The 115,343-nt window shown below is 42.9% G+C and carries 95 protein-coding genes and 1 other RNA gene; 32 read left to right on the top strand and 64 right to left on the bottom strand.

Features of this window, described 5'->3' with window-relative positions; translation table 11 throughout:
* Positions 1 to 441 precede the first annotated feature (441 nt).
* A complete protein-coding gene (locus D1164_RS06025; protein WP_119349062.1) occupies positions 442 to 1,215 on the top strand; it encodes a class I SAM-dependent methyltransferase in 774 nt (257 codons plus the stop codon).
* Positions 1,216 to 1,437: 222 nt separating this feature from the next.
* On the opposite strand, the gene D1164_RS06030 is transcribed toward D1164_RS06025, so the two are convergent.
* The 11 genes from D1164_RS06030 to D1164_RS06080 form a co-directional block, all read right to left on the bottom strand.
* On the bottom strand, positions 1,438 to 1,839 hold the full coding sequence (locus tag D1164_RS06030) for a GFA family protein (protein ID WP_119349063.1): 402 nt from the start codon (positions 1,837 to 1,839) through the stop codon (positions 1,438 to 1,440).
* 131 nt (positions 1,840 to 1,970) lie between these two features.
* On the bottom strand, positions 1,971 to 3,749 hold the full coding sequence (locus tag D1164_RS06035; protein ID WP_119349064.1) for an aminopeptidase P family protein: 1,779 nt from the start codon (positions 3,747 to 3,749) through the stop codon (positions 1,971 to 1,973).
* Positions 3,746 to 4,270 carry an NUDIX domain-containing protein gene (locus D1164_RS06040; RefSeq protein WP_119349065.1) on the bottom strand — a complete coding sequence of 175 codons (525 nt, stop codon included), beginning with the start codon at positions 4,268 to 4,270 and terminating at the stop codon, positions 3,746 to 3,748. Before D1164_RS06040 ends, D1164_RS06035 begins: the two co-directional genes overlap by 4 nt.
* Positions 4,271 to 5,173, bottom strand: a complete 903-nt coding sequence (locus D1164_RS06045; protein ID WP_119349066.1) for an alpha/beta hydrolase — start codon at positions 5,171 to 5,173, stop codon at positions 4,271 to 4,273.
* A 1-nt stretch (position 5,174) separates the two neighbouring features.
* Positions 5,175 to 5,714: a hypothetical protein gene (locus tag D1164_RS06050; RefSeq protein ID WP_206610938.1), complete on the bottom strand. Its 540-nt coding sequence runs from the start codon at positions 5,712 to 5,714 to the stop codon at positions 5,175 to 5,177.
* Positions 5,715 to 5,749: 35 nt separating this feature from the next.
* On the bottom strand, positions 5,750 to 6,553 hold the full coding sequence (locus D1164_RS06055; protein ID WP_119349067.1) for an SDR family oxidoreductase: 804 nt from the start codon (positions 6,551 to 6,553) through the stop codon (positions 5,750 to 5,752).
* A gap of 835 nt (positions 6,554 to 7,388) precedes the next feature.
* Positions 7,389 to 8,594 (bottom strand): DUF4382 domain-containing protein, encoded by a 1,206-nt coding sequence (locus D1164_RS06060; protein WP_119349068.1) that lies wholly within the window; start codon positions 8,592 to 8,594, stop codon positions 7,389 to 7,391.
* 11 nt (positions 8,595 to 8,605) lie between these two features.
* Positions 8,606 to 9,448, bottom strand: coding sequence for a FecR family protein (locus tag D1164_RS06065; protein WP_119349069.1), 843 nt, complete (start codon positions 9,446 to 9,448; stop codon positions 8,606 to 8,608).
* 171 nt (positions 9,449 to 9,619) lie between these two features.
* The gene (locus D1164_RS06070) at positions 9,620 to 12,274 is read right to left on the bottom strand and encodes a TonB-dependent receptor (RefSeq protein WP_147372065.1); all 2,655 of its coding nucleotides are present in this window, start codon (positions 12,272 to 12,274) and stop codon (positions 9,620 to 9,622) included.
* A 61-nt stretch (positions 12,275 to 12,335) separates the two neighbouring features.
* A complete protein-coding gene (locus D1164_RS06075) occupies positions 12,336 to 12,842 on the bottom strand; it encodes an RNA polymerase sigma factor (RefSeq protein ID WP_119349071.1) in 507 nt (168 codons plus the stop codon).
* An 80-nt stretch (positions 12,843 to 12,922) separates the two neighbouring features.
* Positions 12,923 to 14,050, bottom strand: coding sequence for an aldose epimerase family protein (locus D1164_RS06080; protein ID WP_119349072.1), 1,128 nt, complete (start codon positions 14,048 to 14,050; stop codon positions 12,923 to 12,925).
* Positions 14,051 to 14,197: 147 nt separating this feature from the next.
* Here D1164_RS06080 and D1164_RS06085 point away from each other — a divergent pair, with 147 nt between their 5' ends.
* Positions 14,198 to 15,403, top strand: coding sequence for an L-serine ammonia-lyase (locus tag D1164_RS06085; protein WP_119349357.1), 1,206 nt, complete (start codon positions 14,198 to 14,200; stop codon positions 15,401 to 15,403).
* 3 nt (positions 15,404 to 15,406) lie between these two features.
* Here the strand turns inward: D1164_RS06085 and D1164_RS06090 are convergent, their stop codons facing one another.
* On the bottom strand, positions 15,407 to 16,207 hold the full coding sequence (locus tag D1164_RS06090) for a glycoside hydrolase family protein (RefSeq protein WP_172594356.1): 801 nt from the start codon (positions 16,205 to 16,207) through the stop codon (positions 15,407 to 15,409).
* Between the two features lie 415 nt (positions 16,208 to 16,622).
* Between D1164_RS06090 and D1164_RS06095 the strand changes: the two genes are divergently transcribed.
* The 3 genes from D1164_RS06095 (at position 16,623) to D1164_RS06105 (ending at position 19,931) form a co-directional block, all read left to right on the top strand.
* On the top strand, positions 16,623 to 18,062 hold the full coding sequence (locus tag D1164_RS06095) for an MATE family efflux transporter (RefSeq protein WP_119349074.1): 1,440 nt from the start codon (positions 16,623 to 16,625) through the stop codon (positions 18,060 to 18,062).
* 56 nt (positions 18,063 to 18,118) lie between these two features.
* Positions 18,119 to 18,910 (top strand): SDR family oxidoreductase, encoded by a 792-nt coding sequence (locus tag D1164_RS06100; RefSeq protein WP_119349075.1) that lies wholly within the window; start codon positions 18,119 to 18,121, stop codon positions 18,908 to 18,910.
* A 103-nt stretch (positions 18,911 to 19,013) separates the two neighbouring features.
* On the top strand, positions 19,014 to 19,931 hold the full coding sequence (locus D1164_RS06105; protein WP_119349076.1) for a CobW family GTP-binding protein: 918 nt from the start codon (positions 19,014 to 19,016) through the stop codon (positions 19,929 to 19,931).
* A gap of 45 nt (positions 19,932 to 19,976) precedes the next feature.
* Here D1164_RS06105 and D1164_RS06110 read toward each other — a convergent pair whose 3' ends face one another.
* Positions 19,977 to 20,579, bottom strand: coding sequence for an HAD-IA family hydrolase (locus D1164_RS06110; protein ID WP_119349077.1), 603 nt, complete (start codon positions 20,577 to 20,579; stop codon positions 19,977 to 19,979).
* 170 nt (positions 20,580 to 20,749) lie between these two features.
* On the opposite strand from D1164_RS06110, the gene D1164_RS06115 reads away from it, so the two are divergent.
* Positions 20,750 to 21,550: a polysaccharide biosynthesis/export family protein gene (locus D1164_RS06115; protein ID WP_172594357.1), complete on the top strand. Its 801-nt coding sequence runs from the start codon at positions 20,750 to 20,752 to the stop codon at positions 21,548 to 21,550.
* A gap of 5 nt (positions 21,551 to 21,555) precedes the next feature.
* Positions 21,556 to 24,069, top strand: a complete 2,514-nt coding sequence (locus D1164_RS06120; RefSeq protein ID WP_172594358.1) for a GumC family protein — start codon at positions 21,556 to 21,558, stop codon at positions 24,067 to 24,069.
* 105 nt (positions 24,070 to 24,174) lie between these two features.
* Here the strand turns inward: D1164_RS06120 and D1164_RS06125 are convergent, their stop codons facing one another.
* The 3 genes from D1164_RS06125 to D1164_RS06135 are packed head-to-tail and all read right to left on the bottom strand — an operon-like array spanning position 24,175 to position 26,255.
* Positions 24,175 to 25,608 carry a pyridoxal-dependent decarboxylase gene (locus D1164_RS06125; RefSeq protein ID WP_119349080.1) on the bottom strand — a complete coding sequence of 478 codons (1,434 nt, stop codon included), beginning with the start codon at positions 25,606 to 25,608 and terminating at the stop codon, positions 24,175 to 24,177.
* A gap of 15 nt (positions 25,609 to 25,623) precedes the next feature.
* Positions 25,624 to 25,896, bottom strand: coding sequence for an acylphosphatase (locus tag D1164_RS06130; protein ID WP_119349081.1), 273 nt, complete (start codon positions 25,894 to 25,896; stop codon positions 25,624 to 25,626).
* On the bottom strand, positions 25,893 to 26,255 hold the full coding sequence (locus tag D1164_RS06135) for a hypothetical protein (protein ID WP_119349082.1): 363 nt from the start codon (positions 26,253 to 26,255) through the stop codon (positions 25,893 to 25,895). The genes D1164_RS06130 and D1164_RS06135 overlap by 4 nt, the downstream gene beginning before the upstream one ends.
* A gap of 167 nt (positions 26,256 to 26,422) precedes the next feature.
* Here D1164_RS06135 and D1164_RS06140 point away from each other — a divergent pair, with 167 nt between their 5' ends.
* Positions 26,423 to 26,662, top strand: coding sequence for a hypothetical protein (locus D1164_RS06140; RefSeq protein ID WP_119349083.1), 240 nt, complete (start codon positions 26,423 to 26,425; stop codon positions 26,660 to 26,662).
* Between the two features lie 81 nt (positions 26,663 to 26,743).
* Here the strand turns inward: D1164_RS06140 and D1164_RS06145 are convergent, their stop codons facing one another.
* The 13 genes from D1164_RS06145 to D1164_RS06205 form a co-directional block, all read right to left on the bottom strand.
* Positions 26,744 to 27,742, bottom strand: coding sequence for an FAD:protein FMN transferase (locus D1164_RS06145; RefSeq protein ID WP_119349084.1), 999 nt, complete (start codon positions 27,740 to 27,742; stop codon positions 26,744 to 26,746).
* A gap of 362 nt (positions 27,743 to 28,104) precedes the next feature.
* Positions 28,105 to 29,118 (bottom strand): inositol 2-dehydrogenase, encoded by a 1,014-nt coding sequence (iolG, locus tag D1164_RS06150; RefSeq protein ID WP_119349085.1) that lies wholly within the window; start codon positions 29,116 to 29,118, stop codon positions 28,105 to 28,107.
* Between the two features lie 14 nt (positions 29,119 to 29,132).
* Positions 29,133 to 30,032, bottom strand: coding sequence for a sugar phosphate isomerase/epimerase family protein (locus D1164_RS06155; protein ID WP_119349086.1), 900 nt, complete (start codon positions 30,030 to 30,032; stop codon positions 29,133 to 29,135).
* An 11-nt stretch (positions 30,033 to 30,043) separates the two neighbouring features.
* On the bottom strand, positions 30,044 to 31,522 hold the full coding sequence (locus D1164_RS06160; protein ID WP_119349087.1) for a CoA-acylating methylmalonate-semialdehyde dehydrogenase: 1,479 nt from the start codon (positions 31,520 to 31,522) through the stop codon (positions 30,044 to 30,046).
* Positions 31,523 to 31,579: 57 nt separating this feature from the next.
* On the bottom strand, positions 31,580 to 33,160 hold the full coding sequence (locus tag D1164_RS06165) for a solute:sodium symporter family transporter (protein WP_119349088.1): 1,581 nt from the start codon (positions 33,158 to 33,160) through the stop codon (positions 31,580 to 31,582).
* Between the two features lie 291 nt (positions 33,161 to 33,451).
* A complete protein-coding gene (gene iolD / locus D1164_RS06170) occupies positions 33,452 to 35,314 on the bottom strand; it encodes a 3D-(3,5/4)-trihydroxycyclohexane-1,2-dione acylhydrolase (decyclizing) (RefSeq protein ID WP_119349089.1) in 1,863 nt (620 codons plus the stop codon).
* Position 35,315: 1 nt separating this feature from the next.
* Positions 35,316 to 36,335: a 5-dehydro-2-deoxygluconokinase gene (gene iolC / locus D1164_RS06175; protein ID WP_119349090.1), complete on the bottom strand. Its 1,020-nt coding sequence runs from the start codon at positions 36,333 to 36,335 to the stop codon at positions 35,316 to 35,318.
* Positions 36,336 to 36,342: 7 nt separating this feature from the next.
* Positions 36,343 to 37,224, bottom strand: coding sequence for a 5-deoxy-glucuronate isomerase (gene iolB, locus D1164_RS06180; RefSeq protein ID WP_119349091.1), 882 nt, complete (start codon positions 37,222 to 37,224; stop codon positions 36,343 to 36,345).
* A gap of 6 nt (positions 37,225 to 37,230) precedes the next feature.
* Positions 37,231 to 38,169 carry a class II fructose-bisphosphate aldolase gene (locus D1164_RS06185; protein ID WP_119349092.1) on the bottom strand — a complete coding sequence of 313 codons (939 nt, stop codon included), beginning with the start codon at positions 38,167 to 38,169 and terminating at the stop codon, positions 37,231 to 37,233.
* 270 nt (positions 38,170 to 38,439) lie between these two features.
* On the bottom strand, positions 38,440 to 39,459 hold the full coding sequence (locus D1164_RS06190; protein ID WP_119349093.1) for a LacI family DNA-binding transcriptional regulator: 1,020 nt from the start codon (positions 39,457 to 39,459) through the stop codon (positions 38,440 to 38,442).
* A 91-nt stretch (positions 39,460 to 39,550) separates the two neighbouring features.
* On the bottom strand, positions 39,551 to 40,192 hold the full coding sequence (locus D1164_RS06195; RefSeq protein WP_119349358.1) for an HAD family hydrolase: 642 nt from the start codon (positions 40,190 to 40,192) through the stop codon (positions 39,551 to 39,553).
* A gap of 280 nt (positions 40,193 to 40,472) precedes the next feature.
* Positions 40,473 to 40,886: RNase P RNA component class A (gene rnpB, locus D1164_RS06200), an RNA gene on the bottom strand.
* Positions 40,887 to 40,974: 88 nt separating this feature from the next.
* The gene (locus tag D1164_RS06205; RefSeq protein WP_119349094.1) at positions 40,975 to 42,015 is read right to left on the bottom strand and encodes a Smr/MutS family protein; all 1,041 of its coding nucleotides are present in this window, start codon (positions 42,013 to 42,015) and stop codon (positions 40,975 to 40,977) included.
* 84 nt (positions 42,016 to 42,099) lie between these two features.
* On the opposite strand from D1164_RS06205, the gene D1164_RS06210 reads away from it, so the two are divergent.
* Positions 42,100 to 43,311 carry an S-adenosylmethionine:tRNA ribosyltransferase-isomerase gene (locus D1164_RS06210; RefSeq protein WP_206610939.1) on the top strand — a complete coding sequence of 404 codons (1,212 nt, stop codon included), beginning with the start codon at positions 42,100 to 42,102 and terminating at the stop codon, positions 43,309 to 43,311.
* 71 nt (positions 43,312 to 43,382) lie between these two features.
* On the opposite strand, the gene D1164_RS06215 is transcribed toward D1164_RS06210, so the two are convergent.
* Positions 43,383 to 45,242, bottom strand: a complete 1,860-nt coding sequence (locus tag D1164_RS06215; protein ID WP_119349096.1) for an ATP-binding protein — start codon at positions 45,240 to 45,242, stop codon at positions 43,383 to 43,385.
* A gap of 175 nt (positions 45,243 to 45,417) precedes the next feature.
* Here D1164_RS06215 and D1164_RS06220 point away from each other — a divergent pair, with 175 nt between their 5' ends.
* Together D1164_RS06220 and D1164_RS06225 are read left to right on the top strand one after the other, a co-directional pair.
* On the top strand, positions 45,418 to 46,872 hold the full coding sequence (locus D1164_RS06220; RefSeq protein WP_119349359.1) for an aminoacyl-histidine dipeptidase: 1,455 nt from the start codon (positions 45,418 to 45,420) through the stop codon (positions 46,870 to 46,872).
* Positions 46,873 to 46,984: 112 nt separating this feature from the next.
* Positions 46,985 to 49,033, top strand: a complete 2,049-nt coding sequence (locus tag D1164_RS06225; RefSeq protein ID WP_119349097.1) for an alpha/beta hydrolase family protein — start codon at positions 46,985 to 46,987, stop codon at positions 49,031 to 49,033.
* A gap of 32 nt (positions 49,034 to 49,065) precedes the next feature.
* On the opposite strand, the gene D1164_RS06230 is transcribed toward D1164_RS06225, so the two are convergent.
* Complete coding sequence (locus D1164_RS06230; protein ID WP_119349098.1) at positions 49,066 to 49,818, bottom strand: patatin-like phospholipase family protein; 753 nt, start codon at positions 49,816 to 49,818, stop codon at positions 49,066 to 49,068.
* Entirely contained in the window at positions 49,805 to 51,298 is a 1,494-nt protein-coding gene (locus D1164_RS06235) for an aminotransferase class V-fold PLP-dependent enzyme (protein ID WP_119349099.1), read from the bottom strand. The genes D1164_RS06230 and D1164_RS06235 overlap by 14 nt, the downstream gene beginning before the upstream one ends.
* 220 nt (positions 51,299 to 51,518) lie before the next feature.
* Here D1164_RS06235 and htpG point away from each other — a divergent pair, with 220 nt between their 5' ends.
* From htpG to D1164_RS23745, 4 genes are all read left to right on the top strand, one after another.
* A complete protein-coding gene (gene htpG, locus D1164_RS06245) occupies positions 51,519 to 53,573 on the top strand; it encodes a molecular chaperone HtpG (protein WP_119349101.1) in 2,055 nt (684 codons plus the stop codon).
* Positions 53,574 to 53,680: 107 nt separating this feature from the next.
* A complete protein-coding gene (locus D1164_RS06250) occupies positions 53,681 to 54,358 on the top strand; it encodes a YggS family pyridoxal phosphate-dependent enzyme (protein WP_119349102.1) in 678 nt (225 codons plus the stop codon).
* A gap of 104 nt (positions 54,359 to 54,462) precedes the next feature.
* Entirely contained in the window at positions 54,463 to 55,455 is a 993-nt protein-coding gene (locus tag D1164_RS06255) for a dihydroorotate dehydrogenase-like protein (protein WP_119349103.1), read from the top strand.
* Between the two features lie 55 nt (positions 55,456 to 55,510).
* Positions 55,511 to 55,666 carry a hypothetical protein gene (locus D1164_RS23745; RefSeq protein ID WP_172594359.1) on the top strand — a complete coding sequence of 52 codons (156 nt, stop codon included), beginning with the start codon at positions 55,511 to 55,513 and terminating at the stop codon, positions 55,664 to 55,666.
* A gap of 166 nt (positions 55,667 to 55,832) precedes the next feature.
* Here D1164_RS23745 and D1164_RS06260 read toward each other — a convergent pair whose 3' ends face one another.
* Both D1164_RS06260 and D1164_RS06265 read right to left on the bottom strand, forming a co-directional pair.
* A complete protein-coding gene (locus D1164_RS06260; RefSeq protein WP_172594360.1) occupies positions 55,833 to 56,813 on the bottom strand; it encodes a type IX secretion system membrane protein PorP/SprF in 981 nt (326 codons plus the stop codon).
* A gap of 24 nt (positions 56,814 to 56,837) precedes the next feature.
* Entirely contained in the window at positions 56,838 to 57,344 is a 507-nt protein-coding gene (locus D1164_RS06265) for a HEAT repeat domain-containing protein (protein ID WP_119349105.1), read from the bottom strand.
* Between the two features lie 100 nt (positions 57,345 to 57,444).
* On the opposite strand from D1164_RS06265, the gene D1164_RS06270 reads away from it, so the two are divergent.
* Positions 57,445 to 58,803 carry an MATE family efflux transporter gene (locus tag D1164_RS06270; RefSeq protein WP_119349106.1) on the top strand — a complete coding sequence of 453 codons (1,359 nt, stop codon included), beginning with the start codon at positions 57,445 to 57,447 and terminating at the stop codon, positions 58,801 to 58,803.
* Positions 58,804 to 58,825: 22 nt separating this feature from the next.
* Here D1164_RS06270 and D1164_RS06275 read toward each other — a convergent pair whose 3' ends face one another.
* Positions 58,826 to 60,373 carry an AbgT family transporter gene (locus tag D1164_RS06275; protein WP_172594361.1) on the bottom strand — a complete coding sequence of 516 codons (1,548 nt, stop codon included), beginning with the start codon at positions 60,371 to 60,373 and terminating at the stop codon, positions 58,826 to 58,828.
* A gap of 194 nt (positions 60,374 to 60,567) precedes the next feature.
* The gene (uvrA, locus tag D1164_RS06280) at positions 60,568 to 63,378 is read right to left on the bottom strand and encodes an excinuclease ABC subunit UvrA (protein ID WP_119349107.1); all 2,811 of its coding nucleotides are present in this window, start codon (positions 63,376 to 63,378) and stop codon (positions 60,568 to 60,570) included.
* Positions 63,379 to 63,537: 159 nt separating this feature from the next.
* Here uvrA and D1164_RS06285 point away from each other — a divergent pair, with 159 nt between their 5' ends.
* From D1164_RS06285 to D1164_RS06310, 6 genes are all read left to right on the top strand, one after another.
* On the top strand, positions 63,538 to 64,131 hold the full coding sequence (locus D1164_RS06285) for an RNA polymerase sigma factor (protein ID WP_119349108.1): 594 nt from the start codon (positions 63,538 to 63,540) through the stop codon (positions 64,129 to 64,131).
* A 68-nt stretch (positions 64,132 to 64,199) separates the two neighbouring features.
* Complete coding sequence (locus D1164_RS06290; RefSeq protein ID WP_119349109.1) at positions 64,200 to 64,424, top strand: hypothetical protein; 225 nt, start codon at positions 64,200 to 64,202, stop codon at positions 64,422 to 64,424.
* A gap of 472 nt (positions 64,425 to 64,896) precedes the next feature.
* Complete coding sequence (gene frr / locus D1164_RS06295) at positions 64,897 to 65,460, top strand: ribosome recycling factor (protein WP_119349110.1); 564 nt, start codon at positions 64,897 to 64,899, stop codon at positions 65,458 to 65,460.
* A gap of 250 nt (positions 65,461 to 65,710) precedes the next feature.
* On the top strand, positions 65,711 to 66,793 hold the full coding sequence (locus D1164_RS06300) for a winged helix DNA-binding domain-containing protein (RefSeq protein ID WP_119349111.1): 1,083 nt from the start codon (positions 65,711 to 65,713) through the stop codon (positions 66,791 to 66,793).
* A 145-nt stretch (positions 66,794 to 66,938) separates the two neighbouring features.
* Entirely contained in the window at positions 66,939 to 67,160 is a 222-nt protein-coding gene (locus D1164_RS06305) for a VOC family protein (protein ID WP_119349112.1), read from the top strand.
* 1 nt (position 67,161) lies between these two features.
* Positions 67,162 to 67,545, top strand: a complete 384-nt coding sequence (locus D1164_RS06310) for a nuclear transport factor 2 family protein (RefSeq protein WP_119349113.1) — start codon at positions 67,162 to 67,164, stop codon at positions 67,543 to 67,545.
* A gap of 14 nt (positions 67,546 to 67,559) precedes the next feature.
* On the opposite strand, the gene D1164_RS06315 is transcribed toward D1164_RS06310, so the two are convergent.
* The 7 genes from D1164_RS06315 to D1164_RS06345 all read right to left on the bottom strand — a co-directional run bounded on the left by D1164_RS06315 (position 67,560) and on the right by D1164_RS06345 (position 76,255).
* Entirely contained in the window at positions 67,560 to 68,534 is a 975-nt protein-coding gene (locus D1164_RS06315) for a GlxA family transcriptional regulator (RefSeq protein WP_119349114.1), read from the bottom strand.
* A gap of 295 nt (positions 68,535 to 68,829) precedes the next feature.
* A complete protein-coding gene (locus D1164_RS06320) occupies positions 68,830 to 69,738 on the bottom strand; it encodes a bifunctional transcriptional activator/DNA repair enzyme AdaA (RefSeq protein WP_119349115.1) in 909 nt (302 codons plus the stop codon).
* A 489-nt stretch (positions 69,739 to 70,227) separates the two neighbouring features.
* A complete protein-coding gene (locus D1164_RS06325) occupies positions 70,228 to 70,476 on the bottom strand; it encodes a hypothetical protein (RefSeq protein ID WP_119349116.1) in 249 nt (82 codons plus the stop codon).
* Between the two features lie 31 nt (positions 70,477 to 70,507).
* Entirely contained in the window at positions 70,508 to 72,460 is a 1,953-nt protein-coding gene (locus D1164_RS06330; protein WP_119349117.1) for a phospholipid carrier-dependent glycosyltransferase, read from the bottom strand.
* Positions 72,453 to 73,367 carry a glycosyltransferase family 2 protein gene (locus D1164_RS06335; RefSeq protein ID WP_119349118.1) on the bottom strand — a complete coding sequence of 305 codons (915 nt, stop codon included), beginning with the start codon at positions 73,365 to 73,367 and terminating at the stop codon, positions 72,453 to 72,455. The genes D1164_RS06330 and D1164_RS06335 overlap by 8 nt, the downstream gene beginning before the upstream one ends.
* A gap of 9 nt (positions 73,368 to 73,376) precedes the next feature.
* Entirely contained in the window at positions 73,377 to 74,717 is a 1,341-nt protein-coding gene (locus D1164_RS06340; RefSeq protein ID WP_206610949.1) for a Gfo/Idh/MocA family protein, read from the bottom strand.
* A gap of 5 nt (positions 74,718 to 74,722) precedes the next feature.
* Positions 74,723 to 76,255, bottom strand: a complete 1,533-nt coding sequence (locus tag D1164_RS06345) for an SUMF1/EgtB/PvdO family nonheme iron enzyme (protein WP_119349119.1) — start codon at positions 76,253 to 76,255, stop codon at positions 74,723 to 74,725.
* 237 nt (positions 76,256 to 76,492) lie between these two features.
* Here D1164_RS06345 and D1164_RS06350 point away from each other — a divergent pair, with 237 nt between their 5' ends.
* Positions 76,493 to 79,039 carry a LamG-like jellyroll fold domain-containing protein gene (locus D1164_RS06350; RefSeq protein WP_119349120.1) on the top strand — a complete coding sequence of 849 codons (2,547 nt, stop codon included), beginning with the start codon at positions 76,493 to 76,495 and terminating at the stop codon, positions 79,037 to 79,039.
* 32 nt (positions 79,040 to 79,071) lie between these two features.
* Here D1164_RS06350 and D1164_RS06355 read toward each other — a convergent pair whose 3' ends face one another.
* Positions 79,072 to 80,238: a helix-turn-helix domain-containing protein gene (locus D1164_RS06355; protein WP_119349121.1), complete on the bottom strand. Its 1,167-nt coding sequence runs from the start codon at positions 80,236 to 80,238 to the stop codon at positions 79,072 to 79,074.
* A 102-nt stretch (positions 80,239 to 80,340) separates the two neighbouring features.
* On the opposite strand from D1164_RS06355, the gene D1164_RS06360 reads away from it, so the two are divergent.
* Entirely contained in the window at positions 80,341 to 81,357 is a 1,017-nt protein-coding gene (locus D1164_RS06360) for a right-handed parallel beta-helix repeat-containing protein (RefSeq protein WP_119349122.1), read from the top strand.
* Positions 81,358 to 81,359: 2 nt separating this feature from the next.
* Positions 81,360 to 85,445, top strand: a complete 4,086-nt coding sequence (locus tag D1164_RS06365; protein ID WP_119349123.1) for a PKD domain-containing protein — start codon at positions 81,360 to 81,362, stop codon at positions 85,443 to 85,445.
* Between the two features lie 71 nt (positions 85,446 to 85,516).
* Here D1164_RS06365 and folK read toward each other — a convergent pair whose 3' ends face one another.
* The 8 genes from folK to ileS form a co-directional block, all read right to left on the bottom strand.
* Positions 85,517 to 85,933, bottom strand: a complete 417-nt coding sequence (gene folK / locus D1164_RS06370) for a 2-amino-4-hydroxy-6-hydroxymethyldihydropteridine diphosphokinase (protein ID WP_241558262.1) — start codon at positions 85,931 to 85,933, stop codon at positions 85,517 to 85,519.
* Positions 85,934 to 86,014: 81 nt separating this feature from the next.
* Positions 86,015 to 86,365, bottom strand: a complete 351-nt coding sequence (locus tag D1164_RS06375; protein ID WP_119349124.1) for a dihydroneopterin aldolase — start codon at positions 86,363 to 86,365, stop codon at positions 86,015 to 86,017.
* An 11-nt stretch (positions 86,366 to 86,376) separates the two neighbouring features.
* The gene (locus D1164_RS06380) at positions 86,377 to 87,105 is read right to left on the bottom strand and encodes an SDR family NAD(P)-dependent oxidoreductase (RefSeq protein ID WP_119349125.1); all 729 of its coding nucleotides are present in this window, start codon (positions 87,103 to 87,105) and stop codon (positions 86,377 to 86,379) included.
* A 138-nt stretch (positions 87,106 to 87,243) separates the two neighbouring features.
* Positions 87,244 to 87,858, bottom strand: a complete 615-nt coding sequence (locus D1164_RS06385) for a riboflavin synthase (RefSeq protein ID WP_119349126.1) — start codon at positions 87,856 to 87,858, stop codon at positions 87,244 to 87,246.
* Positions 87,859 to 87,888: 30 nt separating this feature from the next.
* Positions 87,889 to 89,364 carry a cysteine--tRNA ligase gene (cysS, locus tag D1164_RS06390; protein ID WP_119349127.1) on the bottom strand — a complete coding sequence of 492 codons (1,476 nt, stop codon included), beginning with the start codon at positions 89,362 to 89,364 and terminating at the stop codon, positions 87,889 to 87,891.
* Positions 89,365 to 89,444: 80 nt separating this feature from the next.
* Positions 89,445 to 90,131: a lipoprotein signal peptidase gene (locus D1164_RS06395; RefSeq protein WP_119349128.1), complete on the bottom strand. Its 687-nt coding sequence runs from the start codon at positions 90,129 to 90,131 to the stop codon at positions 89,445 to 89,447.
* A 78-nt stretch (positions 90,132 to 90,209) separates the two neighbouring features.
* On the bottom strand, positions 90,210 to 90,587 hold the full coding sequence (locus D1164_RS06400) for a TraR/DksA family transcriptional regulator (RefSeq protein ID WP_119349129.1): 378 nt from the start codon (positions 90,585 to 90,587) through the stop codon (positions 90,210 to 90,212).
* Positions 90,588 to 90,669: 82 nt separating this feature from the next.
* Positions 90,670 to 94,125, bottom strand: coding sequence for an isoleucine--tRNA ligase (gene ileS / locus D1164_RS06405; RefSeq protein ID WP_119349130.1), 3,456 nt, complete (start codon positions 94,123 to 94,125; stop codon positions 90,670 to 90,672).
* A gap of 259 nt (positions 94,126 to 94,384) precedes the next feature.
* Here ileS and D1164_RS06410 point away from each other — a divergent pair, with 259 nt between their 5' ends.
* Positions 94,385 to 94,702 carry a hypothetical protein gene (locus D1164_RS06410; protein WP_119349131.1) on the top strand — a complete coding sequence of 106 codons (318 nt, stop codon included), beginning with the start codon at positions 94,385 to 94,387 and terminating at the stop codon, positions 94,700 to 94,702.
* A gap of 1 nt (position 94,703) precedes the next feature.
* On the opposite strand, the gene gldA is transcribed toward D1164_RS06410, so the two are convergent.
* Positions 94,704 to 95,615, bottom strand: a complete 912-nt coding sequence (gldA, locus tag D1164_RS06415; RefSeq protein WP_119349132.1) for a gliding motility-associated ABC transporter ATP-binding subunit GldA — start codon at positions 95,613 to 95,615, stop codon at positions 94,704 to 94,706.
* An 86-nt stretch (positions 95,616 to 95,701) separates the two neighbouring features.
* Between gldA and ispG the strand changes: the two genes are divergently transcribed.
* Positions 95,702 to 97,561 (top strand): (E)-4-hydroxy-3-methylbut-2-enyl-diphosphate synthase, encoded by a 1,860-nt coding sequence (gene ispG, locus D1164_RS06420; protein WP_119349133.1) that lies wholly within the window; start codon positions 95,702 to 95,704, stop codon positions 97,559 to 97,561.
* On the opposite strand, the gene D1164_RS06425 is transcribed toward ispG, so the two are convergent.
* Complete coding sequence (locus tag D1164_RS06425) at positions 97,558 to 98,016, bottom strand: hypothetical protein (RefSeq protein WP_119349134.1); 459 nt, start codon at positions 98,014 to 98,016, stop codon at positions 97,558 to 97,560. The two genes, ispG and D1164_RS06425, sit on opposite strands and share 4 nt — an antisense overlap.
* A gap of 133 nt (positions 98,017 to 98,149) precedes the next feature.
* On the opposite strand from D1164_RS06425, the gene D1164_RS06430 reads away from it, so the two are divergent.
* The 3 genes from D1164_RS06430 to D1164_RS06440 all read left to right on the top strand — a co-directional run bounded on the left by D1164_RS06430 (position 98,150) and on the right by D1164_RS06440 (position 101,585).
* On the top strand, positions 98,150 to 98,722 hold the full coding sequence (locus D1164_RS06430; RefSeq protein WP_119349135.1) for a flavin reductase family protein: 573 nt from the start codon (positions 98,150 to 98,152) through the stop codon (positions 98,720 to 98,722).
* Positions 98,723 to 98,810: 88 nt separating this feature from the next.
* Complete coding sequence (locus D1164_RS06435) at positions 98,811 to 100,898, top strand: M3 family metallopeptidase (RefSeq protein ID WP_172594362.1); 2,088 nt, start codon at positions 98,811 to 98,813, stop codon at positions 100,896 to 100,898.
* Positions 100,899 to 101,018: 120 nt separating this feature from the next.
* Positions 101,019 to 101,585, top strand: coding sequence for an RNA polymerase sigma-70 factor (locus tag D1164_RS06440; RefSeq protein ID WP_172594363.1), 567 nt, complete (start codon positions 101,019 to 101,021; stop codon positions 101,583 to 101,585).
* A 71-nt stretch (positions 101,586 to 101,656) separates the two neighbouring features.
* On the opposite strand, the gene D1164_RS06445 is transcribed toward D1164_RS06440, so the two are convergent.
* The 3 genes from D1164_RS06445 to rlmH are packed head-to-tail and all read right to left on the bottom strand — an operon-like array spanning position 101,657 to position 106,255.
* Entirely contained in the window at positions 101,657 to 102,055 is a 399-nt protein-coding gene (locus D1164_RS06445; protein ID WP_119349137.1) for a phosphoribosyltransferase, read from the bottom strand.
* A gap of 56 nt (positions 102,056 to 102,111) precedes the next feature.
* Entirely contained in the window at positions 102,112 to 105,768 is a 3,657-nt protein-coding gene (locus D1164_RS06450; protein ID WP_147372067.1) for a sensor histidine kinase, read from the bottom strand.
* Between the two features lie 13 nt (positions 105,769 to 105,781).
* Positions 105,782 to 106,255 carry a 23S rRNA (pseudouridine(1915)-N(3))-methyltransferase RlmH gene (gene rlmH, locus D1164_RS06455; RefSeq protein ID WP_119349139.1) on the bottom strand — a complete coding sequence of 158 codons (474 nt, stop codon included), beginning with the start codon at positions 106,253 to 106,255 and terminating at the stop codon, positions 105,782 to 105,784.
* Between the two features lie 111 nt (positions 106,256 to 106,366).
* Between rlmH and D1164_RS06460 the strand changes: the two genes are divergently transcribed.
* Together D1164_RS06460 and D1164_RS06465 are read left to right on the top strand one after the other, a co-directional pair.
* Complete coding sequence (locus D1164_RS06460) at positions 106,367 to 106,768, top strand: DUF4783 domain-containing protein (RefSeq protein ID WP_119349140.1); 402 nt, start codon at positions 106,367 to 106,369, stop codon at positions 106,766 to 106,768.
* A 4-nt stretch (positions 106,769 to 106,772) separates the two neighbouring features.
* Positions 106,773 to 107,702, top strand: coding sequence for a YihY/virulence factor BrkB family protein (locus D1164_RS06465; RefSeq protein WP_147372069.1), 930 nt, complete (start codon positions 106,773 to 106,775; stop codon positions 107,700 to 107,702).
* Positions 107,703 to 108,357: 655 nt separating this feature from the next.
* Here D1164_RS06465 and D1164_RS06470 read toward each other — a convergent pair.
* The 7 genes from D1164_RS06470 to der all read right to left on the bottom strand — a co-directional run bounded on the left by D1164_RS06470 (position 108,358) and on the right by der (position 115,206).
* Complete coding sequence (locus D1164_RS06470) at positions 108,358 to 109,233, bottom strand: rhomboid family protein (protein WP_119349142.1); 876 nt, start codon at positions 109,231 to 109,233, stop codon at positions 108,358 to 108,360.
* On the bottom strand, positions 109,234 to 110,046 hold the full coding sequence (locus D1164_RS06475; protein ID WP_241558263.1) for a rhomboid family intramembrane serine protease: 813 nt from the start codon (positions 110,044 to 110,046) through the stop codon (positions 109,234 to 109,236). It abuts the gene before it with no gap.
* Positions 110,047 to 110,119: 73 nt separating this feature from the next.
* Positions 110,120 to 111,970 carry a DNA mismatch repair endonuclease MutL gene (gene mutL / locus D1164_RS06480; protein ID WP_119349144.1) on the bottom strand — a complete coding sequence of 617 codons (1,851 nt, stop codon included), beginning with the start codon at positions 111,968 to 111,970 and terminating at the stop codon, positions 110,120 to 110,122.
* Positions 111,970 to 112,281 (bottom strand): hypothetical protein, encoded by a 312-nt coding sequence (locus D1164_RS06485; RefSeq protein ID WP_147372071.1) that lies wholly within the window; start codon positions 112,279 to 112,281, stop codon positions 111,970 to 111,972. Before D1164_RS06485 ends, mutL begins: the two co-directional genes overlap by 1 nt.
* A gap of 49 nt (positions 112,282 to 112,330) precedes the next feature.
* Complete coding sequence (locus tag D1164_RS06490) at positions 112,331 to 113,488, bottom strand: iron-containing alcohol dehydrogenase (RefSeq protein WP_119349146.1); 1,158 nt, start codon at positions 113,486 to 113,488, stop codon at positions 112,331 to 112,333.
* On the bottom strand, positions 113,479 to 113,787 hold the full coding sequence (locus D1164_RS06495) for a putative quinol monooxygenase (protein ID WP_119349147.1): 309 nt from the start codon (positions 113,785 to 113,787) through the stop codon (positions 113,479 to 113,481). The genes D1164_RS06490 and D1164_RS06495 overlap by 10 nt, the downstream gene beginning before the upstream one ends.
* 111 nt (positions 113,788 to 113,898) lie before the next feature.
* A complete protein-coding gene (gene der / locus D1164_RS06500; RefSeq protein WP_119349148.1) occupies positions 113,899 to 115,206 on the bottom strand; it encodes a ribosome biogenesis GTPase Der in 1,308 nt (435 codons plus the stop codon).
* Positions 115,207 to 115,343 lie beyond the last annotated feature (137 nt).

The following is a 115,343-nucleotide window of genomic DNA, read 5'->3' on the forward strand; positions in this document are numbered from 1 at the left end:
AAGTGCACCTGTAAATCACATGATTTAATTTCTTAAAATTACTCATGTGACGAAGTTAATAAATTTAAGGCGTAGCCTATTAAACATGACCACCCCCGAAGGAGGTGGTTTTAACGATTATAATAAAAAAAGGAACCATGGTTCAGACATCCCTTGCCAGATTTTGTCCTTCTGAAGCCTGAAAAACCAAGAAAAAAAGTATATTTGCCACATCAAAAAAATTGGATGTTTAAATTTATGATGGATCGGGTGAAGTAAATAACCTTGGCAGAAAGTCAAAGGTTATCCTCTAATGAAACTTGGGCATTTTCCTGCCTGAGTGATTTTAATTTCATATAACAATTATTTGAGCCAGGTAAAGTACAACGTGGATTTTTCCAACTTGTACGATTATTAATCAATAAACAACACGATGGCTTCATCAAAAAAAATTTAAACATCATGAGTGACGAAAATAAATCAATTCACGCGTTCGACTTCAATTTAATTTGCGAATATTTTTTAACCCTGGAAAGACAGGGACCCGGTAGCCCGGAAGTAACGCTCAAAGCACTGGGTTTTACCGGCACCCTCACCAATACATCCCGCATTGCAGATATCGGATGCGGAACAGGTGGCCAGACTATGGTACTGGCACAACATACACCGGGTTCTATTACAGGTGTCGATCTGTTTCCCTCTTTTATCGACCAATTCAATCTGAATGCAGAGAAACTGAACCTTCAGAAAAGGGTAAAGGGCATCGTCGGTTCAATGGATAATCTTCCTTTTAGGAAAGAAGAATTCGATCTTTTATGGTCAGAAGGCGCCATTTACAATATTGGTTTTGAACGAGGCCTGAATGAATGGCGAAAATTCATTAAAACAGGCGGCTACATTGCCGTTTCAGAGGTATCGTGGTTTACCGGCGAACGTCCTGCTGAAATTCATAATTTTTGGGAGGATGCCTATCCGGAGATCGACACAATTCCCAACAAGGTTGCGCAAATGCAAAAAGCTGGGTATATTCCTGTTGCCACTTTTGTCCTTCCGGAGAACTGCTGGACCGAACATTTTTATGCTCCGCAGGAAGCAGCCCAGGAATTATTTCTGAAGAGGCAGGCCGGGAATAAGAATGCTGAAGAGTTCATTGCCAATCAGCGACATGAAACCCGTTTATACCAGAAGTATAAAGCTTACTACGGATACGTGTTCTATATCGGGATGAAAATGTAACAGAAAACGTTTAACTGAACTGGCGGCCTTGGGTTGCCAGTTCTTTTCACAAGCATGCGGCATCTTTTGAGCTTTAGCTGTAGCCTTATTTTCTAATTTATTAGCTCTTAATAAGAGAGCCGTTAAGTTCTCCGGCATACATTGTGGTTACAACTTCTTCTTTCGTTTTGAGGGTTCTACTTAAAAAATAGACAGAATTCTACGTAAGCTCCATTTTAAAACTTATCCGGGGAAACGTTCATATTTTTGAACCGTTTCCAGTGATTCATCCCAATTCGCTTTATTTGAAATAAAAATATGCCCATCCGGCCTTTTATGCAATTTCGTGTCCAAACTCCCTGCCGGGACAACCAAAAGGGTACCATCCATTTGTAAATTAGGCAATGCAGAACCACAATGCGTACAAAACCCTTTTGCATGATCGCTTTTCGCTACCTGAAAAGTCCGAACTTCATTTTCTCCTTTTATCCATTCAAGTTTAGCTGTTGTCGAAAATAAATTTGCTGCATGAGCAGAACCAGTATCTTTCCTGCAATACCTGCAATGGCATAAATAAAAGCTCTCAAAATCACCTGTCACTTTAAATTTCACTTTTCGACACAAACATGATCCTAAATGTTCCATTTACTTCCTCTCGTTTTTACTTTGTAAAGTTGTGTTAAAAAAATCTTTCCAATATACCTCTGGCTAAAGCCAGCCTGCCGGTCAGACAATGGGGGCTAGTACCTACACTATTCACACTGACGCCGGCAAGATTAAACTTCTGCTGTAAGTTCCTCTAAAAATACTTTCAACTCCGGGCTTACCCATGGTTCTAACTCTTTGTGAACCCACTGATGGTAATGGTTGAGCCACTTCCGTTCATTTTCTGAAAGCAGTTCGAAGTCTATTAACCGCGTATCTATCGGGCAAAGTGTGAGTGTTTCAAAACCGAAAAACTTACCAAATGCAGTGGTTTCCTTTTCGACACACACCATCAGGTTTTCAGTTCGGATGCCGTATTCCCCTTCGCGGTAAAGTCCGGGTTCATTGGAAAGTACCATGCCGGGCTGTAAAGAAACCTCGTTAAACTCCTGCCGGATAGATGTGGGACCTTCGTGCACATTAAGAAAATGCCCCACTCCGTGGCCGGTGCCATGACCATAATTCAGGCCATGCTCCCAAAGCGCCATGCGCGCCAGAACATCCAGATTACACCCTTTGGTGCCCAACGGAAACTTTGACTGCGAAAGGGCAATCATCCCCTTCAGCACCAGTGTAAAATCAGTCTTCTGTTGCAATGTAACCTCACCTAATGCAATGGTACGGGTGATGTCGGTGGTTCCATGCAAATACTGCCCACCGGAATCAAACAGTAATATTCCTTCCGGTTTCAGCAGCAGTGCATCTTTTTCTCCCACATTCAGGTGCACAATAGCACCGTGTTCCCTGTAACCCATAACAGGGGCAAAACTTTCACCTACGAAGGCTTCCTGTTGCGAACGGAATTCTGCCAGCTTGCGCCCTGCGGTAAACTCCGTCTCCGTCCCTTTTGCTACATTCTCTTTCAACCAAAAAAGAAACGCCACCAATGCTGCGCCATCTTTTTTCATGGCCTGGCGGTAGCCTTCCAGTTCCGTTGAATTTTTTCGGGCTTTTAATAAAGAAACCACCGAATTGCCATCGGCTATTTTATTATCCGCTTGAAGGGTAGAAAAAACAGAATAGCTGGCTGATCCCGGATCAATAAAAACTTTTTTACCACGCACGGATTTAAGCCAGGTAAAAAAATCTTCGTATTCGGCCAGTCCGATTTTCTCCTTCTCAAGGCGCGCCTTCAGTTCTACCGGGATTTTGGCCCCGTTTGCAAATAATATCCACTCATTTTTCCCCACAATACCATAGCCGGTGAAAACCGGATTATAGGGTATATCAGAGCCACGCAGGTTAAACAGCCAGGCCAGTTCGTCGAGAGCAGTAATTACCTGGAAATCGGCCTCATATTTTTTCAGTTCCGCAACCACCAACTCCCGCTTATCCTTTCGGGAGAGTCCGGTTTGGGAAGGATTCAGTTCAAAAACTTTATCCTGGGGCAAATCCGGTCGGTTTTCCCATATTTTTTCAAAAAGATCAGGGGTTTCCACGGTGTTAATACCTGCTTCGTCCAAAAATCTACTGAGATTATGAAAGCCAGAAACAGTGACAGTTTGCGGGTCAAACCCTACTTTACTGCCCGGCGTCAGTTTTTTTGCCAGCCATACTTCGGGCGGAATGGCATCCGGGACACGGTGCTTGTACATTTTAATCCCCGAGCCTTTCAACTGTTCTTCAGCCTGCAGAAAATAACGTGAATCGGTCCAGAGGCCAGCCTCTTCGTGGGTAACAACCACAATCCCGTAAGAACCGGTAAAGCCGGATAAAAACGCACGGGTCTGCCAGCGGTCGGGTAAATATTCACTGGCATGCGGATCGGTACCTGAAATGTACCAGGCATCAAGATTGCGCCTTAGCAGTTCCAGTCGAAGCGCTTTTAACCGTTGGCGGATTTCATTCATATCTCGAAAAATTGTTTTACGAATTTTTTTATGGACGGAGCAGGCACCAAATCCAGGTTGATTTCATTTTCATCATAAAATCCAAAATCAAGGATATCGTCCATGGCTTTCAGGCCATCAACCGATTCAGGAACAACACGAAAAACCATATCGTGTGTAAAAACACTGAACCCGGAAAAGACATATTCATTGGGAGCTGCCCCCACATACTCCAACGATTTAACCCTCATTCCCAATTCTTCCAGCAGTTCGCGCTCAATAGCCTCTTCGGCTGTTTCACCGGGATCGACAAACCCGCCGGGCAAATCCAGTTTTCCGTAGTCGGGTTCTACTCCGCGGGTTGTAAGCAACAGCTTTCCCTCCTTATTGGGCACCAGGGCTGCCACTGCGGTTGCCGAGTTCACAAATAAATGAAACCCGCAATCACTGCATTTCAGGGAACGTTCGCTGGCAGCAACAAAAGCCGGAGAGCCACACTTCGGACAAAATTTCAGTACTTTCAGTGGATGGGTCGGTTGCATCTATTCAATCATTTTTACAGCCTTCAGCCAATTGTAGAATAATTCTGGCCACTGGTCAACAGGCAGGTTCTTTTTATTCATTCCAAATCCGTGATTTCCTTCAGCAAAAATATGCATTTCGGCAGGCACATTATTTTCTTTCAATGCCAGATAAAATTCCACTGAGTTTCGCGGAACAACTCCCTTGTCGTCGTCGGCTAAAACCAAAAACGTTGGCGGGGTTTGAGGTGTCACATGCAACTCGTTAGAATATTCTTCAACCATCTTCCAGTCATTTCCTTCCCCAATCAGGTTTTTACGTGAACCCATGTGGCCGAACTCCTCTCTGAAAGTAATAACGGGGTATAGCAGGAGCATAAAATCAGGACGGCTGCTTATTCTTTCAAAAGAATCTTCGCTCTCTTTGCTTCCACAATCAAAACGGGTACCCACGGTAGACGCAAGATGTCCTCCTGCCGAAGAACCGGCAATACCAATTTTTACGGGATCGATACCCCACGCTTCCGCATTTTTCCGGACAATCCGCAGGGCCTGCCTGGCATCGCCCGAGGGAATTTCATGATGTCCGTATGGCAGTCGGTATTTTAACACAATCCCGGCCACTCCCCTGGACTTAAGCCACTTGGCCATATCATACCCCTCGTGATCCATGGCTTCAATCATATAACCTCCTCCCGGACAAATAACTACTGCCGCTCCGGTATTTTTCTCTTTTTCAGGAAGGTAAACATACATTTCGGCTTCCGAAACATTTCGCACGCGCACCCCGTCGTATTTCTCCTCTGGTTTGTCCATGCCATTATGGTTCGGCGCCCCGTTGGGCCATACTTTTAAAACTTTATCCTGCGCAGTTAAAACCAATGTGCCAAAAATAAGGGTTACAACTAAAGCTATACATTTCATACTATTTTGATTTTGATCCGACAAAGAAATGCTCCTTTTCTTCAAAAAGAACATTAAAAGTAGTTAGTGAACCGTAAATTCGGGTAATATATTGTTGAAGGTTTACCTTTTCTTCATCAGAAATGACTTTATGACTGTTGATATTCTGCTCCAACACCCGCAGACGGTCGCGTAACATAACAATTTTATGAAAAAATGCTTCTATCGGAATCTCTTTGGGTTTCAATTCAGGATTGGCCGGCTGCAACAACATGGTACCGCCTTTCCACTTTTCGCCCAGCGGCACCACGGCACTAAGCGCCCCGTATTGGTCAAGCACATATTTTAATACCTCCTCCACCTCACCAATAGAAAGTCCTTTATGCGGTGGGGCATCCATATTCTTTTCAAGTACGGTTAAATCAGTATTTCTTTTGGTGATTTCAATTTTTCCACCTTTTTCAAAAAAAATCTCATAAGCAGTGAGTTTGCTTTTACTGATAATCCCTTCACCATAGCGTGGGTGTTCTACACGGGTACCAACTGACAATTCTTCCATCATTTCAATAGTATCGTTTTAGTAAAAAAAGAAAATAGCTATTTGAAAGGCGAGTCCGGTTCCTTCGCAAACATTTTATAGGACATTTTCTCCACAAAGCGCGGAAGAATTTTAGACAGGAATACGGTAAACTTGCCTTCCACAAAAGTAAGAATCAGGTCGCGTTTGCGTTTTTCCACGGCTTTAAAAATATGGGTGGCACACTCCTCTGCCGACATCATTTTATTCTCATCCCTGGGAGTTTCGCCTTGTTGCTCCCCATTCTCAACCAGGGCCGATTTTCGAATCTCGGAGGATGTGAACCCGGGTGCAACAATCAGCACGTGGAGGCCGTTTTTAAGGTTTTCAACCCGTATGGTTTGCAGAAACCCCCGCACAGCAAATTTGGAAGCAGAATAGCCACTTCGTCCGGGAAGTCCGATGTAACCACCCACAGAAATAACCCCAACCAACGAGCCTTTGGATTTCATCAGGTGCGGGAGGGCATACCGGGTGCAATAAACGGTTCCCCAATAATTTACATCCATTACCCGGCGTATTACATCCATCTCGGTTTTATGAAACAGCCCTCTCATGGAAATGCCGGCGTTGTTGATAAGGACATCAATCTGCCCGAATTTTTCAATGGCTTTTTCCATTAAGTTTTTACAGTCGTCTTCGCACGCAACGTCTGTTTTTACAGCCAGTACATCAGCTCCGGTCAATCTGCTTTTGAGTTCATCCAAACGATCCTCCCGACGGGCGGCCAAAACCAGACTACATCCTTCCCCGGCGTATTTTTCGGCCAGCGCTTTTCCTATTCCGGAGGAGGCGCCGGTTATGACGACTACTTTTTTTTGCATAAAATTCCCGTACGAATTGTTATTGCTGAATCATTAAGGTGCGAAAGTACGAAAATTTAATGTGAGATAAAGAAAACAAGGACACTGTTTAAAATTTGTCCCTGATGATTATTTTCGATGAATTAAGTCTTTAGACCAGCTAAAACCGGAGAAACAAATACCATTAAACAACTAAATATCAAAAAAGTAATCACGCTTAACTTTCGATATTCATTTAACTTTTTCCCTACCCTAAAATTTTTTCAAAACTAACTTTAAATAAGTGATTAAGTTTCAAAAAATAACGTGAGTTTGATGTAAAACCTTACTTGCAGAATCTTATTCATAACAACAGACTGGTTATCCACTTGTTTGGGGCTTTGCCCCAATCCCCACTTCATTTTTCTCCTAGATGAGAAAAACGAAGCAAAAAGAATCATGTCAAAATTAACCTTTGCGTTTTTTCAATGTTGCGAATTGGCCCGACTGACGGAATTTTGACAAAGCCCGCATCAAGTATCGCTCACTTATAAATCAAAGTCAGGAATTGAGAGAATAGGCTGGTCCACATACGAACATTTATGGTTAAAATATAAAACACATCGCAGCGATGGCCTCGGTTCAGTCGGTGAGCCGGAAAACAAGTGAGCACGGCGTAAAAAAATACTGATGGAAAATGTATCTGAAAACAGGCTACTCCATCGTATTATTCGGGTGAGTCAAAAAAGCGGGAGAGAATTCAAAAAAATCTTTTAGCACCCACCAAAAATAAACAGGAAAGGCGCCATTTCGACGCCCTTCCTAACCTCAATCCAACCCGTTCCAGAAAAGAACGGTCGAGTAATCCAGCTATTTATTAATCTTCATCTTCGGGTACGGGTACCAACGCAAAATTTTGTTCTGTTACCTCACCTGCCATAACTGTCAGGGTAGAGTCCTGACTGACAAACCCCTCCATTTTGCATACCAGGTTATAATCGCCGGGGTTAATTCCGGCAAAGGAATACAACCCCTGCTCACTGGTATTGGCAGAGGTGATGGAATCTTCTCCGGCAAAAAGAGTCAGCATTGCGTTTTGAATAACAACCCCTGCAGTATCAGACACAGTGCCCGATATTTCACCTGCTTCCGGCACTTCATCACCCACAGGAATTACAAAATTCTGCACGGTAACGGCACCTGCTTCAACTGTTACACTTACCTGGTTTTCATAATCGTCTGCATTTAATGCCAGGCTGTAATCTCCCGGTGGAATTCCTATCATGGCGTACGTTCCATTTTCTGATGTCATGGCCGATGTAACGGTATCGCCCCCTTCAATCAAGGTCAGCAATGCATTTTCAATAACAGCCTCCGCAGAATCGGTAACCATACCGGAAATTTCACCGGAACTGACTTGAAAATTAGCCACTGCCCGAACCACCGGTTTAAAAATGAAACCCTTCACTTTATCATACCCGTGTTTCATATTCCCTCTGAGCACAAAAGAACGGCTGACATCGAAGTCGAGTAACACCTCGGCAAAACTTTCGCCGTTCATTTCCAAAGCCGGGTTCACTTTAATTTTCAGGCCACTTGCATCCCCGCTTGGCACCTTCAAGTCGAATTCAGTTCCATCATTTAAAACAATACCTGCATCAACAATATGGAGTCTGATTTCATGGTAAACGCCGGCAGGCACTTCCATTTCTGCCAACGTTGCAGTTACCCCGTTGCTTAAATCCAGCAGATTAAATGTTACATTCTCTTCCAGTTCATAGGTTACAAACGCGTTGTTTCCATCATCGTCACCTTCCTCATTATTACCGTTACCATTTCCCTCACCCTCTTCATTTTCATGCTTCATTAACTTAACCCAATCGACCGTAATATTGGCTTCTGCGACCAAATCAACAGGAAACGGTGCATCAGTAAGTTTAATGACAACTGTTCCTTTTCCCTTGTTTTCAACATCCACATCTTTTTCACTGTCCAACAGTTCACTACATCCTGCCAGAACTCCTAACACGAAAAGTGCTATAAATCCAAACACTCTCATTTTCAATAGCTTTTCTTTCTTCATCCTTTTTACTTTTAATTAATGGTTATTCTATATTTATCTTCAAAAACATAGTCCAACTGCAAAGGCACACAAACAATTTTCAGTGCATTTTCCAGGCTGCCTGTTTGGAGCGTACCCGAGAAATTTTTCCCGGAAGGAACCTGCAACGTAATATCCACGCCAAAAAAGGTTTCAATCTCGTAAACCACCTCATTCAGAGGGGTATTGGAGAAATTTTTCTGAAACTGTGCAAAGCCTGGATACCCGGCCTCATTTTTAAACGTATTTTTTTGGGCTTCCTCTTCTTTTCCTGTAAACTGGGTTCCTGGCTCCAGTGTATATGAGGTATTTCCAAAGCTGGTTTTTACACTACCCTGAAAACATTGTACTTTGAATTGCTCGTCCCATCCGTCCACCAAAAACCTTGTTCCAAGCACTTCCACCTCTCCCTGTGACGTTTTTACCCGAAATCCATCTCCCTTTTCCACTTCAAAATAGGCTTCGCCCGACAATTTCACATTCCCATTCCAAAAATATTTCCGGAAAGTGGCTGAACTTTCGTTGTGTAAAATCACCCTGGAGTTGTCGGGCAAACGACAGGCAAAAGTCTGGCCTTTCCCGGCCGAAATTGTTTCAGTAGCGAAATAGAACCAGAAAGCCAGAAGTATAGCAACAGTTGCAGCAACAGAAACCGCTGCAGCCATGTACCGGGATATTTTCCTCTCCGGCTTGCTTTCAGCGTATTCCTTTTTATCTATTTTAGTTAAAAGAGAGTCCAGGACTTCCTCTTTGCCGGAGCTAACAGAAACCTGGTAATTCCGAATCAACTGATCGGCCTTTTGAGAAATTGATTGATTATTTTTTTTGTTTTTCATTTTACAAAAAGGTTTCCCGGACACTCTACCATTTTTTTTCAGATTAATTCACCTGCTGGTTCCACAACCAACAGGTGAATCTTCTCGCAATTCGAAACACTCATTTTATTATTAACATCTTATAATATCCGTAAAGGAAAAAATACCCTACCCCGAACAGGAAATTTTTGATCAGAATTTTGCATTTATAAAAAAAACCGGGGTAAAACCAAGCGCCGAAATGTCGGAACGCACCGTCATCGATCCAGCGTCAGAAGAAAAACGAAGGTAGTTCACTTCCACGATATTTTTTCTGTCGAACACATTCAGCATGGAAACCCCGCCGCTAAATGAATAAAAATTTCCGGTAAATGTTTTTATCAACGCCAGATCTAACTGGGCAAACGGGTCGGAGCGTGCAAACTCATCAGTAGTTGAATCCCGGGTATACTGCACCACAGGCAACCCACTGGCAACCTGCCAGCTACCGGTAAGCGTCCAGTTTTTCCACCTTATCATTTCGGTCAGTTTCAGGCGGTGCGTACGGTCATTGTATCCCGGATACCAGTTGTTACCGAAAAAACCGCTGGTTTGTTCTTCTGCCGTTGCGATCGAATAGCTTAGCATGTGATTGAAAAGAAAATGTTTTTTCTGAACGAACAAATCGATTCCTTTGTTTCGCTCCCTGCTCTCGTGCGGATTATAGGTCACTGAAATTTTCTCTCCCGAACTCACTTCTTCTGCAAACAGATTTACTTTTCCTTCTGCATTTTTAAGGTACGCTTCCAAATCAATAAACCATCCGTCTTTTTCAAACTTGCCACCCAAAATATAATGCGTCCCGCTCACAGTTCCCCGGCCTTTATCGTCCGGAAGATACCAAACCGGACTGAAATGCCCTTCACTGTCGAAACGCCTGATTCCGGTCAAAAACTGGTAATAAATTCCGCTCAGGAAGTAAACCTTCACCCCCCGGACAGGTAAAAATTCCAAACCTCCGCGAGGCTGCCAAAACGTCTTCCGGCGGGAGATATCAAAGCTGGAACGAAGTCCCCACCTGAAACGAATCTGGTCGGTTACATCAATATTCTGTTGCACAAAAGCGTTCAGCAAGTACTGATTGGCACTACTGGCAATTGAATCAATCTGAAGCGTATCTTTTAACCGGCTGGCAAAAAAGTCATATGCATAACTATTATAGGTCAGACCCACTCCTGCTTCATGGGTAAAGTTTCCGCTTTTCAACGCTGTTTTCCAGGCGGCCCGGTATTCTTCAATATGATTAAACCCATTATCAATATCGTGCGTTTGACGGGAATAAGTTCTTTCCCGGGTTTTTGCCAGACCTTTCCCCTTCCCCTGTCCTTTTCCGGGATTTTCAATCACTTCGGTAATCTCTTCCAACTCTCCGGTTTCATCTACCATATCTTTTTCCCAGGAAGAAAAACCGGCAGAAAAGGAGTGGAACCACTCATCGTTTACTTGCCATTTCCAGTTTAAACTCATTCCCAGGCTTCCGCTTTTCATTCTTTCATTCCGGTAATAATCGTTCGTTTGTATCAATTCAAAATCCCTGCTTTGCCTGTCTTTTCCATAAAGCAGGTTCAGGTTGAATTCCATTTTTGCAGAAGGGTGAAAACTAATTTTTGTATTGACATCCTGATACTTTACAGACGGAATAATGGTAGATGTTACCGGGTTTTCGTCGGTAGAAGAAACGTTTTCAATAAGCCGGTAGTATAGGTAATTCTGCCAGCTGTCAATAAATGAACGGCGCCAGGCAGCCGTAATCGAAAACTTGTTGGTGACAGGAATATTGGCCAGTACATTTGAGTTCAACAAATTGGCTGACACATCGAGGTAGGGCCTGTTATTTTTCCCTGATTTCCCGGTAAGTTCAATCAAACCGGACACCCGCCCGCCGTAACCGGCATCGAACCCACCGCGCGAAACAAAAGCCTGCTGAACAAACTTTGCATTCAATACGCTCATATTTCCCAGGAGATGACTGGTCTCCAGCACCGGAATCCCATCAAAAAGGACCAGGTTGTCGGTAGGTGCCCCTCCCCTGATGGAAAGCCCCGGGGAAGCCCCCTGCAAAAAATTCACCCCTGGAATCAGTAACAGTGCATTTCCCAAATCATCGTTCGAAATTCGGGGAACAGCAGACGATTTTAACGGGTTAAATGCAATTTTCTCCGGTAAAGGCGAGGCCTGTAACACCTCCCGTTCGGTGTGTACCACCCTGACAGGCTTCAGCATAATTTCCGATGGCTCCAGAAAAATCATCACGGTATTTTGGGGAGAAACAATGGTATCCATCGTACGATAGCCAAGGTAGCTCACCAGCAGCCGCACCGAATCAGTGTGAGGAAGTGTAAATGTAAAAAAGCCGAGTTCATTGGTCATTCCACCTTTGTTTGGCTCGCAGGCAACGTTGCAGTATTCCAGATCTTCTCCTGTTTCTTTATCACGCACAAACCCCGACAATCTTGTCAGCTGAGGCTCTGGGGGAGCAAAAACAGGCGGCTCAGAATCCCTTGTTTCCTGAATTACCAGAACCCAGGTGCCGTCAATCAGACTAGAAGAAACGGCATATTCCTTTTCAAGAAAACGCAAGAATTCTTCCAGGGCAATCCCTTCAAACGAGAAGCGGGTTTCTATGTCGTGGAATGAGTTGGCATCGTACGCAAATTTGACTCCGTAATTCCGGGTTACTTCTTCAAGTACTCCAGCCAACGGTTTTCTTTCCGAAGAAACAGTAATATCAGGATATTGGGCCCTTGTTTGCCAAAAAGCCAGCAACAAAAACAAAAACGCAGCGCTATGTCGTAAAAATGTATTCAATAACAATTCTATCGGGTTTGAAAATCATATCTAATCAGTGAACGTCCGTTTCACTTCTGAATTATATATTTTTTTCCAGTTTTTTCCGAAGGATTGCCAAAGCCCTGCTCATTTGTTTTTCAACAGCCTTAACTCCCACACCCAGATTCTCTGCAATCTCCCGGTATGTCATTTCATCCATCCTGTTCATCAAAAAGACAACACGACTCTTTTCCGGAAGATCAGAAATGGCCCCTTGCAATTTTTTGTCAAATTCCTTCATCTCCAAAATAAACTCCGGCGATTCGTTCTCGGTACGTTCAAAATAATTGGAACGAAACTTCATGTCATATTTCTGCCGTCGTTTGTTTTTCAGAAAACTATTACGGGCAATGGTAAACAAATAGGGCCGCAAAGTCTCCTGCTTTACCTCATCACGCTTTTCCCACAATTGCAAAAAAACATCCTGAACCAAATCTTCCGACAATTCCGTGTCACCAGATAAATAGAAAAGATAGTTCAGAATGTAGGTATAATTCTGATCAAATACTTCTTTAAACCACTGTTTCCCGTTTTTTTCAATTCTCATTAAAACAATTCAAAGCGTTCCCCGGATATTCTTCATGAACTCAAAAATAAGTATTTTATTTTCCGGTTAACTGCCCTGCTTTATTCTTTCACCGAGAATTTAAAGATAGTGGTTGATTTATAAGTCTCTCCCGGGTTTAACAAAGTAGACGGGAAATTAGGCTGGTTCGGGCTATCCGGGAAATGTTGAGTCTCGAGACAAAACCCGCTTCTGAAATTGTAGGGTTCTTCACTGTTTCCTATTTCAACTCCCTTCAGAAAGTTACCGGTATAAAGCTGAATACCTGGCTCTGTGGTAAATACTTCCATGTACCTTCCGCTTTCGGGTTCAAACGCGCTGGCGGCAAAAGCAAGTTCATCCGCTTGTTTGTTTAAAACATAATTAAAATCATACCCTTTTCCAAAAACAAGTTGCGGGTGGTTCTCGTCAATTCGTTCACCAATGGCATGTGGAGTGGTAAAGTCGAGTGCTGTTCCGCGAATATCGACAATCTCGCCTGTAGGTATCATACTTTCATCTACTACAGGTGTTGATTTATTGGCATTGATTACCAAAACATGATCGAGAACGGTGCCGTTCCCTTCGCCCCGAAGGTTAAAATAGCTATGGTTGGTAAGATTAATATGGGTAGGTTTATTCGTAGTAACTTCATAATCTATTTTAAGCTCGTTATCGTCGGTAAGTATGTAAGTAACCTTTGCCGATTTATTGCCGGGGAATCCAAATTCGCCATCGCAACTTTCAAGCATAAAGGTGGTTTCATTTCCCTTCTTCTCATAATCCCATACTTTGCGGTACCAACTGTCGGGCCCCGAATGCAGGCAGGCCTCTCCGTTATTCACCGGCAATTGAAATGTTTCCCCGCCAATAGTAAACGCGGCATTAGCAATTCGGTTGGCAAACGGCCCTACCACTGCCCCGTGGCTGGCTCCATATTCCTGATAATCTTCAATGGAGTTAAACCCCAACACCACATCGGCAAAATTTCCCTGCTTATCCGGTGCATAAATGGATATAATTTTGGCTCCGTAGTTGGTAAGGGTCACTACCATCCCATTTTTATTTTCCATGGTAAACATACGGGTGGTTCTGCCGTTGACAACACCCTCAAAATCTTCTTTCGTATAAGGCATTTCAATTTCTTTTACAGTAATAGTAGAACAGGCCGCAAAAACAGCAGCAAGTAGACAAAGGTTAAGTTTATTCATTCTAAAAATAATTTTTTGTGGTTGTTATATGTTATTCTCTTCCCTAGAAAAATATCCTATTTTGGCTATAAAAATATAAATTCAAACCAAAAATACTGTTTGTTTCCTGGAAAGATTCTATTTTCACCCAAGAAAATACAGATCCGGATGGAATCAATAAAAGAAATTTACACAATAGGCCACGGCCCTTCAAGCAGTCATACCATGGGCCCCAGAAAAGCGGCCGAACAGTTTCTAAACAGAAACAGAACAGCCAGTCATTTCGAAGTTGTTCTTTTCGGAAGCCTTGCTGCTACAGGAAAGGGGCATTTAACAGACAAAGCAATCGAGGATGTTTTCACGGGGCACGAACTTTCTATTCGCTGGAAACCCGGGGAGTTTCTTCCCCGTCATCCCAATGCGATGAAGTTTTATGCTTTTGAGCCTGACAACAAACTAATGGAAGAATGGACCGTTTACAGTACGGGAGGAGGCAGCATAACCGATGATTTTACAGAAACCCGTACAAAGGAAGTTTATCCACACAGAAAAATGGCTGAAATTCTCAGTTGGTGCAATAAAAACGGAATCCAACTTTGGGAATATGTTTTTGAATGTGAAGCAACGTCAGTAAGAAAATACCTTGAAGAAGTTTGGGAAGTAATGGAAGCCTCTATTAAGAATGGACTGAGCAGAGAAGGAGCGCTTCCGGGCGGATTAAAATTACCCCGTAAAGCGCAGTCCTTTTTTGTAAAAGGGCAAAACTTTGCCACCCCGTTTAAACGCCGGTCACAGCTTTTTTCTTATGCCCTTGCTGTTTCGGAGGAAAACGCTTCGGGAGGCAAAATTGTAGCCGCGCCTACTTGTGGTGCCAGCGGCGTACTTCCGGCGGTGCTGTTTTATTTCAAAAAAGTATATAAAGCAGACAATCCTTCCATTATCCGGGCGCTGGCAACAGCGGGTCTCTTTGGTAATATTGTGAAGACCAATGCTTCCATTTCAGGCGCAGAGGTAGGATGCCAGGGAGAAGTGGGGACTGCCTGCGCCATGGCTTCGGCAGCTGCAACCCAGTTGATGGGAGGAACCATCTATCAAATAGAATATTCAGCAGAAATGGGACTCGAACATCACCTGGGGCTAACCTGTGACCCGGTAGCCGGGCTGGTACAAATTCCCTGCATTGAGCGAAATGCTTTTGCCGCGGAGAGAGCCGTTTCACATAATACTTATGCGCTGATGTCCGACGGGCGCCATCGAATTAGTTTCGACGAAGTGGTGGAAACCATGTATAAAACAGGAATTGATCTGCAGAGCAGTTACCGTGAAACCTCCACTGGCGGACTTGCCAAACTGGACGCTTTGCCTAATTGCTGAAAATTATAACTTCAGATAGTCTGGCATATTCTCAGGCGGGAATTCGATTTCTACCTCGTCACCCTCTTTCCATTTTTTGGCTATCTTACAGTAATTTCCGGGAGGGGCAACATACTTAACCCCTTTTACCGTAACGGAAGCACTTTCGGCCCAGGTGGGAATCCGCACATACAGCTCAATGTATTGTTTGGTTTCCATACTAAAAATCAAACGGACTTTTCCACTGCCGGGAAAATCTGTCTCCTGCCGGATCTTTACGCCTCCTCCCAGTGAATGTGTGTAACCAATCTCAGCCGGCAAAAAAAGATTCACATGGATATGATCTACTTCTCTGGTAAAAACATACGGCAATATCATTGGATTGCGTGTGTCCGGTGCAAGATAGGAAAAATGCGTCCGGGAAATCCTTTCCAGTTCTTCTGCCTGCACGGCATTACCTGAAAGTTCGAAAAGGAAGCCGGTTACTTCAAACCATTTTTTTGCTGCGTTTTCGTTGAACCGGATATTTTCTGTTCTACCTTTAAAACGGGTCCACATTTCACGGAACAAACCCATATCAAACCCTTCATTTTTATGAAGGTACATTTGCTTCAATGCAAGCAGGGAATCCAGAACAGGGAAATACTTGCTTTCCTGTTCCCTTCCTGAATATTGTCCTGAAAAAAAATAGTCTGTACTCTCTGTAAATTCTACGTTGTCAATGTCAACATGTGCCGTTACATAGTCCGGAAACTTTTCAGACCGACCACAGGATACTATTATAAAAATGATAAAAACAAACCCGCCAATATGAATATTTCTCATTCGATAAACCATTTCAAATTTCAGCAATAGTAACATAAAACAGGAGTCAGAGTTCAGTTTTAGAAGAACTAATTCTACTTTGACGCATTTGCCAAAAATCGAAAAAACCATCGTTTTTTTTGCACTTTCTCTGATAAAGAATACATTCAATTTTCCTGATTTCGTCCACAGGACCTGGACTTAAAACAAGAACAAATCAGAATTTCCTACTCGCCAGGCAATGTAAAATCAATGATTTTCACATCACAAAGGGCAGATTCAAAAAAATAAATCCCTATCTTTGTGGCACCGAATTCAAACAATACTGCGATGAAACTTACTACAATTTTCCTATAGTTGTCCATTCTTCTCCCATTCGAAGGGAGCGTTTCAAAAAATCAATCGTAGTTTTTCACTTTTATTCAATAATCAAAACATGTCGGTCAGCAAAAGAGGGAAGTTGTCTCAATTCAGCATTCGGATTAGCCAGTTAAAACTTTTATGGAAAGATATTAAAGAAGCTATTGGAGGAACCGAGCGGGATTTTACGGAATCCAGACTGGGCCATGCTATTTTTATTCTTGCCGTTCCGATGGTACTTGAAATGATTATGGAATCGGTATTTGCGGTGGTCGATATCTTTTTTGTTTCAAGACTGGGCGCCGGCGCGGTAGCCACTGTCGGGATCACCGAGTCGGTAATGACCATTGTTTACGCCATTGGCTCGGGACTAAGTATGGCAACCACTGCCCTTGTCGCACGCCGTATCGGAGAAAAGCGCAAAAACGAAGCAGGAGTAGTAGCATTTCAGGCCATTCTGCTGGGAGTTTTTGTTGCCTTACTTATTGCCCTGCCCGGGATATTGTTTGCCAAAGAATTTTTATTGCTGATGGGAGCCACAGAAGAGATGGCGGAAGAAGGAGTATGGTACCCTGTCATTATGTTTGGTGGAAATGTGGTGATAATGCTTTTGTTTATCATCAATGCGATATTCCGTAGTTCGGGCGATGCAGCTATTTCCATGCGGGTGGTATGGTTAGCCAACATTGTCAACCTCGTACTCGATCCACTGCTCATTTTTGGTATCGGTCCCTTTCCCGAACTGGGTCTGGCAGGTGCGGCCATTGCGACTACTATTGGGCGGGCACTTGCCGTTGTTTATCAGTTTTATCTTCTTTTCAGGGGAAATTACCGTATCAAACTGTACAGAGAAAGCATCAGGTTTCGACTTAACATTGTGTTGGAATTACTAAAAATATCGGGCGGAGGAATCCTGCAAAACCTGATTGCCACCTCCAGCTGGATTTTACTGGTACGAATTATTGCAGTAAGCGGCCCTGAAGCGCTGGCGGGGTATACTATTGCCATCCGTATCATTCTTTTTTCTATTCTGCCGGCATGGGGTCTCAGTAATGCAGCCTCCACACTGGTGGGGCAAAACCTGGGAGCCAAACATCCAGAACGGGCCGAAAAAGCAGTTTGGATTACCGGTTATATAAATGTGGTTTTTATGGGGATTATCGGGACGGTACTGATTCTTTTCCCTGAGTTCTTCATTCGCCTGTTCGTTAACGAAACCATAGTACTCAATAATGGGATTCTGGCCCTGCGCATTATCAGTTTCGGGTTCATCTCTTATGCCTTGGGAATGGTGTTGATACAGGGATTTAACGGAAGTGGAGATACCTTCACTCCTACCAAAATAAACATAGTTTGTTTTTGGCTGATTGAAATACCACTGGCCTACCTGCTGGCCATTACCCTAAAAATGGGACTTTCCGGTGCCAGCATTGCCATTGTTGCTTCCGAAAGTTTGCTCACCATTATTGCCCTGATTTATTTCAGAAAAGGGAAGTGGAAGCTAAAAGAGGTGTAAGGAAATTTTTTTACGTTATTTGTTTTTTGCATTTTGTCTGTTGAAAATTTACAAAAATGGATTTACATATCGAAGGAAAAGTATTCATGGTAGCGGCTTCCAGCAAGGGGCTGGGTTTCGGCATTGCCCGTGAGCTGGCTTGCAACGGCGCCACCGTTTGCCTGGCAAGCCGTACAAAAAATGAAGTGGAAGAGGCCGCACATCAGTTGCGCGAAGAAACAGGAGCCACTGTTCATGCTTCCGTTTTCGACGCATCAGATGCCAGGTCGATAAAAGAATGGATAACGGAAGTGGAGCGGGCTTTTGAACGCATTGACGGTCTGGTAGTGAATGCCGGCGGACCTCCTCCGGGCAATTTCGATGACTTTTCGGATGAAGACTGGGAAGCAGCCTTTAATCTTACGCTGATGAGCGCCATCCGGCTGATCCGCGGCGTATTGCCTTCCATGCGTGAATGCGGCGGAGGTTCCATCTTAACCGTCACCTCCCTTTCGGTGAAAGAACCAATCAACGGGCTGTTACTTTCCAACGTATTCCGCGCTGGTGTGACCAGTTTGGTTAAAAGCCTTTCCAACGAACTGGCCGGGAAAAACATCCGGGTTAACAACCTTATTCCCGGTGGCATTGATACGGACCGCCTAAAAGCGCTGAACAGGAATGTCGCTGAAAAACAGGGAGTGCCCGTCGAAAAAATTAGACAGAAAAATGAATCGGCAATCCCTCTGGGGCGCTACGGAACCATTGCTGAATTTGGAAATGCCGGGGCATTCCTGCTTTCCGATGCTGCATCGTACATTACCGGGGTGAGTTTAGTAGTTGACGGAGGGGTTTTAAAAAGTACCTGGTAATCGGGTGTGGCGATTTTAATCGCCAATTAAAAGAAGTTCCCATTCCCTCTTTTTAAAACGCGATAAAGAATTGTACCGCCCGGGATAATAAACAACTCTTAGAATGACCCGACAAAACAAAATAGCAGTTACTGTGGTCACCGGCTTTCTCGGTGCCGGCAAAACTACTTTCATCAATTTTATACTAAAAAAATATCCTCAAACACAGTTTGCCCTGGTAGAGAATGAATTTGGAGATATATCCATTGATACTCAACTGATAAAAGGCGTAGATGCCAGCCGCCTTTTTGAACTGAAGCAAGGCTGTATCTGCTGCACGATTACCAACGAGTATGAAATGGTATTGCAGGAACTGGCGGAACGTTTCCCGCATGTTGAGTACCTTTTAATTGAAACAACGGGAGTAGCAGATCCGGCAGGAGTTATCCGCCCGTTTTTCAGGGACGAGCGACTGAAACAACTATTCACATTCAACGGAACCATTTGTATGGTCGATGCCCTGCATTTTTACACGCAACCCGAAAAAGCATTACGACTGAAACAACTGGCAGTTGCCGACGAGATTGTAATTACAAAATCGGAGGAACTCCCGGAAGAAGACAAATCAGAATTGGGGAACATGGTTCGGAAAATAAACCTTCTGGCTAACATCTCTTTTTCTGAAAACGGGAAAGCAGACCACCTGGATTTATTTCAAATTTCCCATAAAAACAACATCATTCCGGAAGACACATCCGGGCATTTACATGCCGGTATTCAAACCAAAACCCTCTCTTTCCCAAACCCGCTGAACAAAAAGGAATTTACCCGCTGGCTTTCGTACAACCTCGATATTTACAAAATGGAAATATACCGTGTAAAAGGAATCCTTTGTTTCGAGAATGAACCTTATTTTCACATTTTACAGGGGGTGGGAGGTAACTTTGAAATCATGGAAGGCAACAACCTTGTACTTGAAACTGAAAGTACACTTGTATTTATCGGAAAGCTAAAAGGCCTTCCTCTTGATTTCCCGGGCTAAAAAACACCGAAAAAATAATCCTCAAAGCAACAAGGATCTTACGGTCTAATGCGCCCAGTTTCCATAATTGATGTGAGGACGAACATCGGTAACGATCATCCCTGCTTTCCGGGCTGCTTCCAAACCTAATTCACCATCTTCAAATACCTGGCATTTGGAAGGTTCTATTCCCATGAGTCTTGCACATTCCAGAAAAGTTTCCGGCTCAGGTTTGTGCCGGGTCACATCGTCAGCAGATACAATGGCATCAAAACATTTCGTAATCTGCAGTTCGGCCAGTTGTACTTCCGCACTTCTGCGACTGGCGCCTGTACCTACTGCCATTGGGAGCTTACCATAATATTCTTTTACGATGGAAATAATTTCATTTACCGGTTCCAGCAAACTTGCCGAATCCCAGAATGTTTGTTGTTTCAGTTTTACAATCTCTTCCGGATCAGCAGAGAGGCCAAAATCCGCAATAATCCGGCGGGCAAATTCAATTGTTGGCCGTCCTGTCATTTCATAAAAAACCTTCGTATCGAATTTGAAACCATAAACTTCTCCCACCTGGTTCCAGGTGGCTACATGCACCGGCACAGAGTTAGACAAGGTTCCATCAAGGTCGAATATCAAAGCCCTGGCATCAGGGTGAACGAGTAATCCCATTTTTTCTGATTTTCAGCAAAAGTAATACAACGCTACTGATTACAGATCGAATGTCCTGGAAATACAAAATATTTAAAAATGATTTAAACGGTACTTTTATCTATTTTCCAGAAAACAACCACAGCCAGCACAATAATTTTACTATTTTTGGCGTACTAAAAATAAAACACATGATAACCATTAAATTTCGAGGAGGAATAATTCGATTACTTCTTCCACTTGTGTTGTTTATTACTTCTTGTAGTACGCCTTTAAATGAGCTTATTTATTTAAATGGCATTGATCCGGGTATAACCTATACAAGTGGCCCCATGCCGGAAGAATACCGCATCAGATCTAATGATCAGCTATTTATTCAGGTCATCAGCGATGATCCCATGAATGCCGCATTTCTAAACCTTGTCAACACACAGGGCTCTATGGGTTCTTACGGAAATTCGGCAAACAGCCTGGAGTTAGTTACCTACCTGGTGGATGATGAAGGAAGAATTTCATATCCTCAATTAGGAGATATCCATGTGGAAGACAAGACCGTGTCGGAAGTACGTGATATTATACAGGGTAAAGTAGACAGTTACCTAGAAAGCGCCTCTGTTTTTGTAAAATTGGTCAATCGAAATATTACGGTGCTGGGCGAAGTAAAGCAACCCGGCCAGAAACTTATGGTAAAAAACCAGTTAACTATTTTTGAAGCCCTGGGGTCGGCCGGAGACATATCGGATTACGGGAACCGAAAAAAAGTGAAGCTGATACGTGAGCTCCCCGAAGGAAAACATGTCGCAGAGTTGGATCTTACCAATCCTCAGGTTATTTATTCACCTTACTACTACGTATTGCCGCACGACATTATTTATGTGGAGCACAGCACCAAGGTATATGGTGCAAAAAACCTGCCTTATGCAGCTCCACTCAGCATCACAGCATCGATCGTTTCAATCGGATTGCTCATTCTTAATCTTTTCAGAAAATGACCCAGATGGATATAAATAAAAACGGTCACCAAATCAACCAATCACAAGACGACGACAGTATCGATCTCAAAAAAATTATTTTTAGATTTTTAAGAAATTGGTATTGGTTCGCTTTTGTAGTTGCCATAACCCTTGGCATGGCTTTTTTGTATAACCGGTACACTACACCCATTTATGAAATAAGCTCTTCGTTACTGGTAGAAGAAGAAAAAGCAGGTTCCCCATTAGCATCCGGAGCCGGGGGATCCTCGGAAGGAATTTTTCAGGGACTCGGGATGATGAACAGCATGCGAAATATTTATAACCAAATGGTTATCCTAAACTCTACCCCTATTGTTTCGCGTACGTTGAATGAACTTGATTTTGAAGTAAGCTACTATGCGGTGGGCAGGGTGGCTGTATCTGAAAGATATAAAGAAGTGCCGTTCCAGGTAGTTTGGGATGAGGAACACCCCCAGGTTATTGATGCCGATTTTTTTCTGACCATCGAACCTAATGGAAAGCTGAAGATAGATATGGAAGAAGAAGTGATATCGGCCTACTCTTACACTGAAGAAGAAGTGGTGAAAAGAATACCCGGGTATTCTTTTTCCAGAACAATTGATCCAGGTACCAAAATAACGTCCGATGAATTTTCTTTTACGATTTTACTGAACGAGTTATTTGATTCCAATGCCAGTAATAATTATAAATTCAGATTTAATTCGAAAAAGGCGCTGTTAAAACGTTACCGGGAGCAACTGGATGTTACCCTTAACGACAAAGAAACTTCTATATTAAATTTGACTCTCAGGGATTTTAATGTAAAAAAAGGAGTCGATTTTCTGAACAAACTCACAGAAGTTTATCAGCTGGATAATCTGGAGAAGAAAAACGAGAATGCCAACCGAACCATCCAGTTTATTAGTTCCCAGTTGCAGAGTATTTCAGATTCGCTCAGCATTTCAGAAAGTCGCATGGAAACATTTCAAAGCGAACACCAGGTTTTGGACATTTCAATGCAGTCGCAGCAACTGCTGGAACAAATGCGTGAACTGGATGAAGAGCTGGTAACACTTGAAACGCAAAACAAATATTACCACTACCTGCGTGATTACATTCATTCCGATACAAACAAGGAAGAGACAATCATTGCCCCATCGGCCATGGGAATTCAAGATCCACTGCTAAACAGCTTGATTCTCCGTTTAAATGAGCTGATTACCGAAAAATCAAGTCAGACATCCATCAAGCGCGGCTCACAACACCCAATCATTCTCCAGTTGAATGCGCAGATTGAGAGTGTTAAAAACTCATTGCGTGAAAATGTCAATAACATTATTTCTCAATCAGATATGGCGCTTGTAAACCTCAATAAAAGGGTCAGACAATTTGAAGCGCAGGTAAGGAGGCTTCCGGCAACGGAAAGAAATTATGTTAACATTGAACGTAAATACAAACTAAATAACGAAATCTATACCTTCCTGTTGCAAAAACTTTCGGAAGCGCAAATTGCCAAAGCATCCAACATTCCCGACACCCAGCTCATCGAAGAACCCCAGATGATGGGGCTAGGTCCGGTAGAACCCAAAAAAATGATGATTTATGCTATTGCGCTTTTACTCGGACTGGCCTTGCCTGCCGGTGTTATGATGCTGGCCGACTTTTTCAACAATAAAGTTGTTTCTCAGGATGATATTGAATCAATAACCAAATACCCGATTATCGGCCATGTCTTTCAAAACACCAAGGGAGACATCAGCCGTACCATGGTGCTCGACAGGCCCAACTCACCTGCCAGTGAGCCTTATCGTGCTATACGCACCAAATTAAACCTGATTACAAAAGGAAATCAAAACCCGGTTATTGCTATTACCTCTACTTTCCCCAAAGAAGGAAAATCATACAATGCGGTAAACATTGCATCGTCGTTTGCACTGATGCGCAAAAAGACGGTGCTGCTCGACCTCGACCTGCGCAATTCAAAACTGAAAGAGGAGTTTAAGCTGGATTCGGATATGGGTGTGGTCAATTACATCATCGGAAAAGCAGAAGTAGAAGATATAACATTTAAAACCAAACATCCCTGGCTGAAAATAATCCCGGCCGGACCAATACCTCCCAACCCGGGCGAGATGCTGACCGACGAAAAGCTTGCTGAATTGCTCCGAAAACTAAAGGAAATATACGATGTGATTGTTATTGACTCAGCCCCGATTGGCTATGTTTCCGACCTTTTCCACGTGCATGAGTTTATCGATACCAACTTGTTTATAATTCGCCACAAATTCACCCATAAAATAGCCCTTAAAACAGCATTGGAAGAAGTTTCCAAACACCAATTAAAAGGAGTTGGGCTGATTGTAAACAATATTAAACTTTCAAAAAAGAACTACAGCTTTAGCGGAGGTTATGGTTACGGATACGGCTATGGATATGGATACGGTTACGGGTATGGCTACGGGAAAGGCTATGGTAATGGAAAAGGGGACAAAAAAAGTACCCGGAAACACCTGAAGCCTGAGGAAATTAAAAGCTAATCAAAGTGGTTGGCAGTAATCAACATGCACCTGGGAAATGAGCCTGGAGATACAATAGCCTAGGTGCATGTTGATTACTGTCAACTTAAAGTGATAAGCATAATTTTATCCTTGTGTCATTCTTCCGGCTGTTTTCTGAATCAGGTTCCACGTTTGTTTCACGTGCTCTTCTTCGGTGTAGGTCTGACCGATACTCATGCGTAAAACAACCTGCCCGTTAAGCTTGGTATGTGTAAAAAAGGCTTTACCGGTTTCGTTTACAGCATTCATTAGTGCCATATTAAAATCATCGCCTGCCTTATGGCGGAAGCAAACCAGGTTGAGCGCCGGCTCTACTACCATTTCAAACTCGTTTGAATCCTTCACCCAACGGGTAAAATTCTGTGCTATTTCTACATGCTTTCTGATATGAAACTGAAGTCCTTCCACACCGTAGTGCCGGATAACAAACCACAGTTTCAGCGATCGGAATCGCCTCCCCAGTTGCACGTGCCAGTCGCGATAATCAAACACCTCACCCGATTCAGTCGCTTTGTTGCGCAGGTATTCGGGAAGAATAGAGAACGTGCTGATGAGTTCTTCACGGTTTGCTACCCAAAACACATTGCAGTCAAAGTTAACAAACATCCATTTGTGAGGATTAAAGCTGTAACTATCGGCCAACTCCACTCCATCTTTTAAATACCTGAACTCGGGACAAAGCATGGCCGTGCCCGACATCGCCGCATCCACATGCAGCCAGCAGTTTTCTTCCTTGCATATTTCACCGATTTTCCGCACAGGATCTATAGCATTGGAAGAAGTAGTCCCAATGGTCGCGCAAACAAAAAATGGATGAAATCCCTTCTTCTTATCTTCCCGGATTAGCTCGTGCAACAAATCCGGGCGCATGGAGAACTGCTCGTCCACCTCAACCAACCGGAGATTTTCACTACCAATTCCTGCCATTTTTATGGCTTTTTCCAATGAAGAATGTGTTTGTGAAGAAACATAAGCGACCAACATCTCCCGCACCCCGGTTTTGTTGGATCTAAACTTTGTAGCACGCTCACGGGCGGCAATCACGGCGGTCAGCGCCGAAGTAGAAGCTGTATCCTGAATGACTCCGCCGCCAGTGGAGGTTGATCTGAATTTTTCAGGCATATCCATCATTTCCGCCAGCCAATCGAGCACACGGGTTTCCAGTTCGGTAGCTGCCGGACTAGTAGCCCAAATCATTCCCTGTACACCCAATCCCGATGAAACCAGGTCACCAAGGATGGAAGGAAAAGAAGTATTTGAAGGGAAATATGCATAAAAATTTGGCGACTGCCAGTGTGTTATTCCCGGCATAATTTTCTCATCCAAATCACGGATAATATGTTCAAAAGGCTCCCCTTTTTGAGGCGGGTTTTCCGGTAGTCCGGCTTTAATTTCACCTGGTTTCACCTGCGACAAAACAGGATAACTTTCAATTTTTTCGTAATAATCGGCAATCCAGTCAATAATTTTTTTCCCTTCTTCCCGAAACTGAGAAGGAGTAAGGTGGTAGTTTGTCATTTTCTTGTTTACTTGTTAATATTTTACCTGAAAGTCATCAAATTCTTCCAATGCAGGCATTTCGTTTTTTGTAACACGAGTTACCCTTGCCAATGAAGGGCCTATGCGAAGATAATCCAGGAAGGTTTCCATATCTGTCACATCTCCCTGTGCCATTACCAGCACGTTACCGTCGGGTGTATTTCTCACCCAGCCTTTCATATTAAGTTCTGCAGCCCGCTGCCGGACAAAGTAACGAAATCCTACGCCTTGAACCCTTCCAAATACTTTTATCTCATACTGTATCATTCGCCTTTTTTAAACTGCTCCATCACCTCGGGCTGTACCAGTGCCCAAAGAGAATACACACCCACAGCAGTGCCCAGCGGGAAGTTCAACAAATGAATAACAGAAAGAATCAACGTCAGTATGCGCGCCCATTCTTTTCTTCTAAAAAGCCCGATTCCGGCAATAATTCCGGGCAGGCTCAAAAAAATGATAAAACCTGTCATTATTTTGGCGATAATGGACAAAATGAATTGCGCCTGTTGATCTTCCACTAAATCGCCCACAAAGTATAAAACAATAAAAAGAAAAATACCGATCAAAATACATAAAATGCTCAAACCGATTTGGAGGGCGGCTACTACGTTAATATGCTTTTCCATTTTTTTTGGTTTTTAAAATTGTATTAAAAGTACAAAAAACAAGACGATTGAAAAGACTTACAAAAAGTTTTTAGCCTGACGGCAACATTTTCCCTTCAAACAGGTTCTTTTTCTGAGAAGGTTTAAAAGAAAGATGTACTTTTGCAACGGAAAAAGGAGATAAAAAGATGGAAATTATCAAAGTTATTTTACTCGCAGTAGCATTGGTTGCTATCGCTATGCTGGGGCTTGCTACCCAAATCTTACTTAAGCGGGGAGGTAAATTTCCCAACACGCATGTTGGGGGAAACAAGTATCTGAAAAAGCAGGGTATTGCCTGTGCACAAACCCAGGACAAAATCGAACGGGCAAAAGTAGAGAAGAAAGTGGATTTCAAAAGCGTAAAAATTGTTAACATCAGCAAATAAGTTTTCAGGTAATCCCCTCAGTGATAGCATGACTCTAAGTTATCCCATCACTTAACTCCCTAAAATCCTATTCATCTAAAATTATTCTGCCAGGTGCTCTTTGAAGTCGTCTGACATATACACCTGGATTGCCCCATCTGCATCGGCATAAAGAAAGTAAACTTTTATTTCCGGAATACTCCTTGCTATCTCTATTGATTTCTCCAGACCAAGCACCATAAAAGCAGTAGCAAAGGCATCCGCATCCATACAATTAGCGGCCAAAACAGTAGTGCTAAGCAGGCTGTGTTGTACCGGATATCCGGTTTTCGGATCAATGGTGTGGGCAAACTTTTTACCCCCCTCTATATAAAAGTTACGGTAATTCCCGGAGGTAGCAAGTGCATTTTCGGGAAGCTGAACTTTAGCCTGAATATCATTGGAAGCGAAAAAGGCTGTCTCATCCGGCTTACTGATGCCGATAGTCCAAACCCTGCCCTTTTCATTTTTTCCCCTGGCTACTACCTCGCCGCCAATCTCCACCATGTAATTTTCGCACCCTTTGGCAGCAAGAAAATCTCCGACCAAATCGCAAGTATATCCTTTTGCAATGGCACTCATATCAAGCTTCATGCGAGGATTTTCCTTCACAATCGTTCCATCCTTAAGCTGAATTTTGTTGTACCCGGTAATCTCCTTTAGGTCATCAATTATTTCCGGCGTCATTTTCCGGCGTTCTTCCGGCCCAAAACCCCAGGCATTTACCATAGGACCGGCAGTAATATCAAAAGCCCCGTGGGTAATGGTCGAAATTTCCATAGCACGGTTATAACATTCCAGAAATATTTCATTCAGTTCCACCGGTTTGTTTTCGTTCACTTTCGAAATAACACTACTCGAATCAAATGTTGAAAAGGTTTGATTGTACTCTGCCAGTTTTAAATCAATCGCACTATGGAAATCCTTTCCATCCGGACTTTCATACACAATATGATATATCGTTCCATAAATGGCCCCTTCATTATAAATATATTTTGCGGGCTGCCGGCACGCCTGGATACTTAACCCCAAAAACAAAATCAGTAATAACCGGAAATTCATTGGTTACAGATTTAAAATTCAGGACGAAATTACAAAAATATAGTTCTATAATCACAGATACCCGGTTTAACATGCAGGGCATTTTTAAAATTGTTAATGGATTTATCGTTCTTTAAACTTGTACAACAAAGTCACTGAAGTATAATTTATTAATTCTCTAACAGACAGATATAAAAAATTTAATAATCCGGTCAATAATAAAAACTGAAACCAGATAAGGAAATTAATGCAATATTGTATCGAAAATATTTACCAGACCTGTCTGGCATCCAACGAAGTGGCCATAACGATGTTTAAATGTGTATGCCTGAGGGTTAACGCCAACATCGACTGACAAGTGAAAGGATTTTTAATACAGAAGATTAACCCAAAATCTCATTCACCTTCACTGGTCTCCCTTCTTCCATCGATTTTTTGGCTGCCAGTCCAATAGCAATGGAAAGCAACCCGTCTTTTCCGTCCACCGGCATGTCACCTCCGGAAACCAAAGCATCGATAAACTCCCTGACTTCCTGGTTATAGGAAGCCTCGTATCTTTCCAGGAAAAAGTGCAAAGGCAGGTCGCCCGAAACACCCGCATGGGTGTATAGTTTGTGGTTGTTTGGAAAATTATTTTCGGCTATTGCCATGCCTTTATTTCCAAATACTTCAAGACGCTGATCATAACCATAAACCGCTTTCCTGCTGTTATCGATTATAGCCATGGTATCGTCTTCGAAGGTAAGGGTTATAACAGCCGTATCAATATCCCCGGCTTTACCGATTTCCGGGTCTACCATTACTGTTCCTTTGGCGAATACTTCTTTCACCTGTTTACCGGAAATGTAGCGTGCCATATCAAAATCATGGATTGTCATATCAAGAAACAATCCTCCTGAAACCTTAATATAGGAAACCGGTGGCGGGGCGGGATCGCGGCTGGTAATTTTCACAATATGAACATCACCCACAGAACCGTCTTCAACCAGTTGCCGAATTCTTTTAAACTCCGGATCGAAACGGCGGTTAAACCCCATCATCAGCCTTACTCCGCTTTCATCTACAATTTTTAAAACTTCCAGAACCCTACTAAGGGAAAGGTCCAGTGGTTTTTCGCAAAAAATGTTCTTCCCGGCTTTTGCAGCCTTAACTACATAATCGGCATGTGTATCGGTCGGGGAGCAAATAACAACAGCATCCACCCCGCTTACTGCCAATAATTCATCAAAATCTTTCACAAATACAGGAATGTTAAATTCCCTGGCAATTGCTTCCGATTCGTCAAAAACATCCATTACTGCCAGCACTTCTATTTCGGGGAAGTTGCGGCACAAATTTTTCAGGTGAATCTTACCAATGCGACCCAACCCGGCAACAGCTACTTTTAGTTTTTCCATTTTGGTTTATTTATTTAAAATCCGAGTGATTGAATAAATTGTCTGTTCCACACAGCACACTTTTTAGGCGAGCCCATTCCGGGCAACACATCTTGTTCTACTACAATCCAGCCATCATATTCCTTTTCTTTCAGGATATTTACAATCGTTTTAAAATCGACATTACCCTTTCCCAGTTCACAAAAAACGGCCTTCTCTACTGCTTTAAAATAATCGTATCCCTTTTGAACGGCATCTTCACCCACCGCCGGATCATAATCCTTAAAATGAACATGCCATATGCGGCTGTAATATTTCTTCAAGGCATGTACCGGGTCACCACCACCAAAAGCATAATGCCCCATATCAAGGCACAACCCAAGCAGCTCAGGATCCGTAAGGTTCATCAAACTATCCAGTTCCCAAGGTGCTTCCACATACCCTGCACAATGATGGTGAAAAACGGTACGCATGCCAAAAATGTCTTTTACTGCTTTTGCCACTTTTTCAACACCTGTGGCAAATACTTTCCACTGGTTTTCGGTCAGGCCCATTTCCGGGGTAATCTTACCGGCATTTTTTACCCTTTCTTCCACCGAACCGTTGTTATCAGCCAAAATAATAAAAGCGCCGGGGTAACCAGCCTCAAACATAAGTTTGGCGGTTTTCAATGCCTGCTCAACTCCTGCATCGTGGGCATCCGGGTTTGAAAATGCCACCGGAACAAAAGCTCCCACCAATTTTAGGTTTTTCTCCCGCAGTAAATTTTTCAATAAGGTCGGATCGGTTGGCATAAACCCCCAATCGCCCAGTTCGGTACCGGCATAGCCGGTTTCCACCATTTCGGAAAGCACCTGCTGATAGCCCAGCGCCTTTCCTTCCATTTCAAATTCGAGGGCTCCCCAGGAACAGGGAGCATTTGCGATTTGTATCATACTTCATTCGTTTAAAACTTTCTTGTCCATTCTTTAGGCCACCGTTCAATCACCACTTTTGTTTGTGTAAAAAATTCGATGGCATGTCTTCCTTGTCCGTGCAAGTCACCAAAAAAACTGTCGTTCCAGCCGCTAAACGGGAACTGTGCCATGGGCGCAGCCACTCCAATGTTGATCCCTATATTCCCGGCATTTGCCTGGTTCCGAAACATCCGGGCGTTTAATCCGCTGGTTGTAAACAGGCAGGCCATATTTCCGTAATTATTGCGATTCACAAAGTCAATGGCCTTTTCGATTGAATCCATTTGCAGCAGGCTCATCACCGGACCAAAAATTTCAGTGTTTATAACTTCCCCGTCCAGGGCTACATTTTCAAGGATGGTGGGTTTAATAAAATTCCCCTTTTCGTACCCGCTGATTTTAGCATTACGCCCATCAAGAAGAGGGGTAGCTCCCTCATCGATGCCTTTTGCAATAAGCCCTTCAATCCGGGTTTTACTTTCAGCAGTGATTACCGGTCCCATTTCAATGCCTTCATCCAGCCCGAAACCAGTGGTTTTTTGTTTGGCCGCTTCAACCAGTGCTTCTTTTATAACACCTTTCGTATCAGCCACTGCAATAATATTTGAAGCAGCAAGGCAGCGCTGACCAGCGCATCCGTAAACACTGTCGGCCACCACCCTGGCGGTTATTTCGATATCGGCATCCGGCATTACGATTAGCGGATTTTTAGCCCCACCTTGTGCCTGAACACGTTTGCCATTTGCCGTTCCACGCTGATAAATGTACCGGGCTACCCGGGTCGATCCTACAAAACTTACAGCTTTTATTTCCGGATGATCAAGCAAAGCATCTACACTGGGTTTCCCTCCATGCACCAGGTTTATTAGCCCTTTGGGCAGATCGTCGAGCTGGTCGATAAGCTCAAACACCTTCATCATGGTTAGTGGCACTTTCTCCGAAGGTTTGATGATAAAACTGTTTCCACAGGCAATGGCGTAAGGTAAAAACCAGAACGGAATCATTCCCGGAAAATTGAACGGAGCAATACAGGCACAGACTCCGACAGGTTGCCGGATCATAAATTCATCAATGCCGGTGGCCACATTCTCAGAAAATTCGCTCTGCATTAGTGTGGGGGTGGCACAGGCCGTTTCTACGTTCTCTATAGCCCGCTGCATTTCGGCCTTCGACTCCACAAAACTTTTCCCACACTCCAGGGTAATCAGCCGTCCAAGTTCATCGATATTCTCTTCCAGTAACTGTTTTAGTTTATAGAGTGGCTGAACACGTTTCATTACCGGGAACTCCCGCCATTGTTTTAAAGCTTCGCTTGCAGCGGCAACAGCCGAATCAACATCACCAGTGGTTTTTTCACCGTAGGGTACTTTCCCCAATACTTCCTGGTTGGCCGGGTTAATAACATCAATTGTCTGATGCTCCCCGCTTTCAACCCAGCTTCCGTTAATGTAATTTTTTAGTACTTCCATATACGCTTTTTTATTGACATGTAATTAATTTTCAAAATTTTATCCTGGTTAAATGAGTCATAATGTATTCCCCAATAAAATGTAAATCAGAATGGTTACTACGACCAGTACAGCCGAAAGATGGTAGGCATATTTCCATCTTTTCATATCCACTTTCAGGGTAACCACTTTGTCTTCAAATGTTTTGCGTGGATAGTAGGCTGACACGATGAACATCAGAATCATATTCAAAACAAATTCAATTCCCCAGAGGTGGATAAAGTGAATATTAATTTTAAAAACGAAACTGGTTAACAGATAAAAGGCCAGTCCGAAAAACAGGGCAGCCTTGGCCGCAATTGCCGAAATATTTTTCAGAAAAAAACCGGCCAGCATGATGGAGGCAATGGGAATGAAAAAAATACCGTTCAACTGTTGAAGCAACTGGTATAACCCTTCGGGAGCGTTCGCCACAAACGGCGCAGACAGAATGGCAAAAATAGCAAGCACAGAAGAAGTAGCCCTCCCAATCCAAACCAGGCGTTTTTCGTCGGCATTTTTGTTAATCAGCCGTTTATAAACATCAATGCTGAATATGGTTGCAGCACTGTTTAAAACACTGTTGAAAGTGCTGAGTACCGCTCCCATAACAACTGCGGCAAAAAAACCCACAAAACTTAGGGGCAACACTTTTTTGATAAGAGCCGGATAAATATAATCCTGGTTATCGTAAAGTGAATCACCGAAATAATAGAATCCAATCACCCCCGGAAGTACAATAATGACAGGTATCAAAATTTTTAAAATACCTGTATAGAGTAACCCTTTCTGGGCTTCTTTCAGATTTTTGGCCCCAAATGCCCGCTGGATGATGGTTTGGTTCATTCCCCAGAAATAAAGCTGGTTGATAACCAACCCGGTAAAAAGCACTCCAAAGGGCATTACCGAATCTTTTGCACCGATTACATTAAACTTCTCCGGCGCATTCTCATACACTTTCGAAATGCCCTCAAGAATATTTCCATCGCCAATACTGACAAGAGCAAGCACCGGAACCAGCAGCCCCCCGATAAGCAACCCGTAACCATTAACCGTATCAGAAACGGCCACAGCCTTCAACCCGCCAAAAATAGCATACAATGAGCCGATAATACCAATCGCAACGACTGTCATCCACAACCCCTTTGATTTGCTCACCCCAAAAACTTCGGAGATATTAAAAATACTCTCAAGATTGATGGCCCCCGTATACAAAACTATAGGCAAAAGCGTAACTACAAAAGAGACAACAAGAAATAATGCAATCAGACTGCGGGTTGTTCCATCGAAACGTTTTTCAAGATATTCGGGAATGGTAGTCAATCCCATTTGGAGGTATTTCGGGATAAAGTAAAGTGCAGCCACAACCAACGCCAGGGCCGAAGTAACCTCCCAGGCAATAACAATAAACCCGTTTTTATAGGATAAGCCGTTCATACCAATCAGGTGTTCGGTAGAAATATTTGTGAGTAACATGGAGCCGGCAATAATAATACCTGACAGACTTCTTCCTCCAAGAAAATATCCGTCGGAAGAATCCATTTTATCTTTTCGCAGTTTATACCAGGCATAAAATGCCACAAAAGCGGTAAAGCCGACAAATGTTAAAACGGTTTGCATAACAACCTGGTGTTATTGAGGGTTCCTATTCCTGCAACAGAATCCAAAATTTTTACTTTTTGATATCGTATCATATTCGTTCGGTTTAATTGTATTTTGCCAGCGCCCCGCAGAATCTTTACCCAATTCATTGATATTGCTTTTTACACTGGCAAGCTACCGGGATTTTATAAGGCTTAGTCAGAATCATAAAAAAGAAAGCCGCCCCCTGTCCTAAAGCACCGCTCCTGGCAGGCAGATAGCGACACATTGAGATTCAGCCCTTCACTTTTCCATAAAACCAGTTATCGTTTATAAATAGTAGCGTTGTTTTTTCTTTTGCTCATCATAGTTCTGCCGCGCTTTTTGAACAGATTCCGATTCGGATACTTCCGCAACCGGCACATCCCACCAGGCGTAACCGTAACCAGCCATTTTCCGTTCAGGAACCGTTTCAATGTAAATAACAGTTGTCTGTTTTTCCTTTTGGGCATTTCCCAGAGCCTCATTAAAGGAAGCGATATCTGTTGTTTTGTACACTTTTGCTCCAAGACTTTGGGCATTGAGCACCAGATCAACCGGCAACGACTCTCCTTCGAGGTAACCTTCTTTATTCCGGAAAGAATATTTTGTTCCGAATCCACCGCTTCCAATTGATTTTGAAAGCCCTCCAATGCTTGCAAACCCCTTGTTATCAATAAGAATAACAGTTAACTTGAAGCCTTCCTGTAACGAGGTTATAATCTCAGAAGGCATCATGAGGTATCCGCCATCCCCTACAATGACATAGATTTCCCTGTCAGGACAAGCCATTTTGGCTCCCAATCCTCCGGAAATCTCATACCCCATACAGGAATATCCGTATTCCAAATGAAATCCTTTTGAATTCCGGGTACGCCAGAGTTTATGCAAATCGCCCGGGGCGCTTCCCGCAGCACAAAGGACGATATCTTCAGGTTTGGAGAAATTATTCACTGCGCCAATTACCTCCGCCTGACTGGGAATTGCATTATTTTCTGCCTGATAGGCCAATGCTACTTTTTCGTCCCAGCTCTTGTTAAAATCGGCCGCACTTTTCCGGTAGTTATCATCCACTTTATACGACTCCAGCTTTTGAGCAAGTTCTTCAAGAATCACTTTTGCATCGCCCGTGAGGGCCAGCGCACTGTGTTTGTAAGCATCAAATTCGGCAATGTTTATATTGATAAATCTGACGTTTTTATTTTGAAATACTGTTTTGGAGGCGGTGGTAAAATCGCTGTACCGGGTACCGATTCCGAGAACCAAATCGGCTTCGGCACAAACAGCGTTGGCTCCCTCAGTTCCGGTGGCACCGGCAGCTCCCAGGTTATGCGGATCATCGTATGGCAGCGACCCTTTCCCGGCAAATGTTTCAGCAACGGGAATACCTGTCTGGTGAACAAGTGTTTTCAGGGCTTCCTCCGCTTCGCTGTAAATAACGCCGCCGCCGGCTATTATTACCGGTTTCCGGGCTGAAAGGATCCAGTTTACAGCGCGCAGTAATGCATTCACATCGGGACGCGGGCGGGGAATGTGCCAAACCCGTCTTTCAAATAACTCCGCCGGAAAATCATACGCTTCAGCCTGCACATCCTGTGGAATACAAAGAGTAACAGCTCCGGTATCTGCCGGTGAAGTGAGCACACGCATCACTTCGGGAAGAGCGGTAATTAACTGTTCGGGACGATTAATGCGATCCCAGTATTTTGAAACGGGTTTAAAACAATCATTAACTGAAAAATCCTGAGAAACGGCCGATTCCAGTTGCTGCAAAACCGGAGCAACAATCCGGGTGGCAAAAATATCGCCGGGCAAAAGCAAAACGGGAAGCCGGTTAATGGTGGCGCCTGCTGCAGCGGTAATCATATTGGTGGCGCCGGGTCCGATGGAAGAGGTACAAACAAAAGTTGACAGCCTGTTTTTCATTTTGGCGTAACCGGCGGCGGTGTGCACTGCCGCCTGCTCGTTGCGAACCATGTAGTATCGAAAATCAGGCGACTGCTGGAGCGCCTGACCAAACCCGGCCAGGTTGCCGTGCCCAAAAATTCCAAAACACCCGGCAAAAAAAGGTTGCTCTGTTCCGTCACGTTCAGAATATTGGTTTTTGAGGAATTCAATGGTTGCCTGGGCAACAGTAAGTCTTTTTGTCTTCATTTCAAAACCCTCCTCTCGATTCAATAAATGCTAAAATTTCTTTTTCATAAGGCGTAAAATTGGCACAGCCCAACTGGGTAACGACATGCGCTCCGCAGGCATTTCCCATCCGGCAGCATTTGTACCAGTCCCAGCCTTTCAGATAGCCATAAATAAAGCCGGCGGCAAATGCATCACCCGCTCCCAGAATATTGACCACCTCAACAGGAAAGCCGGGAACTTTTTGTACTGTTCCATCGGGCAGGTAAACTACGGCGCCACGCGATCCGGTTTTTACAATCAACGCATCTACGCCCAGCTGTAAAATTCCGCGGATAGCTTCGTCAATATCTCCTTTTATCTCCGGAGCTGAAATCTGCTGGTGGCTGATAACCAATTGTGATTTATCGGCAAGGAATGCCGCCAAAATCTCTTCTTCTGTTCCCAAAACAATGTTTACGTTGCGCATAAAAGCTCTTGTTGTTATTCCAAATGCGCGGATATCGTACCATTGGTCGGCGCGGAAATCGAGATCGAGCATCACCGGAATTTCATTTTTACGGGCAATCTCAGCCGCCAGAAATGCGGCACTCCGCGTCGGTTCAATGTTTAAAGCCGTTCCCGAAACTTCGAGCAGCCTCGACTTCTCTATTCCTGCATTCAACACATGATCGATATTGATTTGCGAATCGGCGCAGTTATCGCGGTAGTAAACCAGCGGGAACCGGTCGGGGGGCTCAATTCCCAGTAGCACCGCCGACGTGCGGGCCCCCTCAATAACGGGGACATTTTCAGTAATTACCTTTTCCTCTTCCAAAAAATGAATGAGAAAATCTCCCACCTTGTCTTTACCCACACCACTAAGCAGGGAAGCTTTTAATCCCAGCCTGCTGCAACCCACGGCAATATTTAAAGGCGAACCGCCCACAAATGCATGAAATCCCGGAATCTCTTCGAACCGGCTTCCAACCTTTTGTGAATAAAGGTCGATGGATGACCTGCCGTAAGTGATTACATCGTATTTTTTTTCCTGGTCTGTCATATTGATTTTATTTATTGTTCATGTCAGCAGTTACCATCGGTATTCTGGGGTCTTTTCCTTTCCACGAATTGTAAATCCATTTATGGTCCGGGTCGTCGGTATTTGAAAGGGACTGATCGCTTCCAGTCAGGAAATTGAGATAATACACATTGTAACCATGCCCGGCCACCACGGGATGGTAACCTCTCGGAACCAGCACCACGTCGTTATTCCGGGCCACGGCAATTTCATCCAGACTCCGGTCATCATTATAAATTTGCTGAATTGCAAATCCCTGAGGTTTGTCTATTTTGTAAAAATAGGTTTCTTCAAGGCAGGCTTCCGATACATTTCCTTCGGCATCTACTTTGCGTTCGTCGTGTTTATGTGCCGGAAAAGAACTCCAGTTTCCGGAAGGTGTATAAACCTCGACAGACACTAACCGGTGGCAATCAAAACCAGGCTGCAGCAGGCTGTTAATCTGGCGCGTGGCATTATCGCCGCCGCGGATTTCAATCGCTGCTTCCTCCGGGCGTTTAAAACAGGCCGGATGATCCTCATCTGTTTTGCACCAGCCGTAGGCAATATCCAGCGTTTCACTTTCAGCCGTTAACTCAAACCGGGTATTTCTCGGAAGGTACAATGAATGGGCAATTCCACTGAAAACATCTTTTCGTCCGTTCCCTGTTACCCATTCTCCCTTATCAGATTTTACGGAGAAATTGCCGCCCAGTAAAATAATAGCATACTCATTCCCCAGGGTATCTGCCGACCATTTTTCCCCTTGTTTCATTAAGCGGGCCTGAAAGTTCAGGAATTGCCAGCCCGCTTCTTCTTTCAAAATACTCTGATAAATCCCGAACCCAGAGGTTGGCTTTGCCAGAAGCGGGTATTTTTTGTCTTGTTTCATATTTAATTATTTTAGTTCGACAGCTTTTCCTGTTGCTTTCAGTAGTTCGAATTTTTCCAGGATAAATTTCTCATACTCCTTCATAAATGATTTTCCCGGAACAATGGGATCGAAAAGCGCGGGAGAAAGTTTGAAAAATTCCCGGTGTACGCGGGTCCAGATAAGGCGGGCATCGGTGGCAATATTTATTTTGCATACACCGTACTGAATGGCTCTCACCAACTCTTCGTCTGAAACCCCCCGGGCATCGGTACCAAGCTGGCCCCCGGAAGCGTTAATTCGCTGGATCTCCTCAAAATTTACGGCAGAACCGCCATGCAGGACAAGCGGAAAAAAAGGCAGCCTGTTTTGAATTTCTTCAAGGATGTCAAACTGCAAACCCAGCCCTCCCGAAAACTTGTAGGCTCCATGACTGGTACCCACGGCTACTGCGAGACTGTCGCAGCCTGTTTGATTGACAAACTCCTCCACTTCTGCCGGACGCGTATATTTTTTGCTCTTTTCATCCACAGTAATATCATCTTCTACGCCGCTCAAAACGCCCAGCTCGGCCTCAACAGTAATATTTTTGGCATGTGCCTTCTTTACCACTTCCTTTGTAATGGAGACATTCTCTCCAAAAGATTCGTGAGAAGCATCAATCATAACCGATGTATAGCCGCCGGATTCAATGCAATCAAAAACATGTTCCCTGTTCCCATGATCAAGATGGATGGCAAAAACCGTATCGGGATATATTTTTGCCGCAGCCGAAATCATTGCAAGCAACATTTCAGGATGGGCATAATTCCTGGCTACCGGAGTTGTTTGTACAATAAAAGGCGCATTTGCTTTTTGAGCTGCCCTGAACAAACCATGGATTTGTTCCATGCTCCAAACATTAACTGCCGCAATTCCGTACCTTCGGTAACATTTCCTAAATATTTCTTTTGTTGAAACCAGCATATACTGAAAAACAATAGATTACACACTAATTAAAACCGAAATTTAAACCTTAATTCATATTGAATCCAAATAAATAGGAGGAAATGTTTATGCAAACCTTTGCATAAAAACACCTGTTTGTCTTTTTATCAAAAAAAGCAGAGCCACACAATAACAAACTGGAATACAACAATATAAATATCGAAAAAGGAATTCGTATCAGAAAAAGGGATAACAGTACAAAACCTGGTTCAGGTTCGGAGTATATGGAAACCGAAAAGTATTGTCTGATTATTTTGACGAACCTCTGACAATAAGTTCAGGATACAACTCTTCCACTCTGATGTCAGAAAGGTCGTTATTGGAGTTTATTCGTTTCATCAGGATCCGGGCCGATAACATGCCCAACTCATAGGTTGGCTGCCAAACGGTTGACAGAGAAGGACTAAAGTAGCAGGAATGAGGATCATCGTCAAAACCTACCACCGATATTTCATCGGGAATAACAAGGCCGGCCTTCTTAATAACATACATCGCCCCAATGGCCACTCCATCGTTAATGGCAAATACGGCATCGGGTGGGCTTGGCAGTGCAAGCAACTTTTGGGTAGGTTTAATACCATGCTCCGGGGTAAACCCCGAACTTTCTACAATATATTCTTCTTTCACCGGAACATGGTGAAGTGCCAGGGCATCTTTATACGCTTTCAGCCGGTGCCTTGCCGTGGAGAGACTTAACGGCCCGGCAATATGGGCAATGCGCCGGCATCCGGTTTTAACCAGGTATTCTACTGCCTGAAACGCACCACTGTACTCATCCACAAATACCTTATCCACTTCCAGCCCCTCGCAATCACGGTCAAAAATTACCAGCGGGATATTGTTGTCGGTTAAAATTTTCAGGTGATCAAAATTTTTTGTTTCAGACGAAGGTGAAATTAAAAATCCATCAACCCGGATGGACGCAAAAGACCGGAGAATTGACTTTTCTTCTTCCATTGATTCATTCGACTGGCTAATCATCATATTCACCCCCAGTGGACTAAGCAGATCCTGAATGCCGTTGATAACAGAAGAAAAAAAGGAACTGGTGATTTCCGGAACAATGATCCCGATAGTGTTGGTGCGCTTTCTCAGCAGATTTAGCGCCAAAAGATTCGGTTGATAATTCAGTGTCTTGGCCAGTTCAATAACCGCATCACGTGTTTTTTTACTGATGGCCGGGTGGTTATTCAACGCCCTCGAAACTGTTGAAGGGGAAATATTTAATTCCCGGGCAATATCAGTAATGGTAGTGCGCGCTTTTTTCATGTATCAATTTTGGAAAATATCCAACAATGTAATGAAACATCTCATCATTCTCTTTTGATCACTCATTCCGAAACATCGAATATTAAAAATCTCACTGCAATTCGAGCAGCCCGGCCAGTTCGTCCATACTAAAGAACACAACTGCTCCAAGCTTTTCAAACTCTTCTTTATTGCGTTCGTTTGCAAAACCAAACACATCAAAACCTCCTGCCCTGGCTGCCTTTACGCCAGCCAGACTGTCTTCAATTACCGCACACTCATTGGGTTTAAACCCCATCTCTTCGGCAGCGTATAAAAAGATATCCGGATTCGGTTTCCAAACCCCAATATCGTAACAACTAAAAATTCGGTTTTCAAATTTATGAAGAAGATTGGTAACTTCTAAGCTCAATTCCAGCTTTTTGCGCGGCCCACTCGAAGCCACACAACACGGAACCGTTATTTTATCCAAGAGTGCAGCCACACCTTCAACCGGTTTTAAATCCGTCTTAAATAACTCAAAAGTTCGTTTTCGGAATTCCTGTTCAAAATCAGCCGGTAATTTTTCTCCTGCTTCCCTCTCCACATAATCCATGGTGCTTTGCAGGGAGACACCCGAAAAATTCTTCATGGCATAATCCATATCGATATCAACCCCAACAGATTTTGCCATTTCCACCATCACTTTGTTTGAAATGATTTCACTGTCTATCAAAACACCGTCGTTATCAAAAATCAGACACTTGTACCTCATACAAACATTTCTTTGAAAATTCAACTCATTTACCATTATAGTGCAAGGATAGCAATTAATGGAAAACGAAAACATTCCAGTACCCTGTTTTTTTGAATTCCCAATATCCTGTTCTTTCCGGTTTCGTTCAACCCAGAGTGCGCCGCGACAGTTAAACTCCCCAGTCAACCTTTATCTAAAAAAATAGGGAACAGAACTGTTCACATTGAAAAATAGGTTCCTAAGTACCAGCAAACGGATACGATAAAACCAGAAGTTTAGAAAAAAGGTTATAAAAATAAAAAATGGCAGGCCTGTAAGCCGGATTCTGTATCCTAATTTGCATCAGGACCTTTATCATTTATCTGGCCCCGGCATCACTGCCGGGATCATTGCAGCCTACCCCTCCTGACATCCGGTGTGCATCCGGAAACGAAGCGGGCAACCTCGCTGCGCTGCAACAGCCGCGCAATCAGAATATATTTGGCTTTGCAACCCGTGAGGTGTACGGCTGACTGTGTTGCCACGGCCACCGGTAGGCTTTTACCCCACCTTTTCACCCGTTCCCCGTCCCAATCGCAATCGGGAGAGGTGGTTATTTTCTGTTACACTACTATCCCCTTTCAAAGATCTTCCCGTTAGGAAGCACGGCGCCCTGCGTTGCCCGGACTTTCCTCTCCCAACCTAAACCGGGAGCGATAAAGCGGCCTGCCGGTGCAAAAGTAATACTTTTTAGCTTCAAGTTTAATGCCTTGCGCCTAAAGAATCCGATTACAGCAAAAATCGGAACACCATCCTTTGAGCTACTTTTTTCTCAGCATCACCATCGTTGCCCCGTAACCGTATTCCTTGAACGAGGCATCCTGAAAAGAATATTTTGGAAATTTGATTTTGAGTAGTTTGGCAACCTCCTGTTTCAGCACTCCCTGTCCTACGCCATGAATAAAAACAATACGTTTGGCCCGCGACCGGATACCTGCATGCATTTCGGTTTCCACTTTGTCCATTTGAATACCAAGAATCTCCTTGTTACTTAGCCCGGCGGTGTTGTCAATCAGTTCATGAATATGCAAATCCACTTCTATAATTTCAGAATTTTGCTGTTTGGGAGGTTCCTTCTTCTGTACCTTTTCCAACTTAGACTTCGTAACTTTCCGGAAATCATCCTCGGTTAATTTATCAATTTCAGTATTTAAAATATTTTCAGCTATTTGATAAACCAGGGCATTTTTTGAAAAAAATGAGTTGGACTGAAAACTCTTCTCCTTATAAAACTTCACCGGATTTATCTTGAATTTTTTGGAGACAGCTGGATTCCACTCCTTTTCTTCACCGGAAAAATACAGCAATTGGAAACAATATTCCGGTAAATCAGACAGGTCGCCCGGCCCGATAGTTTCCAGATTTTCTTTCGAGTTGGGAGGCACTGTTCCCGACAAAATTGTTTCGTACCGGTTTTCCCTGAAATGGGCATAGCGGAACAGCAGTGTAAAGTTGCTGTCGTTCACCAGGTAAAAATCGATATCACCACCTAATGGGTTCTTTGAGTCGAAAGGAACGCAGCAAAAATAAAAATGGGGAGAATCTTTCCCGGCCAAAATTTTTCCTTCGGATTCTTCTTCCTGAACAACGGGAGAAATGACTTCCTCTGCAGGTGAGGGCGCTACCTCCCGGTCTCCTTTATTAAGTGCAGGATCGTCAACATTTATCAATTGCGAAATGAGACAGGGAACTTCAAAACCATCCTGATTCTCCACCTTCACCATATTTTTTCCGATGAAAGCAGTTACCGTTCCTCCGCCAACATCGTTTAAAAACTTCACTTTGTCGCCTATTTTTATCATCTTTTCTGACTTTCCCGCAAAAGTACTATTTTTTTATGCATTCAATTTTTGGGTTAATTTTGTGCCGAATAAAAAAGAAAAATTTTGTCAGATTATAAAAAAATAAAAATCAGCGACTTCAGTTATTCGCTGCCCGATAACCGGATTGCCAGGTATCCGCTGAAAGAGCGTGACGGTTCTAACCTCCTGGTTTGGCAAAACGGTCATATAGAAAAGGACATTTTCAAAAACATCACTGAATATATTCCGAAAGATTCGATGCTGGTCTTCAATAATACCCGCGTAATACATGCCCGCCTGTTTTTTTGGAAAGAGACGGGTGCCAAAATTGAAATTTTTTGTCTGGAACCGGTACACCCTTCGGACTATCAGGTTGCTTTTCAGCAAACAGAAAGAGCAGTTTGGAAGTGCATGGTGGGCAATGCAAAAAAATGGAAAGAAACGGAACTATCAGCAGACATTGAAATCGGAGGAAAAACGGTAAAGCTGAAGGCCAGGAAGGCAGGAGAGCAAAACAATACACTCCTGATTGAATTTACCTGGAATGGAAGGTTTTCATTTGCTGAAATCATCGAAAAAGCGGGTACTTTGCCGCTTCCACCCTACTTAAAAAGAGAAACGGAGCCGGCCGATGAGGTTACTTACCAAACAGTGTATGCCCGGAATGACGGCTCAGTGGCAGCGCCCACAGCCGGGCTACATTTTACGGAGCAGGTTTTAAATCAATTGGCGGCAAAGAATATTCAACCGCGCGAAATTACGCTTCACGTGGGAGCCGGAACGTTTCAACCAGTAAAATCGGAGAACATCGGAATGCATTCCATGCATCACGAAAAAGTGGTTGTTCCCAAATCTTTTATAGAAGAACTTTTTTCGAACCAGCAAAAAATAATTGCTGTGGGGACGACTTCAGTACGTTCGCTCGAAAGTTTGTACTGGCTGGGATTGAAATTGGGTGAAAATCAGATTGACACAGAAAGTCTGGAAATCGAACAATGGGAACCTTACGAAAAAAAGGAGACGGTGAGTCTTCAGCAGGCGCTTGAGAATATTCTGAAATACCTTGAAAAACAAAAACAGGAAAACCTGTCGTTCTCCACTCAAATCATTATTGTTCCGGGGTACCAGTTTAAACTTGTTGGAGGGATGATTACCAATTTCCATCAACCACAAAGCACACTACTACTGCTTATCAGTGCCTTTTTGGGCAGCAAATGGAAGGATGTTTACCAGTTCGCATTGGAAAACGGGTTCCGGTTTTTAAGTTACGGCGACAGTAATCTCTATTTAAAATAATCCGGGAGACCTGATTCATTTAAAATACTAATATACCAACCAGAACAGACAGCATACTTGCAAAATCAGGCTCATAGGTTTTCTTCTATCTTTTCGATGAGTAATTTGCGATCAATGGGTTTGGTAATATAATCGTCGAACACCGCTTTAAGCTGCTCCACATCACCGGGTAATGCATAAGCCGTTTGACCAATTACCGGTAGCTTTGGTTTTATTTTCCGAATTTCTTCCAGGGCTTCAAAACCATTCATTTCCGGCATTTTTATATCCATAAGTACCAGGGAAATATCAGGATTTTTCTTGCAGTACTCAACGGCTTCTTTTCCATTAACAGCACGGATTAATTTGTAGTTTCCTTTTGAAAGTACCTTAGAAATGAAAAACCAGTTTATATCTTCATCTTCAGCGACCAAAATAAGCTTACTGTCTTTTGACTTTTCTAAATCAGCAGACAAACTTTTTCCCTGGGGTGTTACTTGTTCGCTGGATTCAACAAAAGGCAGCGTGACTGTAAAAGTTGATCCCTTCCCGATTTCGGAATCAACCTCAATCGTTCCGCCCATAAGTTCAACGTATGCTTTTGTAATGGAAAGACCGAGGCCTGAGCCGGATGCCCTTTTTGACAAGTCCGTTTCTATCTGCCGAAACCGTTCAAATATTAACTGATGATTATCCGGGGAAATACCAACACCGGAGTCTTTTACAAAAAAGGATATTTTATCCGCCTTTTCCATTTGATAACCAAAACTAATCTGCCCCTGAGGAGTAGATTTTATTGCATTGTTCAACAGGTTTATCAGGATTTGACGGAGTTTCACCTCATCGGTAATCATCTTGCCTTTAGGGGGGGGTTCCGGCATTTCAAGACTAAACTTTACCTCCTTCTCTTTAGTGGGGGAAACGGCATAAGTTTGATACAAATGCGTTAAAAAATCCTGCAGGTCTATTTCCGATTCCTTCAGTTCGATTTGACCGACATCGATATGCGAAATTTCAACAATATCGTTTATGATGGAAAGAAGGTAAAACCCGCTTTCCCTTACTATGTCAATGAATTCTTCCCGCTCTTCTGTTGTTAGTTCATCCTGGGTAAGCAGCTCGGTAAACCCCATAATTGCATTCATCGGGGTACGAATTTCATGCGACAGGTTGGCCAAAAACGCCGATTTCAGATGGTCACTCTCTTCGGCCTTTTCCTTCGCTTGCTGTAATTCAATATTTTGCTCCTGAAATTCATGGTTTAGCCGGGAATACTTTTCTACCTGCTCCTGTAACTCTTTCTGCTTTTTAATTAAATCCGTGCTCAGTTTTCGCTCGCTTTCATAAAGTTTCTCTTTCTCCCACAAGTTTTGAAAATTCCGCTTTTGTCCGGCCAGCAACAAACCGAGTAGCATCGTTCCGGGAGTATAAATAAAAAAAACAGGCAGTACAATCGTTTTCAAGGTAGGCATTATCCTTTCGGAAGGTAAAAATACCGTTGTTGCCAACATCATAATATGCACAACCAGCCCAAGCGCTAAAAATTCTATCGCCATATATTTAGGCTGCTTGTTCTTTCTGAGTTCTGCCCATAATAACCCGATTGTACCCGAAACCAAGATAACAGCCATCCCCATCCACATTCCTTCACCGTCCATAAAAAACCGCGCAACCATAGTAAAAACCATCGCTATAACTGTAGGGATTACTCCAAAAAACACACCTGAAACAGAAAGCATTACCGAACGGGTATCGAAAACCAGGCCAGGCATTAATGTCCAGGGAGTAAACATTAGTACGATTCCAATTCCACCAAGTATTATCCCTGTAAACAATTTTGCCGGCAAACTTCTGGGTTTCTCATTTTTCAGCCAGAAATTTTCGTAAAGCATGGCAAAGGCCATCAACACTGCAATATTCTGGATAAGGCCGATTATTATTGGTTCATTCATTTCTTAAGACTTAAAGGTAGGAGAACACAGGTCAAAAAGTTGAATCCAAGATACATTTTTTTCTGTTTTTATACAATTCTGATTCATTTCCTGAAACGGGCTAACTTTTTATAAAAGCCTTTTCATTCAATTGTTTTTGCCATCTTTACAGGCAACAATAAATGTAGAGAAGAAAATGAGCACATTGGAGCAGTTAAAACCACAGCCTCTTTTCAATTATTTTGAAGCTATTTGCCAGGTTCCGAGGCCCTCAAAGAAGGAAGAAAAAATCAGAAAGTTTTTGCTTGATTTTGCGGCGGAGCATAAATTGCAGGCAAAAACCGACAAGGCAGGCAACGTCCTGATTTCGAAGCCTGCCACTCCGGGGAGAGAGGATGCTCCCACGGTTATTCTGCAAACCCACATGGACATGGTGTGCGAAAAAAACAGTGATAAGGTATTTGATTTTGATCACGATCCCATTCAGCCTGTAATTGCAGACGAATGGGTGAAAGCTGATGGCACCACATTAGGGGCTGACTGTGGGATTGGCATTGCCGCGCAAATGGCAGTGCTTACTTCCGATGAGCTCAAACACGGCCCCATTGAATGCCTGATTACGGTTGACGAAGAAACCGGGCTTGGCGGAGCTTTTGCGCTCCAGCCTGAATTTATGTCGGGTTCGGTTTTGCTGAACCTTGATTCGGAAGACGAAGGAGAAATTTTCATCGGATGTGCCGGAGGAATAGACACGTTGGTTACCTTTCCTCTCTCAATGGAAGAAATACCCCAGGGTTCTGCCTCCCTGAAACTTTCAGTATCCGGACTACTGGGCGGGCACTCAGGGGACGACATCCATAAAAACCGGGGAAATGCGATCAAAATTATGACCCGTTTCCTGTGGAAAGCTTCGCATGACTTTTCTGCAAGAATAGCCATGCTAGACGGTGGAAACCTGCGCAATGCTATTGCACGCGAGGCCTTTGCCATTGTTGTTTTCCCGGAGAATCAAAGAGAAAATCTGCTGAATGCTTTTGAAAAGTTTACCTCTCAGGTCAAATTTGAATTTGAAAGAAACGAGCCCAACCTGAAGCTTGGTATTGATGAAGCAGTACTGCCCAAAATGGTTATTATGTCTGAATTACAGGAGAACCTGCTACATGCGCTGTATGCCTGTCCGCACGGTGTACTTGAGATGAGCGCCCGGATGGAAGGCATGGTGGAAACCTCCACAAACCTGGCATCGGTAAAGGTGGTAGAAGAAGAGGGCATTCTGATAACCACCAGCCAACGCAGCGAATTGGAAAGCCGGAAATATTATGCTGCCGAAATGGTGCGTTCGGTGTTTGAGTTGGCAGGCGCCAATGTGATCCACTCCGATGGCTATCCAGGCTGGACACCCAACCCTGACTCAAAAATTCTGGATACCACCGTGGCGTCCTACAAAAAATTATTCGGGAATGAACCTGTTGTGCGTTCCATCCATGCCGGCCTGGAGTGTGGCCTTTTTCTTGAAAAATACCCGCGTCTCGACATGGTTTCCTTCGGCCCCACCATCAAAGGAGCCCATTCGCCGGATGAACGGTTAGATATAAAATCTACTGAAAAATTCTGGAAACATTTGACAGATATTCTGGAAACGGTTGAATAATCCTGAATAGCTCTTTTCAAAGATAATACAGTGAAAAATAAAAACGACCAGAAGAATGGCTCTCAAAAATTTTTGAAATACGAAAAACAAATCAATTAAAAACAATATTACTATGAACAGGCATTTATTTCTTATTGCTATCCCCCTTTTGCTGTTTGTGCAATCGACTAATGCCCAAGCCCCCGCCACCTCGGTTTTTTATACCACCAATGGCGCTGAAAAGCAGTGGATCACTTACAAGGACAATCACCGTGCCCTCTACCGGATTATTACCGACGAAGCATTTAAGTTACTGGAGGAACGGTCGGAAGGGATTTCGCGGTTAAAAACAGAAGCTGACTGGAACAACCACCGGCAAAAGGTAAAAGCAGCGTTGTGTAACTCTTTGGCAAAGTTTGAGAAAACGCCTTTAAATGCAAAAACCACCGGCACATTAGAACGTGAAACATTTACCGTTGAAAAGATACTCTTTGAGTCGCACCCCGGATTTTATGTAACAGCCGGACTCTTCCTTCCCAAAGAAAGACAAAAACCGGCTCCGGCGGTAATTTATGCCTGTGGCCATTCCGACCTGGGATTTCGGGTCGAAGTCTACCAACATGTGATTCAAAACCTTGTAAAAAAGGGTTTTGTCGTTTTGGCTTTCGACCCTATCGGACAAGGCGAACGATTGCAGTACCCTGATCCGGAAACCGGAAAGTCTAAAATCGGGGGACCAACAGGCGAACATTCCTATGCCGGAATACAAACCTTGCTGACAGGCACTTCGTTAACGGATTATTTTATTTGGGACGGAGTCCGCCTGCTTGACTACCTGGAAACCCGCCCCGAAGTAGATATGAAACGTATCGGGATAACCGGAAGATCTGGCGGAGGAACCCAAACAGCCCAGATTGCCGCCAGTGACGAGCGTATTTTTGCGGCTGCTCCCGAATGTTACATCACCAATTTTACAAGATTGTTGCAATCCATCGGTCCGCAGGATGCAGAGCAAAATCCGTTTAACGCGATTGCCAATGGATTTGACCACCCGGACTACCTGCATATTCATGCGCCAAAACCGAGCCTGATAATTACCACAACCCACGATTTTTTCAGCATCCAGGGAGCACGTGAAACGTTTGCCGAAGTGCAGCGTTCGTATGCTGCCTGCGGACAACCCGGAAACATCCAAATGACGGAAGACTTCGGGGTTCATGAATCGACCAAAAACAACAGGGAAACACTTTACGCATTTTTCCAAAAACACCTTGACTTACCCGGCGATCCAACTGACGTTGAAACTACACCATTCCCGGCGGAAGATCTTTGGGTTTCCCCCACCGGACAAATTGGTACTTCGTACGACTGCAAAACGGTGTTTGACCTGAATCAAAAATATTTTCCGGGGAAAGAGGTTCCTGAAAACGGCTTACCTAAAAAAGTGGCCCAAACGGCCGGAATCACTTTTGACAGAAATCTGACTGCTGCTGTTTATACAGGAAAGTTTTCAGCAGATGGCATGGAAGTGAAAAAATATTTTCTGGAAAACAACCGGAAAGATTTTGCACTCCCGGTGTATGTGATACAAAAAGAAAAATCCACTACGGGGAATGTGGTTGCCTGGTTTTATCCGGAAGGGAAAGAAAAACTTTTGAACGAACCGCTTCTGCAGGAAATACTGAATGCAGGACACACCGTTGTTTGTGCTGATTTACCCGGAACCGGCGAACTCCACGATCCGTCATTTTCCGGCGATGGAGTCATCAAGGGAGTTCCTTTCAATTACACATTCGGCGCTCATCTTGTGGGGAAAAGTATTCCCGGAATTCAGGCTGAGGCCATCGGTTTGCTGAATCAATTTATTCAGAACGAAGAACAATTTCAGCAGGTTAAAAAATGTGCAATGGTACAGGGAGCATCGGCATCCGCTTTTTTGCATTTTGCGGTACTGAACAGTTCTTTCGGGAAAGCAGCTTTTATTGATTTTCCGGGAGCTGCCTTCAACCTTGTAACCAATGAATTTTACAATCCGGCAGAAGCCTTTGATGTTGTTCCCGGTAGTTTGTTGTATTACGATTTACCCGATCTCACAGAATATCTTTCCGCATCGGGAATTAAAATCTATTTCCATAAAGAAACAGATAAAATCCAAAAAGTCACGGAATTTATGGCAAACTGACAATGCTTTAAAGTTGCTGCAGTGATCGTAAGTCACTGCGGTAGCTCCAAGTTTTTTAACGAATTGTAGCCCAGCTCGTACAACTCTTCGGCATGACTCATGCTAAGAATATCGTAGGTATCAATATCTTCCGGTTCCACATAAACCGCAGCATATTTCTTCACCTCATTCAGGTTGGCATTTACACTCATATAAAAAGTACGGATTGCAATCTGAATCAGGTTCTTAAACTTTTCGCGAGGATTAATCGGGCTGATGTTTACAGCCACAATCTGTTCGCACTTGTTTTTCACAGGCTTCACCGGAATATTATCGAGCAGTCCGCCGTCTACATATAGTTGCCCGTCTATTTCCACCGGCGAAAACAGTATAGGGATGGAAGACGAGGCAAGCACCGTCTTACCAAGCGGGCCACTGCTTTTATATTCCACCGCTCCTTTATTCAGGTTCGAAACGGCAACAAAAAAAGGGAGGGGTAAATCTTCAATATTTTTATATGAAATTTCTTTTTGAATGACCTCCTCCAACCCATTCAGTTTAAGCAGGCCATCTACCGGAAGGTGAAGGTTGGTATATTTAAACAACCACCCTTTGTTAAAAATTTTTATGATCTCTTCGGGAGATTTTCCGGCAGCTACAAAAGCCCCCACCAATGCGCCAACACTAGTTCCTGCAATCACATCAGGCTGAATGCCTTTTTCATAAAGTGCCGCAATTACCCCCAGATGGGCAAATCCGCGTGTTCCACCTCCACTCAGAACCAAACCGGTTTTATACTTTTTCATGTACTCCTGTTTCTTTCAAAGAAAACCACTTTTGCATCAATTCTTCATTATCCGGGCCATTTTTGTGCCGGAAAATATTTTTGCGGTTATCGTAAATGTAGTCTGCCTGATATTTCCTGCTATTCTTTACAATATCCTTCAGCGCAAAAATCATTAAATCCACTTCCGCATCCAGCATGGTAGGATGCAACGACCAACGCACCCATCCTGGCTTTTCCGACAAGTCACCATGACTAATTTTTTCGCTGATTTCCTGCGACTTCTCGTGGGTCACCTCCAGTAAAAAATGCCCGTATGTACCGGCACAGGCACATCCTCCACGGGTTTGAATCCCATACCTGTCATTTAAAATCTGCACTACCTGGTTGTAATGAATTCCTTCGATATAAAACGAAATGACCCCCAAACGATCGCGTACATTATCAGCCAGAATTTTTAAGCCCGGAATTTCATCCAGCCCTGCAAATGCCAGCTTCAGCAGTTCTTTCTCGCGCTCCGTCATTTTTTCTACCTCCATTTCATCTTTCAGCTGAAATGCCAGGGCAGCCTTAACCGATTGCAGAAAACCCGGGGTACCGCCATCTTCACGGGCTTCAATATCGTCCACATATTTGTACTTTCCCCAGGGATTGGTCCAGTCAACCGTACCTCCACCCGGATTGTCAGGCGCCTGGTTTTTATACATAGATGCATCGAAAACCAATACTCCCGGAGAGCCGGGGCCTCCCAAAAACTTATGCGGTGAAAACATCACGGCATCCAGCTTTTCCAGTGGATTTTCAGGATGCATATCTACCTTTTCGTAGGGCGCAGAAGCGGCAAAGTCGATAAAACAAACTCCGCCGTATTCGTGCATAATACGGGCCAGTTCTTTGTAGGGAGTCCGCACCCCGGTAACATTGGAGCATGCGGTAAAAGAGCCTATTTTAAACGATCGTTCCTTGTATTTTTCCAAAGCCTTACGCAGGTTTTCAGGATCAACCAGCAGCCCATTTCCCGGTTCCACAATCACCACTTCGGCACTGGTTTCGTACCAGGAAGTCTGGTTGGAATGGTGCTCCATGTGGGTAATAAAAACCACCGGGCGTTCACGCTCTTCGAGGCACCTGGAATGGTTCAGTTTCCCGCAGTATTTCAATCCCAGGATACGCTGAAATTTATTAATCACCGCCGTCATTCCAAACCCGGCCGTTATAATAATATCCCCGGAGCCGGCATTTACATGTCTTTTAATAATCTCATGTGAGCGGTGATAAGCCTGTGTCATCAGCAGGCCGGTTTCACTGGTTTCAGTATGTGTATTTCCCACAAAGGGGCCGAAACCGTTCGTAATTTTTTCTTCAATGGGCCGGTACAAACGACCACTGGCAATCCAGTCGGCATAAACAACTTTCTGCCTTCCATAGGCCGATTCAAATTCCTGATCGATCCCTACAATATTTTTTCTGAATCTGTTAAAATACTTTTCCAGATTACTCATAAAAGGCCATTCAAAAATATTTACGTGCAAAATAAGCCACTTTCAGAATAGCATAATATGACGAACCACAGCAAATTACGCCTTCCTTTAAAAAAAAGCAAACCAAAATTGGCTGCAAAATGTAACATTTTTTGTGACAAATCGGCAGAATACATGACTGGCACAAGGTTTGATTTTTGGGTGCAAACATCAAAAAAATAATAATTAAAACATAAAAAATATGCAAACAGGAAAAATTGGCGTAACCAGTGAAAATCTGTTCCCCATTATTAAAAAGTTTCTTTATTCCGATCACGACATTTTCCTCCGTGAGATTATTTCGAATGCAGTAGATGCCACACAAAAACTAAAAACCCTGGCATCGAAAGGAGAGTATAATGGCGATATTACTGACCTGAAGGTGCAGGTTAAACTTGACAAAGAAGCTAAAACCATCACGGTTTCCGACAACGGAATCGGGATGACAGCCGAAGAGATTGAAAAGTACATCAACCAGATAGCTTTTTCGGGCGCCAATGAGTTTCTGGAAAAATATAAAAATGATGCCAACGCGATTATTGGTCATTTCGGACTTGGTTTTTACAGTTCGTTCATGGTTTCCGAAAAGGTGGAAATCGTTACCAAATCGCACAAGGAAGATGCAAAGGCCGTAAAATGGAGTTGCGACGGAACACCCGAATACCATATTGAAGAAATTGAAAAAGAAAAGGTAGGCACCGACATTGTGATGCACATCAACAATGATTCGGAAGAGTTTCTGGATGAAAGCAGAACAGCTGAAATTCTTGAAAAATACTGCAAGTTTTTACCGGTTCCTGTTCTTTTTGGAAAGAAAAAAGAGTGGAAGGATGGCAATCAGGTGGACACCGACGAAGACAACCAGGTGAACGACACAGACCCCACCTGGACAAAAATGCCGGCCGACCTGAAAGAGGAAGACTACAAAAGTTTTTATCGCCGCCTCTATCCCATGGCCGACGAACCGCTGTTTAATATTCATCTGAATGTGGATTACCCCTTCAACCTTACCGGTATTCTTTACTTCCCGAAAATCAAGAACAATTTTGAAGTACAGAAGAACAAAATTCAGTTGTATTGCAACCAGGTATTTGTAACCGATTCGGTAGAAGGAATTGTCCCTGAATTTCTGACGTTGTTGCACGGCGTTATCGATTCTCCGGATATCCCGCTGAACGTGTCACGCTCTTACCTGCAAAGCGATTCTAACGTAAAGAAAATCAGCAGCCATATTTCGAAAAAAGTAGCCGACCGGCTGGCGGAAATTTTCAAGGATACACGAGATGAATTCGAAAAGAAATGGGACGACCTGAAAATCTTTATCGAATACGGAATGCTCTCAGATGAGAAATTTTATGACCGTGCCATGAAGTTTTTCCTCTTCAAAAATGCCGAAGACAAATATTTCACTTTTGAAGAATATGAAAAACTGATTAAAGACAGCCAGACAGATAAAGATAAAAACCTGATTCACCTTTATACCACCCATAAGGAAGAACAGTACACCTTTGTGGAAGAAGCGCGCAGCAAAGGATACGATGTGCTGGTGCTTGACGATGTGCTGGCACCCCACCTCATTAGCCGTTTTGAACAAAAACACTCCGACAAACAATTTGTACGGGTGGATTCTGATGTGGTTGAAAACCTGATAAAAAAAGAGGACTCAACCAAAGAAGAACTTTCCTGGGAGCAGAAACAGGAGCTTTCGCCAATATTCCAGGCTGTTTGTCCGCAAAATAACACCCACACATTTATTGTAGACTTTCAGGATATGGGGGAACAGGCCAGCCCGATGGTAATTACCCGCAGTGAATTTATGCGCCGAATGAAAGACATGAGCGCTGCTCAGGGTGGCATGAACTTTTACGGCGACATGCCCGATAACCTGAACCTGGTTGTAAACACCGCCCACCCACTGGTAAAAAAAGTAGTGGAAGCGAAAGACAAAAAGTTGGGCAAAACACTGGAAAAACTGGTGGCTGATATTAATACACAAAAAGCAGAAATAGGCGAGCTTGAAAAAGCCAAAGAGGGCAAAAAAGAGGAGGAAGTGCCACAGGCCGACAAGGAAAAAATGGATAGTCTGAATAACGAACTGGCAAAACTGGAAGAGGCCAAACGTGAAAAACTGACTGATTTCGGCAAGAAGAACAAGCTAGCCAAGCAATTGGTAGATTTGGCATTGCTGGCAAACGGCATGCTTAAAGGAGCCGATTTGGATAAATTCGTAAAACGAAGTGTCGAACTAATAAAATAAGATGGCGGTAAAAGTTTCCCCTGCTCGCAGGGGAAACCTGAATTAGGTGACCCTAATCCTCTTTAAATACCACCATTATTTATACTTTTGACACAAAACTGCTTAAAATGGATATTGGGGAAAATATTTCCGAAATAAAAAAAACGTTGCCTGCCGGGGTGAAACTGGTGGCGGTTTCAAAAACCAAACCGATTGAGGTAATCCAGGATGCATATCAAACAGGACATAAAATTTTCGGGGAAAACAAAGCACAGGAACTGACCCAAAAACATGAAGTGCTTCCCAAAGATATTGAATGGCACTTTATTGGTCATTTGCAATCCAACAAAACAAAATACATCGCTCCGTTTGTGAATATGATTCACGGCATTGATTCATTTAAAATCCTGAAAGCAGTGAATAAGGAAGCCCGGAAAAACAACCGTGTCATTCCCTGCCTGCTGCAGTTCCATATTGCGCAGGAATCCACCAAATTCGGATTTTCAGAAGAGGAGGCCCGGGAAATGCTGGAATCGGAAACTTTCGCCACCATGAAAAATATCACCATTGCCGGAGTGATGGGGATGGCTACTTTCACTGACGATGAACAGCAGGTACGGAATGAATTCAAATCTCTGAAATCGATTTTTGAAAAACTAAAAAACAATTACTTCCCCAACGAACCGCAATTTAAAGAGATCTCAATGGGAATGTCTGACGATTATTCCGTTGCAGTAGAAGAAGGTAGCACCATTGTACGCATTGGCAGTATCATTTTTGGTGCAAGACAAATAAAGACGACATAAAATCCAGGCAGGTTAATAAAAAATTCAAGGTAACTTTAGAATGCAGTCGTCTGGAAAAAAACCGGTAACTTTAAACACTCAACGTTTAACTTTAAACTGAAAGTATGGCAAGTTTAGAAACCACATATCTGGGATTAAATCTGAAAAATCCGCTGGTAGCAGCAAGTTCGGGACTCACCGGTTCGGTGGAAAAAATCAAAAAGCTGGAACAGGCCGGTATTGGCGCAGTCGTGCTGAAGTCGGTATTTGAAGAACAGATTAACAATGAAATAACCAGCATCCTGCTTCAGGATTCACAAAACACCGGCTATCCCGAAGCCGAGGATTACATCCGGAATTACCTGCGCGACAACACGGTAACCAACCATATCAAATTAATTGAGGAGGTAAAAAAAGCAGTGGATATTCCGGTTATTGCCAGTGTAAACTGCGTTTCTGCCAGTGAGTGGACTACCTTTGCCAAAGATTTTCAGGAAGCCGGCGCCGACGCGCTTGAGCTAAACATCTTTTACGTTCCGGTAGACAGAAAAGAAAAACCAGGTGTTATTGAACAGCTCTATCTTGACGTTCTTGAAAAAGTAAAAAAAGAAATTTCTATCCCGGTCTCAGTTAAAATAGGCTTGTACCACAGCAACATTGTAGGGATGGTTGATAAGCTGAAAGCTTACGGCGCCAAAGGAGTTGTCATGTTTAACCGTTTTTATGAGCCTGACATCGACCTGAATAAGCTCGAACTTACTTCCTCTGAAATTTTCAGCTCGCCGGTTGAAATTCGACATACCCTGCGTTGGGTAGGCCTTGTTTCTTCCGAAGTTTCGGATATTGACATTGCCGCTTCCACCGGGATACACAATGGCGAAGCCGTAGTAAAACAACTGCTGGCAGGGGCAAAAGCTACCCAGTTATGTTCTACGCTGTATGTAAACGGCAACAGCGTGGTTCCTGAAATGCTTTCCGAAATAGAATCGTTTATGAAGAAGTGGAATTTTAAACGAATTGAAGATTTCCGCGGCAGACTTTCATACAAAAAAATCCCCAATCCGATGGTATATGAGCGTTCCCAGTTTATGAAATATTTTTCTGGTAAAGGGAAGTAAAAACAAAGGGAAAAATCCAAACATAACACCCCTTCTTTTCGTAAGAAGAGGTGTTATGAATACAACACTGAGATATAGAAACGAATATGAAAACTATGCGCCCTTCCAGGTGTACTACCACAAAAGTGTTAAGTACCGCCTGTCTCATGAACGATTTGTGGTTCCCTGGCAAATGGAAGAAAGCAAAAAAGAAAAGTCAAAATCGAAATAGCCTGTATTCCGGTGGGAATAGTTTTCAGAATGAAAGGTTTCATTCGCAAGTCTAAGATTTCGGGATAAAAATTTATCGCGGAAATACTTCTATTGACTTTACCTCAAAATAAAACTCTTAAAACGTTTGCTCAATAATGGTATGGAAACAACATTCCACTATAAAATCAGTGCAACTTTTTTGGAGAGGCCCAGGGAGATTTTTTATTAAAATCGATATAGGGGACGATAAGACCGAGACTTACTTCCCCCCAAAAAGCCATCTTTTGGAACGGAATGGAATAAGCACTGCCTGCTGCAATGTTGATACGAAAATGGTCAAATCTCCATCCCCACATTCCTGCCATTCCGTGAACATTGTCTGAATAATTATTTTGAACAAACAGTCCGAACACACGGTCTGTATGTTCGGCTTGAAATCCTGCCCTTGAAAGGAAAAGACCTTCAGAATAAAGAATGATCAGTTCCGGGGCAATTTTGTAAGGTTTCGAAGTCAGCCCATTTCGTTTGCCTCTCATTTTAGGAGCTAAGTGAAACAACAGGTGAAGCGGGGTTTCTTCCGGCAGTTCTTCTTCGAATGCCAGTTTCTGTCTCAACGTATAGGATGCTGAAATACCTGTCTCCAGATCGGGTGAACTCCACAAAATGCCCAGACGTGGACGAAAAAGGTTGTACCTCAGAAATTCTTCGCCCGGAGGACTGGGCGGCTCAATCTCTTTATCAAGCATCCCATCTACAAAATGTACAAACCATTGTTTGGCTGCCGTGTACACATTCAAATTTACAGAGGGAATAAATTGCCCTTCGCCAAACGATTTAACGGGTTTAGAAAAAGAAAACCCTGCTCCGATGGTATTGGTATTTACATCGCCGGCCAGCCCCTGATAAAAATAGAAAGCAGTACCTGCTTTCAATTTATCCGACCACTTGTCATATGTCAGCGAAAAAACATGATTTAACCTATTTTCCGGTAGCCGGGAAAGCTGCAGCCCGCTCCACACACTGGTATTTTTATCAAAGCCAGCGTATGATGGGTTTAAAAGAAGTTTATTTGAAAAAGGAAGGAATTCATGCCCCGTTTGTGCTTCACCAAAATGGCAAATCAAAAAGAAGACAACCAACCAGCCTATTTGTAATCGTTTTTTCAAAATTGAATCCCGTTCTCTGTCAATTTAACGGATTAGGACAAGTATTTCGTGTAAAAAATACCTCTTTTGCTCCCCGGCATCTTTTAATGCTTTATGGATTTCATCCACTACCGGGTCCAAAACCTCCCGGCCGGGAAAAGTTTCCATGTTTTCGATTACAGTAAATGCCTCGAAGCCCGTCTCCCAGTCCTCCTGAATAACAAGATCCACAAACACCGGAAAGAATTCCTTGTAATCCAATCCGTTTTGCCAGCAGGCAGTTGTCAGTTTTTTGCGGATAGAGTCATATCCGGGCGCCTGAAGCGCTTCCACCATAACAGGCGCGGCCTCTTTTATCTTCAGGTTACTAAGAATGTAAATAATCTCCTTTTCAATCTCCGTTTCCGGATTTGAATTCAGTAAATCGAAAAGAATAGGAAGATAACTGACATTTCCCTCTTCCTTTAAACTATTCAGGGCAGAAACCACAGTAGCTGTATCGGCTGAAAACAGCTTTGCCTTGATGTTTTTATCCGGTTTGTTGCTTTGCATAAAAAATTAATTTTGACAAGACAAAATTAATGATTTTTCCCGGCCGGGCAGAATACCCCAAAACGACAAATTTGGCTTATAATAGTTACCTTTGCAACACATGGGAAATATTGAAGAACTAAAGGATTCCAATATTGCGCGGTTGATGTTAAAGTACTTTGTCCCGGCATTTGTAGGTGTATTTGTAAATGCGCTCTATAACATTGTAGATCGTATTTTTATCGGGCAGGGAGTTAGCGCAGAAGCACTATCCGGCATTTCCGTTATTTTCCCGGTAATGTTGATTATGATGGGATTTGGGATGCTTATCGGGATAGGCACCGGGGTTTATGTGTCCCTCAACCTGGGGGAAAAAAATATGGAGCGTGCCGAACAAACACTGGGTACCGGCTTCGCCCTGATGTTGCTCGTTTCAGTCATTATTATGGTTGTAACATATCTCCTGAAAGTACCCATTCTGCGTTCATTTGGTTCTACGGAAGAAACTTTTCAGTATGCCAACGATTACCTCAATATTATTCTTGCAGGCACTGCTTTTATGGTTGTAGGTTTTTCCCTGAACAATGTAATCCGTTCCGAAGGTAATGCCCGCATTGCAATGATGTCGATGATCCTGAGCGCCGGAACCAACATCGTACTCGATCCTATTTTTATTTTTTGGCTCGACATGGGGGTTAAGGGAGCCGCATACGCAACTGTTATTTCCATGTTCGTACTGATGGTATGGGTGCTGATACACTTTTATGGAAATCGTTCAGTTATTAAACTCAGAAATAAAAACATACGAATAAACAAAGGAATTCTATTTGAGATTATTGCCATTGGTATGGCGCCATTTTCCATGCAGATTGCCAACAGCGTTGTGCAGGGGTTACTGAATAAAAAGCTGATTGAGTATGGCGGAGATCTGGCGGTAGGAGCCATGGGAATTGTCAATTCCGTTGTTTCATTGGTTGTTATGGCCATTGTGGCCATTAACATGGCATCACAGCCCATTATCGGGTTTAATTACGGAGCCAAATCAATCCCCCGCGTAAAGGAAGCATTGCGCCTCTCCCTGATTGCCGCAACCATAATTGCGATAGCAGCATTCACTTTTATAGAAGCCATCCCGGGAGTTATTGTGCGCCTCTTCAATACCGACAGCATAGAACTATACAACATTACAACCTATGGGTTGCGTCTGGTCATTCTGGCATTACCGATTGTTGGGTTCCAAATAGTGGCCGGAAACTTTTTTCAGGCCGTTGGGAAGGCCAAAATCGCCATGTTCGCCACGCTGTTCCGGCAAGTGATCGGACTTATTCCTTTGCTTTTTATTTTGCCGGAATTCTGGGGAATTTCCGGAATCTGGCTGGCCTATCCGCTTGCCGATACCATGTCGGCCCTGGCCGTTGCATTTTTGTTAGTCAGAGAATGGCGCAGGCTGACGGAGCTAAATGTAATTAAAACGAATTGATTCGTTGAAAACCTGCAACCACCTAACCAATATACAATGGTCCGTCCGGCCCCAGTGGTACTCCAAGCAGCATCCAAACAACCAAAAGGGCAATCCATGCTATTCCCAAAATAATGGTATAGGGAAGCATGGTTGAAATGATGGTTCCAATGCCGTAGCGCCTGTCATACTTCTCAGCAAATGTTACAATCAGGGCAAAATAGCTCATCATCGGGGTAATCAGGTTCGTAAGCGAATCTCCAATGCGAAAAGCCGCCTGCGTAAGTCCCGGATGATAAGGCGGATCGATTAGCATAAGCATCGGAACAAAAACCGGTGCCATGATAGCCCATTTTGCCGAAGCACTTCCCATAAACATATTGATAAAAGCCGAAAGAATAACAAACCCTACAATCAGCGGAATACCGGTCAGTCCGATACTTTGCAGCGTATTGGCTCCTTTTATGGCAAAAATAATTCCCAGGTTGCTGTAATTGAAGAAATAAACAAACTGGGCGGCAAAAAACACCAACACAATATACCCACCCATCGTACTCATGGATTTACCGATATGGCGAACAAGGTCTTTGTCGTTGCGAATAGTACCCACTGTAATTCCGTAAGCAAGGGCAGGGAAAAAGAACATCAGCAGAATACCGATGATAATTCCCCTAAAAAATGGCGAATGTAACACCGAGCCACTTTCCGGGTCACGGAATAAACCATTCTCAGGAATGACTGTAATGGCTAAAATGGCCAGGGTTACCAACAGAGCCCAGCCTGCATTGCGCAATCCCTTTTTTTCTTTCAGCGTCATTTGTTCAATGGGCATTCTTTCAGCCGTTCCTTTGTATGCCCCCAACCGGGGTTCCACAATTTTTTCGGTAACCCAGGTACCTGCAAGGAGTACCACAAAACTGGAAGCGATCATAAAATAATAGTTCACCGCAGGGTTCACCACGATGTCGGGAATAATCATCTGTGCTGCCGATTCTGAAATCCCGGAAAGAATAGGATCGACGGAGCCAATGAAAAAGTTGGCGCCAAACCCACCGCTCACTCCGGTAAAGGCAGCCGCAAGCCCTGCCATGGGATGCCTTCCCAAAGCATGAAAAATCATAGCTCCCAATGGAATAAGAATTACATATCCGGCCTCCACAGCCAACCCCGAAACTACCCCCGCCAATACAATGGCGGCGGTAATTAAACGTTTCGGCGCTCCCAATACCAGTGCCCTTATCATGGTAGAAAATAAACCGGAACCTTCCGCTGCGCCAATACCCACCATTACTACCAGCACATAACCAAGCGGTGGAAATTTCAAAAAGTTGTGCAGAATGTTTTCATACATCCAGCGAACACCTTCGCCGCTCAACAAACTTTTGGCATAAATCATTTCGCCGTCAACCGGGTGCTGAGCGGAGGTGCCGGTCAGGTAGCCAATCCATGAAATAAGAACTACCATCAACGCAAGCCCGGCAAAAAGCGTAACCGGATGAGGAAGTTTATTTCCAATAATTTCTACATAATCGAGCATCCTTAGAAAGAAAGGCCGCTTTGCACTATTTTTTTGATCCGGAATATTTTTCATTTCAAATCAGGTATTACTTCTAACAGTTAACATGTTCACTTTTTTACCACCCGGGACATCCCGTCTTTTCATTACTCTTCAGAATACAATAAATACAGCCTTTGATCCCGAAAAATCAGGCTAAAAAAATGTCCCGAAAAACGGGACAAAGCAAAAATAACCAAAATGGGTAAACGGCCAAGAGACGCTGATTGTTAAACGACCAAAGGTATTTTATCTCTTAGAGCCATTCCGGTGTAAGAGTTTTCCTGTTTTACCAGTTCTTCCGGCGTACCTGCAAAAACAAGCTGTCCGCCTTTATCTCCTCCCTCCGGTCCCAGATCAATTATCCAATCGGCTGATTTGATAACTTCCAGGTTGTGTTCAATAACAACAATAGAGTGCCCCCGCGAAATGAGTGCATTAAACGAAGTAAGCAGTTTACGAATATCATGAAAGTGGAGGCCGGTGGTTGGTTCATCAAAAATGAATAGCGTGGGGGCATCTTTTTCCCTGGCAAGAAATGATGCCAGTTTCACCCGCTGGCTTTCGCCCCCTGAAAGGGTACTGGAAGACTGTCCCAGTTTAATATAGCCCAATCCCACATCTATGAGTGGCTGCAACCGCTTTACAATTTTTTTCTCGGTAGATGATTTCCCGGAAGAAAACAATTCTATTGCCTGATTGACAGTAAGGTTCAGAATGTCATCAATATTTTTCCCCATATACTGCACATCCAAAATATCTTCTTTAAAACGTTTTCCTCCACAGCTTTCACAAACAAGAAACACATCAGCCAAAAACTGCATCTCCACTTTAATGGTTCCTTCTCCCTGGCACTCGTCGCAGCGTCCTCCATCCACATTAAACGAAAAATGAGAAGGCTTAAGTCCCTGAACCTTTGCCGACTGCTGATCAGCAAAAAGTTTGCGGATTTCATCATAAGCTTTCAGATAAGTGACAGGGTTTGAGCGTGACGATTTACCAATGGGATTTTGATCGATAAATTCTACTGCCGAAACCATCTTAAAATCACCTTTCAACGCATCATGTTGCCCGGTGCGTTCGCCGTAGCCTCCGAGTATTTTGGTAAGTGCCGGGAAAAATATCTTTGATACCAGCGACGATTTACCCGAACCGCTCACCCCGGTAACCACCGTGAGTGTATTCAGCGGAAATTTTACATGTACATTTTTCAGATTATTTTCGCGGGCCCCGATAAGTTCAATAAAATTGCTCCATTTGCGCCGCTGAACAGGCAATTCAATTTTTTCGATTCCTGTGAGGTATTTTGTTGTAAGGCTATCGGGCTTTTCTGCAAGCTCTTCATGGGTGCCCTGAAAAACCACCTCACCCCCATGTTGGCCTGCAAACGGACCAATATCAATTATTTGATCAGCCGCACGAATAATTTCTTCGTCGTGCTCCACTACAAAAACAGTGTTACCTATTCGTTGCAACCTTCGCAACACGCCAATTAATCGTTGTGTATCACGCGAATGAAGCCCGATGCTGGGCTCATCGAGAATGTATAGAGAGCCCACAAGACTACTGCCCAACGAGGTAGCCAGATTAATACGCTGTGATTCACCTCCGGAAAGCGAGGACGATAACCTGTTAACAGTAAGGTATCCCAACCCCACGTCGCAAAGAAATGACAGCCGGTTTTTAATTTCAATTAAAATACGGTTTGCAATTTCCTTGTCATGGGAACTCAGTTGTAGCTTATCAAAAAATATCTTCAGATCTGAAACCGGCATCAGAACCAATTCCTGTAACGAACGGCCCTCTACTTTTACGTAGCCTGCCTCCTTTTTCAGCCGGGTACCTTTACATTCCGGGCAGGTTGTTTTTCCCCGGTAACGCGAAAGCATTACCCTATATTGAATTTTGTAACTTTTCTTCTCCAAATATTTAAAAAACCGGTCCAGTCCCTTGAAGTGACGATTTCCGGTCCAAAGCAGTGATTTCTGCTCTTCAGAAAGTTCGTAAAAAGGTTTGTGAATAGGAAAATTAAACTGGTCGGCAGAATAGATGAGACTGTCTTTCCACTTGCTCATTTTTTCGCCCCGCCAGCACACAATAGCATCCTGATAAACAGAAAGTGATTTGTTCGGGATAACCAAATCTTCGTCAATCCCAATTACTTTCCCATACCCTTCGCAGGTAGGGCACGCTCCCACCGGGTTATTAAAACTGAATGTGTGGACAGTAGGTTCTTCAAACTCTATTCCGTCGGCTTCAAACCGGTTTGAAAAACTACGTACAATGGTTTCTTCCCCACTGTAAATTTTTAAAACGCATTCCCCATGTCCTTCATAAAAAGCAGTCTGTACCGAATCAGCCACACGGCTTTGAGTATCCTCATCGGGCTGAACCACTATCCGGTCAATGATGACATTACATTCTCCATTGCAAAAATCTTCATTAGCTGCTTTCAGCAATTCATCAATACGTTTTACTTCCTCTTCCACTTCAATTCTGGAAAAACCCTGCTGCATCAACAGTTCGGCCTCCTGAAGAACAGACCGGCCATTTTTGGGTCGCAGAGGCGAAAGAATCATTATCCGGGTATTTTCAGGAAAGGAAAAAATAAAATTGACCACATCGGTAACAGTATGGCGGATCACTTCTTTTCCCGACACCGGCGAGATTGTTTTTCCCACGCGGGCAAATAACAGTTTCAGATAATCATAAATTTCGGTAGAAGTTCCCACCGTAGAGCGGGGATTGCGTGTATTCACCTTCTGCTCAATGGCAATTGCGGGCGGAATCCCTTTAATAAAATCAACTTCAGGTTTGTTTATACGCCCCAAAAACTGACGGGCATAAGACGAAAGGCTTTCAACATATCTTCGCTGGCCTTCTGCAAAAAGTGTATCAAAAGCCAGCGACGACTTTCCGGAGCCCGAAACCCCGGTAACAACAGTAAATTGGTTCAGAGGTATTTTTAAACTAATGTTTTTTAAATTATGAACCCTGGCGTGTTGTATTTCGATGCATTTTTCTGCTTTTTTTAATGACATGGACGGAACGGAATTCTTATAAATTCATTAAAATACTTGTTTATTTCAGCAAAAAGTCTCATTTTTACCCGTACAAAATTAATTAAATAGTTTTACTTCAATTTAAAATAGTCGCCTATCGGAAAAATTTACTTTTTGTTTACAATTAAATAGAAGGTAATGTTCAGGACAAATGCACTGAACGACAATGAGCTCGTTCAACGTTTTATAGAAGGCGATCAAAATTCACTTGAAATTTTAATTCATCGTCACAAAAGCAGGGTCTATTCCTACATTTTGTTGATCGTAAAAAATCAGGAACTGGCTGAAGATATTTTTCAGGAAACGTTCATTAAAGTGATTCGTTCCCTGAAACGAGGGAGGTATGTAGAAAACGGAAAGTTTGTTTCCTGGGTACTTCGAATTGCCCACAACTTGATTATCGATCATTTCAGAAAGGAAAAACTCCAGGGAACCGTTTCAAACGATAGCCTCGAAATGGATATTTTCAACTCCCAGAAGTTTTCGGAAGACACCATCGAAGATGAAATGGTAAACAATCAAATTCTGAGTGAAGTGAAGGAGCTAATAAATGAGCTTCCGGAAGATCAGCAGCAGGTGATATACATGCGCCATTACATGGGACTCAGTTTCAAAGAAATTGCAGATCAAACAGATGTAAGTATTAACACCGCTTTGGGGCGTATGCGCTATGCGCTGATTAACCTCCGAAAACTCATTCGCCAGAAAAATCTGATACTGACCCGCATTTAACTTTTATTAACACAATATTTAAAAGGGAAGGGGCGTTCATTGTGTAAATACTATTACAAAGAATGCCTATGAAAAAAAAATCTACCTTGTTATTTGTTGTTAAAAAAATTAATTACCAGTCAGAGTGCGAACCGGATTTTTCCGCAATGAATTCTGACAGTTATTCAGAGAAAATGAAAAGTGCGGAATTTTCACCTTCTGCGAGAACCATCCAGCGAATTCTGGATTTTGCCCGGTCTTATGATGTTCTGGAAACAGAAACGGCAGGGCAGGTTGAAATGAATTTAAACTAAAAAGTTTCACTCCAAGTAAAAAAGGCACCTAGTTAGGTGCCTTTTTTTATGCTTTAAAATATTTCTATTCTACACTCCTATGCAGTGGAGCAGCCAAGATTAACCTCATGATTTTCAAACTAAAACAATCTATTAATCTTCCCAGACAAACCGTAATTACAAAATACCCCAACAAATTTGCAGGAAAAGTTTGATTTCAGGACAGAGTTCTAATTAACAAGCAGTTTGCTACTTCATTTGCAAAAAAAGTTCACTGGATACTATAGTGGGCAAACAATTCAATATAATTTCTTCGTTCTGGAAAAAAAGGAACGAACTACAAATCGGGAATAGCGAATGACTGTCAATATTCAGATTACAAGTACCGGATCTACACGCTACATCCAAATAAGATTTATCCAAAAAATTTTCGTGTAAATATATTTTTTCTATATTTGCTATTCGATCAACGGTTGAAATCAGTGCTTGACCAATGCAAGAAGAAGTAGATTTTATCATAGAACATTGTAAAGAAAAAATGGATGCGGCCATTAAGCACCTCGAAAAAGAGTTGTTGCATATCAGGGCCGGCAAAGCATCACCTTCGATGCTTGATGGGATTCAGGTAGAATACTACGGTTCCCTTACTCCTCTCACCCAGGTTTCCAATGTAAGTACACCCGATGCCCGTACCATTGCCATTCAACCCTGGGAAAAAAATTTGATTCCTGTTATAGAAAAAACTATATTAGCAGCCAATTTAGGTTTTAATCCTGAAAATAACGGAGAAATTATCCGTATAAATATTCCGGCATTAACTGAAGAAAGAAGAAGAAATTTGGTTAAACAGGCCGGGCAGGAAGGAGAAACTGCAAAGGTTAGTATACGCACCGCCCGCAAGGAGGCAAACGAAGGGCTGAAAAAATTGCTAAAAAACGGATTGTCAGAGGATGTGGAAAAAGATGCTGAAGACGAGGTGCAAAAACTGACGGATGATTTTGGACAAAAAGTAGAAACTTTGGTAGTAGCCAAAGAAAAAGATATTATGACGATTTAATTGTTTCTAGTTTTCTGTTTTCTGAACATTGTTTAATTGTTTTCATGGCTTTGAGGCAGCTTGTAGAAGCTGCCTTTTTTTTGGATTTTTTCTTCTAAAGTATATTCGGGCTCACCTTGAGATTGGACATCCCAGATCTTTTTTTCAAAAAAACACAGGCAAAGGCAATTTGTTGTAAAGCTTAAATGGGTGCATAAAAAATATCATATACTTTTACAAAATGAATAAACCAAATTACATCCCGTAAACGATGAACCACACTGACATTCCAAAAATCCGTTTGAGAAACCAACAGATTACAGGCAGTCACATTTCATCCCCAAAAAAATTGGTTGGTTGGATGGGCGCGATGCAAGCGCAGGATTACGAAATGGTAAAATGGGCCATCGGAATGCGGCTCCCCGGGGCTACAGTAAATACAATCGAACGGGCGATTGAAGATGGTGATATTATCCGGACTCACCTGTTACGCCCCACATGGCACTTTGTAGCTGCCGATGATCTCCGATGGATGCTTGAACTAACTGCACCCCACATCAAATCTTCAATGCAGTCGAGGCACAAGCAACTGGGACTAACCGATAAAATAATAGCCAAAAGCAACAGAATAATCCGGGATTGCTTTTCAAACGGGCAGCCACTTACCCGCAAAGAACTGGTAAAAGAACTTGAGAACGCCGGGTTCCGAAATGAAGATAACCGGGCAGCCCACCTGTTCTTAAGGGCAGAATTGGACGGTATTATTGGCAGTGGCCCTTCCCAAAAAAAACATCACACTTACATACTCATAGACGAACGTTTCCGGCAAATGAAAACGTTTAGCAGAGAAGAAGCATTGGGGAAATTGGCCCGGACATATTTTTCCAGCCACGGCCCGGCAACAATCGAAGATTTTATTTGGTGGTCGGGCTTACCGGTAAAAGATGCCCGAAATGCCCTGGAGATAATCAGAAAAGAATTTATTTCCGAGACAATCGGTTCACAAACTTTTTTGTTGAGTGAAAACCTATCCTTTAAAAAAGAAAAAAGCACAGTTTTCCTCAATCCGGCATACGACGAGTTTCTTATCAGCTATAAAGACAGAAGTGCATCTATTAAGGAGACCAATCAACGTAAGGCTATTTCAAACAATGGCATTTTCCGTCCGGTTATCCTGGTGAATGGAGAGGTAGCTGGCATTTGGAAAAGGACCGTACAACCATCCAAAGTAATTATCGAAACTACATTTTTCAAAAAACCGGACCACAATATAAAAGAACAAACCCAGGAGGCTGCGCGGCAGTTTGCCGTTTTTTTGGGAAAAGAAGTTGAAATCAGGCATTCAAAATTCTAATCCACCTCCCTTTTAACCAACGCATTGTCGCAAATTCCCTTGTACATTGTCGCAATTGCATCTTTTCATTCCGGATATACCTGTTTAAATTTGAGTCATTTCATTTTTATACCCAAAAGTATTCTATAATGGCAATTTTTATATTATGGCTTCCGATATGTGCGGAGTGAGAGAATTGAAGCCGGGCAACTCGGTTGAGATTAACCTGAACTGTTCTTCCGAAAAGGAAATCAACCACCTGTATAAGCAGTTATCTAAAAAGGGAAAAATCCTTCAGGAACAATTCTGGGGAGCCCTGTTTGCCATGGTTATCGACCGGTTTTGTGTACGATGGATGTTAACATTCGAAAAAAAAATAAAAGAGTAAAATGGAACCCAAAATTTTTGTAGAAGAGGATTGCGGCAATTCTCCCCGAAGATTGATGCTAAAAGAATTAAACATTTCATTTGCACGGGGTGATGCAGAAAATATTCTTTCGCACGTCACCAATGACATAGTTTGGGAAAGCGTGGGAGGGAAACAACTGGTGGGTATCGAAAATGTTAGAGGTGAGTTGGAAACCCTGACGGAGATGCAGGTAGCGGAACTAAAAATCGAAAACATTATTACCCACGGAAAAGCTGCTTCTGCCAATGGTATGATGCGTATGAAAAACGGAAAGAAATATGCATTTTGCGATGTTTACCTTTTTAACAACAGCTCTAAAAATGCCAAAATAAAAGTGATAAGATCTTACTGCATTGAAGTGTAGCGATTAAGTCCGGATTAAACCGCTTCATTAAAATATTTCATCCGGTAATCGGACGGCGACATCCCGGAATATTTCCGGAAAACGCTTCGAAAGGCTTTATTGTCAAGGTACCCCACCTCAAACATTACTTCGTTCACCGTTTTGTAGCCCTTCTCCAGCTCGCGTTTGGCAGCCTCCACTTTCACCCGCTGAATATATTCCATTACTGTATTACCTGTCTCTTTTTTAAAACGACGTTCAAAGGTACGACGGCCAATACCAATATTTTCAATAATTTCATTTACGCTTAACCGGTCCCGGTACCGTTTTTCTATTAAAACCTGTGCCTGCTTTACCTCTTCATCCGCATGCGATTTCTGGCCGGTAAAAATAACAAACGGGGATTGCGACCTTCGTCCCCAGTCAACCTGAAAAACTTTGGAACAATAAATAGCCACATCCCGGCCAGCGTATTTTTCTATAAGATACACAACAAGATTTGCCGATGAAAAGGCTCCTCCCCCGGTGTAGATTCCCGCCTCGTCAGTTAAAACCCGATCGTCAACCAGCTTTACTTTGGTATACAGCTTACGAAATTCTTCCGACGCCTTCCAGTGCGTTACACACAGTTTGTTGTCCAGAAGTCCGGTTGCAGCCAGAATAAAAGCTCCCAGGCACAAACTGGCAACCTGAGCTCCTGCATTATATTGGTTACGAATCCAGGGGACAAAAGCGATGTTTTGTTGAACTCCATCGGTAAGATCTCCCCGTATCGGCGGAATGATTATCAAATCTGCTTTAACCGTTTCATCAATTAGCCTGTCGGCATCAATATTATATAAACCTCCACATGTTTGAACCGGCGAGTCATTCCCAACCACTTCTACCTTGAACAAAGAAGGTTCTCCCCTACTCTTCAAACATTCATTGGCCTCGAGAAAAGCCTGTCTGGCATTCTCCAGACTCCCTATATTCACCTGCTTTAATGCAAGAATAGCTATGTGTTTCATGAAAGTATATTATTTATTCAAATATAATATATGTCGCAACCGGCCTGTAACGACGTCGCATTTACACCTTTCCTTTTAACCCTTATCTACCTAATTTTGTTCTGATTATGAAAAAAAAATATATTATCGATGCTGGTTTCTGCCGATGGCTACATAGAAGGACCAGACAATGATATTAACGGCCCCATATCCGTTCAACCGGACCGGGAAGCAGCCGGGTAAAAACAATACATCCCGGCTCCGTGATTTTTCCAAAATGTCCTTCGTTTTTCTGTTCTTTTAACGCCACCATGGTTTATTCATTTTTTAGATTATCCTCTGATTCCAGCATATCTTCAAGCAGATCAAGTTGCTCATTCCAGTACCTTTTAAATTTGGCGGCCTCCCATCCAATCATAGCGGCTTTGCGGGTGGTTCCCCACCGGTAACCCCCAACCAGTCCATTTGCTCTGATTACCCTGTGACAGGGAATTAAGAAGGCAACCGGGTTCTGCCCTATTGCCGTTCCCACGGCACGTGAAGCACCTGGCTGCTCGATCTGCGATGCCAGCACTCCGTAAGAAGTTAGTCGCCCGGAAGGTATTTTCAGTAAGGCATCCCACACTTTTAACTGAAAAGGAGTCCCCCTGAGATGAAGTTTCAAACGAGTTATCCCGTTGCTTCCCGAATCAAAAACCTGATGAATCCCTGAAATATGTGGAGAAGATTGCCTCAGGAACTTTGCGTTTGGAAAGTAGTGAAACAATTCGTCCAATGCATTTTCATTATCTTCATCGAACGTCATAAAGCAAACACCTTTTGTGGTTGTCGCGACAAGCGCCTGGCCAAACGGTGTATGCAAAAATCTGTAATTGACAGTAAGGTTTCGTCCTCCGTTTTTAAATTCACCAGGGGTCATTCCTTCTATGGAAATAAACAGATCGTGCAGGCGTCCGGTACCTGAAAGGCCGGTTTGGTGGGCAGTGTCGGAAAGAGTCGTCTTACCATCGAGAAGCATTTGCTTGGCATGTTCTACGCTAATATACTGCAAAAACTTTTTGGGACTCACCCCAGCCCATTCAGTAAACAGCCTTTGAAAATGGTACGGGCTTAAATGAATGTGCCGGGCCATCTCCGCCAGATTGGGCTGCCCCCTGAAATGCTCCCGGATATATTCGATGGCCTCCGCAATGCGTTGGTAATTATATTCTTCCTGTTTCGCCATAAAGTAAAGTTATATCCGCAAATTTATATAACCCACAAATTATTTAAAACCCGAATCTTGCGGAGTTATATAACAACCATTATCAACCTGTAAACCAACTGCTTTGTTCAAATATTATATTTTGAACACCTCCATGGCAAATGATATCTTTAATAAGTTTGGGATGAGGATTTGTATCGTTTTGCAGAAACAATGAGGACTTCGTTATTACAATGAAATCAAAAAGGGCAACAAAATGAATTATTCTATTGCCCTTTTCCTGATCGTATAAAATCCCTTCTCAGGCAATTACCAGATTGGCATAAAATATTGTCTCCGTTTATTTTACGCCAGAAACATGTTCCTGAACGAACACTCTATTCTCACCTTCACCAACAAAGTGATGACTCACAATCTGGTCGACCTGAGAAAAACCATAAAATAGCATTTGTCTGACACCCCAAAAAAGGAACAACCTTTTCCCCTACAGCGATACCAAACCAAATACCTCTACTTTTTCTTTTTCTTCATTAAAAAATAGGCTACTGCTACCACCACCACAACTACTACAATAATGATAACCGTAGAACCCGACCCTGAACTTTGCGTACCCTCGGCCAGCAAATCTTGTTCCATGTACGAGCTATCCTGCACTCCAAGGTTGTCAATATAAGTCCCTTCATTCTGTGCTACCAACAGGTAAGGCAAACTCAAAATACCTGCAACAAAAGCTGCCAATGATCTTTTTAATGCTTTCATTTTTATTTTATTAAAAGTTCAACAATCATACTCAACCCAATTTCTCCTTCACCTTTTCCAACAATTCTTTGGCAGGAAGGTATCTCGGATTAATTTCAAATAACGCATTCAGTTTTTGAAATGACTCTACATACTTTCCCTCTTCGTAGAAACGGGTAGCCTCCAGCAGAAAGAAGGGTTCAAACCGGGGAAATATTTCCTTTCCCTTGTTCAGATAAACTTCAAATTCAGTCATACTTCCTTCTGCCAGTTTTGCTTTGGCCAAATTTACAAACAACCAGACATTATTTGAATCTTTTTTTACGGCTTTTTCAAGGAGCTCCACTCCCGTTCCAAAATTTCCCTTATTCAATTCAGAAATTCCAAGGAAATCATCCTTACTTGTTCGTTTTACCACAACCGCTACCGGATTCCCTTTCTGGTAAAAGGTTTTGATAATGTCTGCCGGCTGCCACAATTCATTTTTCAGCAGTTCCGGATCGATATAATTTACCCCGAAAATACCGTAATCCCAATCAAAAGAACTTCTTTCCAAAAACCGGGAATACTGGTATCTAATATTGGGATGATCATCAAAATAATTCGACAGATTACAGTTCATTGCTACGATTGCGTTTTCGCTGCCGGCAAGTCCCAACACATATTCAGCCGGTTCTTTTAGCCCGTGAAAATAGTAGTCGTATTCATAATTTCCCCAGGCCTTTTCATTACCCCCGGCCAACACATTAAAATAAACGTAATCAACCGGGAAGGTAGCCGCCTGATGTTTGGCAGGCCAACCCAAAAAAGCCAGAAAAAATAAGGAAAGGATATAAGAAGTTTTCCTGTTTTTCATTTCAACGAACCTCACCAATCTAAATACCCCCCAAACGGCAAGTATCGCAAGCGGCGGCAAAATAAACAGCATTTGCCTAACCCCGCTGTAAAGATTTGAGTCAATCACAATCACGTAAAAAAAAGGGAAAAGTAAGGAAAACAAAATGAAAGCCTCGAAAAACAACTGCTGTGAAAAATGTTTTTTAAAAAAAATTTCCACAGAAAAAAAGCAGAGAAAAAACAGAAAGCCTGCCAAAACAAACATTGGGGTGGAAATCAACATCCATTTGGGAAAATAGTACCACGGCAGTTGCGTGCTCCACATCATTTGCCCGTCAAACACCTGACGAATACTTACTTTATAGTGTGACATCACGTTTAGGCTTTCCAACGGGTGAACTAAAATGTTTTGCAAGGCAAAGGGCCAGAATATCTGTCCGGCAAAATAGCCGATAATCAAAATGATTGTTCCCTGGCCCAATAGCCTCACAAAAACGGGTTTAGTTGTCACTACTTGCTTTAGGTAAAAAGGCTTCCAAACAAAAAAAGCGATCATTCCCAGTGCGAGGTAGGCAAAAAGGATAAACCCACCAGAGCGTACCGAAACGGTAAAAGCGATAGCGCTTCCCAACAATATGGCAGTGCGCCAGCGCGGACTGGGTAATTCTTTTAAAAACCGGACGCTCATTAGTAATCCGGCTACATATCCGGTAGCAAAAGGTATATCTTTGAGGTTGCCAAACGCCTGTCCGGCAAGGCGTGGCATAAAAATGAGAGACAAAATACTTACCGTTGCCATCAGCCACGAACCTGTAATCTCCCTGGCCAGCAAACCTGAAAAAAAAAGCAGCAACCAAAAAAAAACGGCGCCGGTGTAATGCCTGACTAAAAATTCATCTTTTACATTAAAAACCCGGTTAAACAGGGCGGTAAAATTGTCAACCGACTGGCCGTAATACTTCAGGTTGGTTTGTGGAGTATGCAGGCAACTTTGATCCTCTCCGCCGGTAAAATACCAATTTACCACTCTCTTAGCATGCGGATAATGTAATTGCTCGTCCACATTCACAGCTGTTTTTGGCGCTAAAACCAGCAGAGCAAAACCTGCAAGTAGCAATACAGCAAAAAAGGCCTTTTTTGCAGTGAATATGTGGCCGGTTTTACTCATAAACTTTCTGAACAAAATAAAGCGGACGGTTTTGTACTTCTTTAAAAATCCGGTAAACGTATTCGCCAATCAATCCCAGAAAAGTGAGCTGAACCGATCCGAAAAAACTGATGGCCAAAAACATGGAAGACCAACCAATAGGTGCCAATCCTAAAATTTTTGAGGCAATAGTATAAATAATAGCCCCGAAGAAAATCAGTACCCCCAACATTCCCAGGTACAAGCAGGCTTTAATCGGCCATTTTGAAAAGGAGTAGATAGCGTCTGCAGCCAGCTCAAATAACTTTCGGCGACTCATTTTTGCTTCCCCTTCCAACCGGTCGGGCCGGTCGTACAGGATAAACTCATGTTTAAACCCAATGAAATTCCGGATGCCAGGCAGATACCTGTTACGCTCGGAAAACTGCTTAATCGCCTGATGAGCTTTTTTATTAATAATACAGAAATTGCCTGTTTGAGCTACTTGCTGCCCACCTGTAAGCCGGTCGAAAATACGATGGAAAATATTAATATAAACCCGTTTGGAAAACTTTTCATTCCGGGCCTCACGAACAGCCGAAACAATATCAGCCCCTGTTGCTTTTATCTTTTCATACAAAACCGGCACTAAATCAGGCGGATCCTGAAAATCACCATCCATTATCACCACAAACTCGCCGGTAGCAAAATCCACTCCGGCAGTAAGAGCAGCCTGCAATCCAAAATTCCGGGAAAGAGAAAGAATCTTCAGTTGGTTATGCTCCTGACGAAATTCCAACAGTTTTCGTAATGTTGAATCCGTACTCCCGTCATCCACACACACCACTTCGAATTCTACCCCATTTTTTCCAAGGGATTCCCAAAGCTCTACGAGCAACCGTTCAACCAGTTGTTCCTCGTTCAATAATGGAATGACAACCGAAATCATGATTTATTTTTAAGCTTTATGTTGTGTACCGGGAAGCGGTGTCGGAAACTCCATTTCCACCTGACCCATTTCGTATTTTTCAGGTCCCAGCCTCTCGGTAGAGTTGAGCATATCCTGCCAGGTAACTTTTTGCCCGGTGTAAGCAGCAGTACGGCCCATTATAGCCGTTAAGGTAGAAACAGCGGTTCGTTCAGCTTCCACAACAGGTTTATTTGTGCGGATAGCCGTTACCAAATCGATGTGTTCCTGTACATACGGTGAAACCTTTACAATCCCAGTGGATTTACCGTCTTTGTTTTTCGGATATTCGTATTGCCATTTAATGGTCCCGTCAGGATTAAAAATGGTATTTTTACAGTTGGTGTAACCTTCTGTTCCCATAACCAGTTCCCCCAAACTATTGGCACAACCGTCAATCTGGCGTGACATGCTGTGAGAAAAAATGCCGTTCCCAAACTCGAAATCGATACTAAAAAAGTCGTACTGATCGCCTGTAAGCCTTCGCACCCTTCCGCCAAAACCAACAGCACTTTCGGGTTGTTTTCCCATAAACCAGTTCACAATGTCAATATTGTGAACATGGGTATCAAGAATATGATCTCCGCAAAGCCAGCAGAAGTTATTCCAGTTACGCAACATGTATTCCATATCGGTCCACTCCTCTTCACGGGTACGAAACCAAACATGCGACTGCAACCACCATGCTTTGGCTGAGGTAATTTCCCCGATAGCCCCGGAAGCCACCTGCCTGTAAGTCTCCAAATAATCGCGTTGGTGCCTGCGTTGTGTACCGGTAACAACTGTCAGCCCCATGTTTTCGGCTTTTTGGGAAGTAGCAATAACCTGCCGGGCGCCTACCGGATCCACAGCGGCTGGCTTTTCCATAAACACATGTTTTTTAGCCTGAATGGCTGCATCAAAATGCTCGGGCCTGAAGTGCGGAGGCGTTGCCAGGATAACCACATCCAGATCAACCTCCAGTAAATGCTTGTAAGCATCAAACCCCCAGAAGCAGTTTCCTTTCGGTACCTCCACCTGCTGTTTTCCCAACTTGCCGTGGCAATCCCACACCTTATCTTCAAATACATCAGCAAGTGCTACCAATTCCAAATCATTTCCGGCAGCAAGAAAGTTCAACGCGGCTCCTGTTCCACGATTTCCACACCCCACCAAACCGGCCCGCAATTTTTTGCCGTCCGGGGCTTTATCCAAAAGCGGAGGAAAATTATAATCAACCGATTTTGCATTTTTGCTACAGGAACTCAGGGCACTTATCCCGGCGATTCCTGCCGCCCCAATGAGAGCGGATCTCTCAAGGAAGTTCCTTCGCGAAAGTTGATTCTTTTCCATGATATCTATTTTTTGGTTTTTCCTGAATTTAACTCTTTTGGATCGTATTCGCAAATTACCCTGAATCCAACGTGGTTGCAATCAGAGTACCACCAGATACTTTTGGGTATTTGCGGATCGGTTTCAAGCCACTCTTTGGTGCGCGTAAAATCACGACGGGCTGCCCGAACATCTTTGGCCGTATTTTTAAATGAACCTCCCCTGATTACATGCTCCATCCCGTCGCGTGGCCCTCTTGGATTCTTCACTACCCCCTGCGGATATTTCGCATACACCTGCGGGTCATAGTAATCCAAACAAAACTCGGCCACATTCCCCAACATATTTTTTAAGCCGAACGGATTCGATTTAACAAAATAAGCAGGCTGTGTCCGGTGCGGACTGTTTTCCTGGTATATTACATACGAATTGATAACTGCCGTATCAGCACCAAACAGTTTATTCCAAAGACCGTCGTTTTCAAAGTCCTTTGGAGATCCATCAAAAAAGTAAGCCCCTTCAGTTCCGGCACGGGCAGCATATTCCCACTCTGCCTCGGTGGGTAACCGGTATTTTTTGCCGGTAACACTACTTAACCACCTGCAATACGTTTGAGCGGCATGATGGGTCATGGTTATCGCGGGCCGGGGCCCCATTCCCCATCCCTGATCCGGCGCACCCCAGGGAGGCGTAGCACCTGTTATGCCATCTACTGATTCATTCGTTTCGTCTGCTTCTCCTTCTTTTCTCCCCTGCGAACTGGTAGCACTAAAAAAGGCAAGGTATTCATCCCAGGTAACCTCGACTTCAGCCATCCAAAAACTGTCTACCTCCACCTCGCGTACCGGCCCTTCATCGGGACGGCGATAAGGCTCACCTGACGGGCTGCCCATTTTAAATTGTCCTCCCGAAACAGCGACCATATTAAATGACACAGCACTGCCGGGAATCTGTTCGGTAAAATCTTCAAAAGCAGTAACTGTAGCAGGTTCATTAAAAATCTCTTCCGGAGAAATTATAACTTCATCCATTGTGAGGCCTGTTTCACCCCGGTAGTGCCCCACATTCAGGTGACATTGCAAGCATGAATTATTTTCCGGATCGCGCAAGTATTTCAGGTGTGATTCAGCCCCCAGGGCATCAAGCGTTGAAGGAAATAAATTAGTATGGCATTTTTTACATCCATCTTCGTAAACAAATCGTTTGGACGCTTCTACTGTACGCTTGGCTTCCCAGTCGATTTCTTCCATATCTTTGGTCATGTATACATATAAATCATGAAAACCATGATAAGCCTTACGTGTTAAAAAATAAAAGGTTTGATCCTCCGGAGGAAGATGGCAATCGGTACATTTAGCTGAAACTCCGCTATGGTTGCTGTTGTGAACCGATAATTTGTACGAAGCATCGGCATGTGGATGTACGTGACAAGAAGCACAAAACTCATCCGTAGAAGTATATTCAATCACTTTATTGGAAAGCGCCAAAAATAATATCATCGCTACCCCGCCAATAATAAATATCAAAAAATGTTTTCGTTTAATTATTCTATCAGCCATACTATAAAGATAGTTTCACACAATATTATACTCTACCCATTAGCTTACTATTAACCAGTCATGTACAAGCCACTTATCAAAAACTTAATTTCACATTAATTTTAAAGTTAAAAATCTGTTTAAAAGTTAATTACGAATTGACAAAAAAAATAAAAAAACAGCACGCTTTTTAGCAGAAAAGCTTATTTTTGAACAAAAAATAATTCACAATTAAGGCACAAGAAACATTAATTGAAAATGAATGTGAGCGTAAAATCACTGATTGGCTGGCATATTCTGACACTTCTTTTTATCTTCTGTTTTCCCTCCACAAGAATTTCAGCAAAGGAGTTTCCAGAAGCCTCCTTTCTCATTACCGGTTTATCCCCCTCCGGGATAAGTAGCCAACGACTCTGGAACTTTTTACAAAAGGACAACAATACGGGTATTGAAACGGGAATTACAGAACAAGATGGAAAAATAATCCTTACCGGAACGGAGCAATCCATTGACATACTTATCGACCGGCTATATGATCTTACCCGTAACGATTCAACCAAAATTATCCCTGTATTTTTAAATTATGAAGGGAATATCTCGCTACTTGATTCCATCATTGGTCAATCAAAAATATCATCGCGCATTTTTTATCTGCCACGTGGCGAAGCATGGCCACCAATGGATTACCTGATTCAGGCAGACCGGCGCATTCTGTTTTTTGTAACCGGAAATTTTGAGAACCAGGGACGGGTACTTCATCACACGCAGGATTATATTTTCAGAGTTTCTGCCTCCGGTACTCCGGAAAAAGGGATGAGAGGCAATTATCATGCGGCCGAAACGAACCTGGAACTTTTTATGATCGATAATTTAGATAAACTACCTACCAACACCCCCGATGGTGGAAGTATTCGTAACCTGGTACCGGACTATATCAATTTCCTTCTTGAAAACTGGACAAGGTTTGGCAAAAAACCCAACTTCATTTTTGTAGGAGAAAGTATTTTAAATTTTGATATCATCATCGCCCAACTCAACTCCTTCACCTGGATAAATGGCACGGCCAAAAGCTCTTCCGGAAAAATTCTGGAAAAAATATACTGGAGGAACCCCGATGTTTTGGTTACCGGTGGCAGGTTCAGCTTTCCGTACCGGGGTGGTGAAGAGTTGACCCTGACCCCATTTGCTCCGGGTTACCGGATGACGCCCGAACAAATAATTGTTACCGGAGAGATGGAGGTTCCTGAAAACTACAATATCATAGCCCATCCGATACGACTCAGTGAAGGTTTAACAGGAAGTTTCAGCTTTAATGGTTCCATCCGGAATATCTTGTCTCCTTCTGACATATTTAGCGGGGGAAATTATTCTTTCAGCCGGGATATTGAGAGGGAAAGAGTATTAAGGCTCCCCGAAGGCGCCAATGTAAACCTCGGGCCTCCGGACTCTTACGGTTTGCGAAACAGCAGTTTTAGTGTTAGCTGTTTTGTGAAGTTCAGTGAGATTCTTGAGTTTGGCGACAATGCGGTATTAGGAAACTATGAAACCGAATACCGCCGCGGCCTGCATCTCATACTCCGTTCCGGCCATCCTTATTTTGGATTGTGGGCGAATGATTATATTTCAGAAGAGAAACTGGAACCCAATGTTTGGTACCACCTGGTTTGGCGATACATTGTTGAAACGGGAGAACAGGCCATCTTCCTGAACGGAAGAAACATAGGAAGCTCCACAGGGCATCCTCCCTTTAGCGGGACAGGCAATATCCACCTGGGAAGCGCTCTTTCGCAGGGTGCCAGTATGCGAGGATATATAGATGAATTACACATTTGGAACCGCCCCCTGGGGGTGGAAGAGATAACCCGACTGGCACTGAACGAAGAAATAAAAATTGGAAACAACGAGCTATCCGGATTTTTTAGTCGAAATGAAATAAAAGCCGGAGCAGCCTTTCTTATTCTCATTCTTATTTTGACCGGCATCTGGGTTATTGTCCGGAGAAAAAAGCCGGGGAAAATAGAATATCCACTTATTCTGCCCAAAAAAAATACAGCCAACCAGATCAATCTTTTCGGTGGTTTCAGGGCAGTTGACCAGGAAGGAAACGACATTTCGACATTGTTTACCCCCAAAGTAAAGGAACTCTTTTTATTTACCCTGCTTGCCTCTCTAAAAAACAGTGCCGGTGCAGCTGTTACTGACATTGATGAACAGCTTTGGCCCGATCTTCCTGCAAAAAAAGTAACAAATAACAGGGCAGTAACCTTGAACAAACTGCGGAAAATCCTTCAGCACATTGAAGGGGTGGAAGTAATAACCCAAAACGGCTTTTTGCAGGTCAAACTTGGCGAACCACTTTTTTGTGACTACGCCGAAGCGTATAACCTTTGCCAGTTACCGGCGGGAATGGATAAAAGGCAGCTGGAAACATTTTTTCAACTGGTAAAAAAAGGCCGGTTTATGAAAGGTATAACCTGGTCGTGGCTCGACGAAATGCGGGGATATACCGGTACCCAGGTAATCGATAATCTGCTGAAACTGGCTGTTTATTTTAAAGAGGGAAATAACCTGCCGGGAATTGAAGCGCTTGCCAAACGCATTCTTGAATACGACGATCTGAACGAGGAAGCCATTTGGCTACAAGTGTGGGTATTGAGGCAAACGAATAATATGCACCAGGCCAAATTTCACTTTGAATCGTTTTGCTTAAAATACCATGCTTCTCTAGGCGAAAAATTCCCTATGAATTTTGAAGAGTTTAACAAAAATTATCAGGAGCAAATCTTATCGGCAGCCCGACACTAATAGGGGAAACAATCTTCAAGCTGATTAAGAATCTATTTCTCCTTTTTAAGAATACTCATTTTATATTGCCCCACGGTCATGCCTGTATTCTTTTTGAAAGCACGATTAAATGAACTTACTGAACCAAAACCGGAAATAAGAGCAATATCATTCAGCGATGAAGTATCCCCCATCCCGCTTTCAAGTAAAGAAATGGAATAATTTACACGATAACTATTTATAAAATCGTTAAAGCTTTGCTGGAACTCAGTGTTAATCAAATTCGACAAGTACGTTCTGTTAGTATTTAGTTCCCTGCAAAGTTCCGTTATTTTAAGCTCAGAATCCAGATAAATTTTGTTTGTTTCCAAAAGTTTCAACAAAGCACTTTTCAGTTTTTCCTTCCGCAGTTCAACAGAATTCTTCGCAACAAAAACATCTTCTCCTTCATCTTCGTCCAGGGATCTGATTGTAAAATCCTGCCGGTTTCCCTGCAAGCCGATAACAAAAAATAAGGTACTGAACAACGCAGAGGGAATGGCAAGTATTAAATTGTTTTCAAAAAATAAGCCGCGTCCCAAAATGTTTACCACAAAACTGGCAATAGAAGTCAGAAGAAAAGAAACAGTTAACAATTTCACCCAAACCAATTCCCTTCCTTCCATGTTTGAATAAAAATTTGCGATACGTTGATTATATTTTTTTGCCAGCTGATAACCAAAAAATAAATACAAAAGCGTTTGTAACCCAAAAACAACACGGCTTAGAAAAAATACTGTGGCTGCTAATTTAAAAGGCAAAGACGTTTCGTGTGCACCCCATCTGTTTTTAACCAAAACAGATTCATAATAATATTCTTCCTCATCCGGACTTAAAAAAAAGCCTGTTACAAACAAGACGACAAATAACGTTAATGCCGGAATAAAATGCAGAATATACGATCTTTTCAGCTCTAAATCACAGGTGAGCAGGCGGACATAAATATAGTATATCGGATAAACAGAAAGCCCGGTCAGGAGGTAAATACTGTCAAGCTTTAGATATAAAGCTTTGCACCCAAGAAAAAAGGTTGCATGGCATCCGTACAGGACCGCTACCACCATCATAAAAAACCCCAGCCAATAGCGGGCCTTGTTTACCGAAAATTTGTTGGTTATAAAAACAACCGACCAAAACAATGAAACATAAATTGGTGTAAGTACAATGACTTCCCTAAACATACCTAAAAATGTACATTTTGACGTTTTAAATTTACGATTTAAACATTTATGAACTTTGCCTTGCCATACATTTGATGAAATGAATACATAAAATTAAGATTTATGAAAAAGATTGCCTTCATTTCCTCACTCATTATTTTAGCAATGACCGTTGAGGCACAAAAAGTTGCATTGCATTCAGCCACAGGTACCCAACACTTTACCGGCACCAGTGCTTTTATATCGGCATATAACGCTGCCAATTCCGGGGATACAATCTATTTGCCGGGCGGAGGTTTCTCCTCTCCGGCAAACATCGATAAACAATTATGGGTTTTAGGAGCCGGCCATTATCCCGATTCTACCCAGGCTACGGCAAAAACATTTATCAATGGAAACATTGCACTTTCCGAGAATGCTAACGGATTTCGTCTGGAAGGTGTGCATATTAACGGAAGTATTATTTTTGACAACAATGAATCCGTTGACAATGTAATCATTAAGTATTGCAAAGTTGAGAATGACCTGAATGTGCAGGGAAGCTTAATTACACCTTCGTTCAACCTGACCATCATTAACAGTGTATTTTCAGGTAGCTATTTTTACCTTTCCAATGCCCAGAATGCCGGCATATTTAATTCGATTATTCAGGGAAAAATTCTAAACAGTTTTGGCAATTTCTTCGAAAACAATATCCTGATGTTTTCTTACACGGGGTATACAAATTATTACACCATTTCAGGTGATAACAATCTATGTAATAATAATATTTTCTTAAACGCCAGTAACAGGTATTTATCAGGTGTTTCCAATCAAACGAATAACAATATTTTTGTTACAACACCTAATTTAGGTACTACTCCTATTTCATCAGGGAATTACTACCCGGTGCCCCAAAATACTATTTTCATTAACCAAACAGGAAATGCTTTTAGCTATGACCACAATTACCACCTGCAATCACCGGCCACTTATCCGGGAATTGACAATACAGAAACAGGTCTTTATGGAGGCACTCACGGATATAAAGAGGGAGCTGTTCCTTCCAACCCACACATTCAGGTACAAAATATTGCCACTACCACCGACACTGAAGGGAACTTAAGCGTACAAATTAAAGCAGTAGCCCAAGATCAGTAATTATGAAAAAGATAAAATTAATACTGATTTTCATCTTTTCGTTTATCTGGGGGGTCAAAGCACAAACCAATCTGGCAAGCTACGAATATTGGTTTAACGGCGATTATGCAACCAAACAGGTAGCTACTTTACCCCCGACAGGGCAACATCACCTTGCCGCCAACATCGATGCTTCCTCCCTTCCGGATGGAGTAAATGTCCTCCACATCCGTTACAAAGATGAAAATGGGTTATACAGCAGCACGTTAAGCAAAGTATTCTATAAAAACACAGCGCTTCTTGTGCCAAACAAAAAGCTGTCAGAATATGAGCTTTGGTTTAACAACGACTATGGGAATAAACAGGTCTTTGAGATCTCCCCCACAATCCAACATCAACTTATAACTACTTTAGATGCTTCAGGCTTACCCGATGGTGTAAATCTGCTTCATATCCGTTATAAAGATGAAATGGGATTATTCAGCAGCACCTTAAGCAAAGTCTTTTATAAAAACACCGAGCAACTTACAACCGGTAAAAAACTTGTCGAATATGAATTTTGGTTTAACAACGACTATAATAATCTGCAAATAGTTCCGGTTACTGCAACTGTTCAGCACCAGTTGGTAACAGATATTGATGCCACTGTATTACCTGACGGTGTGAATGTTCTGAACATTCGATACAAAGACGAAAAAGGAATATACAGCAGTACCTTAAGCAAAGTCTTTTACAAACCGGAGAAAAACCTGGAGAAAAACAATAAACTGATTGCTTACAGGTATTGGGTCGACGATGATTTTGAAAATGTAGTATTTAATCACATAGAACCTGCTGCCAAACAATTGAATATTTTGGACAATCTCGACATGTCCCAACTTGCAATGGGGGAGCATACCTTACATTTTCAATTCCTTGATTCAACCGGATTATGGAGTCTGGTAACCACAAACAGCATTACAAAAACAGCTATTCCGGTATCTGCCTTTTCCGTTTCAAATACTGTCCTTTGTGAAAACAGCACCCTCCAGTTCGTCAACGAAAGTCTTGATGCAGATACCTGGCTTTGGAATTTCGGAGACGGAAATACTTCTGCAGAATTTGAGCCGGAGCATGTTTTTAGTGCACCTGGTAATTTTGAGGTAAGTTTAACGGCAACCGACTCGGGCACAGGACGCGACAGCATTTTTACTCAAACGCTTACGGTTTATCCGACTTACCAGGTTGAAAAATCAGCTGAAATTTGTGAAGGTGAAAGCTACACTTTCGAAGGGGCCGTTTATACTGAATCTGGCGAATACTCTCACACCTTCACCTCAGTTAACGGTTGTGACAGTGTCATTACATTGACACTGACAGTACATCCGACTTATAATGTGATGTATGCAGGTGAAGATGCTTCTTCCAATTATCTTGTAAACGATACTTTTGAAGAAACTCCGCTTAATACATTTCCCGATGACTGGGCCATCCGATATTCGGGTACAGGATATGATGACCACTATGTTGTAGATAACCCGGTGAAAAACGGAATTCATGCATTAAAAGTTTCCGGTTCCGGCTGGGCGGCAAACTTTAGCAAAAAGGTTGATAACATTCCGGATAATGTGGTATTGGAAGGTTGGATACGCGCCGAAAATGTTACTTCCGGAGGAAGGTGCGGTTTGGGAATCGGAAATCCGGATGTTGGAAGCTGGGGCGCTTATCGGGCCAGGGTTGAATTTTATAATGGCAACCTTATCACATTTTATTATACCGGAAATTCCGGCGGCTATGGAACACAATATGTCCTGCAGCCTGCTTTATCAAACACCTGGTATCATATAAAAATAGAAACCGATGCGGTTGCCGAAACTTACAAAGTGTACATCAATGGAGAACAGGCCAGCTCCACCACAGGGGGAGAAACCATTAATGATTTTCCGCTCTATACGAATATATCAGCCACATCTGTGGAAATCTACGGAAACAGCCTGATCTATTTTGATGATATAAAAATGTTTGAAAACGGGAGTTCTTCCGTTATTGTGTGTGAAAACGAATTGCCTTATGTTTTTGGCGAACAGGAACTCCATGCGAGTGGAACTTATGTTGAAACTTTTCAAACAATATATGGCTGCGATTCCGTAGTAACACTCAATCTGACCGTTAACCCGGTTTACAACCATACGGAAACTGCATCCATTTGCGAAGGAGAAAGCTATAACTTCGGAGGAACAGATTATACCGAATCCGGCGACTACGCACACACCTTCGCCTCGGTAAATAATTGTGACAGTGTTGTTACCCTAAAGCTGACGGTGAGCCCAGTGTATGATGTAGCTATTGCAGACACCATTTATAAAGATGAATTACCCTATAGCTTTGGAGGGCAGAACCTAAGTGAGAGCGGGGTGTATTCCAATACCTTTACTTCGATAGCAGGTTGTGACAGTGCAGTCACCCTTACACTAACGGTTATAGAATATTCTGTGCCGGTTGCAGTTTGCCATCCCGTAACAATTGATTTAGACAAAACAGGGTTCTATACGCTTTCCAGAACAGATCTGGAAAGTATTGCAGCAGGGTCCAATGACGCGAATACTGGTTTTTCGGATCTAATAATTTCGGTCACACCCAATAAGTTTACATGCGAAAATGCCGGCAAAACCCTGGACGTAATGGTGATAGTAACAAACGAAGATAATTATTCCGACACTTGTTACACTGCTATTTCAGTTGCCGATAATACTCCCCCACAGGTTGATTGCCGCGATTTGGAGATTTACCTCGATGAAAATGGCCAGGCCTCTATCGATATAAATGAAACGTATGCCAGCTCCCGGGACGCCTGTGGAATTGAAAAAATCACAACACTCAAAGAAATTTTTACTTGCGATGATCTGGGCTACAACTATTTCTCTGCGTCAGTAACCGATGTTCACGAAAACAAAACGACCTGTCAAAACATCCTGGCAGTTTTTGATACCATCAGGCCAGTATTTGATCCTATGGGTAATATTGAGGTTGCGGCTCCGATAGGGGAATGCAAGGCGACCATAAATTATCCCAAAATAATGGCTACTGACAACTGCGGAATAGACAACCTGTTCCTTTACGAAGGACTTGGTCCGGATGGCCAATTCCCGGTTGGAACGACCACAGAACGTTGGATAGCTGCAGATGTTTCGGGCAACAACGACACCCTGACTTTTGAGGTGAAAGTGCTTGACAATCCCGCGGCCCCCTTCTTGGATGCCGTTCCCAATACAGAAATACCAGAAGATGCTGACTGGTTCACGGAAATACTAACGGGCATTTCCGACGGTTCAGAATGTGAAGAGTACCCGCTCCGTTTTACCTTGTCATTCGAAAACGACCAACTCCTCGAATCACATTCCCTTAGTTACACAGACGGAGATAATGTAGCGCTCCTTAAGTTACTACCGGCCCAGAATGCAAGTGGCGAAACAAATGCAACAATTACACTGACAAATTCTGAAACAGGACAGGAAACCAGTATCAATTTCAATCTCAAAATCGCTCCAGTCAATGATCCGCCCTACCTTGTTCATCCGGTACAGAATCTGGTAATGAAAGCGGGCGATTCACTGAAAGTGGCTTTTAGCCCTGAAAAAGGTATCATTTTCGATGATGTAGACGAAAACGATATGCTGCAACTTTCTGTTCAGCCGGAAGACGGAAGCACATTGCCTGAATGGCTGGTGTTCAAAAATGATACGTTATGGGCCTTCCCGACAGCAGCCGACACGGGTTGTATAAAGCTGCTCCTTGTAGCAATAGATCTGGAAGGAGAACAAGCAAACAATCCATTTACACTTTGCAGTGACTTTTTTGTAGGAACGAACCTGCTAAATTCCCGGGGACTGAAAGTTTACCCAAATCCTTCCACAGGGAAAGTTTATATCGAACTTACCCAAACAGGAAACAGAAAAACTGATGTTTCGGTCTCAAATATTCTGGGACAGGAAATTTTGCATAAAGTTTTCCCGTCAGAAGGACGTTTGGAAATAGATCTATCCGGTCAGGTCAGTGGCATGTATCTATTTAAAATACGGGGAGACGGCATCGAATCAAATCAAAAAATAATACTCCATCGGGAGCATTAAAAAATAATACATTAGTCATACTATGGCTTGACTTGAAGCCATAGTATGACTTTTTTTGAAAAAAGGTGTCGCTATATCAGAACCTCATCCACACTTTTGCGAAGAAAATCGCGGGTGTAGTAATCGGCATCCACAATTTCGCCGTTCCAAACCACAATGTCAAGATCAATGGTACGGGGACCAAACCGGGGTGCTTTCCGGTCACGCCCTAATCGATCCTCTATCTTTTTGAGCAGGCGTTTCAGCTCTTTCTTTTTATGCGGTGTTTCAATCTTTACCGCCCCGTTAGTAAAATCGGGCTGGTTCTCAATGCCAATGGGTTTCGTTTTAACCAATGCTGAAATCTTTTTTATTTCCACCTCACTACTCAAAATCTTGAGCATTTTTGAAATATTTTCTTCGGCATCAATGTTGGATCCAATGCCAATAATAACAACATTTGGAATTGTCATACTATGACTCGAAGTCGCGGTATGACTGGTTTTCATTTTAAAATCTCCAGACAAAATTTCCTCTTTTTAACAAAACATAATCAATCAATTTCCCTTTTCTAATACCATGACTCAGATTCAGGGGCCTTCCATAGTCACCGAAACCGATTTGGCAAAGCGGAGCGCATGAGGCTTGTCCACCTCCACTTTTGCCCATTTTACTTTTTTATCTTCAAGAATGAGGTCAAGAATTTTCCGGGTTAATACTTCCAGTAATTTGAACTGTCCTTCCTGTACCAATGCAATCACTTTTTTGGTAATGGTTTTATAATCCAAAATATCCACCGGTTCATCCGCCTCCAGCGCTTTGGGGGAAATCGCTGTTTCCATCTCAAAATTGATAATCACATCCTGCTTGTTGACCAGTTCTTCCGGATTAAACCCGATATACGTCCGCAGTAAAAGATTTTTAACTTTTATTCTTGCCATATTTTTATCGATTAATCGTTTTGACCTAAATTCTCCCCTCCGTCAGCAAAAAGCAATTGCCCGGTAAGGTGATCATTTTCCAGGATATAGTCGATACTCTTTAGAATCGGTACTACTCCTCCCGGCTTTTTCATGGGAATATTTTCAGCCAATCCCCAAAGATACTGTTCACTTTTATCTTCGGGAGGAAGGCTAACACCCGGCGCAATAGCATTGACCCTTATATCCGGTGCAAATTCCAGTGCCGCCATTTTAGTAAGTTCCCAAAGTGCTTTTTTAGAAAGGGAATACGCAGCAAAATTGGATTTACTTGTTGTAATGCGGGTATCCACAAAGTTAACAATATTCCCTTTTTTACAATGAAGGGCAAAATCACGCATAAGTAAAAACGGGGCTTTAAAGTTGATATTCATCTGACTGTCGAACAACCCGGTGGTTGTTTCTTTTAAATACCCTGGAAGAAAAACCGATGCATTATTCACCAGCAGGTTAAACGAACCCGTTTCTGAAACAACCAGAGGGATCAATTTTTCCACCTCCTTTTCAGATACCAAATTTGCCTGAATGCGGGAAAAGTTTTGCTGCGGATATTTTTGTTGCAACAACGTTTCCAGCTTTTTTGCCGGCTCTTCCGATGTATTAAAATGAATAACAACATCCCAGCCATTGCTCGCAAGATGTTCTGTAATGGACTTTCCAATACGTTTGGATGCGCCTGTCACCAATGCTGTCTTGTTCATTCAAAAAGTTTTCTTAAAACTACAAAATCTGTATGAACAAAACACAGCTCTGCTGAAGATGTTTGAGAATGGCACAATTTTGAGCAAAACTCCCCACCTGGTTTAGTCACAGGAAGATTAAATTCCCGGAGTCCGGTGCTACCTGTTTGCGTAAGTATTCAATTTTCCCAGGTATTTTCCGATAATATCGAATTCAAGGTTTACTACCGTCCCTTCCCTGAAGGTGTGAAAATTGGTAACTTCCTGGGTAAACGGAATAATGGCTACCTGGAATGAATTATCTTTTGAGTTGACCACCGTAAGACTGACGCCGTTTACCGAAACCGATCCTTTTTCAACAGTCATGTAACCCTGTTTGGCTTTTTCAACATCGAAATCATATTCAAAAGTGTAATACCAGCTTCCGTCGGCCTCTTCCACCCTGGTGCAAATAGCAGTTTGATCCACATGTCCCTGCACAATGTGTCCGTCAAGGCGACCGTTCATTGCCATGCTGCGTTCGAGGTTTACTTTCGAGCCAACCTCCAATCCACCCAGGTTCGATTTCAACAAGGTCTCCTTAATGGCAGTTACCTTGTAAGTTTTTTTCTCCTTATCTACTTCGACCACAGTTAAACAAACGCCGTTGTGTGACAGACTTTGATCAACCTTTAACTCTCCGGCAAACGAACAGGTGAGGGTAAAATGTACATTTTCCTGATCTTTTTCAATGGCGGTTACTGTTCCAAATTCTTCTATAATTCCTGAAAACATGGCAATTTAATATTTAAAAATACAACTTCGCTATCTGAGGCTCCACTCAAATCCGTCTTTAGTGTCTTTTATTTCAACACCCAGTGCGTTCAGTTCATCCCTAATCTTATCGGCTGTTGCCCAATCTTTATTCTTCTTGGCTTCCATCCTGACATTCAACAACAAATCAATTGTGCCGCTTAAAATTTTATTTTCTTCGGAATCTGCAGGTTGTTCTTCTTTCAGCCCCAAAATATCAAAAACCATTGTATGGATGAACCCTTTTAGTTCTTCCAAATCTTTTGCAGAAATTTTCTCATGGCCTGTTTTAACAGAGTTTATCATTTTCACTCCTTCAAACAGGTTTGCAATGGCAATAGGGCTATTTAAATCATCATTCAACGCGGCAAAACACTTTTCTTTTAAGGCAGACACATCCACCGTAGATTCTGAAGCAACAGGCAATTTTTCCAATGTTTCCACTGCTGTCATCAGCCGTTCCAATCCTTTTTCGGAAGCCTGCAGCGCTTCATTCGAAAAGTCGATGGTGCTGCGGTAATGGGCCTGTAAAACAAAAAAGCGGATTGTCATTGGCGAATAGGCCTTTTCAAGTATCGCATGCTCCCCCGTAAACAGCTCATCAAGGGTAATAAAGTTCCCCAGCGATCTGGCCATCTTCTGCCCGTTAATGGTAATCATGTTGTTGTGCATCCAATAGCGGGCCGGTCCCTTCCCTTTTTTGGCCGTTGCCTGAGCAATTTCACATTCGTGATGGGGAAAGGCCAAATCCATTCCTCCCCCGTGAATATCAAAAACATCACCAAGGTATTTGGCACTCATCACAGAGCATTCGAGGTGCCACCCCGGGAACCCGTTACTCCATTTTGAAGGCCAACGCATAATATGACTGGGTGAAGCCTTTTTCCACAAGGCAAAATCGAAGGCGTTTTTCTTTTCTTCCTGCCCTTCCAGCCGGCGGGTATTGGTTTTTATATTCTCCAAATCTCTACCTGAAAGCTTTCCGTAGTGGTACTCCCCGTTATACTTTTCCACATCAAAATAGACCGAACCGTTGGCTTCATAGGCATATCCCTTTTCTAAAATAGAGTCTATAAATTCCAGTTGCTCGATGATGTGGCCGGATGCACGCGGTTCAATACTGGGAGGCAACACATTTAACTGCGTCATATTCTGGTGGAAAGTATTCATATATTTCTGCACCACCTCCATGGGTTCAAGCTGTTCCACACGGGCTTTTTTGGATATCTTGTCTTCGCCCGACTCATCGGCTTCATTTTCCAGATGCCCCACATCCGTAATATTCCGGACATAACGCACCTTGTATCCTAAAAACATCAGGTATCTGTAAAGCAAATCGAAAAAAATAAAAGGCCGTGCATGCCCCAGGTGCGAATTACTGTAAACAGTAGGACCGCATACATACAATCCCACCTTCCCTTCTACCAGCGGTTTAAAAACTTCCTTTTCGCGTGAAAGAGTATTGTAAATGATCAGTTGGTTCTCCATAACGGTTGAAAATTGTACCAGGTGCTACAAAAGTAAAATAAAATAGGGGAAAACAGGGATTTTTTCGCTTCCTAAAGCCGTCACTCCTTTTCGCTGGTCATCTCTTCTACTCTTGTTACATCCCCGTCACCACCTTCATTATATTCTTCTTTTTTATCGAGGGAGTTGAATTGTTTTCTGTAAAATATCAGAATAGAAAATATACCGACAGTGATTGACGAATCGGCAATATTGAAAACCGGCCTAAAAAAGACAAAATCGTTTCCTCCCCAGACAGGAAGCCATTCAGGCAATTTGGTTTCGATGATCGGGAAATAAAACATATCGACCACCCTGCCGTGAAGAAATCCGGCGTAACCACCTCCTTCAGGCAAAAAACCGGCCACCTGTCCGTAGCTATGATTAAAAATCATCCCATAAAACAAACTATCGATAATATTCCCAATGGCCCCGGAGAATATAAGCGCAATACAGGCAAGAAAACCAAAAGGTACCTCCTTTTGACGATTAAGCCGGAACAGGTACCAACCAATGGCAAACACCGCAACAATGCGAAAAACACTGAGAAAAAGTTTCCCGTATTCTCCGGCAAATTCAAAACCAAAAGCCATCCCGTTGTTTTCCACAAAATGGAGAATAAACCAATTTTTAAAAATAATAATCTCTTCTCCAAGCGAAAAATTGGTTTTTACCCACACCTTCAGCACCTGATCGGCAACCAGCACTGAAAATATAATAACAAGCAACTTGGTGATACGATTTTTCATTTTCTGACATAAAAAAACTCCCGGATATTTTCTAAAAATCGAAAAATCCGGGTAGTTCGTAAATTTTCTTTTTTCAAACTATCCCATGCCCTTTTTTGCATCAATGCACAGCGTAGCATGCGGAACGGCCCTCAATCGTTCTTTTGAAATTAGTTTTCCCGTTTCGCGGCAAATCCCGTAAGTTTTATTTTCAATGCGCACGAGAGCTGCCTGGAGGTATTGAATGAACTTCAGTTGCCGTTGTGCCAACTTACCTGCTTCTTCTTTTGAAAGGGTGGCAGCTCCTTCTTCGAGAACCTTAAATGTAGGCGATGTATCCTGGGTGTCATTCCCGTCGCCATGTGTGATGGAACTTCTATACATTTCATAGTCGTCCTGCGCTTTTTTCAGCTTGGAAAGTATAATTTGTTTAAATTCCATCAACTCTTCATCCGAATATCTGGTTTTTTCTCCCATAATAACAGGATTTTAATTTATTATCAAATCTGGCCGAAAATAGTAAATTTTTGCGTTCTATTTCAGGCCGTATAACATATCGTTACATTTGTTGTTTTTCTACAACAATTGCAATCGAAACATCTTTATCAATCTCCACTTCTCTTGCCAATGAACTATCCAGGTTGTCAACCAACTCAAGATCAACCGCTAGAGTTTGGGCGCAAATATAACTTTTATGATTTAACACGGCATCATTTATTTCATCGTGTTTCTCAATTTTCAGTCTGATACGGTCGGTAACTTCAAATCCACTCTCTTTCCGAAGGTTCTGAATTTTATTGATGAACTCCCGGGCAATTCCCTCCTGCCTCAGCTCTTCCGTTACGTTCACATCCAGGGCAATGGTCATTTGCCCCTCGGTAGCCACAGTCCAGCCCGGAATATCTTCGGTCAGGATTTCCACATCGTCTTTAGCAATTAATATCTTCTGTTCTCCGGCTTCCACTTCCACCGTACCTGTATTTTCCAATTCGGCAATCTGATGCTGATCAAACCGGGCAATGGCTCCTGAAATCTGCTTCATCAGTTTACCGTACTTAGGTCCCAACGTTTTAAAGTTGGGTTTTATTTTCTTTTTGATGATACCTTCTGTATCGGTAAGAAACTCCACTTCCTTCACATTCACTTCGCTAAGAACGATACCTTTTACTGCCTCAAACTGCTCACGGAAATGCGGATTCAGTACCGGTACCATAATTTTTGCCAGCGGTTGCCGTACTTTTAATTTTTCTTTCCGGCGAAGGGCAAGCACCATGGAAGAAGCTCTCTGGGCAATGCCCATTTTTTCTTCTAAATCTTTATCAATCAGTTTTTCATCAAAAGCCGGAAAATCAGCTAAATGAACACTTTGATCCGGTTCTTTGCTTGTAGCTTTGTTCAGATCAGAATAAAGCAAATCGGCATAAAAAGGAGCAATGGGCGCCATCAGCTTAGCAACGGTTTCCAGGCAGGTGTACAATGTCTGGTAAGCCGAAATTTTATCAGCTGAGTACTCTCCTCCCCAGTATCTTTTCCGGCTCAGTCGCACGAACCAGTTGCTCAGGTTTTCAGTAACAAATTCGGAAATAGCACGTCCGCCCCGTGTGGGCTCGTAGTTTTCGTAGCTTTCACCCACCTCTTTTATCAGAGAGTGGAGCAAAGAGATAATCCACCGGTCGAGCTCGGGACGCTGGTCTACAGGAATTTCCTCTTCAGCAAACCTGAAATTATCTACATTGGCGTACAGCGCAAAGAAACTGTATGTGTTATAGAGCGTTCCGAAAAATTTCCGTTTAACCTCTTCGATGCCATCCACGTCGAATTTCAGATTGTCCCAGGGCTGTGCATTGGTAATCATGTACCAGCGCAATGGGTCGGAACCGTATTTTTCGATGGTCGCAAACGGGTCGACTGCATTACCAAGCCGCTTCGACATTTTGTTGCCGTTTTTGTCGAGCACCAGTCCGTTGGAAATAATATTTTTAAACGAAACGGAATCGCTCACCATGGTAGCAATGGCATGCAACGTAAAAAACCAGCCGCGGGTTTGATCCACCCCTTCCGCAATAAAATCTGCAGGAAACACCCCTTTGCCGGTGGCCGGGTTGTACTTTTCCTGGTTTTCAAACGGATAATGATGCTGCGCGTAAGGCATTGAGCCTGAGTCGAACCACACATCAATCAAGTCAGGCTCACGGAACATTTTCTTTCCTGAAGGGGAAACCAGTACCACATGATCAATGTATGGTTTGTGGAGATCAATATTTTCGTAATTCCCTTTGGAATAATTACCTGCTTCAAAATTTTTATACGGATTTTCAGTCATGACCCCGGCTTCGATAGACTTTTCAATCTCAGTCATCAATTCCTCCGTGGACCCGATACAAATTTCTTCCGAACCATCTTCGGTTCGCCAGATGGGAAGTGGCGTTCCCCAAAACCTGGAACGACTAAGATTCCAGTCCACGAGGTTTTCCAACCAATTCCCGAAGCGACCGGTACCGGTAGATTGTGGTTTCCAGTTGATGGTATTGTTCAGCTCTACCATCCGTTTTTTTACTTCAGTGGTTTTAATAAACCATGAGTCGAGCGGATAGTAAAGAACCGGCTTATCAGTCCGCCAGCAGTGCGGGTAATTGTGGACATGTTTTTCAATTTTGAATGCTTTGTTTTCAAGCTTCAGCATCACCGAAATATCCACATCCACAGTCGGGTCATCCTCCGTTAGCTTTTCGCTGTAATCGTTTTTTACGTAGCGTCCTGAAAATTCATGGTACTTTTCAGTATTTACATATTCTTTCACAAACGATTCAGCCAATTCTGAGATAAGAAAAAACCTTCCTTTCCGGTCAACCAATGCCTGGGTTTTACCTTCTACATCTTCCACAACCAGCGGAGAAATTCCATTTTGTTTGGCCACGCGGTCGTCATCGGCACCGAAGGTAGGTGCAATGTGAACAATTCCGGTACCGTCTTCAATGGTCACAAAATCGCCGGTAATTACTTCAAAAGCTTTTCCTTTGGGTTTTACCCACTCAATCAGTTGTTCGTACTGAACGCCTTTCAGCTCATTGCCTGAATACTCGCCCAGTACTTTGTACGGAATATTTTTGTCGCCCTGTTTATATTCTTTAAATGAAGCGCCTTCGTTTTCCGGATTGAAATACACGTGAAGCAGATCTTTTGCCAGGATTAGTGTAACCGGGTCCCCGGTATACGGATTAAATGTTTTTATTTTCACATACCTGATTTGCTGCCCCACGGCCAATGCTGTGTTCGATGGCAGTGTCCAGGGAGTGGTGGTCCAGGCAAGGAAATACAAATCAGTATCCACATTCTCAAACAAAAAATCCGATTTCCCGTTGCGAATGGCTTTAAACTGAGCCACAGCAGTGGTATCTTTTACATCGCGGTAGCAACCCGGCTGATTAAGTTCATGCGAACTAAGGCCGGTTCCTGCAGCGGGCGAATACGGCTGAATGGTATAGCCCTTGTAAAGAAAACCTTTGTTGTAAATCTGCTTCAACAACCACCAAACTGTTTCAATGTACCGACTGTCGTAAGTAATGTAAGGGTCGTCCATATTCACCCAGTACCCCATAATACGGGTAAGCTCTTCCCACTCCCGGGTGTATTTCATCACCTCCTTACGGCAGGCGGCATTGTATTCTTCTACCGAAATTTTTTTTCCAATATCTTCTTTTGTAATGTTCAGCGACTTTTCCACGCTGAGCTCCACCGGTAGGCCGTGCGTATCCCAACCGGCTTTACGATGAACACGGAACCCTTTCATCGTTTTATAACGGCAAAAAATATCTTTGATAGCACGGGCCATCACGTGGTGAATTCCCGGCATCCCATTGGCTGAAGGAGGTCCCTCATAAAAAACAAATGTAGGGTGCCCCTCGCGGGTAGAAATACTTTTGTGAAAGGTATCGTCTTCTTTCCAGCGTTTTAAAACCTCTTTATTAATCTGAGACAGGTCTAACTGTTTGTAATCCTGAAATTTATCCGTCATAAAAATCCTTATTCTGCTACTTCCGTTAAAAAAATATGCAAATATAGGAAATTTTCAGGGCGGGTGTTTTAAATAGGTTGTTAAATCCGTAATCCCATAACACTGACCTTTAGCTCTTAATCCTGAATAAAAACATCTGGTGTTGCCAAGCCGGCCCGAAAAGTCGAAAAGTCTGTGGATTAATATGTTTTTAACGGATTTACCATTTTAATAAAGAAATTTTTCTACTTTTAGTTTTTTAAAACCGGGGTAAAAAGTTATGGCTGATTCTTTACAAAAAAACGACCAGGAAAAGCTTTTCGATGAGCTTATTGCCGTTAAACTTCTGTATAAGACCAAAGAAAGAAAGTGGAAACAACTTGCCGCAGAAAATCCTGATTACCAAAGAATAAAAAATGAAATGCAGGCACTCCGGAAACGTATTTCGGGTATCGAAAAATGTATATCGAAATACGGTGAAAGCTTTTTTGATGTGTATGATTCAGAGCTGATAAAGCCGCTGAGTGAATCTGACATTCTTGTGTTAAGGGATGAAATAAAAGATGTGCGGTATTCGCTTGAAGCAATGGGGAAATAAGTTAATTTCCACGGGTTAACCGCTGAAAAATACTTTCCAGGTTCTGTTGTTTCTGGAACAACGTGAGCAATGTGAGGTTGTTTTGTACAGCAAACCTAAAAATGGCAGGTCGAATATCCTCGTTTCCATCAGCTTCAATTTTCCACTGCCCGTTTTCAAAGATGATGCTTTTCACCCCTTCTATTTCATGTAGTTTTTCCGGCAATACCTGCTTATCGAAAGCGGCGACTACTGTTTGGTTCCGTATCAGTTGTGCTTTCTTAATATCGGAAATACTTCCATCTGCTACAATTTCCCCTTTGTTTATGATGAGTACGCGGTTGCAAACAGCCTCCACTTCCGGCATAATGTGCGTCGAAAAGATGACTGTTTTCTCCCGACTAATGTCACGGATCAGGCCACGGATATCTTCCAACTGGTTGGGATCAAGTCCTGAAGTAGGTTCATCCAGAATCAGCACTTCCGGATCATGGATAAGCGCTTGTGCCAGTCCTACCCGCTGCCGGTAACCTTTGGAGAGCATCCCGATTTTTTTGTGTTGTTCGTTGCCCAAACCAGTTAGTTCCACCATGCGCTCCACCTGCCGTTTTTTATCTTTCATGTGATAAAACCCGGCGCTAATTTCAAGGTACTCTCTGACGTAAAGCTCGGTGTAAAGCGGATTATGTTCCGGCAGATAACCAATATTTCGCCGGATAGAAGTATTATCTGCCGAAACTTTCTGATTATCCATCCATACTTCTCCAGAGTTTGCAGGTAAAAAACCGGTAATAATTTTCATTAGCGTTGATTTTCCTGCACCATTGGGACCAAGGAACCCCAAAAGCTCCCCCTTTCCCACAGAAAAGCTAACATCATCCAACGCTTTTTGCTTTCCAAATAATTTTGTTACTCTACTGATTTTTAAGTCCATATATTTTTATTACCGAACAAAAATAAAGGAATCTTTTTAAATTGAAACCATTAACGTAAATTTGCAACTCAGCTTAACAGAAAGTCATGGAAGATCGTCATTTTAATTACATAAAAGATATAACGCGCCACGAAAGGCAAAGAACATTGGAAGTCAATATCGGCGGTGTGGCCGTTGGTGGAGATAATCCCATACGTATCCAGTCAATGACGGATACACCCACAAAGGAAACAGAGCTCACAGTTGAACAAATTATTGCTTTGGCAAAAGCAGGCGCCGATTATGTTCGCTGCACAGTGAAAGGTATTTACGATGCAGAAAACCTAAAAAATATTGTAGATGAACTGCGAAAAAGAGGATATACCATTCCTTTGGTAGCCGATGTTCATTTCAATCCAAGGTTGGCAGAAATTGCCGCCAAGTATTTTGACAAGGTCCGCATCAACCCGGGAAATTTTTATGATAAACGGGCTCGGTTCGAAGCTAAAGTTTACTCAGATGAAGAGTACAAACAGGAATTACAAAATATTGAAGAACAATTTATTCCGTTCCTGAAAATGCTGAAAAACACCAATACCGCTCTGCGTATTGGGGCAAACCACGGATCGTTGTCTGATCGGGTAATGAGCCGTTACGGTGATTCCCCTTCGGGAATGGCCGAATCAGTGCTTGAATTCCTGCGCATTTGTAAAAGTGTCGATTTTAATGATGTAGTGGTGTCTATCAAGTCGAGCAATACCCGAATGATGGTTTACACCGTTCGCCTGCTGAATTACAAAATGCGGCTTGAAGACATGCAGTATCCTATCCACCTGGGAGTTACCGAGGCCGGAGAAGGAGAAGACGGTCGCATAAAATCGGCCGTGGGAATTGGCGCCTTACTGGGCGATGGTATTGGCGATACCATCAGGGTTTCGCTCACAGAAAATCCGGAGAATGAAGTACCGGTAGCCAAAAAACTGGTGGACCATTTTAAGTCGTACAGAAACCATGAACCGATTAATGCCTCGCTGATCGCCCAGACCAACCCGTTTGAATACGAACGGAGAGCGACGCGACCTGTATTAAACATGGGAGGAGAAGAATTGCCGGTAGTGGTGGCTGACTTGGGCGACCGGAGCCTGAAAGAAATGCTTCCGGTACGCGGAAAAATGGTCCCCGATTATTTCCTGTCAGGAAACAAAATTATAGACATCAAGGGAGAAAGTAATCCTATCATTTCTTTGGAGGAATACCTGTTTGAAAGTACACGCTGGGGCCGGCTGAAATTTATCCGCACCAACAAAATGGAATTTGATAGTTTCATGGCGAAGAACCCCGAAATTATCATGAAGCTGAAACAAACCCGTAAAACGGTACTGATTCTCGAAAGTTTCAATAAAAATCCGATGGCCGAACTGCGGGCATTCTTTACTGCACTCGAATCGCACATCTGGAAAGTACCGGTTATTCTTTACAGAAGGTACAACGAAGAAAAGCTGGAAGATCTGCAAATCAAGGCTTCTGCCGATTTGGGCGGACTGTTAATTGATGGTTACGGCGACGGTATCTGTATTTCGAATGACAATGAAAGAATTACCTTCACAGAGCTGAAAGACCTTAGTTTTGGTATTTTGCAGGCAAGCCGTATGCGGATGTCCAAAACCGAGTTCATTTCATGTCCGGGTTGTGGAAGAACACTTTACGATTTGCAGGAAACAACCAAAAATATCAAAGAACATTTTAAACACCTCGACCATTTGAAAATCGGTATTATGGGCTGTGTTGTAAACGGGCCGGGAGAAATGGGCGATGTGGATTACGGATTTGTGGGAGTCAGCCAGAACAAAGTGACCTTGTATAAAGGATTGAAACCGGTTAAAAGGCATATTCTTTTTGAAAATGCCGTGGAGGAACTTGAACAACTCATCAGGGAAAACGGTGACTGGAAAGATCCGGAGAATTAGTTTGCTTCGTTAAAATCTACTATCATTTCTTTGAGCTTTTCACGAAATTCTTCCATGCCATTAATGTCAAGGGATGGTGCGTACCGGATTTCATGTGAACTACCGTTGCTGGTTATTTTGATCCATTCATCACAACCATCAACACACACATTGCATTCGTTGTGATCCAAAGTCAGAAAATAATCGTAGTCGAAAGAAGCTCTCAGGCTGTCCCAATCCAAAGACGATATTTTCTTACTTCTTGCTGTGATCCCCTTATCTTCCCCGCAAGGTATTTCACGTAAATATTCAACCTGGGAATACGAAATCTCAATATATTCCTCACCAGCGCACCATCCGCATTGTGTGCCAAATTCAATAACAAAGTTTTCCTTCACTTCAGAATGGTCTCTGAAACAAGAACTGGCAAGCAAAACCGTTAAGAATAAAATAATTGGTCCGGATATTTTCCCCATAATCACATTTTAAGCTAAGACCCCTCATCTACACTAAAAGTTGCTTTAAGGCATCGTTTATTTTTAACTTGCCTGCTAATTTATTTAATTTGTACTCTAAAATCAGAAACAACTACCAAAATAACGAACAGAAATGTCAAAAATCCATTGGAAACCCGGCACTATGATTTATCCGCTTCCCGCCGTGATGGTGAGTTGCGGGCATCAACCGGAAGAATACAATATTATTACCATTGCCTGGACAGGCACCATTAACAGTGATCCCCCCATGTGCTCCATTTCGATTCGCCCGGGAAGGCATTCGTACGAAATCATCAAACGAACCGGAGAGTTTGTTATCAACCTCACTACGGAAGAACTGGCTAAAGCTACTGACTGGTGTGGGTGCCGTTCAGGCCGAAAATACAACAAATGGGAGAAGATGAACCTCACCCCCCTTCCGGCAAAAATAGTGAAAGCTCCCATTATCGGCGAATCACCGGTAAACATTGAGTGTGTAGTAAAAAACATTCTGGAACTGGGAACACATCACATGTTTATTGCAGAGGTAGTTAACGTTTCAATCGACGACAAATACCTGGACGAACAGCAGGCATTCAGTTTTGCTAAAGCCCGGCCACTCGTATACAATCACGGGCATTATTTTGGCCTCGGAAAAATGATTGGTAAATTCGGCTGGTCCGTTCAAAAGAAGAAGCAGAAATGACAGTTTTTTCCTTTCGGATGAACATTATCCTTCGATAATTGTCATTTTTGCAATCCTGTTATTAGTCTAATAATAAAATTTTCAGCCAATGAAAACCAGGTTGTTTTTAATACTTTTTTTAATGAATTTGAACATGGTTAACGCACAAAAAAATCCGTTACTTGGAGAGTTTAAAACACCGCACCAAACAGCGCCATTTGCGGAAATCAAAAGTGAACACTTTTTGCCAGCCTTTAAAGAAGCAATAAACCAAGGCGAAGCAGAAGTAAAAGCCGTCATTGAAAATGCTGCCGAACCCACATTCGAAAATACAATAGCAGCGCTGGACAGGACAGGCAAACTACTGAACCGCACAGCGGGGATTTTTTTCAACCTCATTAATGCCGAAACGAACGATGAGTTGCAAAAAATAGCACAGGAAGTTTCTCCGATGCTCACCAAATACCAAAATGACATTACGTTGAACCCAGTCCTCTTTGCGCGAATAAAATCCGTTTACGATAAAAAGGAAGAGCTGAACCTGAACGCAGAAGATGAAACCCTGCTGGAAAATACATACCTCACTTTTGTGCGTCAGGGAGCCAACCTTTCGGAAGCTGACAAGGAAAAATTCAGGGAAATCAGCACTGAACTGGCAAAACTCACCCTTACTTTCGGTGAAAATGTACTGAAAGAAACCAACAGTTACGAAATGCATGTGACGGACAAAAGCCGGTTGGGCGGGTTGCCGGAAAGCGCCCTTGAAGCAGCGGCTGCCAAAGCGAAAGGAAAAAAGAAAGAAGGTTGGGTATTTGATGTTACCATGCCCAGTTACCTGCCCTTTATGAAGTATGCTGAAGACCGTGAACTTAGGAAGGAACTGTATCTGGCCTACGCATCAAAATCATTTAAAGAAGATGAACTGGACAACCAGGATAACGTAAAAAGAATAGTGAACCTGAGATTGGAAATGGGCAAGCTGTTGGGCTATAACAATTATGCCGACTATGTTCTTGAACGCCGAATGGCCATGAATCCTGACGGCGTTTACAAGCTGCTAAACGATTTGTACGATGCTTCCTTCCCTGTAGCACAAAAGGAAAAAGAAGAAGTAACAACATTTGCCCGCGAATTGGGTTTCTCTGACGAAATAATGCCCTGGGACTGGACCTACTACAGCGAAAGGCTAAAAGTGGAAAAGTTTAATTTAGACGACGAAATGCTGAAGCCCTATTTTGAACTGGACAAAGTAGTGGATGGAGTGTTTGGACTGGCAACTGAATTGTTCGGAATCACATTCAGGCCCAATAAAAACATTCCGGTTTATCATGAAGAAGTTGTTCCTTATGATGTTTACGATGAAAACGGGCACTTTCTATCGGTCCTTTATACTGATTTTCACCCACGCCCGGGCAAACAGGGCGGTGCATGGATGAATGATTTTAAAGGCCAATGGAAAGAAAACGGTACTGACTCCCGGCCGCACATCACCATTGTAATGAATTTTACACGCCCAACGGAAACCAAACCGGCACTGCTTACTTTTACAGAAGTGGAAACATTTATGCACGAGTTTGGCCACGCCCTTCATGGAATGCTTGCTAATTCCACCTATTCAAGCCTGTCGGGAACCAATGTTTACAGGGACTTTGTAGAACTTCCCTCCCAAATTATGGAAAACTGGGCTGTGGAAAAAGAGTTCCTTGACCGCTTTGCCACACACTACCAAACCGGAGAAAAAATTCCCGTGGAACTGGTAGAAAAAATAAAAGCTTCCCAAAATTACCTTGCAGGCTACCTTTCTGTCCGGCAGTTGAGCTTCGGATACCTTGATATGGCCTGGCACACACTAGAAAAACCGTTTCAGGGCGAGGTGAAACAGTTTGAAGAGACCGCCTGGAGGAAAACCCAAATCTTTCCGGTAATCAACAAAGCATGTATGAGCACCCAGTTCGGACATTTGTTTGCCGGCGGATATGCTGCCGGTTATTACGGCTACAAATGGGCTGAAGTACTCGATGCCGATGCTTTCAGCTTATTTAAAGAAAAGGGACTCTTCAATAAAGAAGTGGCAGCCTCCTTCCGTAAAAACATCCTGGAAAAAGGCGGTACAGAGCACCCCATGATTCTTTACAAACGCTTTCGCGGACAGGAACCCAATGTAGATGCACTGCTCGAACGAAGCGGGATGAAATAAAAACTTTTGGAATTTCCAATGGTTGCACAGGCTTTCAGCTATTATCCTGAAAGCCTTTTTATTTGCTTTTTCACGCCATTTAATTACTTTTGATCCTTAACCATTCAAAACCTAACCTGTTTGGAAGAACAATACCTTATAAAAGGACTATTAACCCGCAATAAAGTTGTATTCGATTTTATTTTTCATTACTATTATTCCGGACTTTGTGCTTATTGTGAGCGAATTACAGGCGACAAACAGGTAGCAGAAGACATTGTACAAGACCTGTTTGTGACACTTTGGGTGAAACACCACCAAATAAAAATTACCTCGTCGCTGAAGAATTATCTTTTTACTTCGGTGAAAAACCGTTCGCTCGACTTTTTGAAGCTTGAAAAAAGAAAAAACCAGAAATTAGCAGCCATTCATATTGAAAAAAACCTTCCTGAAAATCTGTCCAGTTTTTGGTTCGCCGAGTCAGAGTTTCAGGAAATTGTGGAAAAAAGCCTGAAAAACCTGCCCCCCCGTTGTCGCGAAATTTTCGAATTAAGCCGCTTTCAGGGACTCAAAAACCAGGAAATTGCAGATAAACTGGGACTTTCGAAACGCACAATAGAATTACAGGTAGGCAATGCCCTCAAACAACTGCGAACCGATTTAAAACCTTACCTTCCGGCTTTCCTGTTACTGTTTTTGCTGAAATAACCATTATTCTTTCAAAAGAATTATCCTTCCAAAAAGGCAAGCGTTAAAAACCGGGGCAACAACCACTCATTTTAAGGTTTCCATGGCCATTTTACACAATCTTTTATTTCCGGGAAAAGAACATAATCGGCTTTCCCTTTCATGGCAAGAGTTTTAACGTTCAACCCTTTTAGCTGTTCCAGGGCGGCGTTGATTGTTTTTCCGGAAACGGAAACATCATCGACCAGCAAAATTCGTTTTCCCTCAAGATCCCAATCCGGCTTTTGGAGCACTTTGGGTTCATTGTAACGAGGGGTATTTTGCTCATCACGATAATTGAGTGTCATTACGTGCAATTCGGCGCCGAGGTGAAATGCGACCACCCCTGCAGGAACAATACCTCCAGAGCCAATACCAATTACCACATCGATTTCAGGAAGAGAGACTTGCTTTAGCCGTTCAGCTATTTTACGAAAGGAAAGTGGAACCATACATCGAAAATTTGAATACAAGAATAATGGAAATCGAGGTTTTTTGCAAATAATCTTCACCCCTCCCAAATGGGTATTTCAATATAAAACGTAGAGCCTTTGCCCGTTTCAGTTTCAAACCGGATATGGCCCGAAAAGTTCTCTACAATATTTTTCACAATAGCCAGTCCCAATCCCATGCCACTGGTTTTTGTCGTAAAGCTTGGGCTGAATAGTTTATCGCGCAACTCTTTGGGAATTCCCTCTCCACTATCAGAAACAGAGATAACGGCCTTATGCTCCTGACGGCTGAGATTAATTTTAACCTTTCCCTCCTTTTCGTCCGGTATAGACTGGATCCCATTCTTCACCAAATTGATAATAGCCCGTGAAAGTTGTTCCCGGTCAGCATTTACTTCGATATAGTCAAGCCCGTTCACCTGAAATTCAATCGTTACCTGCTGGTTGGACTCAAAAAGATCGATCACTTTTTGGATCTGTTCTGCCAATTTAAACACCTGGTTACGGGCAGCAGGCATTTTGGCAAAATTTGAAAACTCCGTAGCAATATTCGAGAGGTTATCAATCTGTTCAATAAGAGTGGCAGTTACGCGCTCGATGTACTTATTATATTCCTGCCCTCTGCCTTTAGCACGCTGAAGGTGCTGAATGTTCAGTTTCATCGGGGTCAGCGGATTCTTTATCTCGTGGGCAATCTGTTTGGCCATTTCGCGCCAGGCCGACTCACGTTCGGAGCGGGCAAGTAACTCTGCACTTACGGCCAGTTCATCCACCTTTTTATTATATTCTTTCACCAGGCTGCCGATTTCATCATTGCGGTTATAATAAATCGGTTCGTTGCGTTTTCCCAACTCCATCTTCCGAAAACTCTCCTGAATAAGCACCAACGGACGGGTAATTTGATTGGCAATAAAAATAGCAACGATAATACTGGCAAGAAAAAGGACTACATAAAGATTGATGAAAGCCACTACGATGGTTGAAAGTTCCTGACTGTACCGATCCTGTTTAATGAAGTATGGCAGGTTAATAGCCCCAAGGTATTCACCGGTATTGTTTATGATGGGTTTATAGGCCGACAAATACGACATCAAACCAATTTCTTCGGGCTGAAAATAATTGATTTGAAAGTTCTCGAATATTTCGGTGAAGGCCTTTGAGTTCATCCGTTCAGAAACCAGTCCGCGGGAAAAAATTTCAGAGCGGGAAGATGCGACCAGCGTTCCGTCTGTCCCGTAAATATTAATGTCGGTACGAAAAATATTAGACAACTTAGCCAGTTCGCGATTTAGCCAGTCAACCACATCCGGAGTGATTTCCTCCATATCTTCCAAACGCATTTCAATTTCTTCTGAGATAGAAACCAACTTTTCATTCAAATCATTCTGGTGTTTTTCTTTATACTCTTTTATATTGTACCAGATTGTTGCCAGCGCCACCACCAGTAATGAAACAAAAACAATAGAAATAATGGCTGCCTGAATTTTAAACTTTAAATCGAAACTAACAGAACTTCTTCTTATAGAACGATTTCCAAGCACCACCAAAATCAGAACTGAAAGAAAGTAGAACACAAACAGGTATGGAAATGAAATAAGGTAGTCCACCACAGTAAAAAGCTCACGGGAAACAATCACATAATTGTCTTCTCGGGAATGATAAATCAGGTGTTCCAGCCCGTCCCACCGGTTATATTCAAATTCTTTATCATCAGAAAGGTAAGAATGAACGTAAAAGTTGTAATTATAATCGCCGTGTTTATCGGTTAACTCCCCTCCAAAATACTTGGCATAGTTAAACTTTTTGTAGTTCTCGGGTTTAGCCATCGATTTATCGATAAGTAACTCGGGGAAACCAATGCCTTCAAAAAACAATTCCGAATTCAATTCAATAAATACTGATATTCCCCGCTTCTCAGAAGATAGCGGGTAATGTAACCAGCCCGTGTATGAAATACGGCCATTCATGTTATCCATGAAATAGAAATTGGTACCTGTTATTCTAATCCCCTGCGTTTGAATCATGTCTTCAAAAAAATCGTCACAGGGAGCCATTCTCTTGTCCATTTCGATAAACAGGCTGTCGGAACCAGAACACACAAAAAATCGTACGTCGTATTGCCTGAAGTAACTATTAAAATAAGTTTGTTCAATATATTCCACCAACTCATCTTCATTCTCAATAAGAAGACGGGGAATCGATTCATCAATCTGAATGGCGCGTTGCATTTCAGTCAGAAAAACCTCGGCCGCCGGGTCACGTTCAGCCACCAGGGTAACTGCCATCAACCTCTGCTCATCCCGTTGTTTTGCTGTGGTGGTCGTATAAAATACCACTAATGAATAAATTGATGCTGCCGAAACAAAAATAATAAGGTAACTCAGGGTAAACCGTTGCAGGTAATTTTTGCTGAACAGGGTGGCAAGCGACGTGGCCGCCACAAAAAGAACAAGAGCTGCAGCAGAAACCCGTTGCAATGAAATCAACTGGCTAATAGCAAGAAAAACAGCAATCAGCAATGAGGCCATTACCAGATAGCCCAACCCAAAATCGTCTCTTATATTGTCAACAATTTTTATCGTTAACAGAAAGACGGCCAACAAAAGCATACCAACCGCAAAGATAGCGAGGACACTTTGGGCTGAAATTTCGGTAATTCGATTTAGCGAAAAAGATATGGTCGAATTAAAAATCAACTCACGGATATAAAAATGTATCAGCAAATACGTACTTCCCGAAAACAACAAAAGCAGTATGCCAATGGTCTTGCGAGACAGCACTGATTCTTTCTTAAGTTGATCGACATTGAGATGTATTCCAAAATGGTACACCCAGAACAGAAAAAAGAGGGCCAGCAAAAAGAAATCTCCCAATGAAGGCAGCCAACTGCTATATGCAAAAACCGACGGACTAAAAAAATCGAGGTAAAAAAATACCTTCGGAATGTGAAAAATCAGATGGAGCCAATACACCAGGAAAAGGGCAACAGCAAGGCCAAACAATTTTATAAAAAAAGAAGCCGTGGAATCAGTAAATCCACGCCGGAAATAAAAAAGCAAAATAAGGATTCCGAAAAAATAGAGAACTCCGGGAAAATAAAGCTGACGGGTAGTACAAAGGTATGACCCCTTGGGTTTGAGCGAAAACAGATAGTTACCTTCTGTACTGTAAACAGGATTGAAACTATCAGGTTCGTTCAGTTCGATTTCAAATTCACCGGGTAGCCTGTAATCGTCAAAAAAGGAATTTCCGAGGTACTTATTTTCATATTGGTAATTGTATTTAACAAGATGGAAACCAACAATTTGATACTCCCCCACTTCTTCCTTATGCATAAGATAAAATCCGTTGGGAAGCTGAACCAGTCCTTCAGCTTCCGGCAAAGCCGAAAAAGTATCGAAAAATGCTACCGAACGGTCTGACCAAAAGTATAACTCTCCCTTCTTAAATACCAAAAAACCAAACCCTTTCTCCTCAAGCAGGCGACTGCTTATTTTTAGCCGTCCCGAAAAATTACCATCAAATTCTTCCTCCATTGCAAGAGCAGTAATCTGCCCCAGGCGGGCACTAAGCTCCCTTTCATTTTCATGAAGGTCTTCCTGGAAATCATGGATCAAATGTGTTTCGGGATGCTTTTTAAGCAAGCCGTTTTCTATAATTGCCGCAGCTAAAAAAAAACAGAGGGCAAAAATGAGGAAGCTGTATTTATTCATTTTCCCAAACACGCTAGTCGTGATGATATGGTTCTCCTTTCAAAATGGTAAAAGCCCGGTAAATCTGCTCAACGCACAAAAGTCGAGCCAACTGATGCGAGAAAGTCATTCGCGACAATGAAACTTTTGCGGTTGCCTTTTGGTACACGGCATCCGAAAAACCGTAGGGCCCGCCTATCACTAACACCAGTTCTTTCAGCCCGCTGGCCATTTTCTTTTGAAGAAATCCCGCAAACTCCCTCGACGAAAGCACTTTGCCTTTCTCGTCAAACAAATGGAGCTCTTTTGATGGCGCCCAACGTGAAAGAATCTGCTCTCCTTCTTTTACTTTTTGCTGCTCAATGCCCGTATTCTTCCCTTTTTTAATATCCGGAATCACCTCAATGCTGAAATCAACATAATGCTTTATGCGGCTCATATACAACTCAATTCCTTCCTGCATATATTTTTCATCGGTTTTGCCAACTACCAATAAAGTAAGCTTCATGCTGATTAATGAATATTTATTTTATAATTTTACCAAAAATAAAAGGTTGAAACTGTTTTTGCATAGTTTTTGCTGTTAAAATGGCGCTTAATATTGAAAAAAAATAGAATCATGTCATCGATAAAAAAAAGATTATTCATGATTTCCCTTTTTGTCGGAACACTTTTTTTTGCTTTTCAGGCAAAATCACAGATCCCCGACGAAATTATCCTGAGCCTGAAATCAGGCAATGCCAGAGACCTTTCTGATTATTTTAACCAGAATGTGGAACTGGTGGTTCCTGGCAGTGACAATGTTTACAGTAAGGCACAGGCTCAACTTATTGTCAATAACTTCTTCAGTGAAAATGCCCCGCAAAGTTTTTCGGTTATTCACCAGGGGGGCAAGGAAGGTTCTCAATATGTTATTGGCAACCTCGGAACGAAAAAGGGAACTTTCAGGGTTTATTTTTTACTGAAAAAAAGTGAAGAAAAAAATTTCATTCATCAGCTAAGAATTGAAAAACAGGAATAACCCAATGGGCAAGGGTTTGCTTGACAACAACAAGTATAAACGGATTGGGGAGCAGCTAATTGAAAAGGCAGAAAAAATTTCGTTGCCGTTTTTTGATGGTGTTCCGTTGTATGATGTTGCGCTGTTTTTTTGGCGCAGTATTGTAAACGGTTCCATAACCACCAGGGCTTCAGCTATTGCATTCTCTTTCTTCATTGCTTTTTTCCCGGCCGTTTTGTTCATTTTTACCCTCATCCCCTACATTCCTATTACCAATTTTCAGGATGAACTTTTTAGCATCATCCAGGAATTATTACCGGAAGGCACTTTTATAGTTGTTGAAGACACCATTGAAGATATTCTAAAAAACCCGAGAGGCGGCCTGCTGTCACTGGGATTTTTTATGGCGCTGATTTTCTCTACCAACGGACTGGCCTCAATGATGAGCGCTTTCGATGCTACAATTCACAGCATTAACCGGCGGTCGTGGATAAGTCAACGGCTGGCAGCTGTCCTACTTCTTATTATTCTTTCTGTACTACTTGCACTTGCGGCGACCTTGCTTGCCGGCGGACAAATAGTGATTAACTACCTACAGGAAAACTACATTTTACGAGATAGTTTCACCATTTTACTGCTTAATTTTGGCCGGTGGGTGGTGATTGTAGCGCTCCTGTTTTTCGCCAACTCCTTCTTATATTACATGGCCCCGGCAAAAAAAACCAAGTGGCGATTCATTTCGGCCGGCGGTACTCTGGCAACGGTACTAAGCATTATCGCACTCAGCGGATTTTCGTACTACATTACCAACTTTAGCCAATACAACAAACTTTACGGCTCCATTGGAACACTGCTCATCTTACTCTTTCTGATGTATATTATGTCTCTTATTTTGCTGATTGGGTTTGAACTAAATGCAAGTATTTACCAGGCGCATACAAAAAATGAAGATTGAATGGAGGGATACAGGCAATTCTCAAAAACTTTACTATTCGTGCCAGTACGTTTCGTTGACGTTCTCTAAAATTCAGATCCTCTGACCATTAGGGCTCACCCGAAAAATCCGGTGGAGTAATCTGTTTTCAGATACATTTTCCATCAATATTTTTATGCCTTATCAGACCGATTTTACTCTTTACCATGACACAAATAGTAAACAGAAAAGTCTAGGCTGCGTTCGCTTCACTCGGAAAAGCTACGTGTTCCCAGCTAAAATTACTGAAACTCGTCGTACCTCCTCAAACAGCAGTAATTTTTTAACGCCGTCCTCACTTGTTTTCCGGCTCACCGACCGAGGCCATCGCTCCGATGTACTAAATGTTCATTTGTGGAATGGCCATCTTTGTCAATTCTTAACTTCGATTTTAATAAGTGAGCTATACCTGATGCGGGCTGTGTCAAAATTCCGTCAGTCGGGCCAATTCGAAACATTGAAAAAACGCAAAGGTTAATTTTGACATGATTCTTTTTTCTTTGTTTTTCTCATCTAGGAGAAAAATGAAGTGGGGATTGGGGCAAAGCCCCAAACAAGTGGATAATCAGTCTGTTGTTATGAATTTTGAAAAAATTTTAGGTGATGAAGTAAAAGTCAACCTTGGTCAGGAAACTTCTCACTTTTTCCCCTGTTTGAACAAAATTTCTTTTTCTCTTTTGGTGAGGCTTTCGTAACCTGACTGAGCAATTTTATCCAGAATGCGGTTAATTTCTTCCTGCTGAACGTTTTGCTGCCTGTTATATTCATAATCATCGCGGGGAGGCGCTTGTTGTTTAAACGTAACTTTCATCCTGTCGCGGGGTTTAAACCAGTCTCCAACTTTATAAACAAAAGCCGACAAGCCGGCGCCCCAATCCTTTCCTTTACGAAGCTGTCCAATATAAAACCATCCCCACGCTGCTCCGCCAAGGTGAGCCAAATTTCCTCCCGGATTAGAGGTTGAGATGCCGATAACTGAAAGTACTACATAGAACGCAGCAACGTATTTCAAAGGAAACCTTCCGATAAAAAACAGGTGTATTTCGCGTTGCGGATCGTAAACAGCAACAGCCACCAAAATAGCAAGAACAGAAGCCGAGGCTCCCAGCAATATTGCATTAACGGAAGCAAAAACCGGGAAAACATTAAACGCCAGTACATATAAAAATGCCCCTGCCAGTCCACCCATCAAATATACACTGAGCAACTTCTCTCCTTCAAAATGATACAGGAAAAGTTTACCAAACCAATACAAACCCAGAACATTGAAAAGCAGATGCAGAAAACCAGCATGTAAAAACATGTAAGTTACCGGGGTCCAAAACCTGTGTGCCAACGTATTCAAATCTGATGGAGCAGAAAGCCATTCGACCAAATGAAAAGGCTGCCCTGCCAGGTAAAAAAAGACACCGATAATTTTGATCAGTAAAAATACCCCCAGGTTAATATAAATTAACCGGGTTAAAACCGATCCTTCCTTAAATGTGCGTTTTATGTCGGCCCAAATATCCATTCAATAAAAGTGCTTTGTGGTTTTGTTCCAGTATTTAATAAGCAGGTAACCGAACAGCATACCGCCAAGGTGGGCAAAATGCGCTACATTACTTCCCGGTCGCGAAAAGCCAAGGTAAAGTTCAATTAATCCGTAACCGATAACAAAATATTTTGCTTTGATAGGAATGGGCGGAAAAAGAAGCATCAATTGGGTATTGGGAAATAATACCCCAAAAGCAAGCAGTACTCCAAATACGGCACCTGAAGCCCCTACGGTGGGAATATCCATTTTTAAACGCAGGATACGTTCCATAAGGCTCAATCCCTCTGCTGCATAGGCCGAACTGGCCGGGTTGTCGTACCACGTATTGATAAAATCACGCACCTGCACCGAAGCATTAGGCAGGTTTTTTTTCACAAACTGATCGAGCAATTCGGGCGATGGAGTATTTCTGAACGCCTCAATGGAATTCTGGATGGCAGAAATTTCAAGGTGGGAAACAAACATATGCAGAGCCACCGCTCCCAAGCCGGTTACAAAATAATAAATCATAAAACGGCGCGACCCCCAAACACTTTCCAGCACGCGCCCAAACATCCAAAGGGCAAACATGTTAAAAAAGAGATGAAATAACCCCCCATGCATAAACATATGGGTAATAATCTGGTGCAACCTGAACTTTTCGGAGCCCGGATAATGCATCCCGAAAAACTCTACCAAATCAACATTTCTCGTTTGAAGAATCCACGTAGCCAGCAAAAAAAGCACATTAATTATAATGAGGTTTTTTACAACCGGTGGAATATTATTCATTACAGGTCGATAATTCATAACAAAGTATTTAAACAGCCGTCCAGCAATTGCCAGACCAATTATTTAAAAACGGCAATATAACGACATATTGTCATTTATTAAAAGTTTTTTCGATGTCTTCCAGAGGAATGATGGTCAGAACTTTCTTCCCTTCGGGCGAATAATTGGGCGTTGCACAGGCAAAGAGATTGTCGATAAGATGGTCGATCTCCTCTTGCTTTAAATCAATTCCGTAATCGATTGCCGAAGCTTTGGCCAGCGAAATAGCCACCTGTTCTTTAGCTTTTGCCCGGGCATCAACCGGCGAATTTTTATATTCTTCCAGCAACTTTTCCACAATCATTCCGGGCGACGCCACATCCAGCATTCCAGGCGTACCGTTTATCACAAAAGTATTTTTTCCAAACTCCCGAATATCAAAACCCAACGCCTGCAAATCGGTTAGAATATTCTTCAACAATTCTGCATCGCCGGATTCCAACTCAATGGTTTGCGGGAACAATTGCTGCTGACTGGCCACTGACTCCGACTGAAGCACCTCCATGAACTTCTCGAAAAGAATACGTTCGTGAGCCCTTTTTTGATCAATTGCCATCAACCCCGATTTGACCGGAGTAAGAATAAATCGTTGTTTGAGCTGCAACACCTTTTTCCCCGAATATTTTTCAGAAGACTGAGAACCGTAATCTCCCTGTTCTCCAAGAGGTAGCTGCGATTGTTGTTCGTGCTGTATCTTTTCTTTTGGAGGACCATATAAGTCTTCCCAATGATCCACCTGCTGCTTTTCCCGACGACTCTCATTCCATCCTCCGGAAGAAACATTTTTCTCTTGTTCAAACGGATTGTATTCTGGATTTACCTTTATTTCCGGGTACCGGATTTCCCTGTTTCCCTTTCCCAAAACAGGAATGTCGATACTGCCGTTTTGGTCAAAATCGATAGAAGGTACGACGTTGTGTTTTCCCAGGGACTCACGCACTGCAGCAAAAATGATTTGCCAGACTGCCCGTTCGTCTTCAAATTTAATCTCGGTTTTTGTGGGGTGCACGTTAATATCGATATGGGCCGGATCCATTTCCAGAAACAAGAAATAAGACGGAAAAGCATCGGCAGGCAGCAGTTTCTCAAAAGCCTGCATTACCGCCTTATGAAAATAGGGATGCCGCATGTAACGCTTGTTCACAAAAAAGAACTGCTCTCCCATGGTTTTTTTTGCAAACTTCGGCTGGCCCACATAACCGGTAATATTCACCATGCTGGTTTCCTCCTCCACCGGCACTAAACTCTGATTAACATTTTTCCCGAAAATATCCACTATCCGGCGGCGGAGGTTACTTTTCCCCAACTCATACAATGAGGAATAATTATGATGAAATGAAAACCGGATATCCGGATTGGGTAATGCTACGCGATGGATTTCGTTTATAATATGTCTGAGCTCAGTGGTGTTTGTTTTTAGAAATTTTCGACGGGCCGGCACATTAAAAAACAAATTTTTTACTGTAATGGTTGTCCCGTTTGAACCGGCTACCGGCTCCTGGGCTTTCACTTCCGAACCCACAATATGAACCCGCGTGCCTACTTCGTCCTCCGTTCGTTTAGAACGCAATTCCACATCGGCAATGGCCGCAATGGAAGCCATTGCTTCGCCCCTGAAGCCCATAGTACGAATACAAAACAGGTCGTTGGCTGAACTGATCTTTGAGGTGGCATGGCGCTCAAATGCCATACGGGCATCGGTTGGCGACATTCCGCAACCATTATCAGTTATTTTTATGAGGGTCTTCCCCGCATCTTTTATATGAATGGTAATTTCATTTGCGCCTGCATCCAGCGCATTTTCCACCAGCTCCTTCACTACCGAAGCAGGCCGCTGAATCACTTCGCCGGCAGCAATCTGGTTGGCTACCGAATCGGGTAATAATTGGATAATATCACTCACTAAAACGTAAAATCAGAATAAAAAAACAGATAAAAAACCAGCGTCAAAATTATTATCAGAACGATAAGTCGTGTATTGGATGCTCTCCGCGCATTTCCCGATGACTTGGAAAAACCCTCCTGGGCTCTTCTAAACTGCCCTTTAACGTTAGGACGAAAAGGCTGGCCACTATCTTTTCTTTCCTCCTTAATGCCCAGCTCCTCCTTTATTTTACGTTCTCTTTCTTCACGTTCCTCCTTGTCGGGATTATAAAATCTCGGACTGATATTAAACTTTTTCGCTCCTGGAAGATGAAAAAATCGCCCAATCATATTCGTTTTGTTTATTTCTGCAAAGATACGCTTTATTCTGAAAATGTATTCAGACTGATTTTTCAAGTATCTCCAGCAGGTATTTATCATTAAGCTCAACAGGATTTCCTTTCATACTACTTGCCTTTTTGGCTTTTTCAACCAAAACAGGGAAGTCAGCCGCCGAAAGTCCGAATGCAGAAAGAGCCGGAATGTTAAGGAACTGAACCATTTCCCTGGCCCATTGAATTCCGTCAGTAGCCCCTGCTTCCGGATTGCCCGTTAAAATCTGCGCTACTTCGTTGTATTTTGCCAATGTTTGTTGTTGGTTTTGTTGCGTAACAGCTCTGAGGTTTACTTCCATTACCGCAGGCAGCAATGTAGCACAGACCGCTCCGTGCGGGACAGGAAACATCCCTCCCATTGGCCCGGCAAAACCATGCACGGCGCCCAGTTTTACATTGGCAAGCGACATACCCCCTAACATGCTGGCAAACGACATATCTTCACGGGCTTTCAAGTCTGTACCATTCTCAAAAGCTTTTTTTAAAGAAGCAGCAACCCGGTGCATTCCTTCCCGGCAAAAGGTGTCGATGAATGGATTTGCCTGGTTGGAAACAAATGTTTCAAGCAAGTGTGTCAATGCATCCATTCCGGTTGTGGCCGTAATTTCAGGCGGCATAGAAACGGTGAGTTCCGGATCTACTACTGCCACATCCGGAAACATCAGCGGGCTGCGAAGGCTCACTTTTACGCGGTGCTCAGGCGAATGGATAACTGCATTTTTGGTGACCTCGGCACCTGTACCGGCAGTGGTTGGAATGGCAATAAACGGCAGCGGTTTTTCCAACAGCTTTTGCCCTTTTCCAATCACTTCCAGGTAATCCAACAGTTCCCCTTTATTGGGAACCAGGGCTGCAATGGCCTTGGCACTGTCAATTACACTGCCGCCACCCAACCCGACAACCACATCGCAACCGGTCTCGCGAGCCATTTTCACCCCTTCTGAAATGATACCGGCAGAAGGTTCTGTACCCACGCTAAAGTAATTCACTTCAAATTCTCCCGATAGTAAACTTTCGGCTAAAGGTTTTGCACGCTCCCTTTTTTCCCCGGTAACCAATAAAATATTCCGGCCCATTCCTTCCAGCATCTGCCGAACTTTTTTTACCGTCCCGGTTCCAAAAACGATTTGCGTTGCTGTTACAAATTCAAAATTTAGTCCCATCCCTTATCTTCCGGAAAAACGTTAAAAAACTTCACTGAACTGCGTGGTTCGGCCATCATGCCGGCAACGGAATCGCGCCAACGCTGGTAATGCTTGGTCTCCTTATGTTTTGCCGGATCTTCCGGGGTCCTGTACACTTCCACCAAAACAAACCGGGTGGGATCGTCCTGCTGTTGCACCAAATCGAACCGGGCAATTCCGGGTTCCTTCAAACTGTTGCGGGCATTCTCCACCGTAGCTTGTTTAAAATCTTCTATCCGGTCTTCTTTTACATGAACAAATACGTGAACAACAAACATAACTTCATCTTTTCTGACGAAATTACAAAAAAGTGGGTGAAATGAGATAGCTACAATCCTCAAAGTAGCTCCACTCACGGTGAAAGTACAGTCGTAAAATAAAGGAATAGTTTACTTCTGCCTGAAATACACCTGAATGGGCACACCTGTAAAATCGAAATTTTCCCTGATTTTATTTTCAATATACCGCTTGTAAGGTTCACGAATGTACTGGGGCAAATTGGCAAAAAGTGCAAACGCCGGTGTAGGGGAAGGTAACTGAGTTACATATTTAATTTTAATGTATTTCCCTTTTACAGAAGGTGGCGGATAAGTTTCCACCGCTTCAAGCAACACCTCGTTCAGCTTAGAAGTTTTAATACGGTTTTTCCGGTTTTTAAAAACCTGCATGGCAATATCCAGCGCTTTATGCACCCGCTGTTTGGTTTTCGCCGAAATAAAAATAATAGGAACATCGGTAAACGGGGCAATACGTTCACGGATTTCAGCTTCCACCTGCCGGGTCGAATAGCCGTCTTTTTCAATCAAATCCCACTTATTAACTAAAATAACCACGCCCTTTTTGTTTCGCACAATCAGGTTGAACACATTCACATCCTGCGCTTCCATTCCACGGGTGGCATCAACGAGCAACAGGCACACATCGGAACTTTCAATAGTACGCACCGAACGCAACACTGAATAAAACTCAATATCGTCGTGCACTTTTCCTTTTTTACGGAGTCCGGCAGTATCGATAATGACAAAATCATGTCCGAATTTGTTGTAGCGGGTGTGAATGGAATCGCGGGTTGTTCCGGCAATGTCAGTAACAATGTAGCGTTCTTCTCCGAGTAGCGTATTGATAAATGAAGATTTTCCCACATTAGGGCGACCTACCACCGAAAGGTAGGGTAGTTCGTGCTCCTCATCGCTACCGGATGTTTCTGCAAAACTATTAATTACCTGATCGAGCATATCACCGGTGCCGCTTCCGGTCATTGACGAAATACAGAAAATCTCACCCAATCCAAGGCCATAAAACTCCTGCGCATCAGGGATTCGCTGGTTATTATCCACCTTATTCACAGTTACTACTACTTTTTTTCCACTTCGGCGGAGAATGGCCGCAACAGCATCGTCCAGGTCGGTAATGCCCAATTCCACATCAACTACAAACAAAATTACGTCGGCTTCGTCGATGGCCAGATGCACCTGTTTGTTGATTTCAGCTTCGAATACATCGCCGGAGTTGACAACATACCCACCGGTATCGATAACCGAAAATACTTTCCCGTTCCATTCAGACTTTCCGTAATTGCGGTCACGGGTAACACCCGATACCTCATCCACAATCGCTTCCCGCGATTCGGTAAGCCGGTTAAACAACGTCGATTTACCCACATTGGGGCGTCCTACTATGGCTAATATTCTACTCATTTTTCATTTAAATTAGCAACCTGCTTTTGACATGGTTACATTCGTTTGGATCATCTATTTTCGAAAAATGCACATTTTTTTCAAAAATGAATTTCCTTGAATCTTGTTATATTTCTTACACCGTGCAAAAGCAGGGC

The sequence above is a fragment of the Mariniphaga sediminis genome, assembly GCF_003573545.1.
Classification (GTDB): Bacteria; Bacteroidota; Bacteroidia; order Bacteroidales; family Prolixibacteraceae; genus Mariniphaga; species Mariniphaga sediminis.

What these genes read in the sequence shown, in the direction of transcription:
- D1164_RS06025 (WP_119349062.1), top strand. Translation starts at nt 442, where the DNA reads ATGAGTGACGAAAATAAATCAATTCACGCGTTCGACTTCAATTTAATT.
- D1164_RS06030 (WP_119349063.1), bottom strand. Translation starts at nt 1,839, where the DNA reads ATGGAACATTTAGGATCATGTTTGTGTCGAAAAGTGAAATTTAAAGTG.
- D1164_RS06035 (WP_119349064.1), bottom strand. Translation starts at nt 3,749, where the DNA reads ATGAATGAAATCCGCCAACGGTTAAAAGCGCTTCGACTGGAACTGCTA.
- D1164_RS06040 (WP_119349065.1), bottom strand. Translation starts at nt 4,270, where the DNA reads ATGCAACCGACCCATCCACTGAAAGTACTGAAATTTTGTCCGAAGTGT.
- D1164_RS06045 (WP_119349066.1), bottom strand. Translation starts at nt 5,173, where the DNA reads ATGAAATGTATAGCTTTAGTTGTAACCCTTATTTTTGGCACATTGGTT.
- D1164_RS06050 (WP_206610938.1), bottom strand. Translation starts at nt 5,714, where the DNA reads ATGATGGAAGAATTGTCAGTTGGTACCCGTGTAGAACACCCACGCTAT.
- D1164_RS06055 (WP_119349067.1), bottom strand. Translation starts at nt 6,553, where the DNA reads ATGCAAAAAAAAGTAGTCGTCATAACCGGCGCCTCCTCCGGAATAGGA.
- D1164_RS06060 (WP_119349068.1), bottom strand. Translation starts at nt 8,594, where the DNA reads ATGAAGAAAGAAAAGCTATTGAAAATGAGAGTGTTTGGATTTATAGCA.
- D1164_RS06065 (WP_119349069.1), bottom strand. Translation starts at nt 9,448, where the DNA reads ATGAAAAACAAAAAAAATAATCAATCAATTTCTCAAAAGGCCGATCAG.
- D1164_RS06075 (WP_119349071.1), bottom strand. Translation starts at nt 12,842, where the DNA reads ATGAGAATTGAAAAAAACGGGAAACAGTGGTTTAAAGAAGTATTTGAT.
- D1164_RS06080 (WP_119349072.1), bottom strand. Translation starts at nt 14,050, where the DNA reads ATGAATAAACTTAACCTTTGTCTACTTGCTGCTGTTTTTGCGGCCTGT.
- D1164_RS06085 (WP_119349357.1), top strand. Translation starts at nt 14,198, where the DNA reads ATGGAATCAATAAAAGAAATTTACACAATAGGCCACGGCCCTTCAAGC.
- D1164_RS06090 (WP_172594356.1), bottom strand. Translation starts at nt 16,207, where the DNA reads ATGAGAAATATTCATATTGGCGGGTTTGTTTTTATCATTTTTATAATA.
- D1164_RS06095 (WP_119349074.1), top strand. Translation starts at nt 16,623, where the DNA reads ATGTCGGTCAGCAAAAGAGGGAAGTTGTCTCAATTCAGCATTCGGATT.
- D1164_RS06100 (WP_119349075.1), top strand. Translation starts at nt 18,119, where the DNA reads ATGGATTTACATATCGAAGGAAAAGTATTCATGGTAGCGGCTTCCAGC.
- D1164_RS06105 (WP_119349076.1), top strand. Translation starts at nt 19,014, where the DNA reads ATGACCCGACAAAACAAAATAGCAGTTACTGTGGTCACCGGCTTTCTC.
- D1164_RS06110 (WP_119349077.1), bottom strand. Translation starts at nt 20,579, where the DNA reads ATGGGATTACTCGTTCACCCTGATGCCAGGGCTTTGATATTCGACCTT.
- D1164_RS06115 (WP_172594357.1), top strand. Translation starts at nt 20,750, where the DNA reads ATGATAACCATTAAATTTCGAGGAGGAATAATTCGATTACTTCTTCCA.
- D1164_RS06120 (WP_172594358.1), top strand. Translation starts at nt 21,556, where the DNA reads ATGGATATAAATAAAAACGGTCACCAAATCAACCAATCACAAGACGAC.
- D1164_RS06125 (WP_119349080.1), bottom strand. Translation starts at nt 25,608, where the DNA reads ATGACAAACTACCACCTTACTCCTTCTCAGTTTCGGGAAGAAGGGAAA.
- D1164_RS06130 (WP_119349081.1), bottom strand. Translation starts at nt 25,896, where the DNA reads ATGATACAGTATGAGATAAAAGTATTTGGAAGGGTTCAAGGCGTAGGA.
- D1164_RS06135 (WP_119349082.1), bottom strand. Translation starts at nt 26,255, where the DNA reads ATGGAAAAGCATATTAACGTAGTAGCCGCCCTCCAAATCGGTTTGAGC.
- D1164_RS06140 (WP_119349083.1), top strand. Translation starts at nt 26,423, where the DNA reads ATGGAAATTATCAAAGTTATTTTACTCGCAGTAGCATTGGTTGCTATC.
- D1164_RS06145 (WP_119349084.1), bottom strand. Translation starts at nt 27,742, where the DNA reads ATGAATTTCCGGTTATTACTGATTTTGTTTTTGGGGTTAAGTATCCAG.
- iolG (WP_119349085.1), bottom strand. Translation starts at nt 29,118, where the DNA reads ATGGAAAAACTAAAAGTAGCTGTTGCCGGGTTGGGTCGCATTGGTAAG.
- D1164_RS06155 (WP_119349086.1), bottom strand. Translation starts at nt 30,032, where the DNA reads ATGATACAAATCGCAAATGCTCCCTGTTCCTGGGGAGCCCTCGAATTT.
- D1164_RS06160 (WP_119349087.1), bottom strand. Translation starts at nt 31,522, where the DNA reads ATGGAAGTACTAAAAAATTACATTAACGGAAGCTGGGTTGAAAGCGGG.
- D1164_RS06165 (WP_119349088.1), bottom strand. Translation starts at nt 33,160, where the DNA reads ATGCAAACCGTTTTAACATTTGTCGGCTTTACCGCTTTTGTGGCATTT.
- iolD (WP_119349089.1), bottom strand. Translation starts at nt 35,314, where the DNA reads ATGAAGACAAAAAGACTTACTGTTGCCCAGGCAACCATTGAATTCCTC.
- iolC (WP_119349090.1), bottom strand. Translation starts at nt 36,335, where the DNA reads ATGACAGACCAGGAAAAAAAATACGATGTAATCACTTACGGCAGGTCA.
- iolB (WP_119349091.1), bottom strand. Translation starts at nt 37,224, where the DNA reads ATGAAACAAGACAAAAAATACCCGCTTCTGGCAAAGCCAACCTCTGGG.
- D1164_RS06185 (WP_119349092.1), bottom strand. Translation starts at nt 38,169, where the DNA reads ATGCTGGTTTCAACAAAAGAAATATTTAGGAAATGTTACCGAAGGTAC.
- D1164_RS06190 (WP_119349093.1), bottom strand. Translation starts at nt 39,459, where the DNA reads ATGAAAAAAGCGCGCACTACCATTACTGATATTGCCCGGGAATTAAAT.
- D1164_RS06195 (WP_119349358.1), bottom strand. Translation starts at nt 40,192, where the DNA reads ATGAGGTACAAGTGTCTGATTTTTGATAACGACGGTGTTTTGATAGAC.
- D1164_RS06205 (WP_119349094.1), bottom strand. Translation starts at nt 42,015, where the DNA reads ATGATAAAAATAGGCGACAAAGTGAAGTTTTTAAACGATGTTGGCGGA.
- D1164_RS06215 (WP_119349096.1), bottom strand. Translation starts at nt 45,242, where the DNA reads ATGAATGAACCAATAATAATCGGCCTTATCCAGAATATTGCAGTGTTG.
- D1164_RS06220 (WP_119349359.1), top strand. Translation starts at nt 45,418, where the DNA reads ATGAGCACATTGGAGCAGTTAAAACCACAGCCTCTTTTCAATTATTTT.
- D1164_RS06225 (WP_119349097.1), top strand. Translation starts at nt 46,985, where the DNA reads ATGAACAGGCATTTATTTCTTATTGCTATCCCCCTTTTGCTGTTTGTG.
- D1164_RS06230 (WP_119349098.1), bottom strand. Translation starts at nt 49,818, where the DNA reads ATGAAAAAGTATAAAACCGGTTTGGTTCTGAGTGGAGGTGGAACACGC.
- D1164_RS06235 (WP_119349099.1), bottom strand. Translation starts at nt 51,298, where the DNA reads ATGAGTAATCTGGAAAAGTATTTTAACAGATTCAGAAAAAATATTGTA.
- htpG (WP_119349101.1), top strand. Translation starts at nt 51,519, where the DNA reads ATGCAAACAGGAAAAATTGGCGTAACCAGTGAAAATCTGTTCCCCATT.
- D1164_RS06250 (WP_119349102.1), top strand. Translation starts at nt 53,681, where the DNA reads ATGGATATTGGGGAAAATATTTCCGAAATAAAAAAAACGTTGCCTGCC.
- D1164_RS06255 (WP_119349103.1), top strand. Translation starts at nt 54,463, where the DNA reads ATGGCAAGTTTAGAAACCACATATCTGGGATTAAATCTGAAAAATCCG.
- D1164_RS23745 (WP_172594359.1), top strand. Translation starts at nt 55,511, where the DNA reads ATGAATACAACACTGAGATATAGAAACGAATATGAAAACTATGCGCCC.
- D1164_RS06265 (WP_119349105.1), bottom strand. Translation starts at nt 57,344, where the DNA reads ATGCAAAGCAACAAACCGGATAAAAACATCAAGGCAAAGCTGTTTTCA.
- D1164_RS06270 (WP_119349106.1), top strand. Translation starts at nt 57,445, where the DNA reads ATGGGAAATATTGAAGAACTAAAGGATTCCAATATTGCGCGGTTGATG.
- D1164_RS06275 (WP_172594361.1), bottom strand. Translation starts at nt 60,373, where the DNA reads ATGAAAAATATTCCGGATCAAAAAAATAGTGCAAAGCGGCCTTTCTTT.
- uvrA (WP_119349107.1), bottom strand. Translation starts at nt 63,378, where the DNA reads ATGTCATTAAAAAAAGCAGAAAAATGCATCGAAATACAACACGCCAGG.
- D1164_RS06285 (WP_119349108.1), top strand. Translation starts at nt 63,538, where the DNA reads ATGTTCAGGACAAATGCACTGAACGACAATGAGCTCGTTCAACGTTTT.
- D1164_RS06290 (WP_119349109.1), top strand. Translation starts at nt 64,200, where the DNA reads ATGAAAAAAAAATCTACCTTGTTATTTGTTGTTAAAAAAATTAATTAC.
- frr (WP_119349110.1), top strand. Translation starts at nt 64,897, where the DNA reads ATGCAAGAAGAAGTAGATTTTATCATAGAACATTGTAAAGAAAAAATG.
- D1164_RS06300 (WP_119349111.1), top strand. Translation starts at nt 65,711, where the DNA reads ATGAACCACACTGACATTCCAAAAATCCGTTTGAGAAACCAACAGATT.
- D1164_RS06305 (WP_119349112.1), top strand. Translation starts at nt 66,939, where the DNA reads ATGGCTTCCGATATGTGCGGAGTGAGAGAATTGAAGCCGGGCAACTCG.
- D1164_RS06310 (WP_119349113.1), top strand. Translation starts at nt 67,162, where the DNA reads ATGGAACCCAAAATTTTTGTAGAAGAGGATTGCGGCAATTCTCCCCGA.
- D1164_RS06315 (WP_119349114.1), bottom strand. Translation starts at nt 68,534, where the DNA reads ATGAAACACATAGCTATTCTTGCATTAAAGCAGGTGAATATAGGGAGT.
- D1164_RS06320 (WP_119349115.1), bottom strand. Translation starts at nt 69,738, where the DNA reads ATGGCGAAACAGGAAGAATATAATTACCAACGCATTGCGGAGGCCATC.
- D1164_RS06325 (WP_119349116.1), bottom strand. Translation starts at nt 70,476, where the DNA reads ATGAAAGCATTAAAAAGATCATTGGCAGCTTTTGTTGCAGGTATTTTG.
- D1164_RS06330 (WP_119349117.1), bottom strand. Translation starts at nt 72,460, where the DNA reads ATGAGTAAAACCGGCCACATATTCACTGCAAAAAAGGCCTTTTTTGCT.
- D1164_RS06335 (WP_119349118.1), bottom strand. Translation starts at nt 73,367, where the DNA reads ATGATTTCGGTTGTCATTCCATTATTGAACGAGGAACAACTGGTTGAA.
- D1164_RS06340 (WP_206610949.1), bottom strand. Translation starts at nt 74,717, where the DNA reads ATGGAAAAGAATCAACTTTCGCGAAGGAACTTCCTTGAGAGATCCGCT.
- D1164_RS06345 (WP_119349119.1), bottom strand. Translation starts at nt 76,255, where the DNA reads ATGGCTGATAGAATAATTAAACGAAAACATTTTTTGATATTTATTATT.
- D1164_RS06350 (WP_119349120.1), top strand. Translation starts at nt 76,493, where the DNA reads ATGAATGTGAGCGTAAAATCACTGATTGGCTGGCATATTCTGACACTT.
- D1164_RS06355 (WP_119349121.1), bottom strand. Translation starts at nt 80,238, where the DNA reads ATGTTTAGGGAAGTCATTGTACTTACACCAATTTATGTTTCATTGTTT.
- D1164_RS06360 (WP_119349122.1), top strand. Translation starts at nt 80,341, where the DNA reads ATGAAAAAGATTGCCTTCATTTCCTCACTCATTATTTTAGCAATGACC.
- D1164_RS06365 (WP_119349123.1), top strand. Translation starts at nt 81,360, where the DNA reads ATGAAAAAGATAAAATTAATACTGATTTTCATCTTTTCGTTTATCTGG.
- folK (WP_241558262.1), bottom strand. Translation starts at nt 85,933, where the DNA reads ATGAAAACCAGTCATACCGCGACTTCGAGTCATAGTATGACAATTCCA.
- D1164_RS06375 (WP_119349124.1), bottom strand. Translation starts at nt 86,365, where the DNA reads ATGGCAAGAATAAAAGTTAAAAATCTTTTACTGCGGACGTATATCGGG.
- D1164_RS06380 (WP_119349125.1), bottom strand. Translation starts at nt 87,105, where the DNA reads ATGAACAAGACAGCATTGGTGACAGGCGCATCCAAACGTATTGGAAAG.
- D1164_RS06385 (WP_119349126.1), bottom strand. Translation starts at nt 87,858, where the DNA reads ATGTTTTCAGGAATTATAGAAGAATTTGGAACAGTAACCGCCATTGAA.
- cysS (WP_119349127.1), bottom strand. Translation starts at nt 89,364, where the DNA reads ATGGAGAACCAACTGATCATTTACAATACTCTTTCACGCGAAAAGGAA.
- D1164_RS06395 (WP_119349128.1), bottom strand. Translation starts at nt 90,131, where the DNA reads ATGAAAAATCGTATCACCAAGTTGCTTGTTATTATATTTTCAGTGCTG.
- D1164_RS06400 (WP_119349129.1), bottom strand. Translation starts at nt 90,587, where the DNA reads ATGGGAGAAAAAACCAGATATTCGGATGAAGAGTTGATGGAATTTAAA.
- ileS (WP_119349130.1), bottom strand. Translation starts at nt 94,125, where the DNA reads ATGACGGATAAATTTCAGGATTACAAACAGTTAGACCTGTCTCAGATT.
- D1164_RS06410 (WP_119349131.1), top strand. Translation starts at nt 94,385, where the DNA reads ATGGCTGATTCTTTACAAAAAAACGACCAGGAAAAGCTTTTCGATGAG.
- gldA (WP_119349132.1), bottom strand. Translation starts at nt 95,615, where the DNA reads ATGGACTTAAAAATCAGTAGAGTAACAAAATTATTTGGAAAGCAAAAA.
- ispG (WP_119349133.1), top strand. Translation starts at nt 95,702, where the DNA reads ATGGAAGATCGTCATTTTAATTACATAAAAGATATAACGCGCCACGAA.
- D1164_RS06425 (WP_119349134.1), bottom strand. Translation starts at nt 98,016, where the DNA reads ATGGGGAAAATATCCGGACCAATTATTTTATTCTTAACGGTTTTGCTT.
- D1164_RS06430 (WP_119349135.1), top strand. Translation starts at nt 98,150, where the DNA reads ATGTCAAAAATCCATTGGAAACCCGGCACTATGATTTATCCGCTTCCC.
- D1164_RS06435 (WP_172594362.1), top strand. Translation starts at nt 98,811, where the DNA reads ATGAAAACCAGGTTGTTTTTAATACTTTTTTTAATGAATTTGAACATG.
- D1164_RS06445 (WP_119349137.1), bottom strand. Translation starts at nt 102,055, where the DNA reads ATGGTTCCACTTTCCTTTCGTAAAATAGCTGAACGGCTAAAGCAAGTC.
- D1164_RS06450 (WP_147372067.1), bottom strand. Translation starts at nt 105,768, where the DNA reads ATGAATAAATACAGCTTCCTCATTTTTGCCCTCTGTTTTTTTTTAGCT.
- rlmH (WP_119349139.1), bottom strand. Translation starts at nt 106,255, where the DNA reads ATGAAGCTTACTTTATTGGTAGTTGGCAAAACCGATGAAAAATATATG.
- D1164_RS06460 (WP_119349140.1), top strand. Translation starts at nt 106,367, where the DNA reads ATGTCATCGATAAAAAAAAGATTATTCATGATTTCCCTTTTTGTCGGA.
- D1164_RS06465 (WP_147372069.1), top strand. Translation starts at nt 106,773, where the DNA reads ATGGGCAAGGGTTTGCTTGACAACAACAAGTATAAACGGATTGGGGAG.
- D1164_RS06470 (WP_119349142.1), bottom strand. Translation starts at nt 109,233, where the DNA reads ATGGATATTTGGGCCGACATAAAACGCACATTTAAGGAAGGATCGGTT.
- D1164_RS06475 (WP_241558263.1), bottom strand. Translation starts at nt 110,046, where the DNA reads ATGAATTATCGACCTGTAATGAATAATATTCCACCGGTTGTAAAAAAC.
- D1164_RS06485 (WP_147372071.1), bottom strand. Translation starts at nt 112,281, where the DNA reads ATGATTGGGCGATTTTTTCATCTTCCAGGAGCGAAAAAGTTTAATATC.
- D1164_RS06490 (WP_119349146.1), bottom strand. Translation starts at nt 113,488, where the DNA reads ATGGGACTAAATTTTGAATTTGTAACAGCAACGCAAATCGTTTTTGGA.
- D1164_RS06495 (WP_119349147.1), bottom strand. Translation starts at nt 113,787, where the DNA reads ATGTTTGTTGTTCACGTATTTGTTCATGTAAAAGAAGACCGGATAGAA.
- der (WP_119349148.1), bottom strand. Translation starts at nt 115,206, where the DNA reads ATGAGTAGAATATTAGCCATAGTAGGACGCCCCAATGTGGGTAAATCG.